Genomic DNA, 113,832 nt, shown 5'->3' on the forward strand with positions numbered 1-113,832 from the left:
ATCGATGTGCTGGCGCCGGTCACAGCGCAGATCCTCGGCAGCCGGATGCCGCTGCAACTCGATCTGCCGTGGCTGTCTATCGTGCCGATCGCGGAAAGCCGCAGCTCCTATAACGGCCTGCTGGTGCTGGTGTTCATCGCGGTGTCGGCGTCGCTGGCCTGGCTGGCGATCCGCTGGCTGTCGTCGCATGCGGTGCGGCGCGGCCCGGCCTGGGGCTGCGGCTTCGACGAGGCGGTGCCGGCGGCGCAATATTCCGCGCAAGGTTTCGCCCAGCCGATCCGCCGGGTGTTCGGCACCCTGCTGTTCCAGGCCCGCGAGCATGTGACGATGCCGCCGCCGGGCGCGGCGACGCCGGCGCGACTCAGCGTCGAACTGCACGACCTGGTCTGGGAGCGGCTCTATGCCCCGATCGCCGGCATCGTCGGCTTTGCCGCCAACCGGCTCGACCGCTGGCAGATGCTATCGATCCGCGGCTATCTCAGCCTGGTGTTCGCCACCCTCGTCACGCTGCTATTGGTGCTCGCGATATGGTCGTGATCATCGACGATTTTGTGGTGCAGGGAATCCAGATGCTGCTGGTGTTCCTGCTGGCGCCGCTGCTCACCGGCTTCATCCGCAAGGTCAAGGCACGGCTGCTGCGCCGGCAGGGCGCCTCGGTGCTGCAGCCCTATCGCGACCTGCTGCGGCTGCTGCGCAAGGAAGTGGTGCTGGCCGACAACGCCTCCTGGCTGTTCCGCGCCACGCCCTATCTCACCTTCGCGGCGATCTGGGTCGCAGCCGCGCTGGTGCCGACCTTCGCCACCGGGCTATTGTTCAACTGGACCGCCGATCTGATCGTGATCGTGGCGCTGCTCGGCACCGCGCGGTTCTTCTTGGCATTGGCCGGCATGGACGTCGGCACCGCGTTCGGCGGGCTCGGCTCGTCCCGCGAGGTGATGATCGCAGCGCTCGCAGAGCCCGCGATGCTGCTGATCGTGTTCTGCGTGGCGCTGGTCGCGGGCTCGACGCAACTCTCCACGGTAGCCAATTTCATCGCTTCGTCGCAGGTCGGCTTACGCGTCTCGCTCGGCATGGCGATGATCGCGCTGGTGATCGTGGCGCTGGCGGAAAACGCCCGGATTCCGGTCGACAATCCCTCGACCCACCTCGAACTCACCATGGTGCACGAGGCGATGATCCTGGAATATTCCGGCCGGCATCTGGCGCTGATCGAATTCGGCGCGTTTCTCAAGCTCTTGCTGTATATCTCGCTGATCGGCTGTCTGTTTTTCCCGTGGGAAATCGCGATCTTCGGGGCCGGGCCGTTGTCCTATGTGATCGGCGCCGCGATGTATCTGCTGAAAGTGACCATCGCCGGCTTCCTGCTCGCGGTGTTTGAGACCGCGACCGCGAAGATGCGGGTGTTTCGCGTCCCGCAATTCCTCGGCGCCGCCCTGATGCTCGGCCTGCTCGGCACGCTGCTGTTGTTCGTATCGAAAAGCTTGTGATGCACAGTCTCGATTTCGATATCTCGCATTCGCTGGCCGGCGGCTTGGTGCTGATCAGCTTCATGATGCTGTACCAGGACCGGCTGTCTTCGCTGCTCAACGTGTTCGCGCTGCACGCGGTGACGCTGTCGCTGGCGGTGGCCTGGCAGGCGCTGATCCAGGACGCGCCGCACCTTTACGTCACCGCGGCGATCGCGCTGGTGTTCAAGGCGATCGTGATTCCGGTGGCGTTGCATCGCATCATCCGCCAACTCGGCATCCACCGCGACATCGAGACCGCGGTCGGCATCGGCCCGACCATGCTGGCCGGCATGGGCCTCGTGGCGCTGTCGATGGTGTTGATGCTGCGGGTCACCGCCGAGGCCGATGCGCTGGCGCGCGAGGATCTGGCCTTCGCGCTCTCCGTGGTGCTGCTCGGTCTGTTGGTGATGGTGACACGGCGCAACGCGGTCTCCCAGGTGGTCGGCTTCATGTCGCTGGAAAACGGCCTGGTGCTGGCCGCCACCGGCGCCAAGGGCATGCCGCTGGTGGTTGAGATCTCGGTCGCGTTCTCGATCCTGATCGCTTTCATCGTGATCGGCATCTTCCTGTTCCGGATCCGCGAACGCTTCGATTCGGTCGACGTCGCAGCGCTCGACGAATCCCGCGGAGAACGCCGATGACGCTTGGCGCGTTCAACCCGGTGCTCGGCGTGGTGCTGATCCCGATTTTCGCCGCGGCGCTGCTGGCGGCATTGCCCGGCTATCGGCTGACCGCGCGGCTCAACGTGCTGGCTTGTCTCGCCACCTTTGGCTGTGCGGTGTCGTTGCTGATCCTGCCGCGTCCGACGCCGGGGCCCTATGTGCTGGTCGACGACCTCAACATCGTATTCATCGTGCTGAATTCCTTCGTCGGGCTGACCACCAGCATCTTCAGCGCCAGCTACATCGCCCACGAATTGCAGACCGGCCGGCTGACCCCAGCCTATCTGCGGTTCTACCACGCGATGTATCAGATCATGATGTTCGGCATGAATTTGGCGTTCATGTCCAACAATATCGGGCTGATGTGGGTCGCGGTGGAAGTTGCGACGCTGACCACGGTGCTGATGGTCGGCATCTATCGCACCGAGGCGGCGCTGGAAGCCGCATGGAAATACTTCATCCTCGGCAGCGTCGGCATCGCCTTCGCGCTATTCGGCACCATTCTGGTCTATATGGCGGCGCGGCCGATCATCGGCGAGGGCCAGGACGCCATGATCTGGACGCTGTTGATCGAGCGCGCCTCGCAGTTCGATGCCGCCTTGCTCAACGTCGCCTTCGTGTTCCTGTTTCTCGGCTACGGCACCAAGGTGGGCCTCGCGCCGCTGCACGCCTGGCTGCCCGACGCCCACGCCGAGGGCCCGACGCCGATCTCCGCGGTGCTGTCGGGTCTGTTGCTGAACGTGGCGCTCTACGCGCTGTTGCGCTTCAAGATGCTGATGACCGCCAACCCCGACGCCATGGCGCCGGGCACGCTGATGGTGACGATGGGGCTGGTGTCGCTGATCTTCGCCGCCTTCATGCTATATCGCCGCCGCGACATCAAACGGCTGTTCGCCTATTCCTCGATCGAGCACATGGGCATCATCGTGTTCGCGTTCGGAATGGGCGGGCCGCTGGCGAATTTCGCCGGGCTGTTGCACATGGTGATGCACAGCCTGACCAAATCGGCGATCTTCTTCGCCGTCGGCCACGTCGCGCAGATCAAGGGCAGCCAGATGATCGACGATATCGGCGGCATCACCGAGACCCACCCCGCGCTGGGCTGGGGTCTGGTCGCCGGTGTGGTGGCGATCGCCGGCCTGCCGCCGCTCGGCATCTTCATGAGCGAATTCCTGGTGGTGAGTTCGACCTTTGCGCGGCAGCCGCTATTGGCGCTGCTCTTGGTGTTCGGCCTGTTGGTGGCGTTCGGCGCGCTGACGCTGCGGCTGACCGGCGTGGCGTTCGGCGAGCCGCGCGGTTCGACGCGGCCGGCCGAGGCGTCGTATCTGCCGATGTTCGCGCATCTGGCGCTGGTGCTGGTCGCGGGGATTTACCTGCCGGCGCCGATCGTGGTCTGGTTTCAGCATGTCGCCCACCTTCTTGGATAGCGCGAGGTCCCCATGCCGTCGCTGAGCGACCTGAAGCGGGAAGGTCTCCTTGCGCCGCAGCAGCGGCCATGGCCGCGCATCGTGGTCGACGAAGTGCTGTGGAGCGGCGCCGCGACCTCGGTCGCCGAGCGCCGGCTGACGCTGCTGGCGCTGTGGGGCGAACCCGCCGCGGTGCACATGGCGGTGCTCGAGCCGCCGACCGCCGAGGTCGCGGTGATCAGCCTGGATTGTCCGAACCGGCGCTTTCCCTCGGTCGGCGCGCTGCATCCGCCGGCGCTGCGGCTGGAGCGCGCGATCCACGATCTGTTCGGCCTGCTGCCGACAGGCTCGCCCGATCCGCGGCCATGGCTCGATCACGGCCGATGGGGCGTGACGGCACCGCTCGGCGCGCGCACGCCGGCGGCAACGCAGCCGGCTTATCCATTCTTGCCGGTCGAGGGCGAGGGGCTGCATCAGGTGGCGGTCGGCCCGGTGCATGCCGGCATCATCGAGCCCGGGCATTTCCGCTTCACTGCCTCCGGCGAGACCGTGGTGCGGCTGGAGCAGCGGCTCGGCTATGTCCACAAGGGCATCGAAGGTATGATGGTAGGCGCTTCGCTGCAGCAGGGCGGCAAACTTGCCGGCCGGGTCTCGGGCGACAGCACCGTCGCCTACGCCTATGCGTTTTCGCGCGCCGCCGAGGCCGCGCTGCAGATCGAAGCGCCGCCGCGCGCGGTCTGGCTGCGCGCGCTCTTAGCCGAGCTGGAGCGGCTCGCCAATCATCTCGGCGACATCGGCGCGATCTGCAATGACGCGGCGTTCGCGCTGATGCTGGCGCATTGCGGCGTGCTGCGCGAAAACGTGCTGCGCGCCGCCACCACCGCGTTCGGCCATCGGCTGATGCGCGACGTCATCATTCCGGGCGGCGTTGGCCGCGATCTCTCCGCCGACGGCCGCGCCGCGATCGAAGCCGCGCTGGTGTCGATCCGCCAGCACTTCCCGACGCTGGTCGAACTCTACGACGAGACCGCCTCGCTGCAGGACCGCACCGTCGGCACCGGCGCGGTGAGCCCGGAGCTGGTCGAGCAATACGGCGCCGGCGGCTTCGTTGGCCGCGGCTCGGGTCGTGCCTTCGATACCAGGCGCAAGCTGTGCTATCCGCCCTACGGCCAGCTGCGCTTCGAGGTGCCGATGTTGACCGAGGGCGACGTCAATGCGCGGGTCTGGGTGCGGATCCGCGAGGTCGAGCAGAGCATGGCGATGATCGACCAGATCCTCGACAAATTGCCTGCCGGCGAACTTGTCGCGCCGCTGCCCGTGATTGCCGAGGACCGCGAGGGACTTAGCCTGGTCGAAGGCTTCCGCGGCGACGTGCTGGTGTGGCTGCGATTGACCGACGGCGCGATCGCGCGCTGCCATCTGCGCGATCCGTCGTGGTTTCAGTGGCCGCTGTTAGAAGCCGCGATCGAGGGCAACATCGTCGCCGACTTTCCGCTCTGCAACAAATCGTTCAACTGCTCCTATTCCGGGCCGGATCTGTGAAGGAAAGCGCGGATGCGTGATCTGTTGTTTCAGGGCCTGTTCCGGCGTCCGCATACCGAGCCTGCGCCGGCGCTGGATCAGGCCGCGGTGCAAGAACTCGTGACCTCGCTCGGCGACCTGGCGCGGCATCGGCTCGGCCGCAGTCTTTCGATCCGCGAGGTCGATGCCGGCTCCTGCAACGGCTGCGAACTGGAAATCCACGCGCTCGGCAACGCCTATTACGACGTCGAGCGGTTCGGCATCCGCTTCGTCGCCTCGCCGCGCCATGCCGATGTGTTGCTGGTCACCGGGCCGGTGAGCAAGAATATGCGTGACGCGCTGAAGGCCACCTATGACGCCACGCCGGCGCCGAAATGGGTGGTCGCGCTCGGCGATTGCGCCAAGGACGGCGGCTGCTTCGCCGGCAGCTATGCGGTGGAGGGCGGGGTGTCCGCGGTGATCCCGGTCGATCTGCACATTCTGGGCTGCCCGCCGCCGCCGTTGCAGATCCTGCAGGGACTGCTGGCGCTGCTCGACCGCGTGGATGCCAAGGTGTGACCGACGCGAGTCGCTGATTGAATTGCGAGCTGCGTTACGCCGCCACGAGTCGTCCCTGCGCACGCAGCGACTCATACGGCGCGGCGTTGCTTGTGGGCACCGGGCGGTGAGGATTTTTCTCGCCGCCGACGCCAGGGGGATGGGTCTCTGCGCACGCAGGGACGACTCGTGGGTGGGCGTGCTGGTGGGTGAGGAGGGCGCCGGCTCAGCGCTTGCGCTTCGGCAGGTCGACCCGGGCCTCGACGAATTCCGGCGGGCCTTCGGTGAGCCGGTGGATGCGGCGATCGCGCTCTTCGGACGGCGCATCGGGATCGATAAGTCGGCCGATCTGACTGGCGGCGAGTTCGACCGCCCGCGCGGTGCGGACCGCTTTGGCCGGCTTGACCGGGGCCGCGATCGACAGCCCGATCTGCACCAGCCGCTGCACCGCTTCCGCGCGCGAAACCAGATTGAGCGCCGCCCATTCATCGACCGCCGCCAACGTCGCAGGCTGCAATCGAGCCGGAATCGCCTCGCCGGATTTCGCTGCCGCCGGCCGTTCGAGTGATTTCCCCTGCTTGGCGTCGGTTTGCTTGATCATGCATAAGTGTGTACCTGAAAAACCACTCGGGCGGAAGGCGAAGTTCGGTTTCCGGGCTATTCATCACCATGAAGAAGCCGGTATCCTTTGTGAGTTTCCGAGCCGAATTGACCGTCGCGGCGGGCTCGGGATCGGCCGGACAATTCCGCTTTCATTCCGGCTTTCGCCTTGCTTTCATCTCGCGTCCTTTTCGCTCGTTTCACTGGATCCATCGGATGAGAATCGTTCAAGATCGGCCGGCTGATCGCTCTGGGGTGCGACCACTGACGGGCCTGCCGCCGCTGTTGCTCGCCGGGCTGCGCCATAGCGGGACAGGCTTGTTGGCGCTGGCGCTGGCCGGGGCACCCTCGCTGGCGCTGGCCGCGGTGGATTCCGCCGCGCTGCCGCGCAACCTGTCGCCGTGGGGGATGTTTCAGAACGCCGACATCGTGGTGAAGCTGGTGATGGTGGGGCTGGCGCTGGCCTCGCTGGCGACCTGGACGGTGTGGCTGTCGAAGACCGTCGAATTGCGCCGCGCCACCGAACGTGCGTTGCAGCGGCTGGCGACGCTGGAGAGTGACACCTCGCTGCACGACATCGAGCAGAATTGCGCGGGCGCCGACGATGCGGTGGCGCAGCTGATCCAGTCGGCGTCGCGCGAGGCCAGCCTGTCCGGCGGGGTGTTCGACGACGCCTTCAAGGAGCGCGTGGCGCTGCGGCTGGAGCGCGTCGAGGGCGCACTGGCGCGGCGGATCGCGCGCGGCACCGGCATCCTGGCGACGATCGGCGCGACCTCGCCGTTCATCGGCCTGTTCGGCACGGTGTGGGGCATCATGAACGCCTTCATCGGCATCTCGCAGGCGCACACCACCAATCTCGCGGTGGTGGCGCCGGGCATCGCCGAGGCGTTGCTGGCCACCGCGCTCGGCCTGGTCGCCGCGATCCCGGCGGTGGTGATCTACAATCATCTGGCGCGGGTGATCGCGGCCTATCGGGCGCTGCTCGGCGATGCCTCGGCGCAGGTGCTGCTGCTGCTCAGCCGCGGCCAGGGCCGCCGCGGCGCGCGGCTCGGCCGGGCGGCGGAGTAGGTCATGGCGGTGAGGCTCGGCGGTTCGCGACGAAGCGGCGGCGACGACGATCTGGTCGAAGCCCACGAGATCAACGTCACGCCGTTCATCGACGTGATGCTGGTGCTGTTGATCATCTTCATGGTGGCGGCGCCGCTGGCCACCGTCGATCTCGGCGTCGATCTGCCGGCCTCGACCGTGGAGCCGCAGCCGCGGCCGGAGCAGCCGGTATTCGTCACCCTGAAGCCCGACCTGTCGGTCGCGGTCGGCGAGGAGGTGATCGCGCGCGAGGCGCTGCCGGGCTCGCTCGATGCCGCTACCAAGGGCCAGAAGGACGAGCGGATCTATCTGCGCGCCGACAAGGCGGTGAGCTATGGCGAGCTGATGGCGGTGATGAACCTGCTGCGCGACGCCGGCTATCTGAAGATTGCTCTGGTGGGCCTCGATGGCCGAAGCGAGTGAGGTCAATCCGTTTGCGCTGCATGGCGCGACGGATCGCTCGGCGAGCCGGCGCTGGGCGCTGTCGGCGATCGTCGTCGTTGCGATGCATGTCGGGCTGATCGCGGCCGGCATCGCCTGGTACGCGAGCTCGCCGCCGGCGGGCGCGATGATGCCGGCGATCATGGTCGACATGGCGCCGTCCGCCGCGGCGCCGGCGCCGCAGCCGCTCGACGTCGCGCCGGGGCCGCAGATGCAGCAGGCCGAGGCACCGCCGCCTCCACCGCCGCCACCCGAAGCGGTCGCGCCGCAGCCCGAGCAGGCGTTGCCCCCGACGCCGTTGCAGGACAGTCCGACGGTGGCGTTGCCGGCGGAGCCGAAGCCTGATCCTGCGCCGCAAAAGCCCGCGCCGGCGCAGCTAGTGCGCGAGCCGCCGCGGCCGGAGCTGAAGAAGCCCAAGCCGGTGCCGCGTGCACCGAAAAAACCAGCCGAGATGCCGGCGCCGCAGACCAGCGCGCCACCCGCCGCCGCGCGGCAGGCCCGCGCCGCGGCGGCAGCCGCCGGCGCCGCGGCTTCGGCTGCGTTGCCGTCCTATCGCGACCGGCTGGCGGCGCATCTGCAGCGCTACAAACAATATCCCTCGGAGGCGCGATCCGCCGGCGTGCAGGGCACCGCGATGCTCAGCTTCACCGTCGGCCGTGGCGGACAATTGCTGAGCGCCCGGCTCGCCGCATCGTCGGGCAATGCCGCGCTCGACGCCGAGACCCTGGCGATGGTCCGCCGCGCCCAGCCGCTGCCGTCGTTCCCGCCGGAGATCGCGCAGAATTCGCTGAGCTTCACGGTGCCGGTGCGGTTTTCGATCCGTTAGTTGGATTGGCCGTTCGCGCTGAGCGCTGCTCCAGGCGACGGAACCGCGTGGCAGGGTGCCGATCCGTAGGGATAAACGGCCGACGCGTCCAGCGCGACCTGCGTCGCAACGCTGTTCTGTTTTCGATTACTTCAGACCGGCTATATGCTACGCGATAACTAATATGTTTTGCATTAGTCGGGGTGCTACGAAGTCTCAGGGGTGGCGCATCTCAAAGGCTAAGCGATCTGCGATCGCTACATCGGGACACAGGTCGTGGAGACGCCGGCCGGCGCGCCTGTTGCGCACCAAGGCGATGAAGCGTGCGCCGCGTCGCCGCGCGCTTTAACCTTTCGACAACACTCGTCTTCACCTCTTGCTAAGCAAGATTAACGAGTTGTGCGCGCGCTGCACTCAGACCGCTATCCGAAGGTCGATGGGATGATTCAAGGAGATTCAGATTGCGGTGTGACGCTTAGGCAAATTTTAAGTCGCTGGGGGTACGTTGGTTTTCAGAGTTGAGTGGTTGAGAGTTTGTGAGTACGCCATGACAGAGCCCCATCGCCCGAGGGTCAAGTATGTCATCGGGCCAGACGGCAGTCCGTTAACGATTGCGGATCTGCCCGCGCCCGGGACAAAACGGTGGGTCATCCGCCGCAAAGCCGAAGTCGTTGCCGCGGTCCGCGGTGGCCTTCTGTCCCTCGAGGAAGCCTGCAGCCGTTACACGCTGACCGTCGACGAATTCCTGTCCTGGCAGTTCTCGATCGACCAGCACGGTCTGGCCGGATTGCGCACCACCCGGATTCAGCAATACCGACAATAGACCAACCCCCTTCACTCGCGTTTTAAGACATGCCGGACGCCCGCAAGGACGCCCGGTTTTGTCGCGTCTGCGTTTCTTGACCGGCGTTAAGGATCGTTAACGATATTGAAACCATCCCATAGGCAAGATTTGCCTAGTCGGCTGCGATCGTGCCGAAGCTGAGGGGCTGGTTCGTGCAGGGTCTGGTGAGCTTTTTGAAAGGTCTGGGCGCGGCCCGGCTGATGGCGATGATCGCCGTCACCGCCGCGCTGATTGGCTTCTTCGCCTTCGTCATCATGCGGGTCACCACGCCGCAGATGACGACCCTGTTCACCGACCTCAGCGCCGAAGATTCCTCGGGAATCATCAAGGACTTGGAACGCCAGGCGATTCCCTTCGAAATCCGCAACGAAGGCAGCGTGATCATGGTTCCGAAGGACAAGGTCACGCGGCTGCGGATGAAGCTCGCCGAAGGCGGGCTGCCCAAGGGCGGCGGCGTCGGCTACGAGATCTTCGACAAATCGGACGCGCTGGGCTCGACCAGCTTCGTGCAGAACATCAATCACCTGCGCGCGCTGGAGGGAGAACTTGCCCGCACCATCCGCGCCATCGACCGCATCCAGGCCGCCCGCGTGCATCTGGTGCTGCCGGAGCGGCCGCTGTTCTCGCGCGAGACCCCGGAGCCGTCGGCCTCGATCGTGCTGCGGGTGCGCGGCGCGTTGGAGCCGCAGCAGGTCCGCGCCATCCGCCACGTCGTCGCCAGCGCGGTCAACGGGCTGAAGCCGCAGCGGGTGTCGATCGTCGACGAGGCCGGGCAATTGCTCGCCGACGGCGCCGCCGGCGATCCGGCCAGCGACGGCGCCACCGGCGACGAGCGCCGCGCCGGTTTCGAGAAACGGATGCGTAACCAGGTCGAGGCGATTGTGTCATCCGTGGTCGGCAACGGCCGGGCGCGGGTCCAGCTCACCGCCGACTTCGACTACAACAAGGTCACGCAGACCTCCGACAAGTTCGATCCCGAAGGCCGGGTGCTGCGCTCCAGCCAGTCGCGCGAGGAATCCTCGCAGACTGCCGCCGCCAGCGACGGTCAGGTCACGGTCAATAACGAACTGCCGGGCAACCAGCAGGGCAACGGCGTCACGCCGCGCGATCAGAGCAAGAAGAGCGAAGAAACCAACAATTATGAGATTTCGCGCGTCACCAAGACCGAGGTTACCGAGGCCGGACGGGTCAACAGGATCTCCGTCGCGGTGCTGGTCGACGGCGTCTACGGCAAGAACGACAAAGGCGAGATGGTCTACCAGGAGCGCAGCAAGGACCAGCTCGACCGCATCGCCGCGCTGGTGCGCTCGGCGATCGGCTTCGACCAGAAGCGCGGCGACCAGGTCGAGGTGGTCAATTTGCGCTTCGCCGAGGCGCCGAGCGTGGCGCCGGTCGCCGAACCGAGCGGCCTGCTTGGGATGCTGCAATTCACGAAGGATGATGTGATGTATGTCATCGAGCTCGCGGTGATGATGCTGCTCGGCCTGGTGGTGATGTTCATGGTGATCCGGCCGCTGGTGCGCCGGATCCTCGCCGCCGAGCCCGCCGCCGCCGGCGGCATGGCGGCGCTGACCGATGCCAGCGGCACGGCGATCGGCGCGGACGGCCTGCCGGTGCCGGTGCCGGGCCCCAGCATGATCGACATCGCCCAGGTCCAGGGCCAGGTCCACGCCCAGTCGGTGCACCGCGTCGGCGAACTGGCCGACCGCAATCCCAATGAAACCGCCGCGATCGTTCGCCAGTGGCTTCAGGAGCCAGCGTGATCTGACATGGCCGTACCGCAGACCACCACCGCCAGCAACGAGGACATCGCCAGCGTGGTCGCCAACCTGGCGATGCGCCAGGGCAATCGTCCCGCGACCAAGCCGTTGAGCGGGCCGAAGCGCGCCGCGATGCTGATGCTGGCGCTCGGCGAGCAGTATGGCGGCAAGGTCTGGGCGCTGCTCGACGACGACGAGGTGCGCGAACTGTCCTCGGTGATGTCCTCGCTCGGCACCATCGAGCCGGACGTGGTGGAAGATCTGCTGCTGGAATTCGTCTCGCGGATGTCGGCCTCCGGGGCGCTGATGGGCAATTTCGACGCCACCGAGCGGCTGCTGCAGAAATATCTGCCGTCCGACCGGGTCAGCGGCATCATGGAAGAAATCCGCGGCCCGGCCGGCCGCAACATGTGGGAAAAGCTCTCCAACGTTCAGGAGGAGGTGCTCGCCAACTACCTGAAGAACGAATACCCGCAGACCACCGCGGTGGTGCTGTCGAAGCTGAAGTCCGAGCACGCCGCCAAGGTGCTGTCGATCCTGCCGGAGGACATGGCGCTCGACGTCATCAACCGGATGCTGAAGATGGAAGCGGTGCAGAAAGAAGTGATCGAAAGCGTCGAGAAGACGCTGCGGGTCGAATTCATGTCCAACCTGTCGCAGACCCGGCGCCGCGACGCCCACGAGGTGATGGCGGAAATCTTCAACAATTTCGACCGCCAGACCGAGACCCGTTTCATCACCTCGCTGGAAGAAGACAACCGCGAGGCGGCCGAACGCATCAAGGCCTTGATGTTCACCTTCGACGATCTGGTCAAGCTCGACGCCGGCTCGGCGCAGACCCTGATGCGTAACGTCGACAAGGACAAGCTCGGCATCGCGCTGAAGAGCGCCAACGAGGAGGTCCGCTCGTTCTTCTTGGGGAATATGTCATCCCGCGCGGGCAAGATGCTGCTCGACGATATGGCGGCGCTCGGCCCGGTGCGGCTGCGCGACGTCGACGAGGCGCAGGCGCTGTTGGTCAATCTGGCCAAGGACCTCGCCGCCAAGGGTGAAATCGTGCTGACCAAGAATCGTGCTGACGACGAACTGGTGTATTGATGGCTGCTCCTGCAAAATTTCTGTTCGACATGGATTTCGGCGCCCCTGACAAGGCGCGTGAGAAGGCGGCGACGCCGGCCGAGATCGCGGCGCAGGTCGCCGCCGCGGAGGCGGCGGCCTATCGCGCCGGCTACGACGCCGGCCAGCAGGAGGCCAAGGCGGAGAGCGACCGCCGCGTGGCGCTGGCGATGGAAGAAATCGGAATCGGCATCCGCGGCATCGCCTCGCGGTTTTCCGGCATCGAGGCGCGGATGGAGACCGAGGCGGTGGACGTCGCGGTGGCGGTGGCGCGCAAATTGTCCGGCGAACTGATCGCGGCGCAGCCGTTGACCGAAGTCACCGCGTTGATCGGCGATTGCTTCCGGCAACTGGTGTCGACCCCGCACATCGTGATCCGGATCAACGACATGCTGTACGACGCCGCGCACGAGCAGGTCGAACGGCTGGCCAAGCAGAGCGGTTTCGAGGGTCGCCTGGTGATCATGGCGGAGCCTGAAATCGCCCATGGCGACTGCAAGATCGAATGGGCCGACGGCGGCGTGATGCTGGAGCGCGCGGCCACCGAGGCAAAAATCAGCGAACTCGTCGAACGCTACATGGCGATCCGCGCCGATGCGGATTCACCCGGACAATGAGGACTTGAACGATGGCCAACAATGACAGCCAGGTGCCGTTGCCCGATCTCAACGCCAACGACGCGCCGCCGCTCGGCGACGTCGGCTACAGCGACGACGAACAGGTGTCGCGGATTGCCGCCGATCTCGAGGCGGTGTTCGACGTGCCGGTGCAGGTGTCGGCGGTGCTCGGCCGCTCCAAGATGGACGTCGGCGAATTGTTGAAGCTCGGCCCCGGCACCGTGCTCGAACTCGACCGCAAGGTCGGCGAAGCGATCGACATCTACGTCAACAACCGGCTGGTGGCGCGCGGCGAGGTGGTGCTGGTCGAGGACAAGCTCGGCGTCACCATGACGGAAATCATCAAGGCCGAGCGCGCCTAACGTAAATCAACCGGCCGGGCACCACGGGCGCGGCAGACTGACAGGAGACATCCATGCGGCTTCTCATCGTTGGCACCTTGAAGGGCCAGCTTACGACCGCCACCAAGATCGCCATGGACAACGGCGCCTCGGTGACGCATTCGGAAAACAACGAGCAGGCGATGCGGGTGTTGCGCGGCGGCAAGGGCGCCGACCTGCTGCTGGTCGACGTCGCGCTCGACATCCGCGACCTGGTGATGCGGCTGGAGGCCGAGCACATCCACGTGCCGATCGTGGCCTGCGGCATCGCCAACGACGCCCGCGCCGCGGTCGCCGCGATCCACGCCGGCGCCAAGGAATACATCCCGCTACCGCCGGATCCGGAACTGATCGCCGCGGTGCTGGCCGCGGTGGCCAATGATTCCCGCGAACTGATCTATCGCGACGAAGCGATGGCGAAGGTGATCAAGCTGGCGCAGCAGATCGCCGGTTCCGACGCCTCGGTGATGATCACCGGCGAGAGCGGCACCGGCAAGGAAGTGCTGGCGCGTTACGTTCACTCCCGCTCCAACCGCGCCAAGAAGCCGTTCATCAGCATCAATTGCGCGGCGATCCCCGAGCATCTGTTGGAATCCGAATTGTTCGGCCACGAGAAGGGCGCCTTCACCGGCGCAGTGGCGCGGCGCATCGGCAAATTCGAAGAGGCTACCGGCGGCACGCTGTTGCTCGACGAAATTTCCGAAATGGACGTCCGGCTGCAATCCAAATTGCTGCGCGCGATCCAGGAGCGGGTGATCGATCGGGTCGGCGGCACAAGGCCGGTGCCGATCGACATCCGCATCATCGCCACCTCGAACCGCAATCTTGCCGACGTGGTGCGCGAAGGCAGCTTCCGCGAGGATCTGTTGTTCCGGCTCAACGTCGTCAACCTGAAGATCCCGCCGTTGCGCGATCGGCCGGCGGACATTCTCGAACTGGCGCAACACTTCGCCAAGAAATACGCCGATGCCAACGGCGTGGCGCTGCGGCCGATTTCGGCGGAAGCCTGCCGCGTGCTGTCCACCAACCGCTGGCAGGGCAACGTCCGCGAACTGGAAAACACCATTCACCGCGCGGTGCTGATGGCGCAAGGCGACGAGATCGGTCCCGAGGCGATCATTTCGCCGGATGGCGACCGGCTCGATCTGCCGAAGACCGCGCCGGCAGTGGCGCACGCGACGCTCGCCGCCGAGCAGGTCACCCGCGCGCTGGTCGGCCGCACCGTCGCCGACGTCGAGCGCGACCTGATCCTGGAGACGTTGAAGCATTGCCTCGGCAACCGCACCCACGCCGCCAACATCCTCGGCATCTCGATCCGCACGCTGCGCAACAAGCTGAACGAATATGCCGATGGCGGCTTGCCGGTGACGCCGGCGGGCTCCGGCGAATTCCGCGCCTTCGTGGCGACGGCGTAAGGCCGAGACGGGATATTGCGCGTCGGCGCCTCAGGAATAATCCGGCGCGTTGGGGTTGCGATAAATATGGATCGGCTCGCCGGGCGTGAGCTTTGGCGCGGTGAGAACGGCGTAGACATACAGCGCCAGATAACCGATCGCCAGCGCGCCGATCGCATAGAACAGCCAGGTCGCGACGCGTTTCATCCAGCACTCCGCAGCACAATGCGGTCGCCCTTATATAGCGTTTTCGGCGAAGTGGATCCCGGTTCGCGTGAAGAAAGCGCGTCAAAATAACAATCCAGGGCTCCGGTTCTGATTCGATCGGACCCGGAATCGCTCTGGCCCCGCGATGCCTTGCGTCACAGCGTAAATCCGCGGGTGCGGCCGCGTCTATTTGCGCACGTCGATGCTGCGTAGGATCACCCCGGCGGGATGCCCCTCGAGCTCGGATTTGGAAAATTTCAGCGCCGCCAACGCTTCGATGCTGGCGCGCAGCCGCATGAATTGCGGTTCGCGCTGGCTCGCCGTGGTGCGCGCCGCGCCGTCGAGGGCGTCCATCGCGGTGGTGGACACCGCGCAGTCGATCTCGGTGTCCTCGTCCATCATCGAGAACAGCACGACCGAGCGGTCGCAATCGTAACTGCGGAACTTGCCGCTGGTGAGCGCCATCTGGATCTCCTCGGGTGAAAGGCAAAGTCTGATGACGGCGCCGCGCTGGCGCCGGCTTTATCGCTTCTTGGCCGGCGGCGGGTCGAGTTCGTTGATCCGCGACCGGCAGGCGGCCTCGGTCGGGTGCGGACCGGAGACGAAGGTGCCGCTGACCTTGGTGCTGTACCAGCCGGATTCAACGCCGAGGCGAAGCGACTCCTCGGTGAGGACGTGGCGTGGCGAGAGCTTTTGCATATGCGGACCTTTTGATGAGCGCCGAGACGACGCGGTGCAGCGTGAGAGGCAGGATCGCGAAAGCGTTGCGGTCAAGTCGGCGCCGCGCAGGCATCGAGGCGACGCGCCTCGGCCAGATCGGAAGCTGCGATCGCGATCATTTCCAGCGAGGCGCGGTGCGGCGCAGCCCCTGGAATGGTGATCATGGTGGCGACGCGGCGGAACACCGGAAACGACAGGCCTTCGATCATCTCGTCGTCGGTCACCACCTCATAGGCGCCGGCCGGCAACACGCGGTCGATTCCGGGAAGCTCGAACGGATGGCGGAAGGTGATGGTTTCGCGGCGCGATCTTATGGTCACGAAAGACCTTCCTGCGTGCCGGAGCGTGGCCGCGTGATCGCAATGGCAGGCGCGCAGTGCTTAGCAATCATGCGCCGTTTCCTGCGCAATAGCCATGGCTATGTTGCGAAGCGCAGTTTGCGTCCCGCATAGCCTTGCTTTTGCCCCTGTCATCGCTATTTGCTGAAGATACTCAACGCGGAGCCGGACCGGCTGGTGTCTGCGCGGCATCGGTGATCCTCGATCAATGGTCGATATCGCCCGCCGCCGGATGGTTTTTTACGCGGAGAATCTACGAGCCGTCCTCCAATTCAGAGAGATCATCATGAAACTTCGTGTCGGTTACGAGATGATCTATGATTTCCCGCAGCCGACGCCGATGATCATGGTGCTCGGCGTGCACTTCACCCGCGCCTCCGACGTGATCGTGCCGGATTTCCTCACCGTGACGCCAGCGGTGGCGATCGCGCCCTATCGCGACTTGTTCGGCAATTGGTGCAGCCGCATCGTCGCGCCGCAGGGCCGGGTGCGGCTGTTCGCCGACGGCATCGTCCGCGACCTCGGGGTGCCGGACCCGCTGGTTCCCGACGCCATCCAGCATGCCGTCGAAGATCTGCCGCCGGACACCTTGGTGTATCTGCTCGGCAGCCGCTATTGCGAGACCGACCGCCTCTCCGACATCGCCTGGAGCCTGTTCGAGTCCACGCCGCCGGGGTGGGCGCGGGTGCAGGCGATCTGCGATTACGTGCATCACCACATCGCCTTCAACTACCAGCATGCCCGCGCCACCCGCACCGCCTACGAGGCCTATCAGGAACGCCAGGGGGTGTGCCGCGACTACGCGCATCTGGCGCTGGCGTTCTGCCGCTGCATGAACATCCCGGCGCGCTATTGCACCGGCTATCTCGGCGACATGGGCACGCCGCAGCCCTGGGGCGTCGGCGATTTTGCCGGCTGGTTCGAGGCCTATCTCGGCGGCCGCTGGCATACATTCGATCCGCGCAACAACGTGCCGCGGCTCGGCCGGGTGCTGATCGCGCAGGGCCGCGACGCCGCCGACGTGCCGATCACCCAGACCTTCGGGTCGAATACTTTGGTCAGCTTTAAGGTGTGGACCGACGAAATCGTCGAGCAGGAGCAGGACGCCGCCGCGGCGGCGCGCTGACCTCCGAGACGTCGCCGGCCGCGATCGAGGCGATCGGGCAGGGCTTCTCGACGGGTCGTCCCTGCGCAGGGACGATGCGTTGAAAGGCCGTGGCCATTCGTGGTCGCAGGGCATGCTGCTCATTGCTCGATGCTCAGTGTTCCGTGCTGTGTGCTGTCGTTGTCGCAGCGCAAGCTCGCGCCGTTGTTGTTCGGCATGTCCGATGAGGTCCCGTTCGCCTGGCGTCGCCGTTTCATCTCAACCACCTCGCAAACGCCCGAGTTGTCGGCCGATTTGATTTGGATCAAGCTTGCCGGATCAATCTCTGAGCATTGTCGCCGCGGGCGCGGCCCTGAAGCCGTCATCACTCACATTTCAATCGAGATCACCCATGTCGGCTGTTGGCCATGACAAGGGCGCCCACCTGCGTCGTCGACGCATGGAGGTGATCGCCTTCTTCCTGCTCGTTGCGGTGCTGATGCCGGCGCTCGCGGTCGCGAGTGTCGGCAGCTACGGGCTCACCGTGTGGATCTATCAGTCGATCGCCGGCCCGCCGACCAAGTGACGCCCGCCCTGCCAACGGAGGTTCCCCGTGCCCCATAACCCCGCCATCGATCGCCGCGCGCTGTTCGCCGGCCGTTTCACCAATCCCAACGTCGTGGTCCGCCCGCCCGGCGGCGAGATCGCCAGCATTCTGGTGCAGGCGCGTCCTGAGCGGCTCGACGACGTCGCCGCGGCGATTCTGGCGCTCGCCGGCTGCGAGGTGTTCGCCCGCGACCCCAAGGGCAAACTCGTGGTGGTGATCGACGCCGAGGACTCCGGCGTGATCGGCTCGACGCTCAACACCATCGCGGCTTTGCCCAACGTGTATTCGGCCGCGCTGGTGTTCCACGCGATCGAGGCCGGCTAGTTCGAACGCCGTCGTTCAACAATCAGATCACCCTCTGCCGCGGCAAGGAAACCTCATGACAACTCCCAAACTCGATCGCCGTCAGGTGCTGAAGCTCGAAGCCGCCGCGATGGCCGCGCTGGCCGGCGGCGTCGCGATGCCGGCGGGCGCCGCCAATCTCGTCACCGAACGCGCGGTCTCCGAACTGAAGTGGGACAAGGCGGCCTGCCGTTTCTGCGGCACTGGCTGCAGCGTGATGGTGGCCACCAAGGAAAATCGCGTGGTCGCCACCCACGGCGACACCAAGTCCGAGGTCAATCGCGGGCTGAACTGCGTGAAGGGCTATTTCCTCTCCAAGATCATGTACGGCCACGACCGGCTGACCCTGCCGATGCTACGCAAGACCGACGGCAAATACGACAAGAACGGCGAGTTCATGCCGGTGTCGTGGGACGAAGCCTTAGACATCATGGCCGAGAAATTCAAGGCGGCGCTGAAGAAGCGCGGCCCGAGCGGGGTCGGCATGTTCGGCTCCGGGCAGTGGACGGTGTGGGAAGGCTACGCCGCGTCGAAACTGTTCAAGGCCGGCTTCCGCAGCAACAACATCGATCCGAACGCGCGGCACTGCATGGCCTCGGCGGTGGCCGGCTTCATGCGCACTTTCGGCATCGACGAGCCGATGGGCTGCTACGATGACATCGAGGCCGCCGACGTGTTCGTGCTGTGGGGCTCCAACATGGCGGAGATGCATCCGTTGTTGTGGACGAGGGTCACCGACCGAAGGCTGTCGGCGCCGCACGTCCGCGTCGCGGTGCTGTCGACCTTCGAGCATCGCTCGTTCGACCTCGCCGATCTCGGCCTGGTGTTCAAGCCGCAGAGCGATCTGGCGATCCTCAACGCGATCGCCAACCACATCATCAAGACCGGACGGGTCAACAAGGAGTTCGTCGCCAAACACACCACTTTCAAGCGCGGCCAGACCGACATCGGCTACGGCTTGCGGCCCGAGCATCCGTTGCAGAAGGCGGCGACCGGCGCCGCCAAGGCCAACGACGCCACCGACATGAGCTTCGAGGACTACGCGGCTTTTGTCGCGGACTACAGCATCGAAAAGGCGTCGCAGATTTCCGGCGTGCCGGCCAACAAGATCGAGGCGCTGGCCGAGCTCTATGCCGATCCGACCAAGAAGGTCACAAGCTTCTGGACCATGGGCTTCAATCAGCACACCCGCGGCGTGTGGTGCAACAACCTCATTTATAACATCCATCTGCTGACCGGCAAAATCTCCGAAGCCGGCAACAGCCCGTTCTCGCTGACCGGCCAGCCCTCGGCCTGCGGCACCGCGCGCGAGGTCGGCACCTTCTCGCATCGGCTGCCGGCGGATCTCGTGGTGACCAACAAGGCGCACCGCGACATCGCGGAGCGGATCTGGAAGCTGCCGGAAGGCACCATTCCGGACAAGCCCGGTTATCACGCCGTGCAGCAAAGCCGGATGCTGAAGGACGGCCTGCTCAACGCCTATTGGGTGCAGGTCAACAACAACCTGCAGGCCGGCGCCAACGCCAATGAGGAAACCTATCCGGGCTTCCGCAATCCGGACAATTTCATCGTGGTGTCCGACGCCTATCCCTCGGTGACGGCGCTCGCCGCCGACCTGATCCTGCCGACCGCGATGTGGGTGGAGAAGGAAGGCGCTTACGGCAATGCCGAGCGCCGCACCCAGTTCTGGCATCAGTTGGTCGCCGCGCCGGGACAGGCGCGCTCCGATCTGTGGCAGTTGATGGAGTTCGCCAAGCGCTTCAAGATCGAGGAGGTGTGGACCGAAGAGCTGTTGGCGAAGAAGCCGGAGCTGCGCGGCAAGACCATGTACGACGTGCTGTACAGAAACGGCCAGGTTGACAAGTTTCCGGTCGCCGACATCGAGGCCGGTTATCTCAATGCCGAATCCAACGCGTTCGGCTTCTACGTGCAGAAGGGTCTGTTCGAGGAATACGCCTCGTTCGGCCGCGGCCACGGCCATGATCTGGCGCCGTTCGACGATTATCATCGCGAGCGCGGCTTGCGCTGGCCGGTGGTGAACGGTCAGGAGACCCGCTGGCGATTCCGCGAAGGCTCCGACCCTTACGTCAAGCAGGGCGCCGGTGTGCAGTTCTACGGCTTTCCGGACGGCCGCGCGCGGATCTTCGCGCTGCCCTACGAGCCCGCGGCGGAAGCCCCCGACGCCGATTTCCCGTTCTGGCTCTCCACCGGCCGCGTGCTCGAACATTGGCATTCCGGCACCATGACGCGGCGCGTCCCTGAGCTCTACAAGGCGTTCCCGGAAGCGGTGTGCTTCATGCACCCGGATGATGCCGCCGAGTTGAAATTGCGCCGCGGCGACGAGGTCAAGGTGCAGTCGCGCCGCGGCTTCATCCGCAGCAGGGTCGAGACCCGCGGCCGTAACAAGCCGCCGCGCGGGCTGGTGTTCGTGCCGTGGTTCGACGAAGCGCAGCTGATCAACAAGGTGACGCTGGACGCCACCGATCCGATTTCGCTGCAGACCGACTACAAGAAATGCGCGGTGCGCATCGAACGGGTGACCGCGTCATGATCGGCAAATCCTCTCTGCTCGCTGTGGTCGTCGTGATCGCGGCGGCCTCGACCTCGCTGTGGGCGCAGAACGTCTCCTCCGGGCTGCGCGGCGACACCCCGCTCAACGAGGAAGGTCCTGCGGCGCTGATGACGCCGCAAAGGAATACGTCCGAGCGCGAGACCCGCAACTATCCGGAACAGCCGCCGGTGATCCCGCACAGCATTGAAGGCTATCAGATCGATATCAACGGCAACAAATGCCTGTCCTGCCACGCCCGCGCCCGCACCACGGAATCCCAGGCGCCGATGGTCAGCATCACCCACTTCATGGACCGCGAGGGCCAGTTTCTCGCTTCGGTGTCACCGCGGCGGTTCTTCTGCACCCAGTGCCATGTGCCGCAGCACACCGCCAAGCCGCCGGTCAGCAATGACTTCACCGACATCGATTCGATGCTGAGCCAGGCCGCGCCGGGGGGCCGGCGATGACGGCCATCGACCCTTCGGCGCCGCGCCGGTCGTTGCCGGCGCGGGCCTGGCAATTCCTGAAAGATCTGTGGCTGGTGCTGCTGCGGCCGAGTTCGGTGTTCGGGCTCGGCGCGCTGGTGCTGGCGGGGTTCGTCGCCGGCATCGTGTTCTGGGGCGGTTTCAACACCGTGCTGGAAGCCACCAACACCGAAAAATTCTGCACCGGCTGCCACGAGATGCGCGACAATGTGTTCGCGGAATTGAAGCCGACCATCCACTTCTCGAACCGCTCGGGCGTCCGCGCCAGTTGCCCGGATTGCCACGTGCCGCACAATTGGACCGACAAGATCGCTCGCAAGATGCAGGCCTCGAAGGAGGTCTGGGGCCACCTGTTCGGCTCGATCGACACCCCGGACAAATTCCGCGAGAACCGGCTCGAGTTGGCGATGCACGAATGGTCGCGCTTCAAGGCCAATGATTCGCTGGAATGCCGCAATTGCCACAGCGCGGCGTCGATGGACATCACCAAGCAATCGCCGCGCGCCGCGGTGGCGCATCAGCGCTATCTGTTCAGCGCGGAAAAGACCTGCATCGATTGCCACAAGGGCATCGCCCACCATCTGCCGGACATGCGCGGGGTGCCCGGCTGGCAATAGCCGGGCCGCCCATCCGGCGGCTTGCGCTGCCCGCCCGAATGGCTAGCTTGCGGACACGAATCGCGGCAGCTTCCCTGCCGGATCGATCACCCGGGACCGCATGCCCACATTCACGCCGCATCAGGAGTCCGCGCTGAAGGCCGTCGCCGATTGGCTGAAGGCCAAACCCGGCCGCGGCTCGACGCCGCCGGTGTTCCGGCTGTTCGGCTATGCCGGCACCGGCAAGACCACGCTGGCCCGCCACATCGCCGACGGCGTCAAGGGCGAGGTGAAGTTCGCCGCCTTCACCGGCAAGGCGGCGCTGGTGATGCGCAACAAGGGCTGCGACAACGCTTCCACCATCCATTCCTTGATCTACCGCACCCGCGAGAGCGGCGTCGAACAGCCGAGCTTCGAATTATGGGATGACGCGCCGGCTTCGAAGGCCAAGCTGATCGTGATCGACGAATGCTCGATGGTTGACGAGGAACTCGGCCGCGACCTGATGTCGTTCGATTGCCCGCTGCTGGTGTTGGGCGATCCGGCGCAGCTGCCGCCGATCCAGGGCGGCGGCTTCTTTACCAATTGCGAGCCTGACGTGATGCTGACCGAGGTGCATCGCCAGGCCCAGGACGATCCGATCGTGCGGCTGTCGATGGATGTGCGCGAAGGCCGCGACCTCGACATCGGGCGTTACGGCGAGAGCGAGGTGATCTCGCGCACCGAGCTCGATCCGCAGCGGGTGATGAACGCCGACCAGGTGCTGGTCGGCCGCAACAACACAAGGCGCGCCTACAACACCCGGTTTCGCTTACGGCTGAATATCGAGGATCCGTTGCCGGTGGCCGGCGACAAGCTGGTCTGCCTGCGCAACAACCGCAAGAAGGCGCTGTTCAACGGCGGGCTGTGGCGGGTCAAGGCGCGCGCCGCGTCGAAATCGAAAATCATCACCATGCGGCTGGCGCCGGATGAAGACTTCGGCGGCCGCGTCACCAAAGTGTCGGTGCGCGGCGATTGCTTCGGCGGCGCGATTGAGCAACTCACCTGGGAGCAGCGCAAGCCCTATGACGAATTCGACTACGGCTACGTGCTGACGGTGCACAAGTCGCAGGGTTCGCAATGGGACGACGTGGTGTTGTTCGACGAGAGCTTCGCGTTCCAGGAGAGCCGCGCGCGCTGGCTCTACACCGGCATCACCCGCGCCGCCAAACGGCTCAGCATCGTGATCTGAGTCCGTCGGCTCTTCCCGCTCTTTGCGGGAACAGCGCCGCCGGCCATGTGGCGCACACTGTTTGGATGGTCGTGCAAACCCCAGTTGGGCCGGTCGTCACGCGCTGGAGCGTGGGGATGGAAAATTGTGACGATGCGGCACCTCGCCGTAGACGTGCGAGACGGCAAGGAAAAGCCAGCGCGTTGGAGCGGTTTGGTCGCGCGCTGATGCCGGTTGGGGGGCGAAGCCTGTGCAATGTCCCTGATCTGCGATCTCCGCCGAACAGCGGACGCTTTCGTCGGGGCCGCAATCCCGAAACTCAGCGATGCTTTTGGGCAGATGGCGCAATGCGCGCAGATCTGGGATGGTCTACCAACAGCCGAAGTCTGGGACGCGTTCCTGACCAACGCTTGCCTGTTCCGACGCGTTGGAGATGAGGACGTCGCGCCATGACACAACGCTTAGCTATCGTCGGCGCCGGCCCGAGCGGCCTCGCCGCGGCAAAGGCCGCGCTGGAGTATGGCGTGGAGCCGATCGTCTTTGATGCCGCGCCGAGCCTTGGCGGCTTGTGGCGGCGCAAAGGCGGCTATACTTGGCACGACATGCGGACGAACCTGTCGAAATGGACGTGCGCTTTCTCTGATTATCCCTGGCCGGACACGGCAGACGAGTTTCCTCTCGGCTCGGCCGTTGAAAGTTATCTGCAGGGATATGCCAGCGCCTTCGGCGTCGATCGCAAGGTTGAGTGCGGCACAAAAGTCGAATCCGTCGTTCCGAGCGGAAACAAATGGCTCGTGAAGACGTCACAGGCGGCTGCGCCGCTTGAGGTCGACGGCGTTTGCGTCGCCGGCGGGACGTTTGCCCGCCCGGCCATCCCCGCGCTGGACGGCATCGATCAATTCAAAGGCGTAGTGCTTCATAGCTGCGACTTCAAGGAAGCTGCGCCGTTCAAGAACAAGCGGGTGGCCGTCGTCGGCGCGTCATTCAGCGGCATCGAGATCGCGTCCCACCTCGCGACGCACGGCGTCGAGGTCGTCATCCTTTTCGAGAAAGCGCCGTGGATTCTCCCCCGCTATGCTCCTCTCGGTGACGGCAGTGAAACGACCATGCCGTTGGATCTGCTTCTATACAGAAGATCTCCCGCAGGGACGGCGACGCCCGAGCCGAGCTTGGAAGATCGATACCGACGCGCCGCCCAACGCTTCGAGGCGGCCTTTGGCAATCCGGGCGCTGTGCACAGCGCGCTGAGGGTGGCGGTCGATGAAACGCCGCCATTTTATGCCATTTCCGATCTGTTTCTCCCGCACGTCAAAAACCGGGAAATCCTGCCGATTCGCGAGCGCGTCAAAAGCCTGTATGACGCTGGCATCGTGACCGAAGGCGATCAGCGGCTTCCGGTGGATGCGATTGTTTTTTGCACCGGCTATGGGGTCGATTTCTCGTTTCTCGATCCCGCCGTGCGCAAGGCCTTGGCCTACGACCCATCCGACAATTTCGTGTCGCATATTGCGCACCGGACCGTGATGCGTCCTGAACTTCAGAACCTCAGTCTTGTCGGCCTGTACCGCGGTCCGTTTTTCGGGATCATCGAACTTCAGGCCCGATGGGCTGCTGCATTGCTCGCGGGCGCGGTGCCGCGCCCGAGCGCGGCGACGGCGCAGGCTGGAATGGAACGTGAAATCGCCATCCGTTGCCAGCGGCCGAGACCCCAGTTTCCGCATGGTGAATATGTTGCTTTCGCCGACGAAATCGCCGGAGAGCTGGGCATCTTTCCTGTCGCAGCGTCGAGCGGCGAGATGAATATCGCCGTGCGGCAGGGTCCTGTTGTTCCTGCTCACTATCGGCTCGTCGGACCGCACGCTAAAGTCGAACTGGCGGAATCCCAAATTAGATCCGCATGCAGCCGGGCTGGATTCAAATGAGCGAAATCTTGGGCAAGAGCCGGTGGGAAAAACCCGAAGAGGTTTTTGGCAACCTCGTCGGCAAATGGTCGTTGGACAGGACGATCGAGGGGCACGGCTCGATGCAGGGAGCCGCGACATTCACGCCGATCGACCAGGATAATCTAGCCTACCGCGAGGAAGGCATTTTCAAGCTGCTCGACGGCACGGAACTGCCGGCAGAGCAGGAATACATTTTCCGAGTTCGCGAAGGCGGGTTTGACGTCCTGTTCAAAGAAAATCCGCCTCGGCTGTTTCTCGAAATTTCCTTGGCCCAGGACGATAGCTCGAAATATCTCGGATGCGCCAGCCACCTTTGCGGACGCGACACCTATCAGTCGACTTACACGTTCTTGCCGAACGGCGATTTTGTGATCCGCTACGTCGTGGGTGGACCGCGAAAGGACTACACCATGCTCACGACCTATTCGCGCGCCTGAGCATAACGTAACGCCTGCGTGGCGATAAGACCCGAGAGGTCTTGAGGGCACGTACCGCCATCGCGGCATCGCCAGCGGGGCGCTCTGGGCGGTCGTCGGCATTCCGCTGGCCTGGGAGCGTTCGGATCATGCGACAGACCGCGATCAAGATCTTCTGACCGCTCGGCCGGGACAGCCGCGGCCCCGGGCGCGTTCATCCGTGAGGGGAAGTGTTCGGTGCGTTGTCAGCGTGCCCGGACCGGGCTTCGCCTGCGCCGCGCCGCGACGGCTTCAGTGCTGGCGCACCCGACACGATTCGAACGTGTGACCTTTGCCTTCGGAGGGCAACGCTCTATCCAGCTGAGCTACGGGTGCTTCGCCGGTTGATGTAGCCGATTGGGCGGGCGTCGGCAACGCCCGGCCCGAGCGATTTGCGCGATAAATCGCCGGTTGCGGGCCGCGGCGTGAGGCAGTGCTCGCGGGGGCGCCGGCATATCGGCTGCCTCCGGGCGCCGGCCTCGGCTCGCAATGACGGATCGGACGCAGGCGTTTCAAGGCTCTTTTTCAACGAGGCGCTCGCGCGGCAGCGCCGCTCACGCCTCGCGGGCGTAATGCGACAGCCGGGCCTGCAGCATCTGCAGCATGGCGTCGCGCACCGGGTCGCGGGTGCCGCGGGGCCAGGCCGCCGCCAGCGGCAATCTGTTCATGTCGGAGGCCGCCAGCCGCACATAACGCACGCCGCGCGCCGCCATCCGCGAAGTCCATTTCGGCACGATGGCGACGCCGAGCTCGGCGGCGACCAGGTTGACGATGGTCTGCTTCTCGTCGGCGATCTGGGCGATGCGCGGCTCGAGCCCGGCCTCGGCGAACAGCTTGGCGGTGAGGTCGTGGCTGTGCGGTCGGGCGCGGCGCTCCGGCACGATCAACGGCTGCTCCGCCAGATCGGCGATCGTCAGCCGTTTTCTTGCGGCGAGCGGGTGCTGATCCGACACCGCGACCACCGCGGTCTCATAAAACAGCAACGATAGCTCAAGCCGCTTGTCGGGATGCTCCGGCGGCCGCACGATCGCCAGATCAAGCCGGCCCGACAATAGCCGCGGCAACAGCCGGATGGTCTTGTCCTCGACCAGTTGCACGGTGACATCCGGGCAACGCTCGCGGAAATCGTGCAGCAGCATCGGCACCAGGCCTGCCGCGGCGCTGTCGATCGCGCCGAGCCGGACCGTCGCGGCCTGCTTGCGGCCCGAACTGCGGAATTTTGAGGCGAGCTGCTCGGCCTGCGCCAACAAAGCGCGCGCGTCTTTCAACAGCAGCGCGCCGTCATCGGTCAGCGTCACGCTGCGGGTGGTGCGCGCCATCAGCCTTGTGCCGAGATCGTCCTCCAGCAGCCGGATGAAACGGCCGAGCGCCGAGGGCAGCATTTCCAGCCGCTGCGCCGCCTTGCCGAAATGCAGCTCTTCGGCGGCGGCCACGAAACAGCGCAATTGGTGAAGATCCATCGGGCGCTCCTCGCCGGCTATTATATCATTTTTTTGTATAAACCAACGTCCCTTGAGCAGTTCCCGGCGCGGGGTAAGGGTGCCCGCCGGAAATGCCCAGAAATGCGTCACAATCAAAAGCAAATCAAAACCGGGCGAGGAGCCTTCCAATGAGTGCCGAGCTGGAAACACGTACGCTGCGCAAGGTGTCGATGCGCATCGTGCCGTTCGTGATGCTGCTGTATTTCGTCGCCTTCATCGACCGCGTGAACATCGGGTTCGCGGCGCTGACGATGAACAAGGACTTAGGCTTCTCGCCGAGCGTGTTCGGCTTCGGCGCCGGCATCTTCTTTTTCGGCTATTTCCTGTTCGAAGTGCCGTCCAACCTGGTGCTTAACAAGGTCGGCGCGCGGATCTGGATCGCCCGGGTGATGATCACCTGGGGCCTGATCTCCGGCGCGATGGCCTTCGTGCAGGGCTCCACCAGCTTCTATGTGCTGCGCTTTCTGCTCGGCGCCGCGGAAGCCGGGTTCTTCCCGGGCATCATTCTCTATCTCAGCTTCTGGTTTCCGGCGCGCCAGCGCGCGGCGATGACCGCGGTGTTCATGGCGGCGGCGCCGCTGTCGACGGTGCTGGGCTCGCCGGTGTCCGGCGCCCTGTTGGAAATGCACGGTCTGATGGGCCTCAGCGGCTGGCAATGGATGTTCATCGTCGAGGCGATTCCGGCTTTGATACTCGGCGTGGTGGTGCTGTTTTATATGACTGATCGGCCGGAGCAGGCGAAGTGGCTGAAGCCCGACGAGCGCAACTGGCTGGTCGGCACGATGGACGCCGAAACCGCGCAGAAGGCCGGCACCGCCAGCCACAGCATCTGGCGCGGCCTCGCCGATCTGCGGGTGATCGCGCTGGCTTTGGTGTATTTCGGCACCTCGGCGGGGCTCTACACGCTCGGGATCTGGGCGCCGCAGATCATCAAGGAATTCGGCCTCTCTGCGCTGCAGATCGGCTTCCTCAACGCGATTCCGGGCGTGGTCGCGGTGGTCGCGATGGTGCTGTGGGCGCGGCATTCCGATCGCAGCGGCGAACGCACCTGGCACGTGGTCAGCGCCTGCATCCTGGCGGCCGTCGGCCTGGTGCTGGCCGGCTTCGCCGGCAGCGTGATCGCGGTGCTGCTGGCGCTGTCGCTGGTCAATATCGGCATCAGTTCGGCCAAGCCGCCGCTGTGGAGCATGCCGACCATGTTCCTGTCCGGCTCGGCCGCCGCGGCCGGCATCGCCACCATCAACTCGATCGGCAATCTCGGCGGCTTTGCCGGGCCGGCGATGATCGGCTGGATCAAGGATCTCACCGGCAGCTTCAAGGGCGGGCTGTTCTTCGTCGCAGCGCTGCTGGTGCTGTCGGCGTTGCTGACGCTGATCCTGGCGCGCTCGCAGCGCAACACCGCGAAAGCAGAGGCCGCCGCGGCCGCGGCGTCTCGTTAAACCCAACAATCAGTTCGGAGACTTCAGATGCGTGAATATTCAATCGCGGCGATCCCGGCGGACGGCATCGGCCCCGAAGTGATTGCCGCCGGCACCACGGTGCTGGAAAGCCTGCAGAAGCGTCTCGGCGACGTCAAGTTTAACGTCCAGACCTTCGACTGGGGCTCCGACTATTATCGCAAGCACGGCGTGATGATGCCGGCCGACGGCCTCGCCACGCTGAAGACCTTCGACGCGATCTATTTCGGCGCGGTCGGCGACCCGGTGGTGCCCGACCACATCACGCTGTGGGGGCTGCGGCTGCCGATCTGCCAGGGCTTCGATCAATACGCCAATGTGCGGCCGACCAAGATCCTGCCCGGTATCACCTCGCCGTTGCGCAATGTCGGGATCGGCGATCTCGACTGGGTGATCGTGCGTGAGAACTCGGAAGGCGAATATGCCGGCTGCGGCGGTCGCGTGCATCGCGGGCTGCCCGAGGAAGTCGGCACCGAACTCGCGGTGTTTACCCGGGTCGGGGTCGAGCGTATCATGCGTTTCGCCTTCAGGCTGGCGCAGTCGCGGCCACGGAAGTTCTTGACCGTGGTGACCAAGTCAAACGCGCAACGCCACGGCATGGTGATGTGGGACGAGATCGCCGCGGAAGTCTCCGAGGATTTTCCCGATGTCACCTGGGACAAGATGCTGGTCGACGCGATGACGGTGCGAATGACGCTGAAGCCGCAAAGCCTCGACACCATCGTCGCCACCAACCTGCACGCCGACATCCTGTCGGATCTCGCCGGCGCGCTGGCCGGCAGCCTCGGCGTGGCGCCGACCGCCAACATCAACCCGGAGCGGCGGTTTCCCTCGATGTTCGAGCCGATCCATGGCTCGGCCTTTGACATCACCGGCAAGGGCATCGCCAACCCGGTCGCCAGCTTCTGGACCGCGGCGCAGATGCTCGATCATCTCGGCGAGACGGAGGCTTCGGCGCGGCTGATGCGTGCGGTCGAGCAGGTCACCGGCGCCGGCATCGTCACCCCGGACGTCGGCGGTACCGCGAGCACCCAGCAGGTCACCGACGCCGTGGTGGAGGCGATCCATAGCTCGAATGTCTGACGCCGCCTCCGCATCCCACTGGACCGAGGCCGAAGCGCGCAAAGCGCTTCGGCAGATCTTCGACGCCGCGGTCGCCAGCGCCGAACCGGGCGCCGCGGTGCTGCGGCACTTGCCAGAAAAACCGAAAGGCCGCTGCGTGGTGGTCGGCGCCGGCAAGGCCGCGGCGGCGATGGCGGCGGCGGTCGATGCGGCGTGGCCCGATGTCGAACTCAGCGGCGTGGTGGTGACACGCCACGGCCAGGGGCTGGACCCGGGCGCCGCGCGCGGCCGCATCGGCGTCCTGGAAGCCGCGCATCCGACGCCCGACGCGGCAAGCCAACAGGCCGGCCGGCAAATGCTGGCGGCGGTGCAGGGCCTCGGCCCGGACGACCTGGTAATCGCGTTGATCTCCGGCGGCGGCTCGGCGCTGATGGTGCAGCCGGCGGGCGGCATCACGCTGGCGGAAAAGCAAGCGATCAACAAAAGCCTGCTCGCCAGCGGCGCCGGCATCGTCGAGATGAACGCGGTGCGCAAACATCTGTCGGCGATCAAGGGTGGCCGGCTTGCGCTCGCCGCGCATCCGGCGCGGGTGGTCACCCTGGCGATCAGCGACATCCCCGGCGACGATCCGGCCGCGATCGCTTCCGGCCCGACGGTCGCCGATCCTTCCACGCTGGCCGAGGTGCGCGACATCATCGCGCGCTATCAACTCGATCTGCCGGCGAGCGCGCTGGCGGTGCTTGCGGCCGGCATCGAGACGCCGAAATCGCTCGACGCCCGCAATAGCGTGCACATCATCGCGGCACCATCGCTGGCGCTCGCCGCCGCGGCCGAGGCAGCAACCAAGGCCGGGCTGACGCCGCTGATCCTCGGCGACGCCATCGAAGGCGAGAGCCGCGAACTCGGCATCGTGATGGCCGGCATCGCCCGTTCGGTGCGGCTGCACGGGCATCCGGTGAAGCCGCCGGCGGTGCTGCTGTCGGGCGGCGAGACCACGGTGACGATCGGCAAGGGGCCAGCCGGTCGCGGCGGACGCAACACCGAATTCCTGCTCGGCTTTGCCATCGCGATGGCCGGCGAGCCGGATATTTTTGCCTTGGCCGGCGACAGCGACGGCATCGACGGCACCGAAGACGCCGCCGGCGCCGTAGTGACGCCCGATACGCTGGCGCGGGCGCGCGCCGCCGGGGTCGATCCGCGCGCGCTGCTCGCCGCGCATGACAGCTTCAGCCTGTTCGACGCGATCGGCGATTGCGTGCGCACGGGGCCGACCGGCACCAACGTCAACGACATCCGGGCGGTGCTGATCGGGCGGCCCGCATCGGCCTGACACGCAACGGCGCCGCGGTTGCACCGCGGCCGGCGTCTTGGCCCGGATCGGAGGTCGCCTGGTCGCGCAGCCGCGCGCGCTTGCGGTGTGAATTGCGCATTCGCAGTTGCACAATTTCTTGATTGGCTGCCCCCTCCTTGAACCCCCACTTTGGTCGCATGTCTCACTGTTGAACGGCTCACCCGAAGCCGGACCGCAGTCCATGCGTCGCGATCCGGCATTCTGTTCGGCCTGCCATCGCGTGATGGGACAGCGGATAGGAACTCAGAAGGGAAGCAGCAATGGCGACCTCTGTGAAGTCAACGACGCCCTGGATTACGGCCTTCGAGACCAGCCGATGTGCAACGCCGTCTACGGCAAGCGGCTTCGACCGTTCACGCGCAAGTCGGCTGGCGCACGTCCTGGAGCGAAGCGGTCTGGCGATGATGGGAGCGGCGGGCGGCCTGTTCGTCGCGGCGCATCTCGGCCGCGCCGGCGTCGAAATCCTGACCTTTCCCGTAGTGATCCTGGCGATGATGGTCTACGCGGTCATCGGCTTCTATCTGGGGATCGATCTGCCGCCGGCCGCCGCGCAAGGCGGCGATCATGCGGCGACGCCCCGGGTGAAATGGATCGAGCGGCTGAGCGCCACCGGCACCTTTCTCGCGGCGCTGGCGGTGTTCGTGTCGGTCTGGAATATCATCCTGGACGCACATCCGCAGCCGTCCTGGACGCTGCTGGTGGGCGGCGTGTTCATGGTCGGCGTCACTTTGCAAATTGCCGCGGGCCTGATTGCTCGGGCGCGGGCGTAAGTTTCGTTCGGCGCCGCGACGCCATAGCGTTTTCGAGCGAAGTGGGTCCCGGTTCGCGGGAAGAAAACGCGTCAAAATAACAAACTAGAGCTTCGGTTCTGATTTGATCAGAACCGGAATAGCTCTAGCGAATACGATTACAGCGGGTCCGCGCTCGGGATAGTGAAACGGAACACGGTGCCGCCGCCGGGCCGCGGTTCGGCCTGGATGTCACCGCCATGCGCGGTCACGATGGTGCGGCAGAGCGACAGCCCGACGCCCATGCCGCTGGTCTTGGTGGTCATGAACGGCAAAAACAGCTTGTCCGCGAGCTGCGGGTCGATGCCGGGGCCGTTATCGGCGACCACCACCTCGAGCATTCCGTCCTCGCCGCGGCGGCTGGAAATCTCCAGCTCTCTCGGCTCCTGATGCTCCATTGCCTCCAGCGCGTTACGGATCAGGTTCAACAGCAACTGCTGGATCTGCACCTTATCGACCAGTACGCGCTCCGCGGTCGGATCGAGGTTGACCGAGACCTCGACCGCGCGGTCCTTGGCGACGACCAGCGCCAGCGCCAACGCGTCGTCGACGATACGGTCGAGGCGCTCGTTGGTTTTTTCGGTCTCGCCGCGCGACACGAATTGGCGCAGCCGCTGGATCACCTCGCCGGCGCGCAGCGCCTGTTCGGCGGCCTTGTCGAGCGCGGTGCGGATGCGCTCGGCCGATTTGTCGGTGCTGTCCTGCAACAGCCGGCGCGAGCCCTTCAGGTAATTGGCGATCGCCGCCAGCGGCTGGTTGAGCTCATGCGCCAGCGCCGCCGACATCTCGCCCATGGTGCCCAATCTCGCCACGTGGAGCAATTCGGCCTGCAACTCGCGAAGCCGTTGGTCGCTGGCCTGCTGCCGCGCCATAGTGCGCTGGCGCTCGATCAGGAATGCGCCGACGCATCCCGACGCCAGCGCCAGAATCACCAGGCAGGTGGCCACCGCGGCGGCCGCGAAGTTCGACCGCTCGAAATTGCGCTGCCGCTCCTTGAGCACCGCCTGCTCGTATTTCGTCATCGTCGAGAGGCCGCGTTCGATCCGCTGGGTCAGCAGATCGACGCGGGCCTGTTCGAGAATATCGAGCGAGGTCTGCGGATCGTCCTGCGCCAGCTCGACGACGCGCTGCAATTGCGCCAGCCGCATCTCGATACTGCTGCGCACCGCGGCCAGATTTTGCTGCTGCTCGGCACTGTCGCCGACGATCTTTGCGAGATCGTCGATCGCGTGGGGCAGCGCCGATTTCGCGGTCTCATAAGCCGCGCGATATTCGCCGACCCGGGTCAGCAAATAGCCGCGTTCGCCGGATTCGGCCTGCAGCACCGCGCGTTCGATACCGGCGATCAGCCGCAGCACGTCGTTGGTGTGCCGCACCCAGGACGAATTATCGCGGATCTGCATCAGGCTGTAGGCCAGCGCCACGGTCGCGACCACCAACATCGCGAGCGCGGCCGCGAGCAGCCAGGCGGCCCGCCCGGTCGTCCTGTGAGACCTCAGTCGCATCAATGTGGAACGCGCTCCGCTGTTTCGATTGGCTGAGCAGATCGCCGGCGCAGTTTCAAGCCTGGTGCGGTTGAAACCGGAAAGAATGTCCGGGCCGTCGGGCTGCGTCCGCGATCGGCCGGATCGGCGTGGATCAAAATGCCCGGCTCAGGGTTGGACCCCGCGGCATCGGCCATTGCCAAATTGCCATCGCCAAATTGCCGCGTTGACGGCGAATTGCAGCCCTCAGCATCGGGCACAATCTGACGGTTGATCGATTTGGAGTTGGACGTTTGAGCTATAAAATCACCGCGGAGCGCGACAACGAGACCATGAGAAGCAGCCGAATCAGCGCGCTGATCGCCATCGCCAAGGCGCGGATCTGGGTCAGCGAAGGCTGGCAGGTGGTCATCACCGACGAGCAGGGCCGCGATTACATTCCGTCACAATTCGAACAACTGGTGCCGGCCAAACTCCGCGCCGGGTCGGAGGCCGCCTCATGAGCCGGCCCGTCGATCTGCGCTGACGCTTTCCCAGTGACGAACGCCGCGGGGTTTAAGCCGCGGGGCGCGCCGCCGCGGCCTTGAGATGAAGGCTCTCCGCTGCGGCATTTAGCCGGCTCATCGACGCGGTCAGTTCGGGATAGATCTCGTCCTTGATCGTCACGGTGCCGTAATTGCAATCCTCGCCGTCGAAGCGGCCTTCGGCGGGTTGGTCGGCGTGCTCGAACCAGTGATAGCCGACCAGATTCGGCTTGATCAGCGCCGCCGCGACGTAGCGCTCAAAGGCGCGGGCGCGGTCGGCCTGGGTGGCGACCCGCGGGCCGCCGCCGCTGCTGTTGGGCAGCCCGACGTCGTCGCCGCGAAACGCAAACTCGGTGATCATGCAGGGCTTGCCGGTCGCCGCATAGGCGTCGAGCAAGGCCGACGGATCGAAGCCGTAGCAATTGAACGAAATCACATCGAGGTGGCGGCCGGCGGCGGCGACCACGCCGTCATGCGGCAGCGCGCCGAGTCGCGCCCCGAGCACCAGATGATTGGGATCGGCCGCCTTGATCGCCGCCGTGCAGAGTTCGAAGTAACGATCGGCCACCACCGCGGCGAAGGCGTCGCAATCGGCGGCGAAGGCGGCGCGCCGCGGGTTGCGGTTGGCATCCGCTTCGAGCGTGGCGTAGTCGCCGCCCGGCGCCGCGCGCACGAACGGCGCCACGATGCTGTCGAGCGCGTGCAGCGCTTCCCAGGATCGCACCGGCGTATGCCAGATCACGTTGAAATGGGCGAACTCGCCATAATGCTGTTGCAGCGCGGCGATCGCGGTGACGCGGCCGGCGCGGCCGGGCGGAAAATTCAGGAAGGTGGTCAACAGCTCATCATGGCCGCGCCAGTCCGGCGACCAGTACAATTCATTGTCGATGAAGGTGCCGAGCAGTTCGGGGGCGTTGCGCCGCGGCGTGCACAGCTCCCTGGCGCGTTGCCGGATGTGGTTGTCGAATTCGGCATCGAACACGTCGGGAAAGCGCTGGCCGTGGCGATGCAGCCAGAACGACGCGCCGAGGTCGACGATGGGCGCGGTCGCCAGCGGCGCCAGGCCGGCGCCGGCGACGATTTCGTCGGACCAGCAACCCAGCGTGTTGAAATCCCACCCGGTCAAGCGCTCGGCCGCAGCGCGGCGCCATTCGTTGCGGCTGCCGTATTTGGCGAGGCAGGCCTCGGCATAGGGCACCCGATCGGTGCCGCGAATCTGGTCCGGATCGAACCGGACGTTGTTGACGCCCTTGGATAGAAACCGGCCGCCGTCGGGATCGACGAACCAGAACACCCCGTCATCCTGCTCGACCCGAAAGAAGCCGCTTGGTTCGAAACAGCCGTCGGCGATGCCGCCCCATCTGGTTCGTCGCACCCATCCATCTCCTTATTCACCCGGTTTATCTTCGCAATCGCGGACTGCGGAATCTTTGATATAACACAACACCTTATTGGGTCCGAAGGGACTATCGATAGAGCCTGCATCGGAACAGCCGGAGGACGACAGTGGCGGTATCCATTCCCGAGACGGCAGCAAGCGAAGCCTCTACGAAACTGCCGGCGCTGACCGCGCTCAAGCGCGAATTCATCTGGGGCGTTTCGACCTCGAGCTTCCAGATCGAAGGCGCGACTCAAGAAGGCGGCCGCGGCCCCAGCATCTGGGACACCTACTGCCGCGATGGCGAGATCAAGAATCACGACACCGGCGACGTCGCCTGCGATCATTATCATCGCTACGCCGAGGATGTCGCCCTGATGAAAGCACTGGGCGTGCAGGCCTATCGGTTCTCGGTGGCGTGGCCGCGGCTGTTGCCGCAGGGCCGCGGCGCGATCAACGAACAGGGGCTTGCCTTCTATGACCGGCTGATCGACGCGCTGCTCGCCGCCGGCATCGAGCCGTGGCTGTGCCTGTATCATTGGGACCTGCCGCAGGCGCTGGAGGACCAGGGCGGCTGGATGAGCCGCGAATCGGTGGTGTGGTTCACCGATTACGCCACGCTGGTGGCCAAGCGTTACGGCGACCGCGTCAAGCGCTTCGCCACCTTCAACGAACCGTCGATCTTCAGCCTGTTCAGCCGCTCGCTCGGCAAGCGCGATCATTCCGCCGACGACAAGCTGCATCGCACCATCCACCACGTCAATCTGGCGCATGGCGCTGCGGTCGATGTGCTGCGCGCGCTGGTCCCGGGCGCCTCGATCGGCTCGATCCACAACGTGCAGCCGATCTTGCCGTCCACCCCGGCCGACGCGGCGGCGGCGGAGCTGTTCGGCGCCTATTGGAACCAGGCCTATCCCGATCCGCAATTCCTCGGCAGCTATCCCGAGATCATGCTGCCCGGAATCCAGCCGCATCTGCAGCCCGGCGACCCCGAGCGGATTCATCGCCCGGCCGATTGGTTCGGCCTCAATCATTATAGCCCGGTCTATGCCAAGGCCGATCCCGACGCGATGATGGGCTTCAACTGGGGCGACCGGCCGCCCGGACTGCCGCTGACGCCGATCGACTGGCCGATCAACGCGCCGGCATTTGGCGAGACGCTGCTGAAGGTTCACAAGCGCTACAAGCTGCCGATCTATGTCACCGAAAACGGCTATGGCAGCCACGACCAGCCCGACGCCAGCGGCGCGGTCGTCGACCCTGGACGCATCGGCTTCCTGCGCGACTACATCGAGGCGATGGACCGGGCGGTGGCCGCGGGCGCCGACGTGCGCGGTTACTTCGTGTGGTCGCTGCTCGACAATTTCGAATGGGATTCCGGCTACAGCGTGCGGTTCGGGCTGACCTATGTCGACTACAACACGCTGCAGCGGATTCCGAAGACCTCGTTCCGCTGGTTTGCCGAGGCCATCAAGGCGGCGCGGCAGGGATGACCGGACAGCCCGAGGCCAATGACACGCCGGTGCTGCTTGCCGATATCGGCGGCACCAATGCGCGCTTCGCGCTGCTGCAGGGCGGCGCGGTCGGCGCCGTCGCGCATCTGGTGGGCCGCGATTATCCGAGCTTCGCCGAGGCGATGGCCGCCTATCTGCGCGGCCAGCCCGGTGGTGGCAAGGTCCGCGCCGCGCATCTCGCGGTCGCAGGCACCGTGGTGAACGGCCGCTGCGTGATGACCAATTCGCCGTGGGTGATCGACGCCGCCGAACTGAAGGCGGCGTTCGACATTCCCTCGGTGCGGGTGATCAATGATTTCGAAGCGGTGGCGTGGTCGTTATCGGCCATTCCAGCCGCGAAGTTGCGCCAGCTCGGCGGCGGCGAAGCGATGGCTGCCGCGCCGCTGTTCGCGCTCGGCCCCGGCACCGGGCTCGGCATGGCCGCCAACGTGCCGCTGCCGCAAGGCCGCATCGTGCTGCCCGGCGAAGGCGGCCACGCCACGCTCGCCGGCGTCAATGCGCGCGAGGATGCGGTGATCGGGGAGTTGCGGCGCAAATTCGGCCACGTCTCGGCCGAGCGCGCACTGTCCGGCAGCGGATTGGAAAATCTCTACGGCGCGCTGGTGACGCTCGACGGCTTGGCGCTGCCGCCGCGCGCCGCGCCGCAGATCACCCAGGCCGGCGTCGAGGGCTCCTGCGCGACCTGCCGCGAAGCCGTCGATCTGTTTTGCGCGCTGCTCGGCAGCGTCGCCGGCAATCTGGCGCTGATCCTCGGCGCCAAGGGCGGCATCTATGTCGCCGGCGGCATCATCCATCACATGATGGAGCACCTGGCGGGGTCGCAATTCCGCGCGCGCTTCGAGGACAAGGGGAGGTTTCGCAGCTACCTCGCGCAGATCCCGGTCTATCTGGTGCTGGAGGAGGACGTCGCCTTCATCGGCCTCCAGCAGTTTACCGAGGTGGTGGGGGCGGGTTGAGGCATCGGCCGTGAGACCAGGTGGTCGTCATTCCGGGGCGCGAGAGCGATAGCTCGAGCGAACCCGGAATCTTGCTACGTGGTGGTAGGCGCATCAGTCGTCGCGAGATTCCGGGTTCGCGCGCGGCTCACGCCGCTTGCGCCCCGGAATGACGGCTGATGGTCAGGAGAACGCGCCGAGCTACGCGGGATCCGGTCTCTAAAACAAACTGCCCTGATCGATCGATTTCGACACCCGCTTCGGCGTCGCCGAACTGGCGGCCTTCGCGGGCTTGGTGTCGCGCCGCGGCGAGAGGCTGGACTTAGTTGCGTCCTGCGCCGGCAGGCCGTCGGCATCCGCGGTGGCGCCGATCCGGCCGTCGGAAAATTCCAGGCTGAGCCTTGCCCCGGGATCGACACCCGCTGCGCCACGCACCGCCAGCCCCTTCGCGTCGCGCACCAGCGCAAAGCCCCGCGCCAGCACGCCGCGATAGGACAGCGCGCCAAGTAACTGTCCCGACGACGCCACCCGGGCCCGCTGGCGTTGCAGCGCAATCATCAGCGCGCGTCGCGCCCGCTCGGCAAGCCGCTGCGTGCGCTCGCGGTCGCGCAGCAATTGCGCGCGCTGCGCCTGCAGATTGGCGAGCTTGGATGCTTTCAACCGCGCATCCAGCGCGCTGAAGCGATCGCGGCGATGCCGCAGCGTGGCGCGGGTGCAATGCCTGAGCCGTTCGCCGTTGACGGCGAGCCGCTGTGTGGCGTGCGCCACCTGCGCGCGCAACACTTTCAACGTCAAACCGGCGCAAGCCTGCGCAAAGCGGCGGTGATGCGCATGGCTGTTGGCGCGCAGCGCCCGCGGCAGCGCCGCGCCGGCGTTATCGAAGCGCTGCCGCGGAATCGCCAGCAGTGCGGCGGCCGAGGGCAGCGCCCTTGCGGCGGCGCGCAACTCGCTGCGGCGGCGCTCCTGGCCGCGCTGGAAGCACAGCATCGCGCGGTGGCCGAATTGTCCGACCTCGATAAAAAGTTCGGCACGCACCGGAACCGCCATTTCGGCGGCGGCGGTCGGGGTCGGTGCGCGCTTGTCGGCGGCGAAATCGATCAGCGTGATGTCGGTCTCGTGGCCCACGGCCGAAATCAGCGGGATCATGCTGTCGGCCGCGGCGCGCACCACGATCTCTTCGTTGAACGACCACAGATCCTCCAGCGAGCCGCCGCCGCGCGCCACGATCAAGAGGTCGGGGCGGGGGACATCGCCGCCTTCCGGCAGCGCGTTGAAGCCGTGGATCGCGGCGGCGATCTGCTCGGCCGAGCCGTCGCCCTGCACCTTGACCGGCCACACCAGCACGCGGCGCGGGAAGCGGTCTTCCAGCCGGTGCAGAATATCGCGGATCACCGCACCCGTGGGCGAGGTGACGACACCGATTACTTCCGGCAGATAGGGCAACAGCTGCTTGCGGGCCTCGTCGAACAGCCCCTCGGCGCCGAGCTTCCTCTTGCGCTCCTCCATCAAGGCCATCAGCGCGCCGATCCCGGCGGGCTCGATGGCTTCGATCACGATCTGATATTTCGAGGAGCCCGGATAGGTGGTCAGCTTGCCGGTGGCGATGACCTCGAGGCCCTCTTGCGGCTTGAACCGCATGCGGCCGTGCACGCCCTTCCAGATCACCGCCTCGATCTTGGCGCCTTCGTCCTTCAGCGCGAAATAGCAATGGCCGGAGGAATGCGGGCCGCGAAACCCGGAAATCTCGCCGCGCACCCGGACATGGCCGTAAGCGTCCTCGACCGTCCGCTTCAGCGCGGAGGACAGTTCGGTGACGGTGAATTCCGGCGAGTTCGGCAGCGCGGCTGTCGTGGGCGGCATCGAATCTGATCTCTGGTGTCGGCCAAAGGTAAGGACTTAGGCGGCCAACGCCAAACGGCAATTTCGCGGCGCTTGAGTTCTCAGGCTTTCTCGGTCTGCGCGCCGAACAGTTCCAGGAAGCTGCTCCAGCCGCCATCCATCGGCGCCCGCATGAAATGCGCGTTGGCGCCGTAGTTTTCCAGCAAGCGATGCTCGAACTCGATCCGAGTGTGCGCGGCGTCGACCGGCACGAAGCGGACGTCGACCTCGGTGACGAGGGCGTCGTCGTGTTTCCAGTCGCCGTCGATTTCCCAGGTCATCACCAGATGGTTCGGCGGATCCCACACCAGCACCCGGCCCCACAGATATTCGGTGCCGTCGGCAGCGCGCTCGAACCAGCGGCCGCCGACCTTCGGCTCGATGATCGCGGTTTGCGCCGGCTTGTCGCCGACGTGATGGGTTTCCAGCGGCCACCAGGCGCCGTGCTGCTCGGTGAACACGCGGAACGCGCGCTCCGGCACGGTGTCGACGACAATCTGCTTGCGGATCGGTTCGATGCTGGTCACGGGATCCTCGTTACGCCGAAAATAGCCACCTCGTCGGTTAAGTCAGCCCCGAGGTTAAGTCAAACCGGACCAATGGGCCAGAACCGGGCTTGAGCGGCCTGATCAGGCGCCCTAAACAGGCGATCTTTGCGGGTCCAGGGATCTTGGCGTGAACATTCTTCTTCTCGGTTCCGGCGGGCGCGAACACGCGCTGGCCTGGAAAATCGCGGCGTCGCCGCTTGTGGCAAACTTGTGGTGCGCCCCGGGCAATGCCGGCATCGCCAAGGTCGCCGAATGCGTGGCGCTCAACCCCGCCGACCACGCAGCGGTCATCGGGTTTTGCCAGGCGAACGCGGTGGATTTCGTGGTGGTCGGGCCGGAGGCGCCGCTCGCCGCCGGCATCGTCGACGATCTCGCCGCCGCCGGCATCAAGGCGTTCGGCCCGAGCCGGGCCGCGGCGCGGCTGGAGGGCTCGAAAAGCTTCACCAAACAGATCTGCGCGGCGCAAAATATCCCGACCGCGGCCTACGGCCATTTCCGCGACCTCGCCGCCGCCAAAGCGCATCTCGCGCAGCATGGCGCGCCGATCGTCATCAAGGCCGATGGGCTCGCCGCCGGCAAGGGCGTGGTGGTGGCGATGACTGTGGCCGAGGCCGACGCGGCGCTCGACATGATGTTCGAGGGCGGCTTCGGCGCGGCCGGCGCCGAGGTGGTGATCGAGGAATTCATGGCTGGCGAGGAGGCGTCGTTCTTCGTGTTGTGCGACGGCGAGAACGCGCTGCCGCTCGCCGCGGCGCAGGACCACAAGCGCGCCTTCGACGGCGACCATGGACCGAACACCGGCGGCATGGGCGCCTATTCGCCGGCGCCGGTGATGGATGCCGCGATGATCGCCCGCACCATGGACGAGATCATCACGCCGAGTTTGCGGGAGATGGCCGCGCGCGGCACGCCCTATAAGGGTGTGCTGTTCGCAGGATTGATGATCACCGACCAGGGCCCGAAGCTGATCGAATACAATGTGCGGTTCGGCGATCCGGAATGCCAGGTGCTGATGCTGCGGCTTGGCTCCGACATCGTGCCGGCGCTGCTGGCGTCCTGCGACGGCGGGCTCGATCGCATCGAACTTCATTGGAGCGACGACCCGGCGCTCACCGTGGTGATGGCGGCGCAGGGCTATCCCGGCGACTATGCCAGGGGCAGCGCGATCGAAGGGCTCGAGGAGGCCGCGGCGGTCGAGGGCGTGGAGATCTTCCACGCCGGCACCAAGGCGGACGGCGACAGAATTCTCGCCAATGGCGGGCGGGTGCTCAACGTCACCGCGCGCGGCAACAGCGTCGCCGAGGCGCAACGCCGCGCCTATGCGGCGATCGATCTGATCCGCTGGCCGCAGGGCTTCTGCCGCCGCGACATCGGCTGGCAGGCGATCCGGCGGGAGCAGGCCGAGGATTGAACGGGGCGGGCGCAGCACCGCGCCGACCATCCTTCGAGACACCCGGCTACGCTCTTCGAGCTACGCCGGGTTCCTCAGGATGACGGCGATGGTGGAGCGAGTGCCGGACTGCGCTGACAGATAGCTGCGGTGAATGGAGCGCTATGGCTGCGCTGATGCAGCGCCGAAACATCTCCAGCGCCGTCATCCTGAGGTGCGAGCCCGGCGACGGCAGCACCTGCTACGATGGAGGACGAGGCGAGCCTCGAAGGATGACGCTACGAGTGTTGTCGCTCAATCAAAGGCGACGTCTTGGATCATATTGCTGCTGAGCAGAGCTCTCCGCGCGGCCCATCCTTCGAGACCCGGCTTCGCGCTGCGCGCTACGCCGGGTTCCTCAGGATGACGGCGATGGTGGAGCGAGCGTCAGCCGACGGTGAGCCGATCGCGCCTACCCCTTCGACTCCTGCTTTTCCGACGCCGTCGCCGGCTTGCCGGCTTTCGGTCCGGACACCACGCGGACGGCGTCGCCGTCATTGATGCCGTCGGGCGGCGCGGTGATGATGCGATCCTCCGCCGCAAGGCCGGAGGCGATCTCGATGTCGCGGCCGAGATCGCGCGCGATTCTGACCTGTTTGAACAGCACGCGGTCGTCGGCGCCGACGGTGGCGACCCGCAGCCCGCTGGCGCCGAACACTAGCGCGCTCGCCGGAATATGCAGCGGCGCGCCCTCGCGCGACAGGGTGAGCCGGACATTGGCGTAGCCGCCCGGCATCAATTCGCCGCCGGCATTGTCCAGCGCGAGCTGCATCCGCGTGGTGCCGGAGCCGACGTCGACGGCCTGCGACGAGGCTTCCAGCGTCGCGGTGAAGGCGCGGTTGGGATAGTCCGGCAGCGTCAGTGCCGCCTTGGCGCCGATCTTGATCGCCGGCACGTAGCTCTGCGGCACGTTGACATAGACCCGCAGCTTCCGGATGTCGGAGATCACGAACATCGCAGGGCCAGTGCCGGCGCCGCCGGAGATCAGCGCGCCGACGTCTGTGTTGCGCTCGGTGATCACGCAGTCGAACGGCACGGTGATCTTCTTGTAGCCGGCCAAGGCCTCCAGCCGCTCGACATTGGCCTGGCCGGAATTCACCGCGGCCTTCTTGTTGGCGAGGTCGGCGGTGCGCTCGTCGATTTCCTGCGCCGAGACGAAATTCGACGCCACCAGCGTCTTGCGCCGGTTCAAGGTCGCTTCCGACAAGCGCGCGCTGGCCTGCTGGCTGGCGAGATCGGCTCTGGCCTGCAGCAATTGCTGATCGAGATCCGGCGCCTCGATCTCGGCGATCACCTGGCCGGCCTTGACCTTGGCGCCGATGTCGGCGTTCCAGCTCTTCAGATAGCCGGAGACCCGGGCGAAGATCGGCGCGCGATAATACGCCTCGAGCCGGCCGGGCAGGTCGAGCGTGGCGGTGAGCAGCTTGGCATCCGGCAACGCCACCGCGACGCTGGGCACCGCCTGGGCGTCGGTCCAGTCGCGCAATTCGGCGCTGCTCTTTTCCCGCGCCATGATCCCGGTGACCACGATCACCGCGGCGACGCTGAGCCCGATCAATCCGGCGATGCCGAGCTTGCGGCGTGACACCCGCCGCGGCGCGCCGGGCTCCGGCTCGAACGGGTCCGGCTCGCGCGTCTCGTGCTCAATGGACATGCGACATCTCCGGCGAGGATTCGGGCGCGGTGGCGGGTTGTTTCTTGTGGACCATGCTGAACACCACGGGGACGAATATCAAAGTGGCGACGGTGGCGAACAGTAGCCCGCCGACCACGGCGCGGCCGAGCGGCGCGTTCTGCTCGCCGCCTTCGCCGAGGCCGAGCGCCATCGGCGTCATGCCGATGATCATCGCCAGCGCTGTCATGATCACCGGGCGGAAGCGGACGAAGCCGGCTTCCAGCGCCGCCTTCACCGGATCGCCGAGCACCGCGTAGCGCTCGCGCGCGAACGAGATCACCAGCACGCTGTTGGCGGTGGCGACACCCATGCACATGATCGCGCCAGTGAGCGCCGGCACCGACAGCGTGGTGTGGGTGGTAAACAGCATCCAGACGATGCCGGCGAGCGCCGCCGGCAACGCGGCGATGATCACGAAGGGATCGGCCCAGGACTGGAAGTTGACCACGATCAGCAGATAGATCAGCACGATCGCGGCCAAGAGGCCGAACAGCAGTCCGGCGAAGGCGCTATTCATGGTCTGCACCTGGCCGAGCAGCACCACCGAGCTGCCTTTCGGCACCTCCTTGGCGGTCTCGTCGATCAATTTGCGGATGTCGGCGGCGACCGCGCCGAGGTCGCGGCCCTGCGGGGTGGCGAAGATCTGCACCATCGACTGGATGTCGTATTGCGACAGCACGGCGTTGCTGGCGGTGCGCGAGATATTGGCGATGCCGCCGAGGATCGGCTGGGTCGTCGAACCCACTGCGGTGATCGGCAGGGTTTGCAGCGCCTCCAGCGAGTCGATCTGGTATTGCGGCGTCTGCATCACGATCGAATACGACACGCCATTGTCGGGGTTGAGGTAATAGGTCGGCGCGACCTGCGAGGAACCGGCCAGATTGACCACCAGGCTGTTGGTGACGTCGCGCTCGGTGACGCCGACATATTGCGCGCGGGTGCGGTCGACGTCGATGTTGAACGTCGGGTTGTTCGGCGATTGCTGGATCCGCGCGTCGGCGACGCCGGGGATGCGGCGCACCTTGGCCAAAAGCTGGTTGGCATAGGCGAAGTTCGCAGCCAGATTGGCGCCGCGGATCTGCAAGTCGATCGGTGCCGGCGCGCCGAAATTCAGAATCTGGCTGACGATGTCGGCCGGCAGGAACGCAAAGCTGATGCCGGGAAACAGCCGCGGCAATTGTTCGCGCAGCGCCTGAACGTATTGTTCGGTCGGCCGGTGGCCTTCCTTGAGCTTGATCTGGATGTCGGCGTCCTGGGTGCCGATTACGCCGGTGGTGTTGTAAGTCAGATTGATGCCGGAAATCGGCATGCCGATATTGTCGGCGACGGTGTCGATCTCGGCCGGCGGAATGATTTTGCGGATCGCCTTTTGCACGTCGGCGAACTGATTGGCGCTTTCCTCGATGCGGGTGCCGATCTGGGTGCGGGCGTGCAGCAGGATCTGTCCGGCGTCGACCGCGGGGAAGAAGTTGCGGCCGAGATACGGCACCAGCAGGAACGACACCGCGACGAAGCCCAGAAAGCCGACCACGAAGATCGGCCGCCGCGACATCGCCAGCGTCAGCAATTCGCTGTAGCCCCAGCGAATCCGCGCGAACACCGCCTCGAAGCCGTGCTGGAACGCGATCAAGGGATTGCGCGAACGGCGCTTGCCGGCCGGCGAATGCTCGGCGTGCGGATGCAGCAGATATTTCGCCATCGTCGGCACCAGCGTGCGCGACAACAGGAACGACCACGCCATCGCGAACATCACCGCTTCGGCCATCGGCACGAACAGGAAGCGCGCGATGCCCTGCAGGAAGAACATCGGCACGAACACGATGCAGATGCACAAGAGCGAGACGAAGGCCGGCGTCACGATCTGGTTGGCGCCGTCCATGATCGCGGTCTCGACGTCCTTGCCCTGCTCCAGATGCCAGTTGATGTTCTCGATGGTCACGGTGGCGTCGTCGACCAGGATGCCGACCGCGAGCGCCAGGCCGCCCAGCGTCATGATGTTGAGGGTCTCGCCGACCAAGGACAGCATCACGATGGCGCCGAGCACCGACAGCGGGATCGACACCGCGATGATCACGGTGGAGCGCCAGGAGCCGAGGAACAGCAGGATCATCACGCTGGTCAGCAGGGCGGCGATGATGCCCTCGAAGGCGACGCCGCTGATGGCGCCACGCACGAACACCGACTGGTCGCCGATGAAGCCGATCTTCAGCGTGTCCGGCAACGACGCCTTGACGTCGATCACTTTCTGCTTGATGCCGGAGATGATATCCAGTGTCGACACCGCGCCGGCCTTCAGCACCATCATCAGCACCGAGCGATTGCCGTCGACGTGGACGATGTTGGTCTGCGGCGGGTTGCCGTCGCGCACTTGCGCCACGTCGCGGACATAGACCATCGCGCCGCCCACGGTCTTGATCGGCAGGTCGCCGAGTTCTTCCAACTTCAGCGGCGAGTTGTTGAGGTTGACGGTGTATTCGAAGCCGCCGATCTTCTGGGTGCCGACCGGGGTGATCAGGTTCTGCGCCGCCAGCGCGTTGGCGACGTCCTGCCCCGACAGCCCGCGCGCCTGCAGCGCCTGCGAGTTGAGGTCGATCTGCACCTGGCGCTGCTTGCCGCCGAACGGATAGGGGATCGCCGCGCCCGGCACCGTCACCAGCGGGGTGCGCAACTGGTTGATGCCGATGTCGGCGAGGTTCTGCTCGGTCAGGCCGTCGCCGGACAAAGCGAGCTGGATGATCGGCACGGTGGAGGCCGAGTAATTCAGGATCAACGGCGGCGTGGTGCCGGGCGGCATCTGCTTCAGCAGGGTCTGCGAAATCGCGGTGACCTGGGCGTTGGCGGTGCGGATGTCGACATTGGGCTGGAAGAAGATCTTGACGATGCCGAAGCCGGCATAGGAATTCGCCGCGATGTGCTCGATGTCGTTGACCGTGGTGGTCAGCGAGCGCTCGAACGGCGTGGTGATACGGCCGGCCATCTGGTCCGGCGGCAGCCCGGTATATTGCCAGATCACCCCGATCACCGGGATGCCGATATTGGGGAAGATGTCGGTCGGCGTGCGCAGCGCGGCCAATGGCCCGACGATCAACAACAGCAGCGCCAGCACCACGAACGTGTACGGTCGGCTCAACGCGATGCGAACCAACGCGATCATGAAATGGGTGTTCCTCCGGCAGCAATACGCGGCAATCGCAGCGGCCGATGATCGCCGCTTCACCGCGTTGATGGCAATAGTCAGCCCGCGGCGCAACACCGCAAATGAGCAGACTGGTTCTAGCCGTTGTTGCAGTGCAATTGAAGCTATGCCCCTATCACCTGTCTGTGACAGCGCAATTGAAGGGCTTTTGAGGAATGTTTTTGCGCGATACGGCGCGCTTGGAAAACTTCGTTACGAAAAATTAATGTCAGCGCGATCGTTCGCCGGCGCCGTCGCGCTGGGTCAGGTCGCTCTGCGTCACGTTGCTGACGAAGTCGGCGATCAGCGCCCGCAGTTCGGCGAAGGACGGGATGTCCATCAACAGCGCGACATAGCCGCTGATCGGTTTGTTGCTGATTTCAAAGTTGATGTGGAGAAACAGGATCAGGCTGTCCGGCCGGCCGGGACTGTCGAACATCTGCCGGCCGTCGCCGCGCACCACCACCGGCAGCGACATCCGCAGCGCCCGCTTCAGAAGGTTGGCGATGGTCGCCACCCAGCTGTTGAGGATGATGTTGCCGGTTTCGGCCAGCGCCTCGTCTTCGAGATCGACGATGTCTTCCAGCGTCAGCTTCGGCCCGACCACCGCGCGGACCAGTTCGAGGCTGTTGGCCTCCGGAAAGATCAACAGCGCGCGGCCGGAAAACGCGCCGCTGAAATCCTGCCGCACCGCGACCAGGCTGGGGCGCTCCGGCCTGGTGACGATGCCGGCCGCGGCCTCCTGGGTCAGCACCTCGACCGCCGGCACCGACAATAGCACCTGATGCTGCACCATCTGGCGCAGGCTGGAGGCGGCGCGGGCCATGGCGATGTTGGACAATTTGCCGAGCGCGTCGCGTTCGAGCGCGGTCAAGGGAATGAAATCGTCGCTGGCCATCGACGGGTCTCTCTGATCCGGCTGATCCGCCGCGGCGGTCATCAGACCGATTATTGTCGCGAGCGTCCAATGCTTTGTGGCCACGCACCCTTGCACGTCAATTCTTTATTGTGTCTTCTTCGCCGGCGAAGTTTCGGCCTGTCAGCAAGGCCGCCACGGCTTTCGGCCGCGGTTTTGACGGTGGGTATGGGTCGATGCGGAAGAACAGCAATGGCAGCAAGCGTCCTCAGCACGCCCCGGTGGTCGCCGGGCGGGCGCGGACAATCCCATCGGGCGTGGCGCTGGCCGCCGGCGCCGAACACGCCGCGGCGGCGCCCGGCGCAGTCGCGGCTAGACCGAAATCGCTGATGAAAACCGCCGATCTGGCCACCAAGGGCGCGGCGCGGCGCGGCGCCGCGCAGCCGGCTGACGCCACCGCGGCGCGGCCCGCCAAGGGAGCGCGCAAGCCGGTGCTCACCGACAGCGCCAGCCGCAAGCAGAAGATCGAGGAACGCATCGCCGCGGCCAGCGAGGAACTCGCCGGCGGCATCGTCGAGGCGACCTCGGCGGCCGAGGAATTGCGCCGCGCCATGGAGCAGATCGCCAGCGGCGCCGAGCAGGCGGCCAGCGCCTCGCAGCAGACCCTGGCGGTGGCCAATTCCGCCACCATCGCGCTGCAGCAGGCTCGCGAGCGTGCCGACAGCACCCGCCGTGGCACCGAGCGGCTGCAGAGCGTGCTGAGCGATGCCTCCAGCCAGATCTCGCTGTGGGCCGGCAACATCAAGCACAATGGCGAGCGGCAGGCCGGCTCTGTAGCGGTGATTGAACAGCTCAGCGCCCAGGCGGTCAGCATCGGCGACGTCACCAAGACCGTCGGCCATGTCTCCGACCAGACCAATCTGCTGGCGCTCAACGCCGCGATCGAGGCGGCGCGCGCCGGCGATCACGGCCGCGGCTTCGCGGTGGTGGCCGACGAGGTCCGGGCGCTGGCCGAGAGCTCGGAGAAGAGCGCGCTCGACGTCCAGGACCTCGCCGGGCAGATCCACGAGCAGGTGCAACTGATCGCCACCATGATCAAGACCGCCGCCGACGGCGCCTCCGCCGAGGCGCAACGCAGCCAGACCGTGGTTCTCGCGCTCGGCGACCTGCGCAAGGAGGTCGGCACGCTGGCCGACAGCAGCCAGGCGATCGCCGCCGCCGCGGCGCTGGCCGAGACCTCGTCGCGCGAGGCGCAGAAGGGCGCCGAGATCATCGCCTCGGCCGCCGAGGAGCAAGCCGCCGCCGCCGCCGAGGCGCTGCGCAGCGTCGAGCAGCAGACCGCGGCGCTGGAGCAGAGCCAGGTGGCGACCCAGGCGGTCGCGGCGCTGGCCGGCGAGGCGCTGTCGGGCGCCGGCAAGGCGGCCGAACTCGCCTCCTCGGCGGAACAACTCTCCACCGCGGTGCAGGAAATCTCCGGCGCCGCCGCGCAGATCATGATTGCGCTCGACGAGATCAGCCGCGGCGCCCAGCAGCAGGCCGCGGCGACGCAACAGGCTAGCGCCGCGATGGGCCAGATCGAAACCACCGCGCTCGCCGCCAAGGCCAACGCCGCAAGCTCGCTGGAACGCACGCTGCGGATGCGCGACATGCTCGGCGAAATCCGCATCACCATCGCCGACCTTTCGGACGGCGTGGCACGCTCGCTGCAGACCACCCGCAAGAGCCGCGAGATGATCGGCGGGCTGGAAAGCCTGAGCCGGCGCGTCGACAAGATCGTCGACGGCATCGGCATGGTGTCGATCCAGACCAACATGCTGGCGGTGAACGGCTCGATCGAGGCGGCGCGCGCCGGAGAATTCGGCCGCGGCTTCGCCGTGGTGTCGCAGGACATCCGCAATCTGGCGCGGGATTCCGGCGACAATGCCGGCCGCATCAAGGATACCGTTCAGGCGATCCAGGATCAGATCACGGCGGTGCGCGCCGAACTCGAGCAGATCGTCTCCGCCGCCGACGCGGAAAACCAGAAGACCGCGGCGGTGCTGGCCGGGATCGGCGTGGTCGAAGCCGACATGACCGAGGTGGCGGCCAGCACCAGGCAGATCGTCGCCAATGCCGAGGCGATCCTGGCTTCGATGCAGGAGGCCGCGCGCGGCGCCCAGCAGGTCGCCAGCGTTGCCGAACAGGCCGGCAGCGCCGCGGCGCAGGCGGCCTCCGCCGCCAAGCAGCAGGCCCGCGGCGCCGAGGATCTGGCGGCGGCGATCGAGGAAATCGCCTCGCTCGCCGAAGACATCCAGCGCCAGCATGGCTAAGCGCGCGCAGCACGCCGCGACCAGCGCCGCGCCGGCGGCGCCGCCCGGCGTCGCGGCCGCGCCGGCGTCCGACGCCGCCCATGTGGTGGTGTTCGGCGTCGCCGCGGAACGCCTCGGGCTTAGGCTCAAGGAGGTCGCCGAAATCATCCGCCCGCCGAAGCTGGCGCAGATGCCGATGGCGCCGCATAGCCTGCTCGGCCTCGCCAATCTGCGCGGCACCGTGCTGCCGGTGCTCGGCTTGCGCCGCTTGCTCGGCTGGCCGGATGCCGCGGCGGGCGATACCGCGCGGGTGATCGTGATCGATCGGCCGGCGCCGTTCGGGCTGTTGGTCGACCGCATCGATCGGCTGCTGCCGGTCGCCGACGACGCCATCGAACACGACGATTCCGGCGCCGGGCAGCTCGATCCGGCGCTGCTGGAGGGCGTGATCAAGGGCGACGAAGGCCGCGACGCCATCAAGGTGCTGCACCCCGATCAGCTGCTGCGCGATCAGTTCGCGCGGCTTGCCGGCTCCGCGCCGCGCGCCGCAGCCGGCGTCACGGCGATCGCCACCGCGGCCGGCCGCAACGAACCGGCGCAGCATCGCCTGGCGCTGCTCAGCTTCGACCTCGGCGCCCAGGAATACGCGCTGCCGCTCGACCGGGTGCTGGAAATCATCGCGCTGCCGGAGCACGTCTCGGAAGTGCCGCGTCCGGAAACCGCGGTGCTCGGCGTGGTGACGCTGCGCGACCGGCTGCTGCCTTTGGTGTCGCTGCGCACGCTGCTCGGATTTGACGACGAGCTGATTCGCGACGGCCGCGGCAAGGTGATCGTGCTGTCAATCGGGCAGGGCGCGGTCGGCGTGGTGGTCGATCGCACCCGCGACATCCTGCGGGTCGATCCGGGGCTGATCGACCCGGCGCCGGCCTTGTTGACCCGCGGCGCCGGCGACGCCGAGATCAGCTCGATCTGCCGGCTCGATCACGGCCGGCGCTTGGTCGGCCTGCTCAGCGCCGACCGCCTGTTCCGCTCCGATCTGGTGCGCCGGGTGTTGTCGCAGCAGCTCGAGGAGGGCAGTGTGGCGCAGCAGCAAGCCGGCGAGGACGCGATGGCCGACGAGCAGTTCATTGTCTTCAGGCTGGGCGAGCAGGATTACGGCATCCCGGTCGCCGCGATCGACGAGGTGGCGCGGGCGCCCGAGCGGGTGACGCGGCTGCCGAAGGCGCCGGCCTTCATCGACGGGGTGATGAATCTGCGCGGCCGGGTGATGCCGATCGTCGACCTGCGACGGCGCTTCGACCTGGCGGCCAATGACGCCAAGACCGCGCAACGCGTGCTGGTGCTGAACAGCGGCGGCGGCAAGACCGGATTTCTGGTCGACAGCGTGTCGGAACTCCTCAAACTGCCCGCCCGCGCCATCAGCACCGCGCCGGACGTCTCCGCCGAGCAGGCCCGGCTGATCCACCGCGTCGCCAATCTCGAGGCGGATGGCCGTATCATCTTGTTGATCGACCCTGCGCAATTGCTCGATCGGGTCGAGGCCGACGTGCTGGCCAAATTCAATCGCGGCAGGCCCGACGCAGCGTTGCAGGCGTCGTGATCAGGCTGCTGATCGCCGACGATTCCGCCTTGGTGCGCAAGCTGCTCGAAGCGGTGTTTCTCGACGAAGGCGATTTCGAGATTCAAACGGCGCGCAGCGGCCTCGAGGCGCTCGAACTGGTGCGCTCCTTCGATCCCCATGTCACCACCCTCGACGTGCAGATGCCCGGCATGGACGGGCTGACCTGCCTCGGCCGGATTATGCTGGAGTCACCGCGCCCGGTGGTGATGATCTCCTCGCTGACCGAGCAGAACGCCGACGCCACGCTGTCGGCGATGGCGCTCGGCGCGGTCGACGTCATCGCCAAGCCGGGCGGCACGTTTTCGCTGCAGATCGATCGGCTGCGGCCGCTCCTGGTGGCCACCATCCGCGCCGCGGCGCAGGCCAAGATCCGCACCACCCACCGGCTGGCGGATCGCATCCGCTATCAGTTCCGCGACGCTGCGGCTGGCCCGCGCGCCAGAGCGGCGCGGCGCGGCGCCGCGCGGCCGCGCGCCAAAGCGGCGTCCGGGCTGCTGCTGATCGGCACCTCGACCGGCGGCCCGGCGGCGCTTAACATGCTGTTGCCGCAACTGCCGGCGGAGTTTCCCTGGCCGGTGCTGATCGCGCAGCATCTGCCGGCCACTTTCACCGGCGCCTTCGCCAAGCGGCTGGACCGCGAATGCGCCTTGAACGTGGTCGAGGTCGACGTGCCGCGGCGGCTGGAACCCGGCACGATCTATATCGGCCGCGGCGACGCCGACGTCATCGTGGCGCCGCGTCCGGCCGGGCTGATCGCGATTTCGGTGCCGGCGCAACGCGACTATCCGTGGCATCCGAGCGTTGAGCGGATGGTCGACAGCGCGCTGGAGCATTATGACGCGACAAGACTTGTCGGTGTGCTGATGACCGGAATGGGCGACGACGGTGCCGGGGCGATGACGCGGCTGCGCGCGCAGGGCGGCCGCACCATCGCCGAGGCCGAGGCCACCGCGGTGGTCTGGGGCATGCCCGGAGAATTGGTCAGGCAGGGCGGTGCCACCGCGGTGCTGCCGGTGGAGGAGATCGCCGCTGCGGTGATCGAATGGGTGAGTACCGATGCCGCTGATTAAACGCGACGACAGCAAGGGCGCCCAGCCGCGCCAGCCGGCGGCGGATCTCGCGGCCTTGGCCGCAGCGCTCAGCGATCCCGATCCGGATCGCCGCTGGAACGCGGCGCGCGGGCTCGGCACCGCCGGCGCGGCGCCGGCGCTGGCCGCCGCACTCGCCGCCGAGCAGGTGCCGCAGGTCCGTGAAGCCATCATGACCGCGTTGTTGCGGATCGGCGACGCCGATGCGGTGGCGGCGCTGCTGCCGGCGCTGCGGGCGCAGGACGCCGCGTTGCGCGCCTGCGCGGTCGAGGCGTTGCAGGCGATGCCGCAGGCGACGCTGCCGTTCATGACGGCGCTATTGAGCGACCCGGACTCCGATGTGCGGATCCTGGCCACCGAGCTTGCCCGCAACATGCCGGCCGAGACCGCCACCGCGCTGCTCAGCGATCTGCTGCAACGCGAGCCGCATCCCAATGTCTGCGGTGCCGCGATCGACGTGCTGGCCGAGGTCGGCACCACGGCGGCGATTCCGGCGCTGCGGGCCTGCGCCGCGCGGTTCGCCGAGGTTGCGTTCCTGCGCTTTGCGGCGGCGGTGGCGATCGATCAGATTTCCGGCGCCGAGGATTAGCCCCGCATGAATCGCCCGAACGCCGATCCGATCGTTGCGGTCAGCCAGCAGGACGTCCGCCGGCTGTGCGAATTCCTCTATCGTCGCACCGGCATGTCGTTCGCCGACAACAAGCGCTACTACATCGACCGCCGGCTGGCGGAGCGAATCACCGCCACCGGCTCCGGATCGTTCTCCGCTTACTTCGCGATGCTGCGCGCCGATGCCGAGCACGAGATCGAGCATCTGGTGAATTCCTTCACCGTCAACGAGACCTATTTCGATCGTGAAGAGCACCAGTTGCGCTGCATGACGGCGAACCTGCTCGGCGAATTGCTCGGCCGCAAGCGAGCCGACGAAACCTTCCGGATCTGGTCGGTGCCGTGTTCGACCGGCGAGGAGCCTTATTCGATCGCAATCTGGCTGATGGAGCATTGGCGCGACGTCGACAAATACAACATCGAAATCGTCGGCTCCGACATCGATACCAGAGCGCTGCAACAGGCCGAGCACGGCATCTATGGCGATCGCGCCTTGATGCGGCTGACCCGCGACGTGGTGGCGCGCTATTTCAAGCCGGTCGCCGCCGGCCAGTATCAGATCGATCCGGGGCTGCGCGACTCGATCCGCTTCACCCGCGCCAATCTGGTCGACGCCGCCGACATGGCGCAGTATCGCGATTTCGACATCGTGTTCTGCCGCAACGTGCTGATCTATTTCGACGACGCCTCGCGCCGCATCGCCGCGGAAAATCTCTACGACTGTCTGCGCCCCGGCGGCTTCATCTGCCTCGGGCATTCCGAGACCATGAGCCGGATCTCGCCGCTGTTCCAGATTCGCCGGTTTCCCGACGCCATCATCTATCAAAAACCTGGGGCCGATCATGACGAGCAGCAGTGACAACGGCGCCGCTGCGGCGCCACGACGGATCCTGGTGGTCGACGATTCCTCGCTGGTGCGGCTTTATTACCTCGCCGCGCTGGAGAAGGCCGGCTTCGCCGTCGAGCAGGCGATCAACGGCCTCGAGGCGATGGAAAAGTGTCTGGCGCAGCGCTTCGATCTGGTGATCGTCGACGTCAACATGCCGCGGATGGACGGGCTGTCGTTCCTGCGCGCATTGCGCGGCAGCGCCGCCGAAACCGCCTCAGTGCCGGCGCTGATGATCTCCACCGAAGCCGGCCAGCAGGATCGCGACGAGGCCCGCGCCGCCGGCGCCAATTTTTATCTGGTCAAGCCGGTCTCGGAAGCCGATCTGTTGCGCCACGTCGCGCTGCTCGCCGGAGCGCCGTGATGAACGCGCTGCACGACCAATTCGTCATCGAGGCCCGCGAACTGGTGGATCAGGCCGGCGACGACCTGATCGCGCTGGAGCGCGACGGCGTGTCCGCGCCGCGGATCGATTCGGTGTTTCGCGCCTTCCACACCTTGAAGGGTGCCGCCGGCCTGGTCGATCTGCCGGCGATGGGGCTGGCGATGCACGCCGCCGAGGATCTGCTGGCGGAGTTGCAGTCCGGCAGGCTGGAGGTCACGCCGCCGGTCATCGACGGCGCGTTGCAATGCCTCGACCAGGTGTCGCGCTGGGTCGATCAGTTCGAAGCCGACGGCGCGCTGCCAGCGGATGCCGGCGAGGCCGCGTGGCAACTGGCGCAGGCGCTGCGCGCGCTGCTGACGCCGAGCGCCGCCGCCGCCGCGGCCAGCGAGGCGGTGCCGGACTGGGTGGCGCCGCTGCTCGATGAGGCGCGCGGCACATCGCCTGACGCCCCGGTCGCGGCGTTGTCGGCGGTGGACTATCAGCCGCATGCCGGCTGCTTCTTCAACGGCGACGATCCGCTCGGGCTGATGCGCAAGATCCCGCAACTGCTGGCGTTGCGGATTGCGCCGCGCCAGCCCTGGCCGGCACCGGCCGAGTTCGATCCGTTTGCCTGCAATCTTCGGCTGCAGGGGCTCGCCGCGGTCGACAAGGCGTCGCTGGCGGCGCTGTTTCGGCTGCAGCCCGATCAGGTGCGGATCGTCGAGCTTTCCCCCGCGATACTGGCGCCCGCCGCCACGCAGCCGGCGGCCGGCGTCTCCGATCTGGTGCGCGGGCTGATCGAGGAGCAGCAGCGCGTGCTCAGCGCCCCTGCCGACACCGCCGATCTGGTTGGCCGGATCGGCGCCGCCGCGCGGGTCGCCGTCAACGCGCTGCGCCATGACGGACAAGATCGCGCGGCGGCGCAGGTTGAGGCGGCGGCCGGGGACGCGACCGCGCAGTCCGACGCCGCGCCGCTGCGGCAGTGCCTGCAACGAATTCTCGCCGGTGACGATGCCGCCGCAACAACCACCGCCGAACCGACGCCCGCGACCGAGAGTGCCGGGCGCGGTGGCCGCAGCTTGCGGATCGACGAGGCGCGGATCGATGCGCTGGTCAATCTCGCCGGCGAACTCACGCTGCTGAAAAACGGCTTCGCGCATCTTGCCAAACGCGCCGCGACCGAGGGCGGCGGCGAGATCGCGCGGCTGCTGCGCCGCGAGGTCGAGGCGTTCGAGCGGCTCGACGCCGAGATGCGCGCTGCGATCCTGCAATTGCGCATGGTGCCGGTGGCGCAGCTGTTTCGCGCGTTTCCGCGGCTGGTGCGCGATCTGGCGCAGCGGCTCGGCAAGACGGTGACGCTGGTCACCGAGGGCGAGACCGCCGAATCCGACAAGACCGTGGTCGATCTGTTGTTCGAGCCGATGCTGCATCTGGTGCGCAACGCGCTCGACCACGGCATCGAGACGCCGGAGCAGCGGGTGGCCGCAGGCAAGCCGCAGACCGCCACGCTGACGCTGCGGGCGCGGCGCGCCAGCGACCGCTTCGTGGTCGAGGTGATCGACGACGGCCGCGGCATCGACCCCGCGATGGTGCGCCGCCGCGCCGCCGACAAGGCGCTGCTTGGCGCCGCCGAACTGGCGGCTTTGTCCGATGCCCAGGTGATCGACCTGGTGTTTGCGGCGGGATTTTCCACCGCCGCGGCGGTCTCCGAGATTTCCGGCCGCGGCGTCGGCATGGACATCGTGCGCACCACCATCGCGCCGATCGGCGGCCGGGTGTCGCTGCAAAGCCGGGTCGGGTCCGGCACCACGGTGCGGCTCGAGCTGCCGTCCTCGATCGCGATGCTGCGGATCATGGTGGTGGAGGCCGGCAACCAGCTGTTCGGCATTCCGATGGATGCGGTGTCGAAGACCGTGCAGCTGCCAGCGCAGCGGATCAGCCGGATCAAGGCCAATGACGGCTTCGTGCTCGACGACCATGTGGTGCCGATCTGCGAACTGGCGGAATTGATGCATCTGCCGGCGAAGCCGCAGCGCGCCGCCGAGGGCCGGCTGGTGGTGGTCGCCGAGGTCGGCGGCAAGCGCGCCGGCCTTGCCGTCGACGCCATCCGCGACCGTCTCGAAGTGGTGCTGAAACCGATGCAGGGGGTGCTATCGACCGCCCGCGGCTTTGCCGGAACCACGCTGCTCGGCGACGGCGGGGTGTTGCTGGTGCTGGATCTGCAGGAGCTCGTGCCATGAGCGTGGTTCGCAACGAGGCGGGAACCATCGTGCTGTCCGGGGCTTGCCCCGTGGCTGAGGCCGAAGCGCTGCTGCGGCTGCTGCAGGAGACCCCGGAGGCGCCGGTCGACTGGACCCGTTCCAGCCACCTTCACTCCGCCATCCTGCAGCTCATCTTAGCCATGGGGCCCGAATTGCTCGGACCCTGCGGCGACCCCTTCGTCGCGCGGTGGTCTCTGCCTCGGGCTGTGTAAAGGCAGAAAACCGTGCTATTTCAATCGACAAGGTTTCGGTCTGACGATCTCTCCGAGCCCGAGAACCTGGATAATGCGGCCAAGCCGCGCGAGATTAAGCGACATGCAACACAAGGTACTGATCGTCGACGACAGCAAGCTGGCTCGCATGGTGATGGCGAGCGCGTTCCGCCGGTTGCGGCCGGACTGGGACCTGATCGAGGCCGGCAACGCCGACGCCGCGCTGCAGGCGCTGTCCGAGCGGGCGCCCGATATTGTGCTGGTGGACTTCAACATGCCCGGCACCGACGGGCTGGAATTGCTGGCGAAAATCCGCACCGCCGAGCCGAAGATTCCGGCCGCGGTGGTGTCGGCCAATGTGCAAGACGAAATTATTGCCCGGACACGGGAACTTAATGCCGCCTTTATCGCTAAACCCCTGACTGATGAAGCGCTTGATGCGTTCCTGGCGGGGGCCGCTCTCCGATTGAAAACGAAGGCAGTATGACCACCACTCGCGGCGAACTCTCCGACATCGAACAGGACGCGCTTGCGGAGATCGCCAATCTGGGCGTCAGTCGTGCTGCGGCCAGCCTGCGCCAGATGGTGGGCGAACAGGTGCTGTTGTCGGTCCCGGCGGTGCGGATCGTCGGCCGCGACGTCGCCGCGCGGCTGGTCGAGGGCGACAACGCCCCGCAACTGGTGGCGGTGAAGCAGTCGTTCGAAGGGCCGTTCTCCGGCAAGGCGCTGCTGATCTTTCCCCAGGCCCAGAGCCTCGAACTGGTGCGCTCGATCGTCGGCCATGAGCACAGCCTGGAGGACGTCATCGACCTCGAGCAGGAGGCGCTGGCGGAAACCGGCAACGTCATCCTCAACGCCTGCCTCGCCACCATCGCCAATCTGCTGCGCCGGACCATGCGGATGTCATTACCGTCGGTGATCCGCGGCGACGGCAAGACGCTGTTCGAAGTCGACGGCTCGGCGAGCGATGGCAACCTGGTCCTGTTCCTGTATATCGATTTCACCATCAAGAACCGCGATATCCGCGGCTTCATCGCGCTGCTGATGGATCTGCCGTCGATCACCTCGTTGAAGGAGATCGTCGGCGAGTTCATCGAAGACGTCGAGAAGCAAACCGCGTAACAATGTCAGAGGGTCAATCCGAATTCGACGTCGCGGCTGTGGTCGATGCCCTTGACGTCGGCGTCATCGTACTGGATGAGCGCCAAGCCGTGGTCGGCTGGAATGACTGGATGGCAAGGGTCACCGGGCGGTCGCGGTCCGCGGTGCTCGGCAGCAACCTGATCGAATTATATCCCAATCTCGGCGGCACCCGGCTGCCCTCGGTAATCACGGACTGCCTGCAGACCGGCAGCTCCAGCATTCTCACCCATTCGCTCAACAAATTGCTGCCGCTGCTGGGCGACGGCGGCGAGGAATTGCTGCACAATATCGTGGTGCGGCCGGTGTGGGCGAATGGCGCGCCGCGCTGCATGCTGCAGGTCAACGACGTCAGCGTGGCGGTGGCGCGTGAGCGGGTGCTGCGCGAACGGCAGAACGCGCGCTATCACGCCATCGTCGATTCCGCGCCCGACGCCATCATCACCATCGGCCTCGACCGCACCATTCAATGGGCCAACGGCGCCGCCGAACAGGTGTTCGGCTATGAGCTGTCCGAGCTGTTGGATCAGAAGCTCGACGTGCTGCTGCAGCACGATGACGGGCTGACCCAGGCGTTCGTCGAGCTGCAGAATGCCAACTCCTGCACGCTGCAGGTCAACGGCCGCCGCAAGCCGGGCGACGTCTGCCAGTTCGAGGTCTCGCTGGGGCGCTGGAAGGCCGACGAGCGGGTGTTCATCACCACGATCTGGCGCGACGTCACCGAACGCACTAACGCTGAAGCCGCGTTGCGCGCCAGCGAGGGCCGTCACCGCGCGCTGCTGGAAGCGCTGCCGCAACTGGTCTGGACCTGCGACCAGAACGGCGAATGCGACTATTTCAATCCGCAATGGCAGGCCTATACCGGCGCGCCGTTCAGCGAGCATCTCGGCTCCGGCTGGCTGAAGGCGATCCACAAAGAGGATACCCCGGCATTCACCGCATCCTGGAAGTCGGCGCTGGCCGAGGGCGGGGTGTTCGACGCCGACGTCAGGCTGTGCCGCAGCGACGGCAGCCACCGCTGGTTCAAGATGCGCTCGATCCCGGTGTGGGCGCCGGACGGCAGCATCAGCCGCTGGTTCGGCACCGCGACCGACATCACCGATCACGTCGAGGCGCGCGAGGCGCTGCGCCGCAGCAACGAAGAGCTCGAGGCGCTGGTGCAGGAGCGCACCCGCGAACGCGAATTGGCGCTCAATCAGCTGCACGAAGCGCAGAAGATGGAGACCATCGGCCAGCTCACCGGCGGCGTCGCGCATGATTTCAACAATCTGCTGGCGGTGATCCTGGGCAGCCTGTCGCTGTTGAAGAAATGGCTGCCCGACGATCCGCGCACCTCGCGGCTGCTCGACGGCGCGCTGCAGGGCGCCGAGCGCGGCGCCACCCTGACCAAGCGGCTGTTGGCGTTTGCAAGGCGCCAGGAGTTGAAGCTCGAAGCCATCGAGATCCAGAAGCTGATCCCCGACATGATGGACTTTCTGCGCCAGTCGCTGGGGCCGAACATCAACATCAGCATCGACATTCCGCCCGACGTCGAGCCGGTCAAGATCGACGCCAACCAGCTCGAACTGGCGCTGATGAATCTCGCGGTGAACGCCCGCGACGCGATGCCGGCCGGCGGCGCGCTGGTGATCACCTGCCGCAACGCCGCCGCCGCGGCCAGCCAGCGGCCGCCCGCGCTGCCGCCCGGCGACTACGTCTGCATCAGCGTGGCCGACACCGGCGAGGGGATGGATCAGGCGACCTTGGCGAAAGCGATGGAGCCGTTCTTCACCACCAAGGGATTGGGCAAGGGCACCGGGCTTGGGCTGTCGATGGTGCAGGGCCTCACCGTGCAGTCCGGCGGCGCGCTGACCATGACCAGCGACGTCGGCAAAGGCACCGTGGTCAATCTGTGGCTGCCGCGGGCGCGGCGCGAGGACATGGTGGCTCCGGCGGCCGGACCGCCGCCGGTCGGCGGCGCCGCCGGCAAGCAGTTGCGCGTGCTGCTGGTCGACGACGATCCGTTGGTGCGGATGAACACCGCCTATCTGTTGATGGACCTCGGTCACAGCGTGATGGAGGCGCAGTCCGGTGCCCAGGCGTTGCAGCTATTGGATTCCGACGCCCGGTTCGACGTGCTGCTCACCGACTACGCGATGCCGGGGATGACCGGGCTCGATCTGGCGACCAGGGTGAAGGTCAGCAAGCCGAAGCTGCCGATCGTGCTGGCCACCGGCTATGCCGAATTGCCGCCCGATGCGCTGCTCGGCTTTCCGCGGCTCGGCAAGCCCTACACCCAGGAGCAACTAGCGGAATCGCTGGAAGCCGCGATCCGCGAGCGGGTGAACTGAACGGTTTGAACGGGGCGATGCACTCGCTCCGTTCTCTTCCTGTCATTCCGGGGCACGAGCAGCGAAGCTGCGAGCGAACCCGGAATCTTGCTTTGCGTTCAGGTCTGGCTTGCAGCGAGATTCCGGGTTCGCTCGGCCTAAAGGCCTCGCGCCCCGGAATGACGATCTCATCTGGACTGGCGCCTGAGACGACAGTCGAGTTAGTAGCTCGAAGCGTCGCCATGCGCGGCCTTCACGGCTGCGCGGTCGATCGCGCTGTTTCCTGTCATTCCGGGGCACGAGCGGCGTGAGCCGCGCGTGAACCCGGAATCTCGCTGCGGGGCAAGCGCGGGAGGTGCGGCTAGATTCCGGGTTCGCTCGGCCCAAAGGCCTCGCGCCCCGGAATGACGACCTCATCTGAACTGGCGCCTGAAACAACAGTCGGGTTATAGCGTTTTCGAGCGAAGTGGATCCCGGTTCGCGTGAAGAAAACGCGTCAAAATAAGAATCTAGAGCTCGGTTCTGATTCTATCAGAACCGGAACAGCTCTAGTCGCTCGAAGCTTCGCCATGCGCGACCTTCACCGCGGCGCGGTCGATCGCGCCGGTCGCGGTTAAAGGCAGGCTCGCCACGAATACCACGTATTTCGGCCTTTTGAAGCGGGCGATTTGTCCAGCGACAAAATCCGCGATCTCCGCAGCGCTGGGGCTTGCGCCGTCGCGGCAGACGCAGACCGCCTTGATCGCCTCGCTCCATTGCGGATCCGGCACCCCGATCACCACCACCTCGGCGACGCCGGGATGGGCGCGGATCGCGGCCTCGACTTCGGCCGGATAGACGTTCTCGCCGCCGGTCTTGATCAGGTCCTTCTCCGGCGCGCGGCCGGCGTACCATAAGTAACCATCGGCATCGAACCGCCCGAGGTCGCCGGTGTGATGCCAGCCGCCGCGCAGCGCGTGGGCGGTGGCGGCCTTGTTGTTCCAATAGCCTTTGAACACGGTCGGGCCGCGCAGCACGATCTCGCCGACCTCGCCTTCGGGCAGCGGCCGATCGTCGGCATCGACCACCGCCATGCTGCGCCAAAACAACGGCCGGCCGGCGGATTTCGGCCGCTCGCGATACGGCGACAATGTCGCCAGCCCCGAGGTCTCGGATTGCCCATAGGTCGACCAGAACCGCGCGTTCGGGCACATCGCCTCGAAGCATTCGATGGTTTGCGGCGTATCGAGCCCGGTCACCGCGCGCAGGCTGCGCAACTGATCGCCGCTGGCGTGCTCAAGGATGGCGCCCAGCATCGGCGCGAACGTCGCCAGCAGCGTCACCTGTTCGGCGGCGATGCCGCGCGCGGCCTCTGCCGCGTCGAACTTCGCGGCAATGACGTTGACGCCGCCGGCCTGCTGCGCGGTCAGCATCAGCCCGAGCCCGGTGATGTGAAATAGCGGCAAGACGCCGAGGTTGACGTCAGCTTCGCCAAGCCCGAGCGCCTGGATCAGCGAACTCTGCGCGATCAATAGATTGCGCTGCGACAACAACGCGCCGCGCGGCCTGCCGCCGACCGCGGCGGTGTGAATGATGACGAAGCCCGCATCGGCATCGACGTCCTGTCGCGGCGCCGGATCGTCCACATCGTAAAGCTCGCCGAACGGCTGGAACGGCGCGGCGTCCGCGCCGAGCCCGAAGCAGCGCCGCAGCGAGGGCAGCGACGGCGCCAGCGTCTGCGCGATGGGCTGATAGTCGCGGCCAACGATCAGCAGCAGCGGCGCGCCATCGGCCAGCACGAAGCCGATTTCTTCAGCGCTGAGCCGGACATTGACCGGCAGCAGGACGGCGCCGATATAGGCCTCCGCGCCGATCAGGTCGACCATCTCCAGTGCGTTTTGCGACAGAATTGCAACGCGGTCGCCCGCCGTGACGCCTTCGCGGGCGAGTCCGGCGGCGAGCCGCGTCACCCGGCCCAGATAGTCGAGATGGCTGATATGGCGGCCTTCAAACACGAAGGCGGTGCGCCGCGGCGCCAGCGCCGCGTTGCGGCGATAGACGTCGGCAAGGGTGAAGTCATCGAGCGCCATGGCCGGTTCCGATTTGCTGCGGAGTGTTCAGTATCGCGCAGCGTTGCGCGAGGTCCAGTCGGCTCTTCGGTCGGCGATCAGTTTCGTCCTGCCGGACCCAGAAACCGTCCGCTGGGCGGAACATAGCCGAACCTGCCGAGTTCACATGCAGCTTTCCAACAACACGGAGTCCACCCCATGGCCCAGGCCGATCCTCGATCCTTGGAAGAGATACGCCGCGACGCCGAGCGCGCACGGGCGGGCCTGACCGCGACGGTCGATCAGTTGAAGACCACCGTCAACGACACCGCGCAGGACTTCCGCGCGCGGGTTTCTCCCGATGCGATCAAGGCCGAGGTCTCCGGCTACATCAAGAGCCGCGGCGAGGCGATGGTCGACAGCGTCACTGACGCGATCCGCAACAATCCGCTGCAGGCGCTGGCGATCGGTGCCAGCGTCGCGGTGCCGCTGCTGCGGGTGGTGCGCACCATCCCCGCGCCGGTGCTGATGGTCGGCGCCGGGCTGTATCTGGCCGGAACCAAGCGCGGACAGGACGTCGCGCGGCAGGCCAATGACGCGGCGATCGATCTGGCCGGCGAGGTCAATCGCAGAGCCCGCGACTTCGGCGCCGATGTCGGCGAGGCCGCGATTGCCACGCGCGACTACGCGGTCGATCGATACGCCGCCGCCAGCGAAGCCGTCGCGGTCGGCGCCGAGCAGATCAAGGGCAAGGCCGCCGAACTGGGCGCCAGCATTTCCTCGACGGTCGACGGGCTGCGCCACCAGGCCGACCAGACCGGCGAACGCATCTCCGGCGAGGTCGCCGAACTTTCCGAACGCGGATCGCGCAGCGCCGCCGATGCCGCCGGTACGGTGCGTGACACCGCGTCGTCGGTGCGCGACGCCGCGGCCGCGATGCGCGAGACCGCCGCCGACGCCGCAGCGCGGCTGCGGCAGACCGCTTATGCTTCGGTCGATGCCGGCCGCGACGCCGCCGCGCTGGCCCGCGACCGCGCCGCGCAATTGGCGCAGCGCGCCGCCCAGGCCGGCGATCGTGCCCGGCACACGGTCATGGACACCGCGACGCAGAATCCGCTGCTGGTTGCCGGCATCGGCCTGGTGCTCGGCGGCTTGATCGCCAGCGCTCTGCCGCGCTCGCGGATCGAAGACCGGCTGGTCGGCGGCACCGCCCGCGGCCTCAGGGAGCGGGCGCGCGACGTCGCGACGCAGGGCGTTGAAGGTCTCAAGGAGGCGGTCGGCGGCGCCTATCACGAGGTCACTCAGGCAGTCGAACAGGAAGGCCTGACGCCGGACAGCGTGGCCGGCGCGGCAAAGGATCTCGGTCAACGCGCGCGCAAGGTCGCCGAGGCCGCGACGACGTCGTTCGAGATGCCGTCGCACAACAAACATTGAACGGGACATTGAAACAGAGACATCCGGGAAGGAACGATCATGGCTGAACAATTCGTCAAGACCACACCGTCGAATTCCAACGTCGGCAACCCCGCCAAGCCGGGTGGTTCGCCGGCGCCGCAGAGCCTGCGCGGCGTGACCGAACAGACCGTGGCCGCCGGCCGCGACATCAAAGACGCCGGCAAGGACGCCGCGCGGGATATCAAGGACAAGGCCACCGACTTCAAGGACAAGGTGACCGAGAAGGTCAGCGATCTCGCCGGCTCGTCGGCCGAGACCATCAAGCAGCAGGCCGCCGAATTCACCGAGGCGGCGAAGGACTTCGCCGCGCAGGCCGGCGACAAGATCAAGGAGCGGGTGCACGATCAGCAGGGCGTCGGCGCCGACTATGTCGGCAATCTCGCCGAGACCTTGCGCCGCGCCGCCCGCGAATTCGACCACGATCTGCCGTTCGCCGCGAGCTATATCCGCAAGGCCGCGTCCAAGGTGGAAGACGTCTCCGACAGCGTCCGCACCGGCGATCTGCAGGACCTGGTGGCAGGCGCGCAATCCTTCGCGCGTCGCCAACCGACGGCGTTTCTCGGTCTCGCGGTGCTCGCCGGATTCGGCGCGGTGCGGTTTCTGAAGAGTTCGGGCGAGGCCATCGACCGCGGTGGATCGGCCCAAGGCGGTCGCGGCGCGCCGCAGCGCGCGAACGATGACAACAGGGGGTATCGCGATGAGTTCACCAGCTAATCGTTCGATCCCCGAGCTGTTCAGCGACGCCTTCGGCCAACTCGCCAAGTTGTTGAGCAACGAGATCGACCTCGCCCGCGCCGAATTCTCGCAAAAGCTCGGCCAGGTCGGCCGGGCCGGCGCGATGATCGGCGCCGGTGCGGTGATCTTTATGCCGGCGCTGGTGTTGATCCTGTTCGCGATCGCCGCGGCGCTGGCGCAGGCCGGCTTCAGCCCGGCGATGTCCTATCTGATCACGGGCGGCGGCGCGGCGGTGATCGCGCTGATCCTGATCAGTATCGGCATCAGCCGGTTGTCCGGTGATGCGCTGAAGCCGACCGTGATGATGCAGGAAATCGAGCGCGACAAGCTCGCCGCCAAGGAGATGGTCCAATGAGCGTGAATTCGTCCTACGAAACCATGGGCGCGGATTTCGTCCGCAATCTCGGCCAGGCGGTGCGCCGCAATCCGGTGTCCACCGCGCTGATCGGGATGGGCGTGCTGTGGCTGTTCAGCGGCGGCAAGACCGTCGACGCGGCGCAGCGGCTGGCGCGTCGCAGCGGTCTCGACCGGCTGCCCGACGCCGCGGCCGAGGCGCTGTCGTCTGGTCGCTCGGCGGTACAGAGCCGGGTCAATGTGCTCGGCGAGCAACTGTCCGGCGTCGGCGAGAGCGCCGGCGCGATCGTCGGCAACGTCTCGCAGACCGTGCGCGACACCGCGTCCGACGCGCTGGATCGCGCCTCGCGGCTCGGCTCCAACGTGGCGGGGACGGCGTCCGACTTCGCCCAGGCGATTCCGGAGCGCGGCGCCGATCTGTTCGCCTCGGCGCGCGGGCGGCTCAGCGACATGCTCGAGGAGCAGCCGCTGCTGCTCGGCGCGGTCGGAATTGCGATCGGCGCCGGCATTGCGGCGTCGTTGCCGACCACCAGGCTCGAAGCGGAGTATTTCGGCGAAACCAGCGACGAGTTGAAGGCGCGTGCCGCCGAGTTCGTCGGCGAGCAGAGCGGCCGGGTGCAGGAATTCGCCAGTAGCGCTCTGGACGCTGCCGGTGACGAGGCGGAACGTCAGGGGCTGACCCCGGATCAGCTCAAGGCCGTGGCGCGCGACGTCGGCGACAAGATCAAGCGCGTGGCGGATTCCGCCGGCCATCGCGGTCAGTCCGCGGAGCAGCGCTGATGATGGCCGACAACGACAACGCGAACTCCGGCAACAAGCAGGATCAGCAAAAGAGCGGCACCGACAAGCCATGGCAACACCCCGGCCAGAGCGCGCAGAGCCCGAACCAGAAGCCGACCATGCCGGATCTGGAGCGTTGGCAGGAGTCCGAAACCCACTGAGCCGGAATCCGCCGCCACAGCCGGCGGCGGATTCACCAAGTTACGATTCGGCGAAATCGCTGCGCAGTTGGGCCGTTTGGAAGGCGATCCTGCTCACCCTTTATCAGCGCACCAATGACGATCGCCTGTTGGCGGTCGCCGCCGGCACGGTGTTCTATGGCCTGCTGGCGCTGTTTCCCGCGATCACCGCGCTGGTGTCGTCCTACGCGCTGTTTTCCGACGGCAACACCATCAATCAGCATCTGTCGCTGCTCGCCGGGCTGGTGCCGGCGGGCGCGTTCTCGATCGTGCAGGACCAGGTCGGCCGGGTGCTCGCCAAGGGCGACGTCAAGCTCGGCACCGCATTCCTGTTCAGCATGGCGCTGGCGCTGTGGAGCGCCAATGGCGGCATGAAGGCGATCATCGATTCGCTCAACGTGGTCTATGGCGAGCAGGAGAAGCGCGGCTTCTTCAAGCTTAATGCGATATCGCTGGCGTTTACGCTGGGCAGCCTCGCGGTGGTGCTGGCGGCGATCGGCCTCGTCGTCGCGGCCCCGATCGTGCTGTCGATGGTCGGGCTCGGCGCTACCGCCGACGCGCTGATTCGCTACGGCCGTTGGCCGGCTCTGGCGGTGTTGGTGCTGCTCGGGCTCGCGGTGCTGTATCGCTTCGGGCCGAGCCTCACCGCGCCGCAGTGGCGCTGGATTTCGCCGGGCAGCGTCGCCGCGGCGCTGAGCTGGCTCGCGGGATCCGCGATCCTGTCCTATTACCTGGCGAATTTTGCCAATTACGACGCCACCTACGGCTCGCTCGGCGCCGCGATCGGCTTGATGGTGTGGATGTGGATGACCACCATCGTGGTGCTGCTTGGTGCGCAGCTCAATTCCGCGATCGATCAGCAGCTCGGCGCGCCCGGCGCCCGCCGCACCTCCTCCCCCCAAGGCATCTCTTCCTCCCAAGGCATCGGCCAATTCCCGCAGCCGGGCGGGCACAGCTAGGAATTTCGCTCATGACCGCGCCGGCCCCCGACGACGTCGACTGCCTGATCGTGGGCGGTGGCCCCGCCGGGCTGACCGCGGCGATTTATCTCGCGCGGTATCGGCGCAACATCCTGGTCATCGATGACGGCCATAGCCGCGCCGCGCTGATCCCCGAGAGCCACAATTATCCGGGCTTTCCCGACGGCGTCTCCGGCGCGGGCCTGCTGGCCAATCTGCGGCAACAGGCGGCGCATTACCAAGTGCCGATCCGCAAAGATCGGGTGATCGATTTGAAGCGCGACGGCGACGGCTTTGTCGCAGCGTCTGCTACGCGTCGCATCGGCGCCCGCATCGTGCTGCTGGCCACCGGGATCGTCGACGACAGTCCGAGCCTGCTGGGGCTCGACGACGCGGTGCAGGACGGCAGCATTCGCTATTGTCCGGTGTGTGACGGCTATGAAGTGACCGACCAGCGCATCGCGGTACTCGGCCATGGCGACGACGCCGCGGCCAAGGCGACTTTCCTGCGCAGCTATTCCAGAGACGTCACGCTGCTGAACATCGACGGCAAGGTCGCCTCCGCGGATTGTCGCGCCGCGCTGGATGAGGCCGGCATCGCCATCGTCGGGCCGGTGATCGGGCTGGAGCGCGACGGCGGCCAGATCCGCGCGCGGCTGGCCGCCGGCGCGCTGCCGTCATTCGACGTGGTGTATCCGGCGCTCGGCTGCGCGGTGCGCTCCGATCTCGCCACCGCGCTCGGCGCCGCGACCAACGACGTCGGTTGCCTCAAGGTGGACGATCATCAGTGCACCACCGTCGACGGCCTTTACGCCGCCGGCGACGTGGTCTCCGATCTGCATCAGATCGCGGTCGGCACCGGCCACGCCGCGATCGCCGCGACGCATATTCACAAGATGCTGGCGCACAACTTTCGCTGACGCGGTGGCGCCTCGGCTCGGTTGTGCGAGCGACGCCGCTTCCTCGGCGGCGTCATCCTGAGGAATCCGGCGTCGCGCGCAGCGCGAAGCCGGATGTCATCGAAGGATGAGCTACGAGTCGTAGCTGCGCCGCTGGCTCGCGGCCGCATCCTTCGAGGCCCTCGCTACGCTCGGGCACCTCAGGATGACGGCGCGGCAGGCGTAGTTAATAGAAGAGACATAGTTAGTCTCCAATCTCACCGCTGGATGGACTGCGACATCGCGCGCGCGGTGCGGATGAAGGCCAGCGCCGCCGGATGGTCGATGCCGTCGCGATGCGCCAGCGCCACCTCGGAGGGGCGGATGCCCTGCAGGTCGCGGATCACCACGTTGGGCAGCCGATAATGCTGCAGCGAGGCCGGCGCGATGGCGATGCCGACGCCGGCGGAGACCAGCGAGATCAGCGAATACATATCGCTGGCCGCGTGGGTCGCCGCAGGCCGGATCCCGGCCTGCTGCATCACCAGCGCCAGCGCCGCGGCAACGCCCGGCGCATTGAGTTGCGAATAGGTGACGAAGTCGGCGCCGTCGAGATCCTGCCAGTCCAGCAGCGGCCGCGACGCCAGCGGATGCGTCGCCGGCAGGAACAGCTTGTACGGCTCCTGATGGACCAGAATCGTCGACAGCCCGCGCGGCTCGGGCAGCGGAACGCGCAGAAAGCCGATGTCGAGTTCGCCGCTGCTCAGCAGCTTGACCTGCTCGGCGGTGAGGGAGTGGTGCAGGTCGAGTTCGACATGCGGCGCCTGCTTGCGAAATTCGGCGATCAATTGCGGGACGACATAGGCCGTCGCGGTGGAGATGAAGCCGATCCGCAGCCGGCCGATCTGGCCGGCCGCCGCCAGCCGCGCCCGCTCTACGGCGCGGCTGCCGAGCGCCAGAATCTTGCGGGCCTCGTCGCGATACAGCGTGCCGGCATAGGTCAGCGTGGTCTTCTTGTGCGAGCGCTCGAACAGATCGACGCCGAGTTCGCGCTCGAGCTTGTCGATCTGGGTGCTGAGCGCGGGCTGGCTGAGATGCAGCCGCTCCGCCGCGCGGGTGAAATGCAGCGTTTCCGCCACTTCGAGAAAGCATCGCAACTGGCTGGATTCCATATCGTGCTCCTTGGCCCGGCGGGATCGCCAAGCGCCACCCAGACCGTCAGTCGCTCGGCACCGGATCGCTGCTGTCGGCTTGCTGCTGCCGCCGGCTGCGCAACGTGAGGTCGATGAACAGTCGGCTGGCCGGCCGGGTGTCATCCTTGCGAAACGCAAGACCGATCTCGGCGGGCGGCAACCAGTTGGCCTCGACCAGCACCACGCCGGGAAGATTGTAGTTGCGCGCCGAGGTGGGTGCGACGGCGACGCCGAGGCCGGCCGCGACCAGCGCCACCAGCGTATACATCTCGCCGACCTCCTGGGCGATCGTCGGGTTGATGCCGTTAGTGTTGAGGCTGCGCATGATCAGGTCGTGATAGCCCGGCGCATTGCGGCGCGAATACATGATGAAAGGCGCATGCTGCAGATCGCGGGCCCGGATCGAGGTCTGTCGTGCCAGCGGATGATCGGCCGGCAGCAGCAGCACGTGGCGTTCCTTGTAGACGCCGGCGATCTCGACTTGATGCGGCGGCACCAAGGGCAGACGAACGAAGGCGACGTCGAGCGCTGCGGACTCGATCATCGCCAGGAGGTCGACATTGACGCGGTTTTGCAGACCGAGTTCGACCTGGGGATGGATGCGCCGGAACTCGCTGATCAGCCGCGGCATGAACCGCGCGGTGGTCGCGGTCGAGATGAACCCGATGTTGAGATAATTGAGGACGCCGGTCGAGGCGCGGCGGACCCGCTCGGTGGCCTGCTCGGACGCCGCCAGCATCTCGGCGATGTCGGCGCGGAAGATCTCGCCGGCGAAGCTCAGGCGGGTTTCGTGTCGATCGCGCAGCAGCAGCGGCACGCCGATCTCGTCCTCGAGCGCCTGCATCGCCAAGGTCAGCGCCGGCTGGGTGACGCCGAGCTTCTCCGCGGCCTTGCGGAAATGCAGATCCTCCGCGAGCGCCAGAAAGGCCTGGATCTGGCGGATTTTCATGAGCTGCCATCCTGCGGCCGGAAACGCCGCCGGCGGGACGATAGATCATGGCATTACGATTGGCAAAACTTATCAATATTTTGCTCATGCGAAATTATTTTGCCTCTTCACGGCTAAGATTTCGTCGGCGGCGGTTAAATCCGCCATCAAGAGAAGATATCATCTGAAAAACTAATCACAGATCGGAAAAAATACGATTTCTCAACTGAATGGCATGAGCGCAGGATCTGCTCATCATCAGCTGCGCGGTGCGAGTTCGCGCAATCCTTCCAGTGGAGAGATCAACGATGGATGTCGCAACAAGCGCAGGGGCCGTGGCTCGGTCGTGGGCCACCCGCCGCGAAGGCAAACAGCGTCGCATGGCATTCGTCAGTCCATGGATGAACGGCAAATTCCTCCCGCAGAACAAGACGGTCGAAGCGCTGGAACGCCTGCTGGTCCCGGGCGACCGGGTCATCATCGAGAGCGCGCAGAAGCAGGCGGACTTTCTGTCCCGCTCGCTCGCCAAGGTCAATCCGAAGAAGATTCATGACCTCAAGGCGGTGATCTGGGCGATCGCGCGTCCCGACCACATGGAGATCTTCGAACTCGGCATCGTCAGCGAGGTCGACTTCAGCTTTGCCGGTCCGCAAAGCCTGCGGCTAGCGCAAATGCTCGAAGACGGCCAGATCAAGGTCAATTCGATCAACACCTATATAGAACTGTCGGCGCGGATGTTCGTCGACCTGATCCCGAATGCGGTGCTGGTGTGCGCCGAAATGGCCGACCGCGAGGGCAACCTCTACACCGGCGCCCACACCGAAGACACGCCGTCGACGGTCGAAGCCGCAGCGTTCCGCGACGGCATCGTCATCGTTCAGGTCAACCAGATCGTCGACAAGCTGCCGCGCGTCGACATTCCCGGCGGCTGGATCGACGTCATTGTCGAGAGCGATCGTCCCTACGCCAAGGAGCCGATCCAGACCCGTGACCCCAAGGACATCAAGGAACTGCAGATCCTCACCGCGATGATGGTGATCCGCGGCATTTACGAGCGACATCAGGTGTTGTCGCTCAACCACGGCGTCGGCTTCGACACCGCGGCGATCGAACTCTTGCTGCCGACCTATGGCGGCAAGCTCGGCCTGAAGGGCAAGATCTGCCGCAACTGGATTCTCAACCCGCAGCCGACCTTGATCCCGGCGATCGAGAGCGGCTGGATCGAGAGCGTGCATTCCTTCGGCAACGAAGACGGCATGGAGAAATACGTCGCGGCGCGCCCCGACATCTACTTTACCGGCGCCGACGGCAGCCTGCGCTCCAACCGGGTGTTCTCGCAGCTCGCCGGCCACTACGCGGTCGACCTGTTCGCCGGCTCGACGCTGCAGATCGACGCCGAGGGCAATTCCTCGACGGTGACCAAGGGCCGGATCGCCGGGTTCGGCGGTGCTCCCAACCTCGGCAGCGACGCCCTCGGTCGTCGGCATCCGTCGCCGGCCTGGCTGTCGATGATCACGTCCGACGACGCCATCGTGCGCGGCCGCAAGCTGTGCGTGCAGGTGGTCGAGACCTTCAAGGCCGGCGGCGTGCCGCTGTTCGTCGAAACGCTCGACGCGGTTCAGGTCGGCAAGGACGCCAAGCTGCCGATCGCGCCGGTGATGATCTACGGCGAGGACGTCAGCCACGTCGCCACCGAGGAAGGCATCGCCTATCTCTACAAGGCGGACGGCATCGAAGAGCGGCGCGCCGCGGTCGCTGCGGTCGCCGGCGTCACCAAGGTCGGCCTGAAGTCCACCGCCAAGCAGGTCAAGGCGCTGCGCGAAAAAGGCGTGGTGGCCTATCCGGAAGATCTCGGCGTGCGTCGCTCCGACGCCACCCGCTCGTTGCTGTCGGCGCGCAGCATGAAGGATCTGGTGACCTGGTCCGGCGGGCTTTACGAGCCGCCGGCACGGTTCAGGAGCTGGTGATGCTATCAGCCCTTGCCCGACCTGCGCCGCAGGCAAGAGATCGCGCCGCGCCGTTGCCGGCGGCGATCGACGCGGCACGGCTCGCCACGCTGGCGGTCGAGTCGCTGATCGCCGAGGCCAGCCTGACGCCGAAGCCCGGGCTGGTCGATGGACGTGGCTCCGGCGCGCATGCCGACCTCGACCTCGCGCTGATGCATCGTTCGGCACGCGCGCTGTTTCCCTGCTTCAGCGCCATGGCCGGCGCGGTCGCCGGCGCCGCGCCGAGCCGGCAAGTTCGGGAACAGCTTGCCGCGATCGGCCGCGACGGCGAAGCCGCGATGTTCGCGGCGACCGTCGGGATCAACACTCACAAGGGGGCGATCTGGTCGCTCGGCCTCTTGATCGCGGGAGCGGTGATGGCGTCGCGCCCCGGCGATGCCGTGGAGGTGGCGGCGATCGCCGGACGCATCGCGCGGCACAGCGACAGCCGGATGCCGACCGACGCCAGCAACGGCAGCCGGGTGGCCGCGCGCTACGGCGTGCCCGGCGCCCGCGGGGAAGCCCAAGACGGCTTTCCTCATGTCGTTCGCGTCGGCTTGCCGGCGCTGCGACGGGCCCGCTCGCGCGGCATTGCCGAGACCTTCGCCAGGCTGGATGCACTGCTGGCGATCATGGCGGTGCTCGACGACACCTGCCTGCTGCACCGCGGCGGTCGCGACGCCCTCGACAGGGCCAAGACCGGCGCGGCGGAGATCCTGCGGCGGGGCGGCACCTCGACCAAGCCCGGCCGCGATGCCCTCGATCAGTTGGACGTCGATCTGCTCGCGCTGAACGCCTCTCCAGGCGGCAGCGGAGATCTGTTCGCCGCGACTTTGTTCCTGGACTCTCTCACTCACCTGTCGTCGGGCGCGCCTGTCGGCCTCGAGCAAAACGGAGATTTTTCGCAATGGAAACCCTGAACTTCGAGTTCCCTGCATCGAAGGCGAAAGCACGGCGCGCCCATGTCGGCGTGGTCGGCTCCGGCGATCTCGAAATCCTGATGGAGCCATCGTTGGACGGCGAGACCCGCGTCACCATCCAGACCAGCGTCTCCGGCTTCGCCGACACCTGGAAAGCGGTGATCGAGCGCTTTCTGCGGCAGCACCCGGAGGCTGCGAACATCGAAATCCACGATTTCGGCGCCACGCCGGGAACGGTGGCACTACGTCTTCAGCAGGCCGTCGAGGTGAGCCAATCATGACCTTCGAAACCACACTGTCCGATGACGTGCTCGCGCTCAGCGATCGCCGCAGCTACATCGAGCTCAACGCCCGCGCCCGCGCGCAACAGTTGCTCGACCACGGCACTTTCCGCGAACTGCTCGGTCCGTTCGACCGGATGGAATCGCCCTGGCTGCCGATGCAGGGCATCGTCACCCAGTCCGACGACGGCTGCGTCGTCGCCAAGGGCAAGATCGACGGCCAGCCCGCGGTGGTGATTGCCATGGAAGGCAAATTCCAGGGTGGCTCGATCGGCGAAGTCTGCGGCATGAAGATGGCCGAAGCCTTCCGGCTGGCCCGGCTCGACAACGAGAAGGGCATTCCGACCCGCGCGGTGCTGTCGCTGGAAAGCGGCGGCGTGCGGCTGCAGGAAGCCAATATGGGCGAATTGGTGATCGCCGAGATCTATGCGGAGATGATCGCGCTGCGCAAGCATATCCCGCTGATCGTGGTGATCACCGGGCCGACCGGCTGCTTCGGCGGCATGTCGCTCGCCGCGGGGCTGGCATCCTATGTGGTGATGACGCGGCAGGCCCGGCTCAGCATGAACGGCCCGGAAGTCATCGAGCTGGAAGCCGGCCAGGATGAATTCGTGGCCAGCGACAAGCCGTTCGTCTGGGGCGTCAATGGCGGCGCGCAGCGCTTCGCCACCGACTTCGCCGACGTGCTGCTCGAGGACGACGCGGACGCGGTGACCCGGGCGGTGATCGAACTGTTCCGCAAGGGCCAGCCGGCGCAATTGCGGACAGACAAGTACGAACTCTTCATCAAACGCCTGAAGTTTTTGGACCCCGCCAAGCAATGGGTCGCCGAGGACATCCGCAACGCATGGAAGGCAGTGGCGAAATGACCGATCCCCTGAACAATCGCGGCCGCAACTGGTTCGAGGCGCTGAGCGGCAGTAACGGCAAGGTCGAGGGCAATCCCGGCTCGCTGATGGTCGCCGAGGCCGTGCTCGGCGGCGAGAACACGGTGTTCGTCGGCGTCGCGCCGGATGCCAACGCCCGCTTTCCGCGCACCGGCCACACCGAGGTCGGGTTGGAAGAAGGCTGGTACGGCACCAGAAGCCTGCGTGCGGTGATCGAAGCCGACAAGGACGGGCCGAAGCGCCCGATCGTCACGGTGTGCGATTCCAAGAGCCAGGCCTATGGCCGCCGCGAGGAATTGTTCGGCATCCACGTCGCCGCCGCGGCGATCATCGCCGCCTACGCCGATGCCCGCGCCGCCGGTCATCCGGTGATCGCGCTGATCGTCGGGCGTTGCGTCTCGGGCGCGTTTCTGGCGCTCGCCGGCCAGGCCAACCGGCTGATCGCGTTCGACGATCCGGAAGTGCTGATCCATGCGATGTACAAGGACGCCGCCGCGCGCATCACCAAGCGCAGCGTCGCCGAACTCGACAAGCTCGGCGAGACCATCGTGCCGATGGCTTACGATATCGGCTCATTCAACAAGCTCGGCGCTCTGTACAAGCTGCTGAAGATCGCCGACCCGGACACGCCGACGCCGGCGAGCATCGAGCAGGTCAGGGCGGCGCTGATCGCAGCCATCGCCGAGGCGCGCAATTCGCCGCGCACGCTCGACGTCCGGCTGGAGTCGGACGGCGCCAAGGCCTTCCGCAAGGCCTCGATCAAAGTCCGCAAGATGATGACCGAGCAGTGGGCGGCGTCCTGACCACAACCAAGCGCTCGCCCGCCGCAAGGTCGGGCGAGTGCGGCTTCCCTCCGCGTTGAAAGGACGCCGCGGCGTCTGGCCTGCATCATGCCGATCCGCTCATTCCGCATCCGCGACGGCGTCGCCGACCTCCAGGTTGAGGCGAGGCAAGCAGGCTTGGCGCCGCGCGAATCTCGCGACCGCCGATCGCCGCGACACCGGCTGAACACCTGCGACGGCCGGCGACTGCTGCGCGACCCGTGGCGCATCACCGAGGAAGACTTGCCATGAGCGTCGCCTTTCTGTTTCCCGGGCAAGGATCGCAGCGCGCCGGCATGCTGCACGAATTGCCGGCGCATCCGAGCGTCGCGTCGACGATCGACGAAGCCAGCCAGCTTCTCGGCCGCGACGTGCTCGAACTCGACGAAGAGAAGACCTTGGAGTCGACGGTGTCGACGCAACTGGCGATCTACGTCGCCGGCGTCGCGATGGCGCGGGCGCTCGGCGCGGAAGCGGCTTTCCCCAGCGCCGTCGCCGGTCTGTCGGTGGGCGCCTACGCCGCGGCGACGACGTGCGGCGCGCTGGCGTTTCCGGACGGGCTGCGCCTGGTGCATCTGCGCGCCTCGCTGATGGAGCAGCAATTCACCACCGGCTATGGGCTCGCCGCCATCGTCGGCCTCGACGAAGAGCAGGTGACGGCGCTGGTCGCCCAGGCCAGCACGGAGGCCTTCCCAGTCTATGTCGGCAATCTCAACGCGCCGCGCCAGATCGTCGTCGCCGGCGCGCTGCCGGGCGTCGATCGCGTCGTCGAACTGGCGATCGCCACCGGCTGCAGGAAGGCCGAGCGGCTTGCGGTCCGGGTGCCGTCGCATTGCCCGCTGCTGCAGGGCGTCGCCGACGTGCTGGTCGAGAAGCTGAAGACGCTAAAGCCGGGCACGGTGCGGGCGCGCTACATCAGCAATCGCCGGGCGCGGCCGACCCGGGCGCTCGACCTCATTCGCGAGGACGTCGCCACCAACATCGCCCATCCGGTGCGCTGGCACGACTCTACCGAGGTGCTTGTCGAATTGGGTACCACGCTGTTCGTCGAGCTCAATCCCGGGCAGGTGCTGTCGAAACTGACGACCGAGGCGTTTCCGCAGGTGCCGTCGATCGCCACGGCGGCGATGCCGTTCAACAACGCCGCGCGGCAGATCCGCGACGCCATGGAGACGCTCGACTGACCGTTCCCGCATCACCGGCTCTCTGAGCGTCCCGCCTTCCGATCGCATATCCAACACCTCCACGGAGCCATTATGGCATCTTCGAATCCCTCAGCGGGGTTTTCAGCTGCATGCTGATTATCCTGCTGGGTTACTACCTGACGCAGATCAAATGGTTCAACAAGGACGTCGGCCAGCTATTCTCCAAATTCGCGATGACGGTGACGATCCCGCTCTACATAATCGTCAGCATGATGAAGTCGTACAAGAAGGAAGACCTGCCGCAGCTCGGCGTGGCGGTGATCGTGCCGCTGTGTTCGATGCTGGCGCTGTGGATCATCGGCATCGTCTTTTCCAAGCTGTTCAAGGTTCCGGACTATCGCAGTGGCGCGTTTCGGGCGATGTTCTTCGTCTCCAACAGCGCCTTCATCGGCTTTCCGGTGAACATCGCGCTGTTCGGCGAGCAGGCGACGCAGCCGCGATGTGCCGCGCGCGCGGCGGGAGCGCCGGCGCAGCAGAGCTTGTTCAGCCGTAAAGGCTGAGCAGCGGAATGCACGGCGCGAAATCGCCGGCGCGGATCGAGGTCAATTCCTCGGTCAGCTCCAACAGCGCATCGCCTTCGGTCAGCGAGGTGAGGATGCCGGTGCCCTTCTTCGGGTAGACATAAGCGATGCCGTCGGGCTTGATCTGCACGCGGACATATTCGCGCAGGCCGGACTTCTTGAGGTGGTGAAAGCCGCATTGCACGGACAGCCGCAAGCTCGGCACCGACGTCGCGCCCGCCAGACGATCCAGCAACGGCCGCCCGATAGCCCAGAACGTCACCATCGCGGCCACCGGGTTGCCCGGCAGGCCGAGCAGTGGCGTGCCATCCATCACGCCCAATGTCACCGGGTGTCCGGGCTTGATGGCGACCCGCCAGAATTCCAGCCGCCCGATCGATTCGATCGCGGCGCGCACGTGGTCTTCTTCACCGGCTGAAACCCCGCCCGAGGTGATCACCAGATCGGCGTTGCCGGCCGCTGTTCGCAGCGCCGCCTTGGTGGCCTCGGCCTCGTCGGGCAGAATGCCGCCATCGACGACGTCGATCTGCAAGCGCTGCAGCAAGCCGCACAGCAGGGCCCGGTTGGCGTCGTAGACCTGGCCGCGGCGCAGCGGGTGCGGCGGCGTGGCGATTTCATTGCCGGTGGAAAAGATCGCGACCCGCAGCCGCTTACGAACGGCGATGCTGTCGAAGCCGAGCGCCGCCAATAGCGCCAGGTCCGGCGGCATCAGCCGTCGCCCGGCGGGCAGCGCCAGTTTGCCGTGGCTGAGGTCCTCGCCGGCCAGCCTTCGGTTGGCGCCGCGGAAGATGCCTTGCGGAATGTGCAGCTTGCCGTCGATGACGGCGCAATCCTCCTGCATCACCACGGTGTCGGCGCCGCTCGGCAGCACCGCGCCGGTGAAGATGCGCCCGGCGCAACCGGGCGGCAGCGCGGCGTCCGGGGAGGGGCCCGCGGGCGTCCGTCCGTGCAGCGGCAGGATGGATGGCCCGTCCACGCGCAGATCGTCGAAACGCAGGGCGAAGCCGTCAATCGCCGAATTGTCGGCCGCCGGCAGGCTGATCGGCGCCGTCACGTCTTCGGCAAGCACCCGGGATACCGCGATGGCGAGCGCAACAGTCTCGGTGCCGACCTTGACGTCATAGGTTTCGGCGATACGCGCCTGCGCGCGGTCGAGCCGCATTGCGGCGATGCTATCGGCAAAACTGCTGCGGAGGATCTGCATCTTGGTCTCCCATCGCTTGATGGCGCTACGGACCGCCTGAAATCAAGCGGCTTTGCCGATGATCTCCATCTCGACCAGGCGCATCTGCGCGCCGCCGGAGGCGTCGAGCCGTTCACCGCCGCACGACGGGCAGATCTCGGTCCGGCTGGAGACGGTGGTTTCGGCGCCGCAATCCAGGCATTTGGCCTGGCCGGGCGGCCGGTCGATTTCGAGCAGCATGCCGTCGAGAAAGGTGTCCCGGGTGGTGATTTCAAAGGCGTAGCGCAGCGCGTCGGGGTCGAGGCAGCTCAACAGCCCGATTTCGAGACGCAGCCGTTTCACCATGTCGAAGCCGCGGCGGCGGCGCTCGTCCTCGAGTTGGCAGACGATCTCTTCACAAATGGTCATTTCATGCATGGCGCAGCTCCCTGGACGCGGTGGAAACCGCGGCCGCCGGGACGTCCGATCCTTGTCTGGATCGAACGGCCCGGCGGTCGAGGCTCAGGAGGTAGCTCGTTTAGGCCGGCTGAACCACCTTCGGCGCGACCGGATTGGCGGCCGCTGCGAGGCGCTTCTTCAGGTTGGTATAGTCCTGCTGAACGTGCGACTCGGCCCACACCTGGTCGGCGATCGCCTCGACACGCACCGCGGCGAACTTATATTCCGGCGTCTTCGAGATCGGATCGACGTGATGGATGGTCAGTTCGTTGCACGCGCCGATCCACCACTGGTAGGTCATGTAGACCACCCCGAGGTTGGTGCGCTCGGTGATCTTCGCACGCGAGATCACCTTGCCGCGACGTGACGCGACATAGACCAGCTGTTCGTCCTTGATCCCGAGCTTCTTAGCGTCGGCCGGGTTCATGGTGACGTAGCCCGGCTCGTCCGCCAGCGCGGTGAGGGCGGAGCAGTTGCCGGTCATAGAACGGCAGGAATAGTGCCCGACTTCGCGAACCGTGCACAGACCGAGCGGGTATTCCGCATCGACCTTCTCCAACGGCGGGCGCCATTCAGAGGCGAACAACAGGCCCTTGCCGCTGTTGGTCTGGAACTTGTTGCCTTCGTAAAGATAGGGCGTGCCGGGATGGCCTTCTTCCGGGCAGGGCCACTGGATGTAGCCGAGGCCCGACAGTCTTTCGTAGGTCGCCCCCTTATAGAGATCGCACAGGGAGATCAGCTCCGCCCAGATTTCGTCGGTCGAGGTGTACTTCATGGGATAGCCCATCGCGGTGGCGAGCAGGCCGTAGATTTCCCAATCGTGCTTGACGTCGCCCTTGGCATTCACCGCCTTGTAGAAGCGCTGGAAGCCGCGGTCGGCCGACGAGAACACGCCGTCATGCTCGCCCCACGAGGTCGCCGGCAGGATGACGTCGGCATACATCGCCGTCTTGGTCATGAAGATGTCCTGAACGACGATGAAGTCGAGCGCGGCAAAGCCCTTGCGCACCGCGTCGAGGTCAGGCTCGGTCTGAGCCGGATCTTCGCCGAAGATGTACATCGCCTTGAGTTTGCCCTCTTCGGCAGCGTGCGGCACGTCGGTGATCGACATGCCGATCTTGTCCGGCAGGCTCGGCACGCCCCAGGCCTTGGCGAACTTCGCCCGGGCGGCCGGATCGGTGACGTATTCGTAGCCGGGGAACACGTTGGGCAAGGCACCCATGTCGCAAGCGCCCTGCACGTTGTTCTGGCCACGCACCGGGCCGACGCCGACATTCGGACGACCGAGATTGCCGGTCAAGAGTGCCAGGCCGGACAGCCCCTTCACCACGTCGACCGCCTGCCCCCACTGCGTCACGCCCATGCCCCACAGGATGGTCGCCGACTTGGCGGCGGCATAGACGTGCATGGCTTCGCGGATCTGCGACGCCTTCAGGCCGGTGATGCTTTCAACGTATTCCGGCGTGTATTTCGCGACAGTTGCTTTGTATTCTTCAAAGCCTTCGGTGTATTTCTCGACGAAATCACGGTCATAAAGACCTTCGCTGATCAATACATTGGCGAAAGCATTGACCAGCGCCATGTTGGAACCGTTCTTCAACGACAGCCACATGTCGGAAATACGGGCGGTTTCGATGAAGCGCGGATCGCAGGTGATGATCTTGGCGCCCTTTTCCTTGGCCTTGAGGATGCGGCGCGCCACGATCGGATGGCTGTCCGCGGCGTTGTAGCCGAAGCACAGGATGCAATCGGTGTCTTCGATCTCGCAGATCGAGTTGCTCATTGCGCCGTTGCCGAGGGTGACCATCAAACCCGCCACCGATGGGCCGTGGCAGACCCGGGCGCAGCAGTCGATATTGTTGGTGCCGATTACCGCGCGGGCGAATTTCTGCGCGACGTAATTGGATTCGTTGCCGGTGCCGCGCGAGGAGCCGGTCAGCATGATCGAATCGGCGCCGTGCTTCTTCTTGATGTCGCCGAGCCGCTTGGCGGTGAAGGCGATGGCCTCGTCCCACGACACCGTCTCGAAGTCCGAATCGCGGGTCCGGCGCAGCATCGGCTGCCGCAGCCGGGGGGTGAGGATCTTGGTGTCGTTGATGAAATCCCAACCATAGTAGCCCTTCAGGCAGAGCTCGCCCTGGTTGGTGACGCCGTTCAGCGGCTCGGCGCCAACCACCTTGTCGTTCTCGACGAGCAGGTTGAGCTTACAGCCGGATCCGCAATACGGGCATACAGAGATGTGTTTTTCCATGGTCTTACCTCGAAGTCACTCGGTTAAGCTGTGAGTTGCGCGTTGATGATGTCGCCGGCGGCGCCGGTCAGTCCGCCGTTGACCGCGGAGCGCAGCCGCCGCTCGCGTTGCAGATCGGCCATCATGGCTTCGTCCATGACGTGCAGGGCCGCCGTCGGGCAGACCTCGACGCAGGCCGGACCCTTCTCGCGGTTGATGCAGAGGTCGCATTTGTGGGCTTCGGCCTTGACGCCGTCGGCGACCGTGACGCCGGCAAAGCTGCGGTAGGTCGGATGGGTGAGCACTTCCATCACGCCGAACGGGCAGGCGACGACGCAGGTCTTGCAGCCCAGGCAGAGTGACTGATCCACCTGCACGGTGCCGGCATTATAATAGATGGCGCCGCTCGGGCAGGCCTTGGCGCAGGGCGCGTCTTCGCAATGATGGCAGGTCACGGGGGTGGATACCGTGAGGGTCTGCATCAGCCGAATGCGCGGGGTGAAGTGTGTCGGCGTGAGCGCCTCCACCTTCTGCGAGGGCTCGTGCGCAAGCGCGCATGCCACCTCGCACGTATGGCACCCAATACACTTGTTGGGCTCGCTGACGATGAATCGATTCATTCTCCACATCTCCACTTAGGCGACGTCCGCAGGTGAAGGCCGCGCGGTGAGTCCGCATGGCCCGCTTTGGCGTGGCGGCTGGTTGCCCGCACGTCACCCCGCTCACCATCAAGATTTCTTATCGGTCAATAAAACCAAGATATGGGCGTGCGTGTTGCAGGTAAGCGCCATGTACATTACGCATTTGTACAATAGAACTGATCTATATCAAAAAGGAAAAACATGCGAGCTACGCAAAAATAGCTGGTCACAATTTCAATTTTCGGTGTAGGTCTCGATAAACAGGTAGAGAATACTTCTATTTACTTCTCTTGTTAGGTCATTCTTCTTGGATCATCAGTTCTGCTTATCGAAATCCCCAGGACCTGACGCGCCGTCAGGCCGCGGCACGCGGTGGAGCCATTCACCGTCGGAGCCAACCATCAACGTGGAGAGATGGACATGAATCGCTTTGTCATCGCAGACCCGGGGCGATGCATCGGCTGCAATACCTGTATGGCCGCATGCTCGACGGTCCATCGTGCCGTCGGGCTACAGGCGCACCCGCGGCTGACCGTGACCCGCACTTACGAGATCACCGCGCCGGTGCAGTGTCGCCATTGCGAAGACGCGCCCTGCGCGCGGGTCTGCCCGGTCGACGCGATCAAGCTCACCGACGATCAGGTGGTGCTGAACGAGCAGACCTGCATCGGCTGCAAGATGTGCGCGATCGCCTGTCCGTTCGGCGCGATCACGCCGTCCGGCACGCCGATCTCCGGCGTCGCCGGCATCAAGATCGGCCAACCCACCGAATCCGCCGCGCTCGATCCGCTGCTGGCCTGGAGCATCGGCGTGCGCAGCGTCGCGGTGAAATGCGATCTGTGCAGCTTTCAGGAGGCCGGTCCCGAATGCGTCCGCGTCTGCCCCACCGCGGCCCTGCATGTGGTGAACGGGCGGTCGCTGGATAGCGGCAGTGCCGCAAAGCGGCTGGCCAGTGCCACCGCCAGCGCCACGCTCAACACGGTCGGCTTCGACGCTCCGACGCACGCCAACACTCCAGCGCCATCGACTGAGGAGCGCGACTGACATGACCCCGATCCAGCTTCTATGTGCCTCGCTCGCCTGCTCCGTCATTGCCGCCTTCGGCAGCCTGCTGCTGTCGCGCGCTGAAACCGCGGCGATCCGCGTCGCCGGCCTCGGCGGCCTCGTGGCAGCGCTGCTCAGCGGCGTCGCCGGCGCCTCGGTGCTGAGTGGCGCGCCGCTCGTGCTCGACCTCGCCGGACCGTTTTCCTTCGCCCACTTCGTCATCCGGCTCGACGCCTTGTCGGGCCTGATGGTGTTGGTGATCTCCACGCTCGCCGCCGTCGCCTCGATCTACTCTTTCTCTTATGTGCGCGAGTACGGCGGACGCGGCGTGGGGCCGATGGGCTTCTTCTTCAACATCTTCGTCGCCTCGATGGTGTTGGTGGTGGTCGCCGATAACGCCTTCTGGTTCCTGGTGTTCTTCGAGATGATGTCGCTCGCCTCGTACTTCCTGGTGATCTTCGACCAGGACGAGGAAGCGGTGTCGGCCGGCTTCATCTACTTCCTGGTGGCGCATGCCGGCTCGGTGGCGATCATGGGCGGCTTCTTCCTGATGGCCAACGCCGCGGGCTCGCTGGATTTCGCCGCGTTTCGCGCCACCCATCCCTCGGCGCTGGTCGCGTCGATCGTGTTCGTGCTGTCGCTGCTCGGGTTCGGCGCCAAGGCCGGCATGATCCCGCTGCATGTCTGGTTGCCGCGCGCCCATCCGGCGGCGCCGTCGCACGCCTCCGCGCTGATGTCCGGCGTGATGATCAAGATCGGCGTGTTCGGCATCCTCAAGGTCGGCGTCGATCTGCTCGGCGGCGACGTGTTGTGGTGGGGCATTCTGGTGCTGGCGCTCGGCGCGATCTCGTCGGTGCTCGGCGTGATCTACGCGCTGGCCGAACACGACATCAAGCGGCTGTTGGCCTATCACTCGGTGGAGAACATCGGCATCATCATGCTCGGCGTCGGCACCGGCATGATCGGCATCGCCACCCACCATCCGCTGATCGCGATGCTCGGCCTGCTGGCCGGCCTGTATCACCTCGTCAACCACGCGATCTTCAAGGGCCTGCTGTTTCTCGGCGCCGGCGCCGTGATCTTCCGGATGCACACCAAGGACATGGACAAGATGGGCGGGCTCGCCCGCACCATGCCGTGGACCTCGGCCTGCTTCCTGATCGGCGCGCTGGCGATCTCCGCGATCCCGCCGCTCAACGGCTTCGTCTCGGAGTGGTTCACCTATCAGGCGTTGTTCGCCGCGGCCCTCGACGGCACCTTCCTGGTGCAGTTCGCGACCCCGATCGCCGCCACCGCGCTGGCCTTGACCGGCGCGCTGGCGGTGATGTGCTTCGTCAAGGCCTATGGCGAGATGTTCTCCGGACTGCCGCGCAGCAAGAAGGCCGAACAGACCACTGAAGTGCCGCTGCCGATGATCGTCGGCATGGTGCTGCTGGCCGCCGCCTGCGTCGGCCTCGGCCTCGCGGCACCGCTGGTGGTGCCGGTGATCGGCGGCATCGCCGCCGCGATCCTGCACTTGCCGCCGGCCTCGTTCGCCAACGGCGCGATGCTGGTGCCCGGCGATCCGGCCCACACGCTGCTCTCGACGCCGTTGCTGGCGCTGCTGCTGGTCGGTCTTGCGACCGTGCCGCTGGTGATCAGCGCGGTGTTCTCCGGCGCCCGCGCCAACCGCCGCCGCGCCGCCGAACCCTGGGCCTGCGGCTATCTGCCCGACGCCCACATGACCGTCACCGCGCATTCCTTCGCGCAGCCGATCCGGATGTTCTTCGCGCCGCTTTACGCGGTGCGCCGCACCGCCGCGTCGACCTCGGACGGCCTGGAGCGGCAATTCGTCAAGCTGGTTTCGCTGGCGCGCCGCAGTGAGCCGATGTTCGACCGCTCGCTGGTCGAGCCGGTGATCGGCCTGGTCGGCGGCGTCGGCCGCCGCCTGCAGGTGCTGCAGAGCGGCGCGCTGTCCACCTATTGCCTCTACATCGTCGCGGCGCTCGCGATCCTCCTCCTCATTACGCTTCGCTAGGAGAGAAACAGTCGTGCCCACTCTCACTCAAGTCTCGCTGGCATTCGTGCAAGCTTTGTTGCTGCTCGCTGCCGCACCGTTGTTCTCCGGCATCACCCGGGTGATGCGTGCCAAGATGCACACCCGCCACGGGCCGGGCGTGCTGCAGGACTACCGCGACATCTTCAAGCTGTTGCGTCGGCAGAACCTGCAGCCGCCGGCCGCCGGTTTCGCCTTCCGGGCGATGCCGACGGTGATAATCGCCACGCTGTTGACCATCGCCATGGCGCTGCCGGTGTTGACCCGCGCCGTGCCGATCCCCGGTCTCGGCGATCTGATCACGGTGATCTATCTGTTCGCCATCGTGCGGTTCTTCTTCTCGCTCTCGGGCCTCGACTCCGGTTCGTCCTTCGCCGGCATCGGCGGTAGCCGCGAGCTGACCCTGGGCGTGCTGGTCGAACCGACCCTGGTGCTGTCGTTGATGGTGTGCGCGCTGCTCGCCGGCACCACCGACATCGGCGGGATGGGCGAAGCGATCGCCACCGGGCATGTCCGCTCGGCGGGGGCGGTGCTGCTGGCTGGCGCTGCCGCGATCTTCGCCTGCTACTTCGAACTCGGCAAGCTGCCCTACGACATGGCCGAGGCCGAGCAGGAACTGCAGGAAGGCCCGCTGTCGGAATATTCCGGCCCGTCGCTGGCGCTGCTCAAGGCCGCGATGGGATTGAAGCAACTGCTGATCCTGGCCTTCGTGTTCGCGATCTTCGTGCCGTTCGGCAGCGCGACCGACAGCAGTCTGCTCGGGCTTGCGATCGGCCTCGTCGCCTTCATCGTCAAGATCGGCGTGGTCGCCGTGGTGCTCGGCGTCGTCGAGAACAGCGTGGCCCGGGCGCGTTTCCGCCTGACGCCGCGGCACAGCTGGTTCGGGCTCGGCATCGCCTCGCTCGCCTTCGTCTTTTACATCTCTGGCCTGTGAGCCGAGGAGCATAGCCATGATCGCCCTTGCGCTAGCAAGCATCCTACTCCCCGCCGTCGGAGCGGCGCTCGTCGCCCTCTCGCCGCGCTCCGCCGCCAAACGCCTGTGCCAGGTCTTCGCCGGTCTGGCGACCGCCGTGCTGCTCGTGCTCGCCTACCAATTCGCGGCCGGCGGCAAGGTGGCTACCGAATACGCGGTGATCAGTTTCGGCGACGTCGAGATCCTCGGCTTTGGCGTCGACACCGTTTCGGTGCTGGTGGCCTGCGCCGTCGTCGGCATCGGCTTTCTGATCTCGATCTACTCCGGCGGCTATCTCGACGCCGGCAACCGTGAGCATCCCGACATCGTGCGGCGGCGCTACTTCGCCTTCCTCTCGTTGTTCATCGGCGCGATGGCCGGCCTGGTGTTCTCCTCCACGGTGATCGGCCAATTGGTGTTCTTCGAAATCAGCGGGCTGTGCTCCTGGGCCTTGATCGGCTATTACGAAAAGCCGAAGTCGCTGTATTCCGCCGCCAAAGCGCTGATCATCACCCATATCGCCTCGCTCGGGCTGTATGTCGCGGCCAGCGTCATGTTCCTGGAGACCCATAGCTTCGCGCTGTCGGCGATCGGCGGGTTGTCGGACGGCGCCAAGACTCTGGTGCTGCTGGCGATCCTGGTCGCCGCCTGGGGCAAGTCGGCGCAGCTGCCGTTCCACATGTGGCTGCCCGACGCCATGGAAGCGCCGACCCCGGTCAGCGCCTATCTGCACGCCGCCTCGATGGTGAAAGTCGGCGTCTACATCTTCGCTCGGGCGCTGATGTCGTCGAACGGCGCGCCGGAAATCGTCGGCTACGTCTGCACCATCATGGCGACCGTCACCCTGGTGTACGGCTTCATCATGTATCTGCCGCAGTGCGACATGAAGCGGCTGCTGGCTTACTCGACTATCACCCAGCTGTCTTACATGTTTCTCGGCCTCGGGCTGTCGGTGTTCGGTTCGCAGATGGCCTTCAACGGCGCCATCGCTCACCTGTTCAACCATGCCTTCGCCAAGACGCTGTTCTTCCTGGTCGCCGGCGCACTGAGCTACACCACCGGCACCCGCATGCTGCCGCTGCTGCGCGGCATCCTGTCGAAATCGCCATTGCTCGGCATCGCCTTCGTGGTGGCGGCATTGGCGATCGCCGGCGTGCCGCCGTTCAACGGCTTCTTCTCCAAATTCGCGATCTTCGCCGGTGGCTTCCAAGTCGCCGCGCAGCATCCGTTGCTGATGGTGCTGCTGGTGATCGCGTTGCTGGAGTCGGTCGGCAGCTTCGCCTGGTTCCTGAAATGGGTCGGATGGTCGGTGCCGGGCCGTCCCTCGGAGGCGGTGGCGGCAGCGTCGCCGGTTCCGTTCTCCATGCAGATCGTGTTGGTCACGCTGATCATCATGGCACTCTGCTCAAGCTTCATCGCCGCCATCTGGCTCGGTTAGGACAACAACGATGTCTGGAATGCAGATCGTAAACGGGCTCGCGGGCCTGCTGATAGTCACCTCGCTGCTGGTTGTGGTGGCGCGTAAGCCGGCGCAATCGGCCAGATTCTACGCGCTTCAATCGCTGGTGCTGGTCGCGGTGTTCGTCGCGCTGGGCTACGACACCGGCTCGCACCAGCTGTACGCCTGGGCGGCGGTCGCCTTCGTCACCAAGGTGGTGCTGGTGCCGGTGATCATGGCGCGCAGCTTCGGCCGGCTGTCCGACGACCGGCTGGGGTCCGGCGAGCGCATCTCGCCGGCGGTCACCGTGATGTTGGCGGCGGTCGTGGTGTTGTTGTGCACGCTGATCGTCTCGCACGTGGCGCTGCCCACCGCGCTGACGATCAAGCCGGCGCTCGCCATCTCGCTGGCGCACTTCTTCTTCGGGCTCGCCTGCATCGTCACTCAGCGCAACATCCTGAAGCAGGTGTTCGGCTATTGCCTGATGGAGAACGGCTCGCACCTGACACTGGCGCTGCTCGCGGGCAACGCCCCCGAACTGGTGGAGATCGGCATCACCACCGACGCCGTGTTCGCTGTCGTCATCATGGTCATCCTGGCCACGCAAATTAACCGCAAGCTGGCGACCCTCGACGCCGACCAGCTCACCACCTTGAAGGGATGATCGCCATGGTCGCCTCGGACCTGCCGCCCCTCCTGCTGCTCTCCCCGTTGGTCGCCGCGCTGCTGATTTTCGCGATGCCCAGTAGCGGACGATCTGCCAGGCTGATCGAACTGCTGCACCTTGCCTCGCTCATTGTGGTGCTGGTGCTGGCTCTCACCACCGTCGGCTATGTGTTGTCGTCCGGAAGCCTGATGGCGTTCGGCGATTGGCTGATGGTCGACCCGTTGGCCGCCATCTTCGTCGGGCTGATCGGTGTGGTCGGATGCCTCACCGGCTGCTACTCGATCGGTTACATCCGCCACGACGTGGAACACGGCGAACTGACGGTGCTGAAGCAGAAGTTGTACTATGGCTTCTTCAACCTGTTCCTGTTCACCATGCTGCTGGTGGTCACCGCCAACAACATCGTCATGATGTGGGTCGGCATCGAGGCCACCACGCTCGGCTCGGCGTTCCTGGTCGGCATCTACGGCAAGGGCACGTCGCTCGAAGCGGCGTGGAAATACCTAATCATCTGCTCGGTCGGCGTCGCCTTCGGCCTGTACGGCACGGTGTTGACCTTCGCCAACGCGACTGCCTCGATCGATCCGCACCAGGCCGTGTTGTGGACCAGCATCATTGCCCACGCCAAGGACCTCGATCCGACGCTGGTCAAGATCGCCTTCGTGTTCGTGTTGATCGGCTTCGGCACCAAGGCCGGCATCTTCCCGATGCATGCCTGGCTGCCCGACGCGCATTCCGAAGCGCCGAGCCCGGTGTCGGGTCTGCTGTCCGGCGTGCTGCTGAAGTGCGGCTTGTTCGTGATCATCCGCTACTACGCCGTCACCATGAAGGCGATCGGCCCGGAATTTCCGCAGTCGATCCTGTTGGTGCTCGGCGTCTTGACGGTGGCGATCTCGGCCTTCCTGGTGTTCGTCCAGCACGACTTCAAGCGCAAGCTGGCCTACCACTCGATCGAGCACGTCGGCCTGATCGTGATCGGTCTCGGCGTCGGCGGCCCGCTCGGCATCGCCGCCGCGCTGCTGCACACCATCAACCACAGCTTTACCAAGGCGCTGCTGTTCTGCGGCTCGGGCAACGTGCTGCAGAAGTACGGCACCCGAGATCTGCGTTCGGTGAAGGGTATCCTGCGCACCGCGCCGGTGACCGGGTTGTTCATCATGGCGGGTGCGCTCGCGCTGGCCGGCTTCCCGCCGTTCAACGTGTTCGTCAGCGAGTTCATGGTGTTCGCCGCCGGCCTCGACGCCGGATATCCGAAGCTGATGATCCTGGTCGCGCTGCTGTTCACCATCACGGTTGCCGCGCTGGTCGACATCATCGCGCATTCGGTGCTCGGCAAGGCGCCGGAGAACATGGAGAAGAGCGACTCCAGCTGGCTGTCGCTCGCGCCGATGGGGGCTCTGCTTGCTCTCATCATGGTGTTTGGCGTCGCGATGCCCCGCCCGGTCGGCGACATCCTGCGCCAAGCCACCGGCATCGTCATGGACCACGGCACCGCGACCGCCACGGTGACGCCGATCGAACGCGTCGCGGTCAAGAAATAACCGCCGGCCCCAACGGAGAACTGCCATGAACATCAACGTCACAGACCGGGTCGGCGCCTCGCACATCGAATATCTGCGCCAGAAACTGCCGCATGCCGTGCTCGAAGAGCGCTGGCAGACGGACAAGCAGGTCACCGTCACCGTCAAGCTGAACCAATTGCCCGAGGCGGTCTCGACGCTCTACTACGGGCGCGAGGGCTGGCTGTCGGTGGTGGTCGGCAACGACGAGCGGTCGCTCAACGACAGCTTCGGCCTGTACTACGTGCTGTCGATGGAAGGCGAGGAGAAGTGCCACGTCGTGGTGCACGCCGCGGTGCCGAGCGACAATGAGGAATTCCCCTCGGTGACGCCCAAGGTGCCGGGCTGCGTGTGGGGCGAACGCGAGATCCGCGACATGTACGGTCTGCGCCCGATCGGCCTGCCGGACGAGCGCCGTCTGGTGCTGCCGGACGACTGGCCGGATGGGCTGCACCCGCTGCGCAAGGACTCGATGGATTATCGGCTGCGCCCGCAGCCGACCAGCGACAAGGAAAACTATCAGTTCCGCAACGACGCGGCCGGCGAAACCACGGTGGTGCCGCTCGGGCCGTTGCACATCACCTCGGACGAACCCGGGCATTTCCGGCTGTTCGTCGACGGCGAGGACATCGTCGATGCCGACTACCGGATGTTCTACGTGCATCGCGGCATGGAGAAGCTGGCCGAAACCCGGATGGGCTACAACGAGGTGACGTTCCTCGCCGATCGGGTCTGCGGCATCTGCGGCTATGCCCATTCGGTGGCCTACGCCAATTCGGTGGAAAATGCGCTCGGCATCATCGTGCCGCAGCGCGCCCAGGCGATCCGCTCGCTGCTGCTGGAGACCGAGCGGTTGCACAGCCACATGCTTAACCTCGGGCTGGTCTGCCATTTCGTCGGCTTCGACTCGGGCTTCATGCAGTTCTTCCGGGTCCGCGAAAAGGCGATGACGCTGGCGGAAATGCTGACCGGCGCCCGCAAGACCTACGCCATCAACCTGATCGGCGGCGTCCGCCGCGACATCCTCGGCGAGCAGCGCAGCCGCACCTTGCAGCTGGTCGGTGAATTGCGCGAAGACGTGCAGCGGCTGCTCGAGATGCTGCTGGCGACGCCGAACTTCGGCCCGCGCGTCGCCACCGTCGGCCTGCTCGATCGCAAGATTGCGCGCGATTACTCGCCGGTCGGCCCGTTGGTGCGCGGCAGCGGCTTCAAGCGCGACACCCGCGTCGATCACGCGTTCGCCGGCTATAAGAACGTCAACCTCGGCGTTCACACCGGCGATGGCTGCGACGTGCTGTCGCGAACCATGGTTCGCGCCGCCGAGATCTTCGACAGCCTGTCGCTGATCGAGCAGCTCCTCGAAGGCACGCCGGAAGGCCCGATCATCAACGAGGACTTCACCTACAAGCCCTACCAGTTCGCGCTCGGCTTCACCGAAGCGCCGCGCGGCGAGGACATCCACTGGTCGATGACCGGCGATAACCAGAAACTGTATCGCTGGCGCTGCCGGGCTTCGACCTACGCCAACTGGCCGGTGCTGCGCTACATGCTGCGCGGCAATACGGTGTCCGATGCTCCGCTCATCGTGGGCTCGATCGATCCTTGTTACTCCTGCACCGACCGCGTCACCGTGGTCGACGTCAAGAAGGAGACCAGCAAGACGATCCCCTACAAGGAAATGGAACGCTATTGCCGCGAGCGCAAAGACTCGCCGTTGAAGTAGGGAAGACGTCAATGTTCAAACTGCTAAAGGAAGTCTTCCGCACCGGCGAAGCCACGGTGAAATATCCGTTCGCGCCGCTTGAAATCTCCAAGGATTTTCGCGGCAAGCCGGAGCACACCGCGGAGCAATGCATCGCCTGCGGCGCTTGCACGATCGCCTGTCCGGCCAACGCCCTGGCGATGGAAACCGACGTTGCGGCCGGCACCCGCACTTGGTCGATCTCCTACGGACGCTGCGTGTTCTGCGCGCGCTGCGAGGAGGTCTGCCCGACCCAGGCGATCAAGCTGACGCCGGACTTCGAACTCGCGGTCGCCAACAAGGCGGACCTCACCGTCAAGGCGGTGTTCAAGCTCGCCGACTGCGTCTGCTGCGGCGAGCCGTTCGCGCCCGCCAAGGAGATCGCCTACGTCACCGCGCTGATCGAGGCGACCAGCGTGCAGGACGGCGCCGCGGCCAACGCCACCAAGGCGGTGTCCGAGGACATCGCACGTCGACGCCGGATGCTGGCGACCTGCCCGAGCTGCAAGCGCGTCAATGACCTGGTGCAGATCGCCCATATCACCGATCAGCAGGAGAAACGTCGATGAAAATGGACACCCCCGCCGACATCAAGCGGATGAAATCCTCGCTGCTGTCGAATATTCGCCGCTCCGCCTATGTCTACCGGGTCGATTGCGGCGGCTGCAATGGCTGCGAGATCGAGATCTTCGCCGCCATCACCCCGATTTTCGATGCCGAACGCTTCGGCATCAAGGTGGTGGCTTCGCCGCGTCACGCCGACATCCTGCTGTTCACCGGCGCGGTGACCAGGGCGATGCGGATGCCGGCGCTGCGCGCTTACGAAGCCGCGCCGGATCCGAAGATCGTGGTGTCGTATGGCGCCTGCGGTTGCACCGGCGGCATCTTTCACGACCTCTATTGCGTCTGGGGCGGCACCGACGAGGTGGTGCCGGTCGACGTCTATATCCCCGGCTGCCCGCCGACCCCGCCAGCGACGATCTACGGCTTTGCCGTCGCGCTCGGGCTTTTGGATCAGAAGCTGAAGGCCAAGACCCACGTCGAGGGCGACGGCGAGCAGGCCGGCATCGCACATGCGACGATTCCCTATAATTTGCGCGTTCACGTCGAGCGCGAGGCGCGCCGCATGGCCGGCTACCGGCAGGGCCGCGACATCGCCGATCGCTTCCTCGCGATGATCGAACTCGGCGGCGCCACGCCGCTGCATCAGCGCATCGCCAGCTTCGCGGCGGCCGAAGCCGACCCGCGGCAGGCCGAGATCTTCCTGCGGCTGGGCGAAGCATTGGTGCAGACGGAGGCGCGGTGATGAGCGGAGACGTCATCTTCTATCGCCTCAACGCCAAGATCATGGAGCGCGACGGCGATATCCCGGCCGACGCCAAGCAGGTGATCTACTACTCGCTGGCGATCGGTCACCATGTCGGGGTGTTCGATTGCTTCAAGCCGGTGCTGCGCTGCAAAGGCGAGTTCTATGAGCGGCTGGTCGCGGCGCTGCCTGAGGGCGAGGCGCGACGCAAGCTCGACGGCATCCACCGCTTCGGCGAAATCACCATCGATCGCTCGCACACCGAGCTGCTCGGCGCGGCATTCGACCAGGTGTCGCCAAGTCTCGACGCGGAATCCGCCGACTGGCTCCGCGAACTCGGCGTCTCGCTCGCGGCGATCGAGGCGGAGCCCGCGATCTACCTGATGGGACGACGGTTATGACGGCGATGGTGCTGACGGTTGGCAATACGCTGATGGGCGACGACGGGGCAGGGCCGTTGCTTGCAGAGTTGCTGGAAGCCGATCCGGCGACGGGTTGGAGCGTGCTCGACGGCGGTGCCACGCCGGAAAACGTCACCTATGTCGTTCGCGCCGAGGCCCCCGAGCGGGTGCTGCTGGTCGACGCGGCCGATATGCAACTGCCTCCCGGCACGGTGTGCCGGATCGACGAGGCGGACGTCGCCAAGCAATTCCTGATCACCACCCACGCCATTCCGCTCGACGTGCTGATCGCCTCGCTGCGGGAAACCGTGCCGCAGGTGACCTTTATCGGCATTCAGCCGGCGGTGGTGACGTTCTTCGGCGACATGACGCCGGCGGTTACGGCTGCGGTGGAGGGTCTGCACCGAAGCCTCTTGTTGGGTAAGGACCCTGACGATCTGCCGACCGTGGCGCAGCGCCACGATGAGACAGCAACAGCTTTGACTTAGCGCCACATAGAAGGAGACTCGCCGTGGCTGATAACGCAATATTGGGCTCAGACGCCTACTCTCCAGCCGAAATTCAAGACAAGGTCGAAAAGCTCGGGGTCAAGAAGGCACGGATGCCGTTCCTGCCCGAGTTCATGCTCTCGATTATCGCGGGCGGCTCGATTGGTCTCGGCGGCATGTTCTTCGTCATCGTGCTGGCCGATGCGACGCTCGGCTTTGCGATCCAGCGGGTGCTCGGCGGCGTGGTGTTCTCGCTCGGCCTCGCGCTGGTGATGATCGGCGGCGCCGAACTGTTCACCGGCAACTGCCTGATCGTGATGGCCTGGTGGAACGGCCAGATCCGCACCGGCGAAGTGATCCGCAACTGGATCGTGGTCTGGGTCGGCAATCTGGTCGGCGCGCTCGGCCTCGTGTTCCTGTTGTACATGGCGCATTTCGCCGACCTCAACAATGGCGGCACCGGCACGGCGATGCTGAAGCTCGCGATCGGCAAGATGTCGCCCGATGCGGTCACCATCTTCTTCAAGGGCATCCTGTGCAACCTGCTGGTCTGCCTCGGCGTCTGGCTCGCCTATGCCAGCCGCTCGGTCGCCGACAAGATGGCCGGCATGGTGCTGCCGGTGGCCTGCTTTGTTGCCGCCGGTTTTGAGCACTGCGTGGCCAACATGTTCTTCCTGCCGATGGCCTGGTTGCTGGCCGAGACGGGTCACGTTCCGGCCGGGCTGGACGTCTCTGTGATCACGCTGTTCAACATCATGCACAACATCATCCCCGCGACGCTCGGCAACATCGTCGGCGGCGCCGGCTTCGTCGGCCTGATCTATTGGGCGATCTACCGCAAGGGTCTCGGCGGCTTGACGCCGCTGCCGGTCACCAAGCCGGCCAACGGCAAGCGCACCGTCGCGGCCGAGTAACCATAAGCACGACCGTCCGTGACCGGCAGCGTCGGCCACGGACGGGGACTCACAAGATTTCAATACTTCCGAGGAATTCCCATGTCCGTCGGTCATCCAATTTCTGCCCAAGGCACGCTGATCGACCCGCACGGTCGCCACATCGACCGGCTGCGGGTCTCGGTGACCGATCGTTGTAATTTCCGTTGCAGCTATTGCCTCGGCGCCCATCCGGTGTTTGCGCCGCGCGCCGAGCTGCTGACGCTCGACGAATTGGACCGGCTGTGCTCGGCGTTCGTGGAATGCGGCGTGCGCCGCATCCGGCTCACCGGCGGCGAGCCGCTGGTCCGCCGCAACCTGATGTCCTTCGTGCGCGCGCTGTCGCGGCACCTCAAGTCGGGCGCGCTCGACGAAATCACCATGACCACCAACGGCGCGCTGCTCGGCCGCTATGCCGGCGAACTCGCCGATGCCGGGCTGACCCGCATCAACGTCTCGGTCGACACGCTCGATCCTGTCGACTTCAAGTCGATCACGCTGGGCGGCGACGTCAATGTGGTGCTCGACGGCATCGAGGCGGCGCGCACTGCCGGCTTGCCGGTGAAGCTCAACACCGTGGTGCAGGCCGGGGTCAACGAAACCGCGATTCCCTCGCTGATCGACTACGCCCATGCCCGCAAGATGGATCTGACGCTGATCGAAGTGATGCCGATGGGGCTCTACGCCGGCAAGCGGCCGGCCTCGTTCGTATCGCTGAAGAAGGTCCGTGCCGACCTTGAGGGCCGCTTCACGCTGACCGATCTGCTGGATCGCTCCAGCGGACCGGCGCGCTACGTCCGGGTGGCTGAGACCGGCGGCCGGGTCGGCTTCATCACGCCGATGAGCCGCGGCTTTTGCGAATCCTGCAACCGGGTCCGCATCACCTCGACCGGGCAATTGGTGCCCTGTCTCGGCCATGTCGAAGGCGTCGATCTGCGCGCGGCGCTGCGCACCAGCGAGAGCCAGGCGCCGCTGATCGACGCGATCCATGCCGCGGTGGCGCATAAGCCGAGCGGCCATGATTTCGCCGCCGCCCGCCGCGCGCCGGTGTCGGTCAAGCGCAGCATGAACGTGACGGGCGGCTGATCGTGCCCCACGCGCCGCAGCCCGGTTTAGTCCGCATCACCGCCGACGTGGCAGACGGACGGGTGGTCGCGCGCACGGTGCGCAGCGATCGTCCGCGCGGCCTCGCGGCGGCGATCGCGCGGCATCCGCCGTCGGCGATCCCCGATCTGGCGCGCCGGCTGTTTGCGTTGTGCGGCACCTCGCATTGGCTCGCCGCGATCAACGCGCTGGTTATGGCGGGTGCGGCGATGCAGGCGCCGTCGCCGGCCACCGCGCTGCGCATGCTCGCCGCCGAACGCATCGTTGCGCATCTGCAGGCGACATTCATCGACTGGGGCAACCGGGTGCGGCTGACAGCCCCGGAAGCCGCGGCGCTGGCGGCGGCATTGACGGCAGCCAAGGGCTCGCACGTCAATGGCGAGGTTCTGCTCGACGCCGTCACCGCGCTCGGCATGGCGACCCGCGATCGGCCGAAATCCGCTTCCGGCTGCTGGGTCGAGCGGCTGTTGATCGCCGCCGGCAACGACGCCATCGCGCAGCCGGCCTTCGACGTTCTCACGGCGGGCGACGATGAGCAGTTGCTGGCCGCGCTCGACGATCAGGAAGAGAGCTTCGCCGCGGCGCCGTGGCTGCCGGGGCGGCGGCCGGAAACCGGACCGGCGGCGCGCGCGGCGTTGCGCGGGCTGCGCGCGGCCTCGCCCGCCGAACGGCTCTGCGCGCGGCTGGCCGAGGTGGCGGAGGCCGCCGATCTGATCGCCGGCACGCAACCGCCGGATCCCGCGGAATGGCTATCGACGGCGGGGCTTGGCCCGCGCGTCGGGTTTTGCGCGGTGGAGACGCCGCGCGGCCGGCTGCATCATCTGGTGCGGCTCGACCCGCAAGGGGCGGTGCAGCGCTACTTGATCCTGGCGCCGACCGAATGGAATTTCGCAGCCGACGGTCCGTTTGCCGCCGCGTTGAATCACTTTCGGGTCGGTGACGATCACGATGCGGCGCGCGCATCGATCGCACGACTGGCATCGCTCTACGATCCCTGCGTCGGTTGCGCCATCGAGGTGCGCCAACTCGGGGATCGACCCGCCTCGCATCAGCGCGGGATTTCCGCTGATGCATTCCGTGGCGCGCCGTAACGGCCGGCGCCGGTTGGGAGATCGCCATGTTGGACAAATCGGGAAACGAGCCGCTGGCGTCACAGGACACGTTGCGCAGCGCCTGCGAGGTCGCGGTGCAGCCGCTCGGTCGCGGCAAGGCTACGGCGATGGTCGCCGAGGAGGTGCCGGTCGGGGTGCTGTATAGCGGCATCCCGCATGCCGTGATGATGGCGTCGCCGGCCGATCTTGAGGACTTCGCGATCGGTTTTTCGGTGACCGAAGGCATTGTCAAGTCGGCGGCGGAGGTTCGCGAGATCACCCAGCAGCAGACCTGCGACGGCGTCGAACTCAATCTCGTATTGGCGCCGGAGCGGTTCCAGGATTTTCTGTCGCGCCGGCGCACGCGCAATCTGCGCGGACACACCAGTTGCGGTCTGTGCGGCGTCGAGGACGTTGCCGACACCCGCGCCGACACTCCGCGCGCTCCTGCCGGGCAGAGCTTCACGCAAGCCGCGATACGACGCGCCCTGGCGGCGCTCGGAGGCCACCAGGAGTTGCATCGGCTGACCCGCGCCGCGCACGCCGCCGCCTGGGTGGCAAGCGCGGGCGATATCGTGCTGGTGCGCGAAGACGTCGGCCGGCACAACGCACTGGATAAATTGATCGGCGCGGCGATGCGGCAGGGCACCGATCTTGGCGCTGGCTTCTGCCTTATCACCAGCCGGTGTTCCTACGAGATGGTGCAGAAGGCGTTGATGGCGTCGATGCCGGCGATTGTGGCGATTTCCGCGCCGACCGGGCTCGCTGTGCGAACGGCCGCGGCCGCCGGACTGACCCTCGTCGCGCTGGCTCGCGAGGATGGCCAGAATGTCTATGCGGCGGCGCATCGCATCGCCGAGCACTAGCGCGAAGTGGTTGCTATTCTTTGGACTTCTTGATTTGGATCAAGTCTAAAGACGAGCGACAAGTATTCGTACGAGCATCGATGTTGCTGGAAATTGCGACTATGTCTCGTACCCGGAAAATGCCTCGCAATCGTTGCATCGCAGAAATCTGCAACCAGGATTTACCTGCCCTTCATCTCAGCGTTCGAATGACTTGATGCGGATGATCAGGGAAATCTTTACGCCATGAACTGATCGTCGCCCATGTGCATCGCTGTCCCGTGTAAGGTTGTGGCCGTCGTCGACTTCGCGCTGATGCAAGTCTCGGTGACGGCCGACGACGGAACGGCGCCGGAAATCGTCTCAGCCGCGTTGCTCGTGACGCCGGAGCAGCCGGTCAGCCGGTTGGTCGGAGCCTTCGTGCTGATCCATGCCGGCTTCGCCATTTCGCTGATCGACGAGGCCGAGGCGCGATCGCGCCAGCAGGTGTTCGCGGCGCTGCGAGGCGGCACGGACGCCATCGATCTCGATGATTTTTATGCATCCACGACGGATGTCGCGGCGGTGCCCGGGGTCGACGCCGAGCGACGCCCGCTCCCGGATGCCGGCTCGTGATGTTCCGAAGGTCTTTGTAGCATGTACGAGAAGTTCGAATATCTTCTGGCGCTTGGACGCGAGAAACATTTCGGCCGCGCGGCCCAGGTCTGCGGCGTGTCGCAGCCCAACCTTTCGGCGGCGATCAAGCAGCTTGAACTTCAATTCGGTGTGATCCTGGTCGATCGCGGCGCGCGCTTCATGGGTTTTACGCCGGAAGGCGAGCGGGTGTTGGATTGGGCGCGCAGCATCGTCGGTGATTTTCGCGCGATGACCGCCGAAATCGAATCGATGAAGCAGGGCCACACCGGCCATCTGCGGATCGCCGCGATTCCGACCTCGCTGCCGATCCTGTCGCGGCTGACCGAGTCCTATTGGGCGCGCCATCCCGGCGTGCATGTCTCGATCTCGTCGTGCAATTCCGCCGAGATCCTGGCGCGGCTGGAAAATCTCGAGACCGATATCGGCATCACCTATTTCGATCAGGAATCCGTCGGCCGCAATGCCGAGGTGCCGCTGTATCACGAGCGCTACTGCCTGATCGCCTCCCGCGACATGCCGATGATGGACCGCCCGACCGTGACCTGGGAAGAAGTGTCGACGCTGCCGTTGTGCCTTCCCGCGGCCGATATGCAGAACCGCCGGATCTACGACCGGATCTTCAAGGAGGTCGGCGTCTCGATTCATCCGGTGATGGAATCCAACGATTTCATGGTGCGGATCGCGCACTTGCGCGCCGGACGGCTGGCCACGGTGACGCCGCGAATCATGGCGGATGATTGGTCGGTGCCTCCGGAGCTGGTTTCGATTCCGATCGTCGCACCGGAGGTCAGCGCGCTGGTCGGCTTGCTGTATCCCAAGCGTGACCCGGTTCCGCCGCTGACGGCGGCGCTGGTTCACGAAGCCCGCCAGCTCGTCCCCGTGCTGACCGCGATGGCCTGAGCGGCGGTGCAAACCCGAATGGAGACGACGTGATGTGTACCACCTGCGGATGCGGCGGAGCCGAAGCGACGATCGAAGGCATCGATGCCCACGGGCATTCGCACGACCACGATCATGCGCATGACCACGCTCACGACCATGGCGACGAACACGGCCACGCCCACGATCACGCGCATGACGGCCACCATCACGATCATCACCACCATCATGCGGCGGCGTCGACGCCCGCAGCAGCCGGCACGACCTCGCGGACCATCGTGCTGGAGCGCGATATTCTTGCCGAGAACGATCGCATGGCGGCGCGCAACCGCGCCCGCTTTGCCGCGGCCGGCGTGCTGGCGCTGAACCTGGTGTCGAGCCCGGGCTCCGGCAAGACCACGCTGTTGACCCGCACCATCGAAGCGCTCGGCGGCACGGTGCCGGTCGGCGTCATCGAAGGCGATCAGCAGACCAGCAACGATGCCGACCGGATTCGCAAGGCCGGCGCGCCGGCGGTGCAGATCAACACCGGCAAGGGCTGCCATCTCGACGCGCATATGGTCGGCCACGCCTGCGATCAGCTCGATCTGGCCCGCGGCGGGGTGTTGTTCATCGAAAATGTCGGTAATCTGGTTTGTCCCGCGGCGTTCGACCTCGGCGAGGCGGCCAAGGTCGCCATCGTCTCGGTTACCGAGGGCGACGACAAGCCGCTGAAATATCCCGACATGTTCGCCGCCGCGCGGCTCGTGCTGGTGAACAAGATCGATCTGTTGCCTTACGTCGATTCCGATATCGCGGTGCTCACCGCCAACGCCCGCAGGGTCAATCCCGCGGTCGAGGTGCTGGTGCTGTCGGCGCGTAGCGGCGAAGGCATGGACGCCTGGGTGGCTTGGCTGACATCACGATTGGCAACATAGGACGGACGCATCATGTGCCTCGGCATTCCCGTACAAATCATCGCCGTCACCGATCCGGACAAGATGCTGGCGCTCGCCGAGGTCAAAGGCGTGCGCCGCGAGATCAACGTCATGCTGGTCAGCGAGCCCGGCGAGCCGATCGAGGCGCTGATCGGACGCTGGGTGCTGCTGCATGTCGGCTTCGCGGTGTCGCGGATCGACGAGGAGGAGGCGCGGATCACGCTCGAGCTGCTCGACGCCACCGGCGCCGTGGAAGAAGAGCTCGCCGTGATGGCGCCGCAATGACCGCGACAGCGCCCAGGAACTACGCCGACGAATTTCGCGATCCGGCGCATGCGCGCGCCGAATTGGCGCGGATCGCCAGGCTCGCCGCCGCGCTCGGCGCCACCCACGACAAGCCGGTCTCGATCATGGAGATCTGCGGCGGTCACACCCACACGATTTTCCGCCACGGTCTCGACCGCCTGATCGATCAGGGTATCGAATTCGTGCACGGGCCGGGCTGCCCGGTCTGCGTGCTGCCGCAGGCGCGGATCGACGAATGCATCGAGATCGCCAGCCGCCCCGGTGTGGTGCTGGCGACGTTCGGCGACGCGATGCGGGTGCCCGGCACCCAGGGCTCGCTGCTGGTCGCCAAGGCCAAGGGCGCCGACGTGCGCATCGTCTATTCGCCGCTCGATGCGCTGGCGCTGGCGCGCAAGATGCCGGAGCGCGAGGTGGTGTTCTTCGCGCTCGGTTTCGAGACCACGATGCCGGCGACCGCGCTGACGCTGCTGCAGGCCGAGCGCGAGGGCATCAAGAACTTTTCGCTGTTCTGCAATCACATCACGGTGCCGCAGCCGCTGCGCGTGCTGCTGCAGGACCCGATGATGCAGATCCACGGCTTCGTCGGCCCCGGCCATGTCAGCATGGTGATCGGGCTGGAGCCGTATGATTTTATCGCCGAGCAATTTCACCGCCCGGTGGTGGTCGCGGGCTTCGAGCCGGTCGATCTGTTGCAATCGGTGGCGATGGTGCTGACGCAACTGGTCGAAGGCCGTGCCGAAGTCGAGAACCAATATGCGCGGGTGGTGCGCAAGGCCGGCAACCCGCAGGCGCTGGCGGCGATCGACGCGGTGTTCGAGCCGCGCGCCAGCTTCGAGTGGCGCGGCCTCGGCGAGATCGAATGGTCCGGCATGAAGATTCGCGCCCGCTATGCCGCGTTCGATGCCGAGCAGAAATTCGGCGTCGGTTATGGCGGCACGCGGGCTGTGACCGCGCCCGAACTCGCCGATTGCCGCTGCGGCGAAGTGGTGAAGGGCGCGGTGAAGCCGCCGGATTGTCCGCTGTTCGGCACGGTGTGCCGACCGGAGACGCCGGTCGGCGCGCTGATGGTGTCGTCGGAAGGCTCCTGCGCGGCCTATTGGCAATATGCCGGGCGGCGCGCCGCTCCGGCGGAGGCTTCGGCATGAGCAAGTTGATCGGAAGCGTCGTCACGCTGGCGCATGGCGGCGGCGGCAAGGCGATGCGCGATCTCGTCGCCGAAGTGTTCATGCCGGCGTTCGACAATCCGATTCTCGGCGTGATGGAAGATCAGGCCCGGCTCGAGCTCGGCGCGCTGTCGGTGCCCTGCGCGCGGCTGGCGTTCACCACCGACGGCTTCGTGGTGCGGCCTTTGGAATTTCCCGGCGGCGATATCGGCAAGCTCGCGGTGTGCGGTACGGTGAACGATCTCGCGGTCGGCGGCGCCACGCCGTTGTGGCTGTCCTGCGCCGTGGTGATCGAGGAAGGGTTTGAGTTCGAACGGCTGCGCCGCATCGTCGCCTCGATGCGCGCGGCTGCCGCCGAAGCCGGGGTGATGATCGTCACCGGCGACACTAAGGTGGTGGAGCGCGGTGCGGCAGACGGCTTGTTCATCACCACCGCGGGCGTCGGGGTGTTTCCGCCGGGCCGCGACCTCGCCGCGGTGAATGTGCGGCCGGGCGACGTGGTGCTGGTCAACGGCCCGATCGGCGATCACGGCGCCGCGGTGATGGCCGCGCGCGGCGATCTCGCGCTGGAAACTAAGTTGGTCAGCGATTGCCGGCCGCTCAACGGCCTGATGAGCGCGCTGCTCGATGCCGCGCCGGGCACGCGTTGCGCCCGCGACGCGACGCGCGGCGGCGTCGCCGCGGTGCTGAACGAAATCGCCGCCGCCGCCAAGATCGGCGTGGCGATCGACGAGGCGAAGATTCCGGTGCGGCCGGAGGTCGACGGCGTCTGCGAAATCCTCGGCCTCGATCCGTTGTATCTCGCCAACGAAGGCACCTTGGTCGCGGTGGTGCCGGCGGATCAAGCCGACGCCGCGCTGGCGGCGTGGCGGGCGTGTGCCGGCGGCACGGATGCTTGCGCGATCGGCGAGATCACCGCGGGGCCGTCGGGCGACGTGGTGATGCGCACGCGGTTCGGCAGCGAACGGCTGGTCGATCTGATGATCGGCGATCAATTGCCGCGGATCTGCTAACTGGTGCCGCGGATCTGTTGAACTGGGGCGCGTGGTCGAGCGACCTCGGCTCGTCAAGGAGGGCCGTCATTCCGGGGCGCGAGCCCTTGGGCGAGCGAACCCGGAATCTCGCTGCGGATATCAGAGGCCGGACTTGTTGCGAGATTCCGGGTTCACTCGCGGCTCGCGCCGCTCGTGCCCCGGAATGACGAACTCAATTGATCGCCCGCGCCTGACGCGCTACACCAGCGCCCGCGCCGCGGCGATGATCGCCTGGCCATAGGCCAGCCCGCCGTCATTGGCGGGGATTTGCGCCGGCGACAGCACCGGCAGTGCACAGTCTTGCAGCCGGTTCAGGCAAGCCTGAAGTAACAAGCCGTTCTGGAACACGCCGCCGCCGAGCGCGATCGCCTGCGCGTCGTGGGCCTTGGCGATTTTGATCGCCGCATCGCAGAATATTTCCGCGAGCCCGAAATGAAATCGCGCGGCGATATCGGCGAGCGGCACGCCCTCGCGGAGATCGTCCAACAGCGCGCGCCACATCGGCGCCGGGTCGATACTCCACGGCGTCGTCGAAGTGTCGATGCCGAAGGAATAGCGCGCGGTGTCGGCGCTCGCGCTCGCCAGCGCCTCCAGCGCCATCGCGGCTTCGCCCTCGAAGCTCAATTGCGCCGGCGACAGCCCAAGCGCCGCGGCGACCGCGTCGAACAGCCGGCCGCAGGACGACGACAGCGGCGCATTGAGGCCGCGCGCCATCGCCTGGCGCAGCACGTTGAGTTGCTGCGCGGCCAGCATCGCGCCGCCCGGCACGGCCGGCAGGTAGGCCGCGGTGCCGTCAGGGCCGAACGCGGCATCGAGCTGCGCCAGCAGATTGCGCCACGGCTGCGTCACCGCGCGCGCCCCGCCGGGCAGCGGCACCGGCCGCAGCCGCGCCATCCGGGTGAAGTCGGAGTAATCGCACAGCAGAATCTCGCCGCCCCACACCGTGCCGTCGGCACCATAGCCGATGCCGTCGAGCGCGATGCCGACGATGCTGCCGCCGTCGCGCGGCCAGCCCCGCTCGGCCATCGCCGCGGCGATATGGGCGTGATGATGCTGCACGCGGATCAGCGGCAGCGCGCGCTCGGCAGCGGCCTGCTCGGCAAAGGCTGAGCTGCGATAGGCCGGATGCAGATCGGCGGCGAGCAGGCGAGGGCGATGATCGAACAGCTGCGCGTAGTCGTCGATGGCGCGGACGAATTCGCGATAGGTCAGCGGCTCCTCGAGGTCGCCGAGGTGATGCGACAGCAGCGCCTCGTTGTCGCGCAACAAGCAGATCGCGCCCTTCATTTCGCCGCCCAGCGCAAGCACGGGCTTTGCTGCGGCAAAGCCCGGCGGCAAGGAACGCGGCGCCGGCGCGTAGCCGCGGGCGTGGCGCAACAGCCGGGTTTCGCTGCCGATCACGCGCGCCACCGAATCGTCGAGCCGCCGTGCGATCCGCCGATCGTGCATCACGAACAGATCGGCGAAGCCGCCGAGCTTTCGCTGCGCGTAGGCGTTGTCGATCACCTGCGGCTCGCCGGAGACGTTGCCGCTGGTCATCACCAGCGCGCCGCCGAATTCCTTGAGCAGCAGATGATGCAGCGGCGTGGTCGGCAGCATGAAGCCGAGCAGCGCCTGGTTCGGCGCCACCGCGGCGGCGAGGCCCTCGCGCTGGTGCCACGCCAGCAGCACGATCGGCGCCGCCGGGCTCAAAAGCAGCGCGGCCTCGCGCGCGTCGACCCGGCAAAACTTTTGGATGCCGTCGAGATCCGGCGCCATCAGTGCAAACGGTTTGGCCGGACGCCGCTTGCGCGTCCGCAACGCCTCGACCGCGGCGGCGTTGCCGGCGTCGCAGGCGAGATGAAATCCGCCGAGGCCCTTCAGCGCGAGAATTTGGCCCTGCCGCAAGGCTTCGACCGCGGCCGTGAGCGGATCGTCGGCGGCACCCCGCGCGCCGCCGGCGTTCTCCAGCCACAGTTGCGGGCCGCAGACCGGGCAGGCGATCGGCTGGGCGTGGAAGCGGCGGTCGGCCGGGGAGCCGTATTCGCTGCGGCACGGCGCGCACAGCGCGAAGTCGCGCATCGTCGTATTCGGGCGGTCGTAGGGAATCGCGTCGATAATCGAGAACCGCGGCCCGCAGCAGGTGCAACTGGCAAACGCATAACGATGGCGGCGCTCGCCCGGCGTATCGATCTCGGCGGCGCAGGCGTCGCAGATCCGCGCATCCGGCACCACGCCCGCGGTGTGCCGGCCGTGCGCGGACGCCGGCGACGGCGTGATCGCAAATGTCGTGAGGCCGGGCGGCGCGCTCCATGGCGCGCGCTCGATCGCGACGACATGGGCCAGCGTCGGCGGCTGGTCGCGGATCGCTGCCACCAGCGCCTCGAGCGCCGCGGCTTCGCCGGCCGCGTGAATCAACACGCCTTCGGAATCATTATGCACCGAGCCCGCAAGCTGCAGCCGCTGCGCCAGCGCGTGCACGAAGGGACGAAAGCCGACGCCCTGCACCAGGCCGCGGACGCGGATGCATTCGCCGGCAGCAAGCGGCGCATCGCGATCGCCGCGATCCATCGTCATTTCGGCCGGAACGCGGCGATCACCTTGTCGTCGGTTTCGATCCGTCCGGCGCCGATCAGGTCGAGACAATACGGCACCGCGGCGAACACCGCTTCGAGACACACCGCGATCGAGGCCGGCTTGCCGGGCAGGTTGATGATCAGCGTCTTGCCGCGCGTCCCGGCGAGCTGCCGCGACAGGATCGCGGTCGGCACGTGCTGCAGGCTGGCCAGCCGCATCGCTTCGCCGAAGCCCGGCATCAGCCGTTCGATCACCGCTTCGGTGGCCTCCGGCGTGCAATCGCGCGGCGACGGGCCGGTGCCGCCGGTGGTCAGCACCAGATCGACCTTGTCGACGTCGCACAGCGCGATCAGCGCCTCGCGGACGCTGTCGACGCCGTCCGGAATGACGCGACCGACTGCTTCCCAGGGCGAGGTGATGGCGCGGCTCAGCCAGGCGACCACCGCCGGGCCGCCGAGATCCTCATATTCGCCGCGCGCCGCGCGGTCGGAGACGGTCAGAACGCCGATGCGCACCATGCGCCAGTCCCACTCTTAAGATGTGTTGGTCGCCGAGGCTCGGAAACCTTGCGTCGGCAATGATAGCACGGCGGCTTTGCGCAGCGTCAGCGAATGTTGACTTCGATCTCGTCGTAGCGCTTCAGGCGGTAGACGATCGCCGACACCAGCCAGCAGCCGACGAAAATGCCGATGATCACATAACCCAGCATGCCGAAATTGTCGTTCATGGCGTAGATCCAGGGCCACGGCCCGCCCTCGAAGCCGAGCTTGCTGCCCAAGAGGCCGAGCCCTTCGACGCCGCCGATCAACACCGCCACCACCACCGACACGAAGGTGATCGTCATGTTGTAATAAAGCTTGCGGATCGGTTTCACGAACGCCCAGCCATAGGCGCCGATCATCAGCATGCCGTCGCTGGTGTCGACCAGCGACATGCCGGCGGTGAACAGCGCCGGAAAGATCAGGATCGACCACAGCGGCAGCCCTTGCGAGCCTTGCGCCGCGGAAATCCCCAACAGCCCGATCTCGGTGGCGGTGTCGAAGCCGAGCCCGAACAGCAGCCCGAGCGGGTACATATGCCAGCTCTTCGCGATCATCTTGAACAGCGAGCGCAACAGCCGGCCGAGCAGCCCACGCTGCGACAACAGGATATTGAGATCCTCCTCGATGACGTCCTCGCCGCGTCGCGCGGCGTTGAACATCCGGATCACCGACACCAGGATCACGATATTGGCCGCCGCCACCATCAGCAGAAACAGCGCCGAGACGCTGGTGCCGATCACGCCGCCGAACACCTTGAACGCCTCGAATTTGGACTGAATGGCGCCGACCAACAGCGCCACCAAGATCGACGCCACCACCACCACGGTGGAATGCCCCAGCGAGAAGAACAGCCCGACCGACAGCGGCCGCTTGCCGCCCTGCATCAATTTGCGGGTGACGTTGTCGATGGCGGCGATGTGGTCGGCGTCGACGGCGTGGCGCAGGCCGAAGGTGTAGGCCAGAAGCGCGGTGCCGAGCAGCACCGGATAATCCCGAAAGGTGATCAGCGCCGCGCTCCAGGCGGCGATGTTGAACGCCGCCAGCAGCACATAGATCACCGTGGCCTTGGCGCGGGACTGCTCCGGTTGGTCGTCGAACAGCCGGCCCAGCAGCGGCCGGCGGATCGGGAGAAGGTCGACGGTGATTTCGCTCATGGCCAGCCCGTGTGATGCGCGACCACCGCGGCGTTCGCGAGGTCGAAAAGCGTCTGAAAACGGCCGTCGCGGGCGACATCTCTTGCACGTTGACCGGCGCCGGATTGCGGTGCACCGTTTGCGCGGTCATAACCAAAATCGATGGCGTGATCGAGATGAACGATAACGAAGTAAGGCGGTCCGGCGACGAATTTCTGCTGAAGACCTGCTACCATCCGACCCCGGGCGGCAACGCTTCGACCTGACGTAATCACGCTTCGTATGAGGTTTCAACCGAAAACTCACACGGCCGATTCCCGAACATCATATGGTTTTCTTATGCAGCGAATTACAATCACGATCGACGACGACCTGTTGGCCGAGATCGATGCGGCGGCCGAGGAGCGCGGCTATCAGAACCGCTCCGAGATCATCCGCGACCTGGCCCGCGCCGGCATGCAGCAAAGCGCCAAACAGGCGGCGCCGGCCGGCCAATGCGTCGGCGCGCTGGTCTATGTCTATGATCATTCCGCGCGCGATCTGTCGAAGCGGCTGGTGCAGAATTTTCACGGCCATCACGATCTATCGCTGGCCACGCTGCACGTGCATCTGGACGGCGACAGTTGCCTGGAAGTAACGGCGCTGAAGGGATCGAGCGTCGACGTGCAGCACTTCGCCGACCACATCATCGCCGAGCGCGGGGTGCGCTACGGTCATGTGGTGATGATCCCGGCGAAGCCGGACACCAAGCCGGGCCGCAAGCACCGGCACAAGTGAGGACCTGGTGCGGCGCTGACCATGTGGCGAAGCTGATCGAAGCGGAGCATCATCGCCCCTCGCCCCGCTTGCGGGGAGAGGGTGGCGTGACAAGCGAAGCTTGTCGCGCCGGGGGAGAGGGCGCTGCTTTATGCAGAGGCGCCCCCTCACCCGACCCGGCTTCGCTTGCGCTCCGCCGGGTCGACCTCTCCCAGCAAGCGGGGCGAGGTGAATCAGTGCTCGGAGCGAGCGCTATTTACGTAACCGCCACCGGCGCGCACGCACGCGCGGCGAGGCGTCGCCCCGTCATCCGAATTGCCGGGGTGGCAGCGATCCGCCGCGTCGCTATGTTGCGCGTAACGCAGGGGAACCAGAATGAGTTGGTACGTAGACGCGATCCTTGTCGGGGTCATTCTGCCGTGGATCATCGTGACCTATCGGCTGATCGCGGCGTTCCGCCAGGGCATTGCCGGCGGCCTCGTGAAATGGCTGACCTATTGTGCGATCAGCGTGCCGGCGATGCTGCTGATCATGTGGGGCGTCCAGTTCACGCGGTAGAGCGGCGGCCTGCAAAATCAGGGGTCTTTTGTTATTGCAAGCCGAGGGCGGCGCGCCGCGCCGGCTTCGACGCCAATCCATCTACGGGCCGCACGCGATGCCGCTGGATTTCTTCGTCGCCAGAGCTCCCCGCAACGACGCGGTGAATGCCCGATTTCATTGACCGCTTGTTCCGTCAGACTGTGAGCGCCGGGCGGATCAACTGCGGCCCGGCCCGCCGGATCATGCGGCGGAAGCCTCCGGCGCCGCCGGCTGCGATTTGCCGCCTTCGATAATCACGAAATTGCGCTGCGGCCGACCCTCGCGTTTCGGCTCGCGCGTCGGATGGCACGGCGCGGCGGCGGGGCGCGCTGCGGTCTCGCACGGCTCGGCGGCCTGGGTGGCGACGGCCTCGAGCAGGGGCGGCGCTTCGATCCTCGGCGTTTCGATGGTCGCCAGCATCTGGCGGCCGGCGGCGGTGAGCTGCCAGCCCTGCGCATCGCGAAGCACCAGACGTTGACCGAAGATGTCGAGCTGCGGCGCGCGCGCCAGCATCTGCTTCATCCGGTCGGTCCAGTCGCGGCCGCTGGCGCCGAGAATCGCAAGGTCGGCCTTGAGCCTGTCCACGGTGGCGCAGCCGTTGGGATAGCTCGACAAAACCTTCAGAATGGCCACTTGCAACGACACGATACGCCCCGACTCAGCGAGAACCGAAAAGTTCTGGCTAGCGCCATTATCTCCTGAGAACGACGGCTGTCTACGAAACCGCCAGTTATCCCCAGATTTGGCGCCGGCGCGACGTCGGTTCGGACCTTTGGTAGTAGGGCGATAGGGGCATGCCGATCAGGGCTGGCCGCCGCCGCGCGGAGCGACCATGCGGCCTTCGCGGAAGAACCAGCGGCCGCGACGTTTGCGAAATTCCGAGCGCTCGTGATGCTTCTGCTCGGCGCCGGTGCCTTGCCGAAACCAGGCGATGAACTCGACCTCGCCGCGACTGCCCTGTTGCGAACTGCTGAGGACATCCAGCCCGGTGAAGGTCGAGCCGTCCATCCAGGCGCGATTGGCGTCGTGGTCGAGCTCGTCGCGGACCTGCGGGTCGGTTGAGTTCAGAATATAGGCGAAGTCTTTTCGGACATAGGCGGCATAGCGCGACCGCATCAGCGCTTCCGGAGACGGCGCCGGTTTTTTGCCGTCGAGCAGCGGCCCGCAGCATTGATCGAACGGTCTGTCGGCGCAGCACAGGCACTTCATCGGTCGAATCCCGGGCTTGAGTGGACGGCGCAGGGCACTCAACGCCATCGCCCGCGCCAAGCCAAGCGCAATAAGACGGCGCGCGACGGGGCCAATGGGGCTGCTGCGGCGTGTGCTGTCCGCACGTCCACACTCCGCCACCCGGGCGGCCTCGCCGCCGGGTCTTTATGAGATTCCTATAAGTCCGCTGCCGCTGCCGCCTCGAAAACCTATGCCGGCAGGCGCACCTGATCAATCGGCCGGGGTCGCATCCGCCGGCCAGGGACCACTGCGCAACGGAGCATCTCATGCTGGACATTCTCATGCTGGGCCTCGGACTTGGATTCTTCGCGCTGTCGGTCGGCTACGCCTACGGCTGCGATCGGCTTTGAGGAGCACACAAATGACATTCGATCTCACACTCGCCGGCATCGTGACGGTCGGGCTGTTGATCTACCTGACCTACGCCTTGCTGCGGCCTGAGCGATTCTGAGGGGCGAACACCATGACAATCATCGGCTGGATTCAAATCGCATTATTCTGCACCATCGTGGTGGCGCTGGCCAAGCCGCTCGGCTGGTACATGACGCGGGTGTTCAGCGGCGAATGGACGCCGCTGTCGCCGCTGTTGCGGCCGGTCGAGGCCGGGCTGTATTGGCTCGGCGGCGTCGACGTCAGGCGCGAACAGCATTGGCTCACCTATACGGTGTCGATGCTGCTGTTCCACGTCGGCGGTTTTCTCATTCTCTACGGCGTGCTGCGGTTGCAGGCGGCGCTGCCGTTCAATCCGCAGGATCAGTCGGCGGTGGCGCCGGATCTCGCGTTCAACACCGCGATCAGCTTCCTCACCAACACCAACTGGCAGAATTACGGCGGCGAGAGCACGCTGTCCTACCTGTCGCAGATGCTCGGCCTGACGCACCAGAATTTCCTCTCGGCGGCGACCGGCATCGCGCTGGCGGTGGCGCTGATCCGCGGTTTCGCCCGTTCCTCGATGCGCACCATCGGCAATTTCTGGGTCGACGTCACCCGCTGCACGCTCTACGTGCTGCTGCCGGTCTGCGTCATCTACACGCTGTTTCTGGTCTGGCAGGGCATCCCGCAGACCTTGAATGCTTATGTCGACGCCACCACGCTGGAAGGCGCCAAGCAGAGCATCGCGTTAGGCCCGGTGGCCTCGCAGGTCGCGATCAAGATGCTCGGCACCAATGGCGGCGGCTTCTTCAACGCCAACGCCGCGCACCCGTTCGAGAATCCGACCGCGCTGTCGAACTTCGTGCAGATGCTGTCGATCTTCGTGCTCGGCACCGGCCTCACCAACGTATTCGGCCGCATGGTCGGCAACGAGCGGCAAGGCTGGGCGATCCTCGGCGTGATGGGCGTGCTGTTCGTCGCCGGCGTCGCCATCACCTATTGGGCGGAGGCGATCGGCACCACCGGGCTCAACGCGCTGGGGCTCGCCGGCGGCAATATGGAAGGCAAGGAAGTCCGCTTCGGCATCATCGCCTCCAGCCTGTTCGCGGTGATCACCACCGCGGCCTCCTGCGGCGCGGTCAACGCGATGCATGACTCGTTCACCGCGCTCGGCGGCATGATCCCGCTGATCAACATGCAGCTCGGCGAGATCATCGTCGGCGGCGTCGGTGCCGGGCTCTACGGCATGCTGTTGTTCGTGGTGCTGGCGATCTTCGTCGCAGGCTTAATGGTCGGCCGCACCCCGGAATATGTCGGCAAGAAGATCGAGGCCCGCGAGGTCAAGATGGCGATGCTGGCGATCCTGGTGCTGCCGTTGATGTATCTCGGCTGGACCGCGGTGGCGGTGGTGCTGCCCTCCGCGGTGGCGTCGATCGCCAATCCCGGCCCGCACGGCTTCAGCGAGGTTTTGTACGCCTTCACCTCGGCGACCGGCAACAACGGTTCGGCGTTCGGCGGGCTCAGCGGCAACACGCTGTTCTACAATCTGACGCTCGCCACCTCGATGTTCGTCGGCCGCTTCTTCATGATCGTGCCGGCGATGGCGCTGGCCGGATCGCTGGCGGCGAAGAAATCGATCCCGGCCTCGGCCGGCACGCTGCCGACCACCGGCGGGCTGTTCATCGGTCTCGTGGTCGGCGTCATCCTGATCATCGGCGGTCTCACCTTCTTTCCGGCGCTGGCGCTCGGCCCGATCGTCGAGCACCTGGCGATGACCGCAAACACCTTGTTCTGATCGATCCCATTCGGAGTGACCTCAATGGATAAACTCAAGACCAGCAAGCGCGCCAGCCGCTCGGCGATGTTCGATCCAAAGATCGTGCTGCCGTCGATCGTTCAGGCCTTCGTCAAGCTCGACCCGCGGATGATGATCAAGAACCCGGTGATGTTCGTGGTGGAAGTGGTCGCGGCGCTGACCACGGTGATCTTCGCCAAGAACGTGTGGCAGGGCAGCGTTGATCTCGGCTTCACCTTCCAGATCATCCTGTGGCTGTGGTTCACCGTGCTGTTCGCCAACTTCGCCGAGGCGGTCGCCGAAGGTCGCGGTAAGGCGCAGGCCGACACGTTGCGGCAGACCCGCTCCAACACCAAGGCCAAGCGGCTGTTGATCGAGGACAACTTCGAGCTCTACGAAGGCGTCGCCGCGGAACAGCTCGAGCAGGGCGATCTGGTGCTGGTCGAAGCCGGCGACATCATTCCCGGCGACGGCGAAGTGATCCGCGGCGTGGCCTCGGTCAACGAGGCGGCGATCACCGGGGAATCCGCGCCGGTGATCCGGGAATCCGGCGGCGACCGTTCGGCGGTGACCGGCGGCACGCTGGTGATCTCGGACCGCATCGTGGTGCGGCTGACCGCGTCGAAGGGCACCTCGTTTCTCGACCGCATGATCAGCCTGATCGAAGGCGCGGCGCGGCAGAAGACGCCGAACGAGATCGCACTGAACATTCTGTTGGTCGGGCTCACCATCATCTTCATCTTTGCGACGGTGACGATCCCGAGCTACGCCGCCTATGCCGGCGGTTCGATCTCGGTGGTGGTGCTGGTGGCGCTGTTCGTCACGCTGATCCCGACCACGATCGGCGCGCTGTTGTCGGCGATCGGCATCGCCGGCATGGACCGGCTGGTGCGCTTCAACGTGCTGGCGATGAGCGGCCGCGCGGTGGAGGCCGCCGGCGACGTCGACACCTTGCTGCTCGACAAGACCGGCACCATCACGCTCGGCAACCGCGAGGCCACCGAATTCCGTCCGGTGCACGGCGTCAGCGAGCTGGAATTGGCCGATGCGGCGCAGCTCGCCTCGCTCGCCGACGAGACGCCGGAGGGCCGCTCGATCGTGGTGCTGGCGAAGGAAAAGCACGGCCTGCGCAGCCGCGACATGGCCGAGCTCAACGCCAGCTTCATTCCGTTCACCGCGCAGACGCGAATGAGCGGCGTCGATGCCGGCGCGTCCTGGGTGCGTAAGGGCGCGGTGGATGCGATCCTCAACCACGTCGAGGGCGGCGGCCGCTCGCGTGCGGTGGCCTCGGGCAACGCCGCGCGCGCGGTGGCGTCGATGTCCGAACACGCGCGGGAGATCTTCGCGATCGCCGATGAGGTCTCCAAAGCCGGCGGCACCCCGCTCGCGGTGGCGAAGGACGGCCGGCTGCTCGGCGTCGTGCACCTCAAGGACATCGTCAAGGGCGGCATTCGCGAGCGCTTCGCCGAATTGCGCCGGATGGGGATTCGCACCGTGATGATCACCGGCGACAATCCGATGACTGCGGCGGCGATCGCCGCCGAAGCCGGGGTCGACGACTTCCTGGCGCAGGCCACGCCGGAGGACAAATTGAAGCTGATCCGCGACGAACAATCCAAAGGCAAACTTGTGGCAATGTGCGGCGACGGCACCAACGACGCCCCCGCGCTCGCCCAGGCCGATGTCGGGGTGGCGATGAACACCGGAACCCAGGCGGCGCGCGAGGCCGGTAACATGGTGGACCTGGATTCCAACCCGACCAAGCTGATCGAGGTGGTGGAGATCGGCAAGCAACTGTTGATGACCCGCGGCGCGCTGACCACCTTCTCGATCGCCAACGACGTGGCGAAGTATTTCGCCATCATCCCGGCGATCTTCCTCGCCTTCTATCCGCAGTTGCAGACGCTCAACGTCATGCATCTGGCCAGCCCGCAGAGCGCCATCCTGTCGGCGATCATCTTCAACGCGCTGATCATCATCGCGCTGATCCCGCTGGCCTTGAAAGGCGTCGCCTACCGCGCGATCGGCGCCGGCGCGCTGCTCCGCCGCAACCTGTTGGTCTATGGGCTCGGCGGCATCATCATTCCGTTCATCGGCATCAAGGCGATCGACCTCGCGGTCACCGCTTTGCATCTGGTTTGAGGAGACCTGTCATGTTGAAAGAAATCCGTCCCGCCATCGTCTTGCTGCTGGCGCTGACGCTGCTTACCGGCCTCGCCTATCCGCTGGCGATGACCGGCCTCGCCGGCGCGATCTTTCCCAAACAGGCGCAGGGCAGCCTGATCGAGAAGGACGGCCAGGTGATCGGCTCGGCGCTGATCGGCCAGGCCTTCACCGAAGACAAATATTTCCACGGCCGGCCCTCGGCGACCACCGCCGCCGACCCGGAGGATTCCAGCAAGACCGTGCCGGCGCCGTATAACGCGACGAACTCCGCGGGCTCCAATCTCGGCCCGACCAACAAGGTGCTGATCGACCGCGTCAAGGACGACGTCGACAAGTTGAAGGCGGAAAACCCCGCGGCGGCGGTGCCGGTCGATCTGGTCACCAGCTCGGCGAGCGGGCTCGATCCGGACATCTCGCCGGACGCCGCGCTATTCCAGGTGCCGCGCGTCGCCAAGGCGCGCAGCCTGCCCGAGGCGCGGGTGCGGCAGCTGGTGAGCGAACATACCGCGGGGCGGCTCGCCGGGCTGCTCGGCGAGCCGCGCGTCAACGTGTTGGCGCTCAATCTGGCGCTCGATGCGGCGGCGAAGTGATGGATGGCTAGGCCGCCCGCCGGGCAGGGACTATAATGCGACATGGCCGATCACCGCCGCAACGCTGACCAACGACCCTCGCCCGACGCGCTGCTCGACGCCGCGCGCCGCGAGGATGCCGGCCGCGGCCGGCTGAAGATCTTTGTCGGCGCCGCGCCGGGCGTCGGCAAGACCTTCGAGATGCTGCAAAGCGCCCACGCCAAGCGCAAGGCCGGCGTCGACGTTGTAGTCGGCGTGGTCGAGACCCACGGCCGCGTTGAGACCGAGGCGCTGCTGGTGGGGCTCGAGGTGATGCCGAGGCGGCGGCTCACCTACAAGGATCATCTGCTCGACGAGATGGACCTCGACGCGCTGATCGCGCGCCGCCCGCAACTGGCGCTGGTCGACGAACTCGCGCACAGCAACGCGCCGGGCAGCCGCCATCCCAAGCGCTATCTCGACGTCGAGGAACTGCTCAGCCACGGCATCGACGTCTATACCGCGGTGAACATCCAGCACATCGAAAGCCTCAACGACGTGGTGGCGCAGATCACCCACGTCCGGGTCCGCGAGACCGTGCCGGATTCGATCTTCGACCGCGCCGATGCCATCGAACTGGTCGACCTCACCCCGGATGACCTGATCCAGCGGCTGCGCGAGGGCAAGGTCTATGTGCCGAAGCAGGCCGAGCGGGCGCTGGAGCACTATTTCTCGCCGGGCAACCTCACCGCGCTGCGCGAACTGGCGCTGCGCCGCACCGCCGAGCGGGTCGACGAGCAATTGCTCAGCCACATGCAGGCCAATGCGATCGCCGGGCCGTGGGCGGCCGGCGAACGGATTCTGGTGTGCGTCAACGAGGACGCGCGCTCGGCGGGGCTGGTGCGCTACACGCGGCGGCTCGCCGACCGGCTGCACGCGCCGTGGAGCGCGATCTGCGTCGAGACCCGGCAGGGCCAGCGGCTGACCGAGGTCGAGCGCGACCGGCTGGCCGATACTTTGCGGCTGGCCGAGGCGCTGGGCGGCGAGGGCATGACGATTCCCGGCAGCGGCCGCCATGTCGCCGACGATGTCATGAGCTTTGCCAGCAGCAACAACGTCACCCATATCGTGGTCGGCAAATCCACCCGCTCGCTGTGGGTGGAATTGCTGCGCGGCTCGGTGGTGCACGACCTGATCCGCCGCGCCGGCAATATCAGCGTCCACGTCATCGCCGGCGAAGAACTCGCCGCCGATCCGCTGGCGCAGAAGACCGTGAAGACGCTGGAGCGCTCCGACTCCTTCGATGTCAGGCCTTATCTGATGGCGCTGCTGGCGGTCGGCGCCGCGCTCGGCCTCGCCATCCTGATCGAGCCGAGCTTGGGCCTCGTCAACGTCGATCTGGTGTTTCTTACCGCGGTGGTCAGCGTCGCGGTGCGCTACGGTCTGATCCCCTCGGTGCTGGCCAGCGTCACCGCCTCGTTGTGCTACA

110 protein-coding genes, 1 tRNA gene and 1 pseudogene (1 of these 112 only partly in view) are annotated in these 113,832 nt (G+C 66.2%); 85 read left to right on the plus strand and 27 right to left on the minus strand.

Annotated features, from left to right (window positions below; all coding sequences use genetic code 11):
- The 6 genes and pseudogenes from VGC77_RS04730 to VGC77_RS04755 form a co-directional block, all read left to right on the plus strand.
- A pseudogene (locus VGC77_RS04730) lies at nt 1–537 on the plus strand (hydrogenase 4 subunit B); the annotation flags it as partial.
- Nucleotides 528–1,487 carry a respiratory chain complex I subunit 1 family protein gene (locus tag VGC77_RS04735; RefSeq protein ID WP_331170419.1) on the plus strand — a complete coding sequence of 320 codons (960 nt, stop codon included), beginning with the start codon at nt 528–530 and terminating at the stop codon, nt 1,485–1,487. The pseudogene VGC77_RS04730 and the gene VGC77_RS04735, both read left to right, overlap by 10 nt.
- Nucleotides 1,487–2,149: a hydrogenase-4 component E gene (locus VGC77_RS04740; RefSeq protein WP_331170420.1), complete on the plus strand. Its 663-nt coding sequence runs from the start codon at nt 1,487–1,489 to the stop codon at nt 2,147–2,149. The genes VGC77_RS04735 and VGC77_RS04740 overlap by 1 nt, the downstream gene beginning before the upstream one ends.
- The gene (locus tag VGC77_RS04745; protein ID WP_331170421.1) at nt 2,146–3,597 is read left to right on the plus strand and encodes a hydrogenase 4 subunit F; all 1,452 of its coding nucleotides are present in this window, start codon (nt 2,146–2,148) and stop codon (nt 3,595–3,597) included. The genes VGC77_RS04740 and VGC77_RS04745 overlap by 4 nt, the downstream gene beginning before the upstream one ends.
- A gap of 12 nt (nt 3,598–3,609) precedes the next feature.
- Nucleotides 3,610–5,118 (plus strand): NADH-quinone oxidoreductase subunit C, encoded by a 1,509-nt coding sequence (locus VGC77_RS04750; RefSeq protein WP_331170422.1) that lies wholly within the window; start codon nt 3,610–3,612, stop codon nt 5,116–5,118.
- Between the two features lie 12 nt (nt 5,119–5,130).
- On the plus strand, nt 5,131–5,655 hold the full coding sequence (locus tag VGC77_RS04755; protein ID WP_331170423.1) for an NADH-quinone oxidoreductase subunit NuoB: 525 nt from the start codon (nt 5,131–5,133) through the stop codon (nt 5,653–5,655).
- A gap of 205 nt (nt 5,656–5,860) precedes the next feature.
- Here the strand turns inward: VGC77_RS04755 and VGC77_RS04760 are convergent, their stop codons facing one another.
- Nucleotides 5,861–6,235, minus strand: a complete 375-nt coding sequence (locus VGC77_RS04760; protein ID WP_331170424.1) for a hypothetical protein — start codon at nt 6,233–6,235, stop codon at nt 5,861–5,863.
- Nucleotides 6,236–6,450: 215 nt separating this feature from the next.
- Between VGC77_RS04760 and exbB the strand changes: the two genes are divergently transcribed.
- From exbB to VGC77_RS04805, 9 genes are all read left to right on the plus strand, one after another.
- Complete coding sequence (gene exbB / locus VGC77_RS04765) at nt 6,451–7,302, plus strand: tonB-system energizer ExbB (RefSeq protein WP_331170425.1); 852 nt, start codon at nt 6,451–6,453, stop codon at nt 7,300–7,302.
- A gap of 3 nt (nt 7,303–7,305) precedes the next feature.
- Nucleotides 7,306–7,743 carry a TonB system transport protein ExbD gene (exbD, locus tag VGC77_RS04770; protein WP_331170426.1) on the plus strand — a complete coding sequence of 146 codons (438 nt, stop codon included), beginning with the start codon at nt 7,306–7,308 and terminating at the stop codon, nt 7,741–7,743.
- On the plus strand, nt 7,727–8,587 hold the full coding sequence (locus tag VGC77_RS04775) for an energy transducer TonB (protein WP_331170427.1): 861 nt from the start codon (nt 7,727–7,729) through the stop codon (nt 8,585–8,587). Before exbD ends, VGC77_RS04775 begins: the two co-directional genes overlap by 17 nt.
- Before the next feature lie 526 nt (nt 8,588–9,113).
- On the plus strand, nt 9,114–9,389 hold the full coding sequence (locus VGC77_RS04780; protein WP_002714638.1) for a DUF1153 domain-containing protein: 276 nt from the start codon (nt 9,114–9,116) through the stop codon (nt 9,387–9,389).
- Nucleotides 9,390–9,562: 173 nt separating this feature from the next.
- A complete protein-coding gene (fliF, locus tag VGC77_RS04785; RefSeq protein WP_331170524.1) occupies nt 9,563–11,173 on the plus strand; it encodes a flagellar basal-body MS-ring/collar protein FliF in 1,611 nt (536 codons plus the stop codon).
- 6 nt (nt 11,174–11,179) lie between these two features.
- Nucleotides 11,180–12,268, plus strand: a complete 1,089-nt coding sequence (fliG, locus tag VGC77_RS04790) for a flagellar motor switch protein FliG (RefSeq protein WP_331170428.1) — start codon at nt 11,180–11,182, stop codon at nt 12,266–12,268.
- Complete coding sequence (locus VGC77_RS04795) at nt 12,268–12,903, plus strand: FliH/SctL family protein (protein ID WP_331170429.1); 636 nt, start codon at nt 12,268–12,270, stop codon at nt 12,901–12,903. Before fliG ends, VGC77_RS04795 begins: the two co-directional genes overlap by 1 nt.
- Nucleotides 12,904–12,914: 11 nt before the next feature.
- A complete protein-coding gene (gene fliN, locus VGC77_RS04800; RefSeq protein ID WP_331170430.1) occupies nt 12,915–13,265 on the plus strand; it encodes a flagellar motor switch protein FliN in 351 nt (116 codons plus the stop codon).
- A 53-nt stretch (nt 13,266–13,318) separates the two neighbouring features.
- Nucleotides 13,319–14,698: a sigma-54 dependent transcriptional regulator gene (locus tag VGC77_RS04805; protein WP_331170431.1), complete on the plus strand. Its 1,380-nt coding sequence runs from the start codon at nt 13,319–13,321 to the stop codon at nt 14,696–14,698.
- A 30-nt stretch (nt 14,699–14,728) separates the two neighbouring features.
- On the opposite strand, the gene VGC77_RS04810 is transcribed toward VGC77_RS04805, so the two are convergent.
- The 4 genes from VGC77_RS04810 to VGC77_RS04825 form a co-directional block, all read right to left on the minus strand.
- Nucleotides 14,729–14,884: a hypothetical protein gene (locus tag VGC77_RS04810; protein ID WP_331170432.1), complete on the minus strand. Its 156-nt coding sequence runs from the start codon at nt 14,882–14,884 to the stop codon at nt 14,729–14,731.
- 186 nt (nt 14,885–15,070) lie between these two features.
- Complete coding sequence (locus VGC77_RS04815) at nt 15,071–15,349, minus strand: DUF1488 domain-containing protein (protein WP_331170433.1); 279 nt, start codon at nt 15,347–15,349, stop codon at nt 15,071–15,073.
- A 57-nt stretch (nt 15,350–15,406) separates the two neighbouring features.
- Nucleotides 15,407–15,583, minus strand: coding sequence for a hypothetical protein (locus tag VGC77_RS04820; RefSeq protein ID WP_331170434.1), 177 nt, complete (start codon nt 15,581–15,583; stop codon nt 15,407–15,409).
- Nucleotides 15,584–15,654: 71 nt separating this feature from the next.
- Nucleotides 15,655–15,924 carry a hypothetical protein gene (locus VGC77_RS04825; protein WP_331170435.1) on the minus strand — a complete coding sequence of 90 codons (270 nt, stop codon included), beginning with the start codon at nt 15,922–15,924 and terminating at the stop codon, nt 15,655–15,657.
- A 304-nt stretch (nt 15,925–16,228) separates the two neighbouring features.
- On the opposite strand from VGC77_RS04825, the gene VGC77_RS04830 reads away from it, so the two are divergent.
- The 9 genes from VGC77_RS04830 (at nt 16,229) to VGC77_RS04870 (ending at nt 25,197) form a co-directional block, all read left to right on the plus strand.
- Nucleotides 16,229–17,068, plus strand: a complete 840-nt coding sequence (locus VGC77_RS04830) for a transglutaminase family protein (protein WP_331170436.1) — start codon at nt 16,229–16,231, stop codon at nt 17,066–17,068.
- Between the two features lie 370 nt (nt 17,069–17,438).
- A complete protein-coding gene (locus tag VGC77_RS04835; protein WP_331170437.1) occupies nt 17,439–17,612 on the plus strand; it encodes a periplasmic nitrate reductase, NapE protein in 174 nt (57 codons plus the stop codon).
- A 27-nt stretch (nt 17,613–17,639) separates the two neighbouring features.
- Nucleotides 17,640–17,957 (plus strand): chaperone NapD, encoded by a 318-nt coding sequence (locus VGC77_RS04840; RefSeq protein ID WP_331170438.1) that lies wholly within the window; start codon nt 17,640–17,642, stop codon nt 17,955–17,957.
- 55 nt (nt 17,958–18,012) lie between these two features.
- Complete coding sequence (gene napA / locus VGC77_RS04845) at nt 18,013–20,526, plus strand: nitrate reductase catalytic subunit NapA (RefSeq protein WP_331170439.1); 2,514 nt, start codon at nt 18,013–18,015, stop codon at nt 20,524–20,526.
- Nucleotides 20,523–20,993: a nitrate reductase cytochrome c-type subunit gene (locus VGC77_RS04850; RefSeq protein ID WP_331170440.1), complete on the plus strand. Its 471-nt coding sequence runs from the start codon at nt 20,523–20,525 to the stop codon at nt 20,991–20,993. Before napA ends, VGC77_RS04850 begins: the two co-directional genes overlap by 4 nt.
- Nucleotides 20,990–21,628 (plus strand): NapC/NirT family cytochrome c, encoded by a 639-nt coding sequence (locus VGC77_RS04855; protein WP_331170441.1) that lies wholly within the window; start codon nt 20,990–20,992, stop codon nt 21,626–21,628. Before VGC77_RS04850 ends, VGC77_RS04855 begins: the two co-directional genes overlap by 4 nt.
- A gap of 100 nt (nt 21,629–21,728) precedes the next feature.
- Complete coding sequence (locus VGC77_RS04860; protein ID WP_331170442.1) at nt 21,729–22,838, plus strand: ATP-dependent RecD-like DNA helicase; 1,110 nt, start codon at nt 21,729–21,731, stop codon at nt 22,836–22,838.
- A gap of 428 nt (nt 22,839–23,266) precedes the next feature.
- Entirely contained in the window at nt 23,267–24,739 is a 1,473-nt protein-coding gene (locus tag VGC77_RS04865) for a flavin-containing monooxygenase (RefSeq protein WP_331170443.1), read from the plus strand.
- The gene (locus tag VGC77_RS04870) at nt 24,736–25,197 is read left to right on the plus strand and encodes a DUF6314 family protein (RefSeq protein ID WP_331170444.1); all 462 of its coding nucleotides are present in this window, start codon (nt 24,736–24,738) and stop codon (nt 25,195–25,197) included. The genes VGC77_RS04865 and VGC77_RS04870 overlap by 4 nt, the downstream gene beginning before the upstream one ends.
- A gap of 277 nt (nt 25,198–25,474) precedes the next feature.
- On the opposite strand, the gene VGC77_RS04875 is transcribed toward VGC77_RS04870, so the two are convergent.
- Nucleotides 25,475–25,551: transfer RNA gene (locus VGC77_RS04875), tRNA-Arg, on the minus strand.
- Between the two features lie 218 nt (nt 25,552–25,769).
- Nucleotides 25,770–26,675, minus strand: a complete 906-nt coding sequence (locus VGC77_RS04880; protein ID WP_331170445.1) for a LysR family transcriptional regulator — start codon at nt 26,673–26,675, stop codon at nt 25,770–25,772.
- A 149-nt stretch (nt 26,676–26,824) separates the two neighbouring features.
- Here VGC77_RS04880 and VGC77_RS04885 point away from each other — a divergent pair, with 149 nt between their 5' ends.
- The 4 genes from VGC77_RS04885 (at nt 26,825) to VGC77_RS04900 (ending at nt 31,336) form a co-directional block, all read left to right on the plus strand.
- Entirely contained in the window at nt 26,825–28,135 is a 1,311-nt protein-coding gene (locus tag VGC77_RS04885; protein ID WP_331170446.1) for an MFS transporter, read from the plus strand.
- A 27-nt stretch (nt 28,136–28,162) separates the two neighbouring features.
- Nucleotides 28,163–29,236 carry a tartrate dehydrogenase gene (locus VGC77_RS04890; RefSeq protein ID WP_331170447.1) on the plus strand — a complete coding sequence of 358 codons (1,074 nt, stop codon included), beginning with the start codon at nt 28,163–28,165 and terminating at the stop codon, nt 29,234–29,236.
- Nucleotides 29,229–30,545, plus strand: coding sequence for a glycerate kinase (locus VGC77_RS04895; protein ID WP_331170448.1), 1,317 nt, complete (start codon nt 29,229–29,231; stop codon nt 30,543–30,545). Before VGC77_RS04890 ends, VGC77_RS04895 begins: the two co-directional genes overlap by 8 nt.
- Nucleotides 30,546–30,967: 422 nt before the next feature.
- On the plus strand, nt 30,968–31,336 hold the full coding sequence (locus tag VGC77_RS04900) for a hypothetical protein (protein ID WP_331170449.1): 369 nt from the start codon (nt 30,968–30,970) through the stop codon (nt 31,334–31,336).
- Between the two features lie 137 nt (nt 31,337–31,473).
- On the opposite strand, the gene VGC77_RS04905 is transcribed toward VGC77_RS04900, so the two are convergent.
- Complete coding sequence (locus VGC77_RS04905; protein WP_331170450.1) at nt 31,474–32,796, minus strand: sensor histidine kinase; 1,323 nt, start codon at nt 32,794–32,796, stop codon at nt 31,474–31,476.
- A gap of 335 nt (nt 32,797–33,131) precedes the next feature.
- Here VGC77_RS04905 and VGC77_RS04910 point away from each other — a divergent pair, with 335 nt between their 5' ends.
- Nucleotides 33,132–33,341 (plus strand): hypothetical protein, encoded by a 210-nt coding sequence (locus VGC77_RS04910; RefSeq protein ID WP_331170451.1) that lies wholly within the window; start codon nt 33,132–33,134, stop codon nt 33,339–33,341.
- A gap of 52 nt (nt 33,342–33,393) precedes the next feature.
- On the opposite strand, the gene VGC77_RS04915 is transcribed toward VGC77_RS04910, so the two are convergent.
- A complete protein-coding gene (locus VGC77_RS04915; protein WP_331170452.1) occupies nt 33,394–34,737 on the minus strand; it encodes an agarase in 1,344 nt (447 codons plus the stop codon).
- Nucleotides 34,738–34,868: 131 nt separating this feature from the next.
- Between VGC77_RS04915 and VGC77_RS04920 the strand changes: the two genes are divergently transcribed.
- A complete protein-coding gene (locus tag VGC77_RS04920) occupies nt 34,869–36,233 on the plus strand; it encodes a GH1 family beta-glucosidase (RefSeq protein WP_414709611.1) in 1,365 nt (454 codons plus the stop codon).
- On the plus strand, nt 36,230–37,210 hold the full coding sequence (gene glk / locus VGC77_RS04925) for a glucokinase (protein ID WP_331170453.1): 981 nt from the start codon (nt 36,230–36,232) through the stop codon (nt 37,208–37,210). The genes VGC77_RS04920 and glk overlap by 4 nt, the downstream gene beginning before the upstream one ends.
- A gap of 198 nt (nt 37,211–37,408) precedes the next feature.
- Here glk and xseA read toward each other — a convergent pair whose 3' ends face one another.
- Nucleotides 37,409–39,049: an exodeoxyribonuclease VII large subunit gene (gene xseA, locus VGC77_RS04930; RefSeq protein ID WP_331170454.1), complete on the minus strand. Its 1,641-nt coding sequence runs from the start codon at nt 39,047–39,049 to the stop codon at nt 37,409–37,411.
- An 80-nt stretch (nt 39,050–39,129) separates the two neighbouring features.
- On the minus strand, nt 39,130–39,594 hold the full coding sequence (locus VGC77_RS04935; protein ID WP_331170455.1) for an SRPBCC family protein: 465 nt from the start codon (nt 39,592–39,594) through the stop codon (nt 39,130–39,132).
- A gap of 148 nt (nt 39,595–39,742) precedes the next feature.
- Between VGC77_RS04935 and purD the strand changes: the two genes are divergently transcribed.
- On the plus strand, nt 39,743–41,026 hold the full coding sequence (purD, locus tag VGC77_RS04940; RefSeq protein WP_331170456.1) for a phosphoribosylamine--glycine ligase: 1,284 nt from the start codon (nt 39,743–39,745) through the stop codon (nt 41,024–41,026).
- A gap of 430 nt (nt 41,027–41,456) precedes the next feature.
- Here the strand turns inward: purD and VGC77_RS04945 are convergent, their stop codons facing one another.
- From VGC77_RS04945 to VGC77_RS04955, 3 genes are all read right to left on the minus strand, one after another.
- Nucleotides 41,457–42,698, minus strand: coding sequence for an efflux RND transporter periplasmic adaptor subunit (locus tag VGC77_RS04945; protein WP_331170457.1), 1,242 nt, complete (start codon nt 42,696–42,698; stop codon nt 41,457–41,459).
- Entirely contained in the window at nt 42,688–45,873 is a 3,186-nt protein-coding gene (locus tag VGC77_RS04950; RefSeq protein ID WP_331170458.1) for an efflux RND transporter permease subunit, read from the minus strand. Before VGC77_RS04950 ends, VGC77_RS04945 begins: the two co-directional genes overlap by 11 nt.
- 250 nt (nt 45,874–46,123) lie before the next feature.
- Entirely contained in the window at nt 46,124–46,792 is a 669-nt protein-coding gene (locus VGC77_RS04955; RefSeq protein WP_331170459.1) for a chemotaxis protein CheX, read from the minus strand.
- A 194-nt stretch (nt 46,793–46,986) separates the two neighbouring features.
- On the opposite strand from VGC77_RS04955, the gene VGC77_RS04960 reads away from it, so the two are divergent.
- The 11 genes from VGC77_RS04960 to VGC77_RS05010 all read left to right on the plus strand — a co-directional run bounded on the left by VGC77_RS04960 (nt 46,987) and on the right by VGC77_RS05010 (nt 59,549).
- Nucleotides 46,987–49,059, plus strand: coding sequence for a methyl-accepting chemotaxis protein (locus tag VGC77_RS04960; protein ID WP_331170460.1), 2,073 nt, complete (start codon nt 46,987–46,989; stop codon nt 49,057–49,059).
- A complete protein-coding gene (locus VGC77_RS04965; RefSeq protein WP_331170461.1) occupies nt 49,052–50,638 on the plus strand; it encodes a chemotaxis protein CheW in 1,587 nt (528 codons plus the stop codon). The genes VGC77_RS04960 and VGC77_RS04965 overlap by 8 nt, the downstream gene beginning before the upstream one ends.
- On the plus strand, nt 50,635–51,729 hold the full coding sequence (gene cheB, locus VGC77_RS04970) for a chemotaxis-specific protein-glutamate methyltransferase CheB (protein WP_331170462.1): 1,095 nt from the start codon (nt 50,635–50,637) through the stop codon (nt 51,727–51,729). The genes VGC77_RS04965 and cheB overlap by 4 nt, the downstream gene beginning before the upstream one ends.
- The gene (locus tag VGC77_RS04975; RefSeq protein WP_331170463.1) at nt 51,716–52,336 is read left to right on the plus strand and encodes a HEAT repeat domain-containing protein; all 621 of its coding nucleotides are present in this window, start codon (nt 51,716–51,718) and stop codon (nt 52,334–52,336) included. Before cheB ends, VGC77_RS04975 begins: the two co-directional genes overlap by 14 nt.
- Before the next feature lie 6 nt (nt 52,337–52,342).
- Nucleotides 52,343–53,215: a protein-glutamate O-methyltransferase CheR gene (locus VGC77_RS04980; RefSeq protein WP_331170464.1), complete on the plus strand. Its 873-nt coding sequence runs from the start codon at nt 52,343–52,345 to the stop codon at nt 53,213–53,215.
- Nucleotides 53,199–53,606 carry a response regulator gene (locus VGC77_RS04985; protein WP_331170465.1) on the plus strand — a complete coding sequence of 136 codons (408 nt, stop codon included), beginning with the start codon at nt 53,199–53,201 and terminating at the stop codon, nt 53,604–53,606. Before VGC77_RS04980 ends, VGC77_RS04985 begins: the two co-directional genes overlap by 17 nt.
- Nucleotides 53,606–55,846, plus strand: coding sequence for a chemotaxis protein CheA (locus VGC77_RS04990; protein WP_331170466.1), 2,241 nt, complete (start codon nt 53,606–53,608; stop codon nt 55,844–55,846). Before VGC77_RS04985 ends, VGC77_RS04990 begins: the two co-directional genes overlap by 1 nt.
- Nucleotides 55,843–56,079, plus strand: a complete 237-nt coding sequence (locus VGC77_RS04995) for a hypothetical protein (RefSeq protein ID WP_331170467.1) — start codon at nt 55,843–55,845, stop codon at nt 56,077–56,079. Before VGC77_RS04990 ends, VGC77_RS04995 begins: the two co-directional genes overlap by 4 nt.
- 103 nt (nt 56,080–56,182) lie before the next feature.
- Nucleotides 56,183–56,566: a response regulator gene (locus VGC77_RS05000; RefSeq protein ID WP_331170468.1), complete on the plus strand. Its 384-nt coding sequence runs from the start codon at nt 56,183–56,185 to the stop codon at nt 56,564–56,566.
- Complete coding sequence (locus tag VGC77_RS05005; RefSeq protein ID WP_331170469.1) at nt 56,563–57,201, plus strand: chemotaxis protein CheX; 639 nt, start codon at nt 56,563–56,565, stop codon at nt 57,199–57,201. The genes VGC77_RS05000 and VGC77_RS05005 overlap by 4 nt, the downstream gene beginning before the upstream one ends.
- Nucleotides 57,202–57,203: 2 nt before the next feature.
- On the plus strand, nt 57,204–59,549 hold the full coding sequence (locus tag VGC77_RS05010) for a PAS domain S-box protein (protein ID WP_331170470.1): 2,346 nt from the start codon (nt 57,204–57,206) through the stop codon (nt 59,547–59,549).
- A gap of 527 nt (nt 59,550–60,076) precedes the next feature.
- Here VGC77_RS05010 and VGC77_RS05015 read toward each other — a convergent pair.
- Nucleotides 60,077–61,597 (minus strand): AMP-binding protein, encoded by a 1,521-nt coding sequence (locus VGC77_RS05015; protein ID WP_331170471.1) that lies wholly within the window; start codon nt 61,595–61,597, stop codon nt 60,077–60,079.
- 177 nt (nt 61,598–61,774) lie between these two features.
- On the opposite strand from VGC77_RS05015, the gene VGC77_RS05020 reads away from it, so the two are divergent.
- The 7 genes from VGC77_RS05020 to VGC77_RS05050 are packed head-to-tail and all read left to right on the plus strand — an operon-like array spanning nt 61,775 to nt 66,937.
- Nucleotides 61,775–62,989, plus strand: coding sequence for a hypothetical protein (locus tag VGC77_RS05020; RefSeq protein WP_331170472.1), 1,215 nt, complete (start codon nt 61,775–61,777; stop codon nt 62,987–62,989).
- Nucleotides 62,990–63,028: 39 nt separating this feature from the next.
- Nucleotides 63,029–63,724, plus strand: a complete 696-nt coding sequence (locus VGC77_RS05025; RefSeq protein ID WP_331170473.1) for a YtxH domain-containing protein — start codon at nt 63,029–63,031, stop codon at nt 63,722–63,724.
- Nucleotides 63,708–64,100 carry a phage holin family protein gene (locus VGC77_RS05030; RefSeq protein ID WP_331170474.1) on the plus strand — a complete coding sequence of 131 codons (393 nt, stop codon included), beginning with the start codon at nt 63,708–63,710 and terminating at the stop codon, nt 64,098–64,100. The genes VGC77_RS05025 and VGC77_RS05030 overlap by 17 nt, the downstream gene beginning before the upstream one ends.
- Nucleotides 64,097–64,879 (plus strand): hypothetical protein, encoded by a 783-nt coding sequence (locus tag VGC77_RS05035; RefSeq protein ID WP_331170475.1) that lies wholly within the window; start codon nt 64,097–64,099, stop codon nt 64,877–64,879. The genes VGC77_RS05030 and VGC77_RS05035 overlap by 4 nt, the downstream gene beginning before the upstream one ends.
- Nucleotides 64,879–65,040 (plus strand): hypothetical protein, encoded by a 162-nt coding sequence (locus tag VGC77_RS05040; protein ID WP_331170476.1) that lies wholly within the window; start codon nt 64,879–64,881, stop codon nt 65,038–65,040. Before VGC77_RS05035 ends, VGC77_RS05040 begins: the two co-directional genes overlap by 1 nt.
- Nucleotides 65,016–66,017, plus strand: a complete 1,002-nt coding sequence (locus VGC77_RS05045; RefSeq protein WP_331170477.1) for a YihY/virulence factor BrkB family protein — start codon at nt 65,016–65,018, stop codon at nt 66,015–66,017. The genes VGC77_RS05040 and VGC77_RS05045 overlap by 25 nt, the downstream gene beginning before the upstream one ends.
- Nucleotides 66,018–66,028: 11 nt before the next feature.
- Nucleotides 66,029–66,937, plus strand: a complete 909-nt coding sequence (locus VGC77_RS05050) for an NAD(P)/FAD-dependent oxidoreductase (protein WP_331170478.1) — start codon at nt 66,029–66,031, stop codon at nt 66,935–66,937.
- Between the two features lie 236 nt (nt 66,938–67,173).
- On the opposite strand, the gene VGC77_RS05055 is transcribed toward VGC77_RS05050, so the two are convergent.
- Entirely contained in the window at nt 67,174–68,067 is an 894-nt protein-coding gene (locus tag VGC77_RS05055) for a LysR family transcriptional regulator (RefSeq protein ID WP_331170479.1), read from the minus strand.
- Between the two features lie 46 nt (nt 68,068–68,113).
- Entirely contained in the window at nt 68,114–69,037 is a 924-nt protein-coding gene (locus tag VGC77_RS05060; RefSeq protein ID WP_331170480.1) for a LysR family transcriptional regulator, read from the minus strand.
- Nucleotides 69,038–69,324: 287 nt separating this feature from the next.
- Here VGC77_RS05060 and mdcA point away from each other — a divergent pair, with 287 nt between their 5' ends.
- From mdcA to VGC77_RS05095, 7 genes are all read left to right on the plus strand, one after another.
- Nucleotides 69,325–70,983: a malonate decarboxylase subunit alpha gene (gene mdcA, locus VGC77_RS05065; RefSeq protein ID WP_331170481.1), complete on the plus strand. Its 1,659-nt coding sequence runs from the start codon at nt 69,325–69,327 to the stop codon at nt 70,981–70,983.
- Nucleotides 70,983–71,921, plus strand: coding sequence for a triphosphoribosyl-dephospho-CoA synthase (locus VGC77_RS05070; protein ID WP_331170482.1), 939 nt, complete (start codon nt 70,983–70,985; stop codon nt 71,919–71,921). The genes mdcA and VGC77_RS05070 overlap by 1 nt, the downstream gene beginning before the upstream one ends.
- The gene (locus tag VGC77_RS05075) at nt 71,909–72,202 is read left to right on the plus strand and encodes a malonate decarboxylase subunit delta (RefSeq protein ID WP_331170483.1); all 294 of its coding nucleotides are present in this window, start codon (nt 71,909–71,911) and stop codon (nt 72,200–72,202) included. The genes VGC77_RS05070 and VGC77_RS05075 overlap by 13 nt, the downstream gene beginning before the upstream one ends.
- Nucleotides 72,199–73,071 (plus strand): biotin-independent malonate decarboxylase subunit beta, encoded by an 873-nt coding sequence (gene mdcD / locus VGC77_RS05080; RefSeq protein ID WP_331170484.1) that lies wholly within the window; start codon nt 72,199–72,201, stop codon nt 73,069–73,071. Before VGC77_RS05075 ends, mdcD begins: the two co-directional genes overlap by 4 nt.
- A complete protein-coding gene (gene mdcE / locus VGC77_RS05085; RefSeq protein ID WP_331170485.1) occupies nt 73,068–73,892 on the plus strand; it encodes a biotin-independent malonate decarboxylase subunit gamma in 825 nt (274 codons plus the stop codon). The genes mdcD and mdcE overlap by 4 nt, the downstream gene beginning before the upstream one ends.
- A 266-nt stretch (nt 73,893–74,158) precedes the next feature.
- Nucleotides 74,159–75,094 (plus strand): malonate decarboxylase subunit epsilon, encoded by a 936-nt coding sequence (mdcH, locus tag VGC77_RS05090; protein ID WP_331170486.1) that lies wholly within the window; start codon nt 74,159–74,161, stop codon nt 75,092–75,094.
- 110 nt (nt 75,095–75,204) lie between these two features.
- Nucleotides 75,205–75,615, plus strand: a complete 411-nt coding sequence (locus VGC77_RS05095) for an AEC family transporter (RefSeq protein WP_331170487.1) — start codon at nt 75,205–75,207, stop codon at nt 75,613–75,615.
- Here VGC77_RS05095 and glp read toward each other — a convergent pair.
- The 4 genes from glp to VGC77_RS05115 all read right to left on the minus strand — a co-directional run bounded on the left by glp (nt 75,599) and on the right by VGC77_RS05115 (nt 80,116).
- Nucleotides 75,599–76,840, minus strand: coding sequence for a gephyrin-like molybdotransferase Glp (glp, locus tag VGC77_RS05100; RefSeq protein WP_331170488.1), 1,242 nt, complete (start codon nt 76,838–76,840; stop codon nt 75,599–75,601). The genes VGC77_RS05095 and glp overlap by 17 nt on opposite strands.
- Before the next feature lie 42 nt (nt 76,841–76,882).
- Nucleotides 76,883–77,236 (minus strand): hydrogenase maturation nickel metallochaperone HypA, encoded by a 354-nt coding sequence (locus tag VGC77_RS05105; protein ID WP_331170489.1) that lies wholly within the window; start codon nt 77,234–77,236, stop codon nt 76,883–76,885.
- A gap of 100 nt (nt 77,237–77,336) precedes the next feature.
- On the minus strand, nt 77,337–79,508 hold the full coding sequence (fdhF, locus tag VGC77_RS05110) for a formate dehydrogenase subunit alpha (RefSeq protein WP_331170490.1): 2,172 nt from the start codon (nt 79,506–79,508) through the stop codon (nt 77,337–77,339).
- A gap of 23 nt (nt 79,509–79,531) precedes the next feature.
- Entirely contained in the window at nt 79,532–80,116 is a 585-nt protein-coding gene (locus tag VGC77_RS05115; protein ID WP_349257065.1) for a 4Fe-4S dicluster domain-containing protein, read from the minus strand.
- Between the two features lie 432 nt (nt 80,117–80,548).
- Here VGC77_RS05115 and VGC77_RS05120 point away from each other — a divergent pair, with 432 nt between their 5' ends.
- From VGC77_RS05120 to hypE, 21 genes are all read left to right on the plus strand, one after another.
- A complete protein-coding gene (locus VGC77_RS05120; protein WP_331170492.1) occupies nt 80,549–81,172 on the plus strand; it encodes a 4Fe-4S dicluster domain-containing protein in 624 nt (207 codons plus the stop codon).
- 1 nt (nt 81,173) lies between these two features.
- Entirely contained in the window at nt 81,174–83,189 is a 2,016-nt protein-coding gene (gene hyfB, locus VGC77_RS05125) for a hydrogenase 4 subunit B (RefSeq protein WP_331170493.1), read from the plus strand.
- A gap of 13 nt (nt 83,190–83,202) precedes the next feature.
- Entirely contained in the window at nt 83,203–84,141 is a 939-nt protein-coding gene (locus tag VGC77_RS05130) for a respiratory chain complex I subunit 1 family protein (RefSeq protein WP_331170494.1), read from the plus strand.
- A 16-nt stretch (nt 84,142–84,157) separates the two neighbouring features.
- Nucleotides 84,158–85,597, plus strand: coding sequence for a hydrogenase 4 subunit D (locus tag VGC77_RS05135; RefSeq protein WP_331170495.1), 1,440 nt, complete (start codon nt 84,158–84,160; stop codon nt 85,595–85,597).
- 19 nt (nt 85,598–85,616) lie between these two features.
- Entirely contained in the window at nt 85,617–86,261 is a 645-nt protein-coding gene (gene hyfE / locus VGC77_RS05140) for a hydrogenase 4 membrane subunit (protein WP_331170496.1), read from the plus strand.
- A 5-nt stretch (nt 86,262–86,266) separates the two neighbouring features.
- Nucleotides 86,267–87,805, plus strand: coding sequence for a hydrogenase 4 subunit F (locus VGC77_RS05145; protein WP_331170497.1), 1,539 nt, complete (start codon nt 86,267–86,269; stop codon nt 87,803–87,805).
- Nucleotides 87,806–87,830: 25 nt separating this feature from the next.
- Nucleotides 87,831–89,546: a hydrogenase large subunit gene (locus VGC77_RS05150; RefSeq protein ID WP_331170498.1), complete on the plus strand. Its 1,716-nt coding sequence runs from the start codon at nt 87,831–87,833 to the stop codon at nt 89,544–89,546.
- Nucleotides 89,547–89,557: 11 nt separating this feature from the next.
- Complete coding sequence (locus VGC77_RS05155; protein ID WP_331170499.1) at nt 89,558–90,133, plus strand: formate hydrogenlyase complex iron-sulfur subunit; 576 nt, start codon at nt 89,558–89,560, stop codon at nt 90,131–90,133.
- The gene (locus tag VGC77_RS05160; protein ID WP_331170500.1) at nt 90,130–90,870 is read left to right on the plus strand and encodes an NADH-quinone oxidoreductase subunit B family protein; all 741 of its coding nucleotides are present in this window, start codon (nt 90,130–90,132) and stop codon (nt 90,868–90,870) included. Before VGC77_RS05155 ends, VGC77_RS05160 begins: the two co-directional genes overlap by 4 nt.
- Nucleotides 90,870–91,271, plus strand: coding sequence for a formate hydrogenlyase maturation HycH family protein (locus tag VGC77_RS05165; RefSeq protein ID WP_331170501.1), 402 nt, complete (start codon nt 90,870–90,872; stop codon nt 91,269–91,271). Before VGC77_RS05160 ends, VGC77_RS05165 begins: the two co-directional genes overlap by 1 nt.
- On the plus strand, nt 91,268–91,759 hold the full coding sequence (gene hycI / locus VGC77_RS05170; protein WP_331170502.1) for a hydrogenase maturation peptidase HycI: 492 nt from the start codon (nt 91,268–91,270) through the stop codon (nt 91,757–91,759). The genes VGC77_RS05165 and hycI overlap by 4 nt, the downstream gene beginning before the upstream one ends.
- A 23-nt stretch (nt 91,760–91,782) precedes the next feature.
- Complete coding sequence (locus tag VGC77_RS05175; protein ID WP_331170503.1) at nt 91,783–92,673, plus strand: formate/nitrite transporter family protein; 891 nt, start codon at nt 91,783–91,785, stop codon at nt 92,671–92,673.
- An 81-nt stretch (nt 92,674–92,754) separates the two neighbouring features.
- The gene (moaA, locus tag VGC77_RS05180) at nt 92,755–93,777 is read left to right on the plus strand and encodes a GTP 3',8-cyclase MoaA (RefSeq protein WP_331170504.1); all 1,023 of its coding nucleotides are present in this window, start codon (nt 92,755–92,757) and stop codon (nt 93,775–93,777) included.
- Nucleotides 93,778–93,779: 2 nt separating this feature from the next.
- Nucleotides 93,780–94,886 carry a nickel-dependent hydrogenase large subunit gene (locus VGC77_RS05185; protein ID WP_331170505.1) on the plus strand — a complete coding sequence of 369 codons (1,107 nt, stop codon included), beginning with the start codon at nt 93,780–93,782 and terminating at the stop codon, nt 94,884–94,886.
- A gap of 26 nt (nt 94,887–94,912) precedes the next feature.
- On the plus strand, nt 94,913–95,752 hold the full coding sequence (gene fdhD, locus VGC77_RS05190; protein WP_331170506.1) for a formate dehydrogenase accessory sulfurtransferase FdhD: 840 nt from the start codon (nt 94,913–94,915) through the stop codon (nt 95,750–95,752).
- 243 nt (nt 95,753–95,995) lie between these two features.
- A complete protein-coding gene (locus VGC77_RS05195; RefSeq protein ID WP_331170507.1) occupies nt 95,996–96,346 on the plus strand; it encodes a HypC/HybG/HupF family hydrogenase formation chaperone in 351 nt (116 codons plus the stop codon).
- A 21-nt stretch (nt 96,347–96,367) separates the two neighbouring features.
- Nucleotides 96,368–97,267, plus strand: a complete 900-nt coding sequence (locus VGC77_RS05200; RefSeq protein ID WP_331170508.1) for a LysR family transcriptional regulator — start codon at nt 96,368–96,370, stop codon at nt 97,265–97,267.
- Between the two features lie 32 nt (nt 97,268–97,299).
- The gene (gene hypB, locus VGC77_RS05205) at nt 97,300–98,163 is read left to right on the plus strand and encodes a hydrogenase nickel incorporation protein HypB (protein WP_331170509.1); all 864 of its coding nucleotides are present in this window, start codon (nt 97,300–97,302) and stop codon (nt 98,161–98,163) included.
- A 12-nt stretch (nt 98,164–98,175) separates the two neighbouring features.
- The gene (locus VGC77_RS05210) at nt 98,176–98,448 is read left to right on the plus strand and encodes a HypC/HybG/HupF family hydrogenase formation chaperone (protein WP_331170510.1); all 273 of its coding nucleotides are present in this window, start codon (nt 98,176–98,178) and stop codon (nt 98,446–98,448) included.
- Nucleotides 98,445–99,614, plus strand: coding sequence for a hydrogenase formation protein HypD (gene hypD / locus VGC77_RS05215; RefSeq protein ID WP_331170511.1), 1,170 nt, complete (start codon nt 98,445–98,447; stop codon nt 99,612–99,614). Before VGC77_RS05210 ends, hypD begins: the two co-directional genes overlap by 4 nt.
- Complete coding sequence (hypE, locus tag VGC77_RS05220; protein WP_331170512.1) at nt 99,611–100,645, plus strand: hydrogenase expression/formation protein HypE; 1,035 nt, start codon at nt 99,611–99,613, stop codon at nt 100,643–100,645. The genes hypD and hypE overlap by 4 nt, the downstream gene beginning before the upstream one ends.
- 219 nt (nt 100,646–100,864) lie before the next feature.
- Here hypE and hypF read toward each other — a convergent pair whose 3' ends face one another.
- From hypF to VGC77_RS05240, 4 genes are all read right to left on the minus strand, one after another.
- Nucleotides 100,865–103,216, minus strand: a complete 2,352-nt coding sequence (hypF, locus tag VGC77_RS05225) for a carbamoyltransferase HypF (RefSeq protein WP_331170513.1) — start codon at nt 103,214–103,216, stop codon at nt 100,865–100,867.
- A gap of 2 nt (nt 103,217–103,218) precedes the next feature.
- Complete coding sequence (mog, locus tag VGC77_RS05230; RefSeq protein WP_331170526.1) at nt 103,219–103,737, minus strand: molybdopterin adenylyltransferase; 519 nt, start codon at nt 103,735–103,737, stop codon at nt 103,219–103,221.
- An 89-nt stretch (nt 103,738–103,826) separates the two neighbouring features.
- On the minus strand, nt 103,827–104,918 hold the full coding sequence (locus VGC77_RS05235) for a HoxN/HupN/NixA family nickel/cobalt transporter (protein WP_331170514.1): 1,092 nt from the start codon (nt 104,916–104,918) through the stop codon (nt 103,827–103,829).
- On the minus strand, nt 104,915–105,133 hold the full coding sequence (locus tag VGC77_RS05240; protein ID WP_331170515.1) for a hypothetical protein: 219 nt from the start codon (nt 105,131–105,133) through the stop codon (nt 104,915–104,917). The genes VGC77_RS05235 and VGC77_RS05240 overlap by 4 nt, the downstream gene beginning before the upstream one ends.
- Before the next feature lie 103 nt (nt 105,134–105,236).
- Between VGC77_RS05240 and nikR the strand changes: the two genes are divergently transcribed.
- Both nikR and VGC77_RS05250 read left to right on the plus strand, forming a co-directional pair.
- Nucleotides 105,237–105,674, plus strand: a complete 438-nt coding sequence (nikR, locus tag VGC77_RS05245) for a nickel-responsive transcriptional regulator NikR (RefSeq protein ID WP_331170516.1) — start codon at nt 105,237–105,239, stop codon at nt 105,672–105,674.
- 354 nt (nt 105,675–106,028) lie between these two features.
- Entirely contained in the window at nt 106,029–106,211 is a 183-nt protein-coding gene (locus VGC77_RS05250; RefSeq protein ID WP_331170517.1) for a hypothetical protein, read from the plus strand.
- 222 nt (nt 106,212–106,433) lie between these two features.
- Here the strand turns inward: VGC77_RS05250 and VGC77_RS05255 are convergent, their stop codons facing one another.
- Both VGC77_RS05255 and VGC77_RS05260 read right to left on the minus strand, forming a co-directional pair.
- A complete protein-coding gene (locus tag VGC77_RS05255) occupies nt 106,434–106,877 on the minus strand; it encodes a hypothetical protein (protein WP_331170518.1) in 444 nt (147 codons plus the stop codon).
- A gap of 156 nt (nt 106,878–107,033) precedes the next feature.
- Nucleotides 107,034–107,441: a YchJ family protein gene (locus VGC77_RS05260; RefSeq protein ID WP_331170519.1), complete on the minus strand. Its 408-nt coding sequence runs from the start codon at nt 107,439–107,441 to the stop codon at nt 107,034–107,036.
- Between the two features lie 382 nt (nt 107,442–107,823).
- On the opposite strand from VGC77_RS05260, the gene VGC77_RS05265 reads away from it, so the two are divergent.
- The 5 genes from VGC77_RS05265 to VGC77_RS05285 form a co-directional block, all read left to right on the plus strand.
- On the plus strand, nt 107,824–107,913 hold the full coding sequence (locus tag VGC77_RS05265; protein WP_080507376.1) for a K(+)-transporting ATPase subunit F: 90 nt from the start codon (nt 107,824–107,826) through the stop codon (nt 107,911–107,913).
- Nucleotides 107,914–107,925: 12 nt separating this feature from the next.
- Nucleotides 107,926–109,629: a potassium-transporting ATPase subunit KdpA gene (kdpA, locus tag VGC77_RS05270; RefSeq protein WP_331170520.1), complete on the plus strand. Its 1,704-nt coding sequence runs from the start codon at nt 107,926–107,928 to the stop codon at nt 109,627–109,629.
- Nucleotides 109,630–109,653: 24 nt separating this feature from the next.
- Complete coding sequence (kdpB, locus tag VGC77_RS05275) at nt 109,654–111,771, plus strand: potassium-transporting ATPase subunit KdpB (RefSeq protein ID WP_331170521.1); 2,118 nt, start codon at nt 109,654–109,656, stop codon at nt 111,769–111,771.
- An 11-nt stretch (nt 111,772–111,782) separates the two neighbouring features.
- Nucleotides 111,783–112,385 carry a K(+)-transporting ATPase subunit C gene (locus VGC77_RS05280; protein WP_331170522.1) on the plus strand — a complete coding sequence of 201 codons (603 nt, stop codon included), beginning with the start codon at nt 111,783–111,785 and terminating at the stop codon, nt 112,383–112,385.
- A 42-nt stretch (nt 112,386–112,427) separates the two neighbouring features.
- Nucleotides 112,428–113,832: part of a sensor histidine kinase KdpD coding region (locus VGC77_RS05285; protein WP_331170523.1), annotated on the plus strand (this coding region is incomplete at its 3' end). 975 nt of the annotated region lie beyond the right edge of the window; the window shows 1,405 of its 2,380 annotated nt.

Origin of the sequence: Rhodopseudomonas sp., assembly GCF_036404135.1 — a bacterium.
Lineage (GTDB): Bacteria > Pseudomonadota > Alphaproteobacteria > Rhizobiales > Xanthobacteraceae > Rhodopseudomonas_A.

Coding starts and splice junctions, on each gene's coding strand:
- VGC77_RS04735 (WP_331170419.1), top strand. CDS start 528: ATGGTCGTGATCATCGACGATTTTGTGGTGCAGGGAATCCAGATGCTG.
- VGC77_RS04880 (WP_331170445.1), bottom strand. CDS start 26,675: ATGGATCTTCACCAATTGCGCTGTTTCGTGGCCGCCGCCGAAGAGCTG.
- VGC77_RS04815 (WP_331170433.1), bottom strand. CDS start 15,349: ATGGCGCTCACCAGCGGCAAGTTCCGCAGTTACGATTGCGACCGCTCG.
- VGC77_RS05155 (WP_331170499.1), top strand. CDS start 89,558: ATGTTCAAACTGCTAAAGGAAGTCTTCCGCACCGGCGAAGCCACGGTG.
- VGC77_RS04980 (WP_331170464.1), top strand. CDS start 52,343: ATGAATCGCCCGAACGCCGATCCGATCGTTGCGGTCAGCCAGCAGGAC.
- glp (WP_331170488.1), bottom strand. CDS start 76,840: ATGCAGATCCTCCGCAGCAGTTTTGCCGATAGCATCGCCGCAATGCGG.
- nikR (WP_331170516.1), top strand. CDS start 105,237: ATGCAGCGAATTACAATCACGATCGACGACGACCTGTTGGCCGAGATC.
- VGC77_RS05115 (WP_349257065.1), bottom strand. CDS start 80,116: ATGTGGAGAATGAATCGATTCATCGTCAGCGAGCCCAACAAGTGTATT.
- VGC77_RS04960 (WP_331170460.1), top strand. CDS start 46,987: ATGCGGAAGAACAGCAATGGCAGCAAGCGTCCTCAGCACGCCCCGGTG.
- VGC77_RS04945 (WP_331170457.1), bottom strand. CDS start 42,698: ATGTCCATTGAGCACGAGACGCGCGAGCCGGACCCGTTCGAGCCGGAG.
- VGC77_RS04870 (WP_331170444.1), top strand. CDS start 24,736: ATGAGCGAAATCTTGGGCAAGAGCCGGTGGGAAAAACCCGAAGAGGTT.
- VGC77_RS04750 (WP_331170422.1), top strand. CDS start 3,610: ATGCCGTCGCTGAGCGACCTGAAGCGGGAAGGTCTCCTTGCGCCGCAG.
- VGC77_RS05120 (WP_331170492.1), top strand. CDS start 80,549: ATGAATCGCTTTGTCATCGCAGACCCGGGGCGATGCATCGGCTGCAAT.
- VGC77_RS04995 (WP_331170467.1), top strand. CDS start 55,843: ATGAGCGTGGTTCGCAACGAGGCGGGAACCATCGTGCTGTCCGGGGCT.
- VGC77_RS05050 (WP_331170478.1), top strand. CDS start 66,029: ATGACCGCGCCGGCCCCCGACGACGTCGACTGCCTGATCGTGGGCGGT.
- VGC77_RS05035 (WP_331170475.1), top strand. CDS start 64,097: ATGAGCGTGAATTCGTCCTACGAAACCATGGGCGCGGATTTCGTCCGC.
- glk (WP_331170453.1), top strand. CDS start 36,230: ATGACCGGACAGCCCGAGGCCAATGACACGCCGGTGCTGCTTGCCGAT.
- hypF (WP_331170513.1), bottom strand. CDS start 103,216: ATGGATCGCGGCGATCGCGATGCGCCGCTTGCTGCCGGCGAATGCATC.
- VGC77_RS05195 (WP_331170507.1), top strand. CDS start 95,996: ATGTGCATCGCTGTCCCGTGTAAGGTTGTGGCCGTCGTCGACTTCGCG.
- VGC77_RS04780 (WP_002714638.1), top strand. CDS start 9,114: ATGACAGAGCCCCATCGCCCGAGGGTCAAGTATGTCATCGGGCCAGAC.
- mdcH (WP_331170486.1), top strand. CDS start 74,159: ATGAGCGTCGCCTTTCTGTTTCCCGGGCAAGGATCGCAGCGCGCCGGC.
- VGC77_RS04755 (WP_331170423.1), top strand. CDS start 5,131: ATGCGTGATCTGTTGTTTCAGGGCCTGTTCCGGCGTCCGCATACCGAG.
- VGC77_RS05145 (WP_331170497.1), top strand. CDS start 86,267: ATGGTCGCCTCGGACCTGCCGCCCCTCCTGCTGCTCTCCCCGTTGGTC.
- VGC77_RS05075 (WP_331170483.1), top strand. CDS start 71,909: ATGGAAACCCTGAACTTCGAGTTCCCTGCATCGAAGGCGAAAGCACGG.
- hypD (WP_331170511.1), top strand. CDS start 98,445: ATGACCGCGACAGCGCCCAGGAACTACGCCGACGAATTTCGCGATCCG.
- VGC77_RS05015 (WP_331170471.1), bottom strand. CDS start 61,597: ATGGCGCTCGATGACTTCACCCTTGCCGACGTCTATCGCCGCAACGCG.
- VGC77_RS05005 (WP_331170469.1), top strand. CDS start 56,563: ATGACCACCACTCGCGGCGAACTCTCCGACATCGAACAGGACGCGCTT.
- VGC77_RS05260 (WP_331170519.1), bottom strand. CDS start 107,441: ATGAAGTGCCTGTGCTGCGCCGACAGACCGTTCGATCAATGCTGCGGG.
- VGC77_RS04775 (WP_331170427.1), top strand. CDS start 7,727: ATGGCCGAAGCGAGTGAGGTCAATCCGTTTGCGCTGCATGGCGCGACG.
- mdcA (WP_331170481.1), top strand. CDS start 69,325: ATGGATGTCGCAACAAGCGCAGGGGCCGTGGCTCGGTCGTGGGCCACC.
- VGC77_RS04860 (WP_331170442.1), top strand. CDS start 21,729: ATGCCCACATTCACGCCGCATCAGGAGTCCGCGCTGAAGGCCGTCGCC.
- exbB (WP_331170425.1), top strand. CDS start 6,451: ATGAGAATCGTTCAAGATCGGCCGGCTGATCGCTCTGGGGTGCGACCA.
- hyfB (WP_331170493.1), top strand. CDS start 81,174: ATGACCCCGATCCAGCTTCTATGTGCCTCGCTCGCCTGCTCCGTCATT.
- VGC77_RS05040 (WP_331170476.1), top strand. CDS start 64,879: ATGATGGCCGACAACGACAACGCGAACTCCGGCAACAAGCAGGATCAG.
- fdhD (WP_331170506.1), top strand. CDS start 94,913: ATGTTGGACAAATCGGGAAACGAGCCGCTGGCGTCACAGGACACGTTG.
- VGC77_RS04975 (WP_331170463.1), top strand. CDS start 51,716: ATGCCGCTGATTAAACGCGACGACAGCAAGGGCGCCCAGCCGCGCCAG.
- VGC77_RS05105 (WP_331170489.1), bottom strand. CDS start 77,236: ATGCATGAAATGACCATTTGTGAAGAGATCGTCTGCCAACTCGAGGAC.
- VGC77_RS05150 (WP_331170498.1), top strand. CDS start 87,831: ATGAACATCAACGTCACAGACCGGGTCGGCGCCTCGCACATCGAATAT.
- VGC77_RS04745 (WP_331170421.1), top strand. CDS start 2,146: ATGACGCTTGGCGCGTTCAACCCGGTGCTCGGCGTGGTGCTGATCCCG.
- napA (WP_331170439.1), top strand. CDS start 18,013: ATGACAACTCCCAAACTCGATCGCCGTCAGGTGCTGAAGCTCGAAGCC.
- VGC77_RS04760 (WP_331170424.1), bottom strand. CDS start 6,235: ATGATCAAGCAAACCGACGCCAAGCAGGGGAAATCACTCGAACGGCCG.
- VGC77_RS05030 (WP_331170474.1), top strand. CDS start 63,708: ATGAGTTCACCAGCTAATCGTTCGATCCCCGAGCTGTTCAGCGACGCC.
- VGC77_RS04890 (WP_331170447.1), top strand. CDS start 28,163: ATGCGTGAATATTCAATCGCGGCGATCCCGGCGGACGGCATCGGCCCC.
- exbD (WP_331170426.1), top strand. CDS start 7,306: ATGGCGGTGAGGCTCGGCGGTTCGCGACGAAGCGGCGGCGACGACGAT.
- VGC77_RS05165 (WP_331170501.1), top strand. CDS start 90,870: ATGAGCGGAGACGTCATCTTCTATCGCCTCAACGCCAAGATCATGGAG.
- VGC77_RS04965 (WP_331170461.1), top strand. CDS start 49,052: ATGGCTAAGCGCGCGCAGCACGCCGCGACCAGCGCCGCGCCGGCGGCG.
- xseA (WP_331170454.1), bottom strand. CDS start 39,049: ATGCCGCCCACGACAGCCGCGCTGCCGAACTCGCCGGAATTCACCGTC.
- VGC77_RS04950 (WP_331170458.1), bottom strand. CDS start 45,873: ATGATCGCGTTGGTTCGCATCGCGTTGAGCCGACCGTACACGTTCGTG.
- fliG (WP_331170428.1), top strand. CDS start 11,180: ATGGCCGTACCGCAGACCACCACCGCCAGCAACGAGGACATCGCCAGC.
- VGC77_RS04835 (WP_331170437.1), top strand. CDS start 17,439: ATGTCGGCTGTTGGCCATGACAAGGGCGCCCACCTGCGTCGTCGACGC.
- hypE (WP_331170512.1), top strand. CDS start 99,611: ATGAGCAAGTTGATCGGAAGCGTCGTCACGCTGGCGCATGGCGGCGGC.
- VGC77_RS04905 (WP_331170450.1), bottom strand. CDS start 32,796: ATGTTGGTGGTCGCGACCGTGGCGCTGGCCTACAGCCTGATGCAGATC.
- hycI (WP_331170502.1), top strand. CDS start 91,268: ATGACGGCGATGGTGCTGACGGTTGGCAATACGCTGATGGGCGACGAC.
- VGC77_RS04895 (WP_331170448.1), top strand. CDS start 29,229: ATGTCTGACGCCGCCTCCGCATCCCACTGGACCGAGGCCGAAGCGCGC.
- fdhF (WP_331170490.1), bottom strand. CDS start 79,508: ATGGAAAAACACATCTCTGTATGCCCGTATTGCGGATCCGGCTGTAAG.
- VGC77_RS05095 (WP_331170487.1), top strand. CDS start 75,205: ATGCTGATTATCCTGCTGGGTTACTACCTGACGCAGATCAAATGGTTC.
- VGC77_RS04850 (WP_331170440.1), top strand. CDS start 20,523: ATGATCGGCAAATCCTCTCTGCTCGCTGTGGTCGTCGTGATCGCGGCG.
- moaA (WP_331170504.1), top strand. CDS start 92,755: ATGTCCGTCGGTCATCCAATTTCTGCCCAAGGCACGCTGATCGACCCG.
- VGC77_RS04820 (WP_331170434.1), bottom strand. CDS start 15,583: ATGCAAAAGCTCTCGCCACGCCACGTCCTCACCGAGGAGTCGCTTCGC.
- VGC77_RS04795 (WP_331170429.1), top strand. CDS start 12,268: ATGGCTGCTCCTGCAAAATTTCTGTTCGACATGGATTTCGGCGCCCCT.
- VGC77_RS05070 (WP_331170482.1), top strand. CDS start 70,983: ATGCTATCAGCCCTTGCCCGACCTGCGCCGCAGGCAAGAGATCGCGCC.
- VGC77_RS05235 (WP_331170514.1), bottom strand. CDS start 104,918: ATGAGCGAAATCACCGTCGACCTTCTCCCGATCCGCCGGCCGCTGCTG.
- VGC77_RS05135 (WP_331170495.1), top strand. CDS start 84,158: ATGATCGCCCTTGCGCTAGCAAGCATCCTACTCCCCGCCGTCGGAGCG.
- VGC77_RS05200 (WP_331170508.1), top strand. CDS start 96,368: ATGTACGAGAAGTTCGAATATCTTCTGGCGCTTGGACGCGAGAAACAT.
- hyfE (WP_331170496.1), top strand. CDS start 85,617: ATGCAGATCGTAAACGGGCTCGCGGGCCTGCTGATAGTCACCTCGCTG.
- VGC77_RS05060 (WP_331170480.1), bottom strand. CDS start 69,037: ATGAAAATCCGCCAGATCCAGGCCTTTCTGGCGCTCGCGGAGGATCTG.
- kdpA (WP_331170520.1), top strand. CDS start 107,926: ATGACAATCATCGGCTGGATTCAAATCGCATTATTCTGCACCATCGTG.
- VGC77_RS05265 (WP_080507376.1), top strand. CDS start 107,824: ATGACATTCGATCTCACACTCGCCGGCATCGTGACGGTCGGGCTGTTG.
- VGC77_RS04990 (WP_331170466.1), top strand. CDS start 53,606: ATGAACGCGCTGCACGACCAATTCGTCATCGAGGCCCGCGAACTGGTG.
- VGC77_RS04810 (WP_331170432.1), bottom strand. CDS start 14,884: ATGAAACGCGTCGCGACCTGGCTGTTCTATGCGATCGGCGCGCTGGCG.
- VGC77_RS05020 (WP_331170472.1), top strand. CDS start 61,775: ATGGCCCAGGCCGATCCTCGATCCTTGGAAGAGATACGCCGCGACGCC.
- VGC77_RS04805 (WP_331170431.1), top strand. CDS start 13,319: ATGCGGCTTCTCATCGTTGGCACCTTGAAGGGCCAGCTTACGACCGCC.
- VGC77_RS05240 (WP_331170515.1), bottom strand. CDS start 105,133: ATGGTAGCAGGTCTTCAGCAGAAATTCGTCGCCGGACCGCCTTACTTC.
- VGC77_RS05250 (WP_331170517.1), top strand. CDS start 106,029: ATGAGTTGGTACGTAGACGCGATCCTTGTCGGGGTCATTCTGCCGTGG.
- VGC77_RS04885 (WP_331170446.1), top strand. CDS start 26,825: ATGAGTGCCGAGCTGGAAACACGTACGCTGCGCAAGGTGTCGATGCGC.
- VGC77_RS05280 (WP_331170522.1), top strand. CDS start 111,783: ATGTTGAAAGAAATCCGTCCCGCCATCGTCTTGCTGCTGGCGCTGACG.
- fliN (WP_331170430.1), top strand. CDS start 12,915: ATGGCCAACAATGACAGCCAGGTGCCGTTGCCCGATCTCAACGCCAAC.
- VGC77_RS04740 (WP_331170420.1), top strand. CDS start 1,487: ATGCACAGTCTCGATTTCGATATCTCGCATTCGCTGGCCGGCGGCTTG.
- VGC77_RS05160 (WP_331170500.1), top strand. CDS start 90,130: ATGAAAATGGACACCCCCGCCGACATCAAGCGGATGAAATCCTCGCTG.
- kdpB (WP_331170521.1), top strand. CDS start 109,654: ATGGATAAACTCAAGACCAGCAAGCGCGCCAGCCGCTCGGCGATGTTC.
- VGC77_RS05210 (WP_331170510.1), top strand. CDS start 98,176: ATGTGCCTCGGCATTCCCGTACAAATCATCGCCGTCACCGATCCGGAC.
- VGC77_RS04855 (WP_331170441.1), top strand. CDS start 20,990: ATGACGGCCATCGACCCTTCGGCGCCGCGCCGGTCGTTGCCGGCGCGG.
- VGC77_RS04985 (WP_331170465.1), top strand. CDS start 53,199: ATGACGAGCAGCAGTGACAACGGCGCCGCTGCGGCGCCACGACGGATC.
- VGC77_RS05055 (WP_331170479.1), bottom strand. CDS start 68,067: ATGGAATCCAGCCAGTTGCGATGCTTTCTCGAAGTGGCGGAAACGCTG.
- VGC77_RS05025 (WP_331170473.1), top strand. CDS start 63,029: ATGGCTGAACAATTCGTCAAGACCACACCGTCGAATTCCAACGTCGGC.
- VGC77_RS05000 (WP_331170468.1), top strand. CDS start 56,183: ATGCAACACAAGGTACTGATCGTCGACGACAGCAAGCTGGCTCGCATG.
- mdcD (WP_331170484.1), top strand. CDS start 72,199: ATGACCTTCGAAACCACACTGTCCGATGACGTGCTCGCGCTCAGCGAT.
- VGC77_RS04865 (WP_331170443.1), top strand. CDS start 23,267: ATGACACAACGCTTAGCTATCGTCGGCGCCGGCCCGAGCGGCCTCGCC.
- VGC77_RS05010 (WP_331170470.1), top strand. CDS start 57,204: ATGTCAGAGGGTCAATCCGAATTCGACGTCGCGGCTGTGGTCGATGCC.
- hypB (WP_331170509.1), top strand. CDS start 97,300: ATGTGTACCACCTGCGGATGCGGCGGAGCCGAAGCGACGATCGAAGGC.
- mdcE (WP_331170485.1), top strand. CDS start 73,068: ATGACCGATCCCCTGAACAATCGCGGCCGCAACTGGTTCGAGGCGCTG.
- VGC77_RS04900 (WP_331170449.1), top strand. CDS start 30,968: ATGATGGGAGCGGCGGGCGGCCTGTTCGTCGCGGCGCATCTCGGCCGC.
- VGC77_RS04955 (WP_331170459.1), bottom strand. CDS start 46,792: ATGGCCAGCGACGATTTCATTCCCTTGACCGCGCTCGAACGCGACGCG.
- VGC77_RS04830 (WP_331170436.1), top strand. CDS start 16,229: ATGAAACTTCGTGTCGGTTACGAGATGATCTATGATTTCCCGCAGCCG.